Genomic DNA, 115,343 nt, shown 5'->3' on the forward strand with positions numbered 1-115,343 from the left:
CGCGGTCGGCGCCCATGCCGGAGGTGCCGGCCGGGCCGGGGGTCAGATCGTTGTGCCGGGAGGTCTGGTCGTAGACCTTGGTGATCCGGCAGGTGGTGTTCTGGCAGAACGCGTCCTGCTGCGCGGTGTTGGCGTACCCGCCCGCCGACAGCAGCCCGATGTCCGCGCGGGCCCCGTCCGAGGCACGGGTGACCTGGTACAGGGGACCGTTGTACGACGACAGCAGGGCGCGCGTCGTGCTGTGCGCGGCGACACAGGGGGTGCCGGCGGCGCCGTAGATGTCGCACGGCAGCGAGCCCGCCGCCTGCGCGGCGCCGGGCAGGGCGATCAGCGCCCCGACGACGAGCCCGACCGCCGCGAGGGCGGACAGCAGATGGCGCACGGGACGGAGGACCGCCCACCGCGCGGACCGGCGGGAACCGCCTGCCGCGGGGGATTTCTCTCTGCGCATGGTGTGCTCCCGGTGCTGGGGGAGAGGGGGGAAGCGAGCCCGGCCCGCCGGGGCGGCGGCGGAGCCCACTCGGCTCAGCGCCTTCGCGGCGCCGGGCTCTGCCAACGTTGTAAATGGGATCCGCCACATGACAGCACAGCCCCCGCACGGGCGTCCATCCCCGTGCGCGAATCCGGCGGCACCCCCGGCCACGGCCCGCGGAGAGACGTAATCCCGCTGTCGGAAAGGGAGTTGGCAGCCCTGATGGCGCGGTCAGCGCGGAAATCCGGTGCTCGGGAACCTGGGCCGGGTTTGACGTCCCCTCAATGCCTACAACGTTGAAATGGAGCGCCTGCACATCAAGGCGGCCAGCCCCGACCAGAAGATCGGCCGGGCCGGCGGCTACCTCCGGGGCACCGACATCACCGAGCGGACCCTGCTGGACACGCTCGCCGCCGCCCCCGTCGCCCCCGCCTCCGCCGCCGAAGCGCCGGAAGGCGAAGCGCCGGAAGGCGAAGCGCTGGACAGCGAAGTCCCCGCGTCGATCCCCGGCGACGACCCGGCGCGGGCCCAAGAACGCCCGTCTGCCCCGGCCATGCCGCACAAGGAGCCCCGATGCCCCTACGGCGTGGGCTGCCCCCGGGCCGCCGGACCGGGCCCGGCCGGCCCGGCTGCTCCAGGCGTACGGCGTCTACGCCGCGCTGCTCGTCCTGTTCGCCGTGGCCGCCGCCCTGGGCACCTCGTTCCTGTCGCGGGCAACGTCCGCATTCAGCTCTTCCAGGCCGCCCCCACCCCCATCGTCGCCCTCGGCATGGCCCTGGTCATCGGAACCGAGGGCGACGACCTCTCGGTCGGCGCCGTCATCGCCCTGGCCGCCTCGGTCGTCCCCCTCTACAGAGGACCGGCACGGCTGAACCGGCGGCCGCGGTACGGCTGCCGCCCTGCCGGCGCCGCCACGCCCGCCGGCTCCGTCCTCGCGGCAGACGCGGAACCAGTCCGTCATGTGGTCATCCTCACGGTCACGCCGTGTCTCCATGCCCCATTGACCGGGGAATGGCCCCCCTCGCCGTGCCGGGCCCGCTCTCCGCCCGGCCGCCGGAGGCTCCAGGGCCGTCCGGGGCCGGCTCCGGCTTTTGTGCGAGCCTGTTCGGCTGGGTTAATCTGCGGCGTATTTTCCCGTCACGTGAATCCGTGAACTGGGGAAACGCACAGGTGAACCGCCGGGTCAGGCCGCGTGCCCGGCGATGGTGCCGAGCCCTCCGTGCGAGGGCTCCTTGGGGAGCGGAATGAGGGGCGCATGGCCGGCAAGGCGACGGGGACGACCGACGCGGTACCGGGCGACGAGGAACTGAGGAGACTGCTCGCGGGGTTGACCGCCGTCCGCGACGGCGACTTCGGCACCCGGCTGCCCGATGACTCCTCGGGACTGATGGGGGACATCGCCACCGTCTTCAACGGCATGGTCGACCAGTTGTCCGTCTTCACCTCCGAGGTCACCCGCGTGGCCCGCGAGGTGGGCACCGAGGGCACCCTCGGCGGCCAGGCGCAGGTGCCGGGGGTCTCGGGCACCTGGGCCGACCTGACCGACTCGGTCAACGCGATGGCGGGCAACCTCACCACCCAGGTCCGCGACATCGCCCAGGTGGCCACCGCCGTGGCCAAGGGCGACCTGTCGCAGAAGATCGACGTCCCGGCGCGCGGTGAGATCCTTCAGCTGAAGGAGACCGTCAACACGATGGTCGACCAGCTCTCCGCGTTCGCCGACGAGGTGACCCGTGTCGCCCGCGAGGTGGGCACCGAGGGCCGGCTCGGCGGTCAGGCGCAGGTGCCGGGCGTCGCCGGGGTCTGGCGCGACCTCACGGATTCCGTCAATTTCATGGCCGGAAACCTCACCGCCCAGGTGCGCAACGTCGCCCAGGTCACGACCGCCGTGGCCCAGGGTGACCTGTCGCAGAAGATCACGGTGGACGCGCGGGGGGAGATCCTGGAGCTGAAGTCGACCATCAACACGATGGTGGACCAGCTCTCGGCGTTCGCGGACGAGGTGACCCGTGTCGCCCGCGAGGTGGGCACCGAGGGCCGGCTCGGCGGCCAGGCGGACGTCAAGGGCGTCAAGGGGACCTGGCGGGACCTCACGGACTCGGTCAACTTCATGGCCGGAAACCTCACCAACCAGGTGCGTAACGTCGCCCAGGTGGCCACCGCGGTGGCGCAGGGTGACCTGTCGCAGAAGATCACGGTGGACGCGCGGGGGGAGATCCTGGAGCTGAAGTCGACCATCAACACGATGGTGGACCAGCTCTCCGCGTTCGCCGACGAGGTGACCCGCGTGGCCCGCGAGGTGGGCACCGAGGGCCGGCTCGGCGGCCAGGCCCAGGTGCGGGGCGTCGCCGGCACCTGGAAGGACCTGACCGACAACGTCAACGTGATGGCCTCCAACCTCACCGGTCAGGTCCGCTCCATCACCCAGGTCGCCACCGCCGTCGCCAAGGGCGACCTCTCGCAGAAGATCATGGTGGAGGCCAAGGGCGAGGTCGCCGCGCTCGCCGACGTCATCAACACCATGGTCGACACCCTCTCGGCGTTCGCGGACGAGGTGACCCGTGTCGCCCGCGAGGTGGGCACCGAGGGCCGGCTCGGCGGCCAGGCCCATGTGCCCAACGTGGCCGGCACCTGGAAGGACCTCACCGACAACGTCAACTCCATGGCCAACAACCTCACCGGCCAGGTGCGCAACATCGCGCTGGTGACCACCGCCGTGGCCAGGGGCGACCTGTCGAAGAAGATCGACGTCGACGCGCGCGGCGAGATCCTCGAACTGAAGACGACCATCAACACGATGGTGGACCAGCTCTCCGCGTTCGCCGACGAGGTGACCCGTGTCGCCCGCGAGGTGGGCACCGAGGGCCGGCTCGGCGGCCAGGCCGAGGTCGAGGGCGTCTCCGGCACCTGGAAGCGGCTCACCGAGAACGTCAACGAACTCGCCGGGAACCTCACCCGGCAGGTCCGCGCCATCGCCGACGTCGCCAGCGCCGTCGCCGAGGGCGATCTGACCCGGTCCATCACCGTCGACGCCTCCGGCGAGGTCGCCGACCTCAAGGACAACATCAACTCCATGGTGGAGTCCCTGCGCGAGACCACGCGGGCCAACCAGGAACAGGACTGGCTCAAGACCAACCTGGCCCGCCTCTCCGGCCTCATGCAGGGCCACCGCGACCTGCACGTCGTGGCCGAGCTGATCATGGACGAGCTGGTGCCCCAGGTCTCCGCCCAGTACGGCGCCTTCTACCTCGCCGAGGACGGCCCCGCCGGCCCCGAGCTGCGGCTCGTCGGCTCCTACGGCCGCCCCGACGGGGACGAGCGGCCCGAGCGGATCCCCTTCGGCCGCTCCCTCGTCGGCCAGGCCGCCCGCAGCCGTCGTACCATCGCGGTCGACGAACTGCCGCCCCGGTACGTCACCATCTCCTCCGGGCTCGGCCAGATCGAGCCCACCGCGCTGCTCCTGCTGCCCATCCTCTTCGAGGAGCAGGTGCTCGGCGTCATCGAGCTGGCCTCCGTCACCCGGTTCACCGCCGTGCAGCGGGACTTCCTCCAGCAGCTCGTGGACACCATCGGCGTCAACGTCAACACGATCGTCGCCAACGCCCGCACCGACGAACTGCTCGAAGAGTCCCAGCGCCTCACCAGCGAACTCCAGTCCCGCTCCGCCGAGTTGCAGGCCCAGCAGGAGGAACTCCAGCGCTCCAACGCCGAGCTGGAGGAGAAGGCCTCGCTGCTCGCCGAGCAGAACCGCGACATCGAGGGCAAGAACCTCCAGATCGAGCAGGCCCGGCAGGAACTGGAGGCGCGCGCCCAGCAGTTGTCGCTCGCCTCCAAGTACAAGTCCGAGTTCCTCGCCAACATGAGCCACGAGCTGCGCACCCCGCTCAACAGCCTGCTCATCCTGGCCCAGCTGCTCGCCCAGAACCCCTCCCGCAACCTCACCCCGAAGCAGGTCGAGTACGCGGGCATCATCCACTCGGCGGGCTCCGACCTGCTCCAGCTGATCAACGACATCCTGGACCTGTCCAAGGTCGAGGCCGGCAAGATGGACGTCACGCCCGAGCGGGTCCCGCTGCGCCAGCTCATCGAGTACGTCGAGGCCACCTTCCGGCCGATGACCTCGCAGAAGAGCCTCGACTTCACCATCACCACCTCCGCCGGCGCGCCCGCCGACCTCCTCACCGACGACTCCCGGCTCCGGCAGATCCTGCGCAACCTGCTGTCCAACGCGGTGAAGTTCACCGAACAGGGCGGGGTCGAACTGCGCGTCGAACCCGCCACCGACGACGAGGTGCCGAGGGCCGTGGTCCGCGGCGGCGCCGTGGTCGCCTTCCGGGTGAAGGACACCGGTATCGGCATCCCGGAGCAGCAACTGGAGAGCATCTTCGGCGCGTTCCAGCAGGCGGACGGCACCACCAGCCGCAAGTACGGCGGCACCGGGCTCGGCCTGTCCATCACCCGCGAGATCGCCCATCTGCTCGGCGGCGCCGTCACCGTCGACAGCACACCCGGCAAGGGCAGCACCTTCACCCTGTTCCTGCCCGTCGCCCGGCCCGACTTCGACGAACACCTGCGCGGCGTCCACGACGCCGCCGAACCGGCCGCGCTGGAGCGCCCCGACGACACGGAAGCGCACGAGCTCAAGGCGGCACCGCCCCTGGTCTCCGCGAAGCGGCCGCGCGCCCGCAGGCTGCTCGTCGTGGAGGAGCGGCCCCGCGGCCTGCTGACCCTGGTCGCCGAGAGCGTCGTCGGCGACCTCGACCACGGCCACGCCGACGGCATCCCCGTCGACATCATCACCGCGGTCGGCGCCCAGGAGGCGGCCGGCGCCCTCGCCGCCGAACCCTGCCACTGTGTCGTGGTCGAACTGGGCGCCCCCGACGGGGAGTCGGCCCGGTTCCTGGCGGCGCTGCACGGCGACTCCGCCCTCGCCGGCGTCCCCGTCCTGGTGCACAGCGGCTCCCACCGCGCCGAGTACCCGCAGGCGGAGCCGGGCGGCTCGCTTGAGTACCTCTCCAGCCTGGACGAGCTGCGGGAGCGGATCGCCCTCCACCTGTCCGCGGAGGAGCCCGGCGAGGTGCTCACCTTCGTCCGCGGCGAGGAACTCCAGCACACCCCGGCGGAGCTGGTCGACGAGCACACCCGTGGCCGTACCGTGCTCGTCGTCGACGACGACGCGCGGAACCTGTTCGCGCTCAGCGGCATCCTCGAACTGCACGGATTCCGCGTCCTGCACGCGGAGAACGGCCGCAAGGGCATCGAGACGCTGCTGAACAACCCGGACGTCGAACTGGTCCTGATGGACGTGATGATGCCCGAGATGGACGGATACGCCGCCACCGCCGAGATCCGCAGCATGCCCCGGTACGCCGACCTGCCGGTGATCGCCGTCACCGCGAAGGCCATGCAGGGCGACCGGGAGAAGAGCCTCGCCTCCGGCGCCAGCGACTATGTGACGAAACCCGTGGACACGCGCGACCTCATCGCCTGCGTCCGGCGCTGGCTGCCCGCATGATGCGGGAGAACGACGCCGCGCAACCGTCCCTCCGCAGGCCGAGGAGTACCCGTCCGGTGACCACCCAGCCGTCCGCCGACCCCGGCACGCACTCCGCCCGGCAGACCGACCCGCAGACCGGATCGGGCACCGGCGCGCTGAGCGGCGTGCCCGCCCCGCTGCCGCCTGCCGAGGAGGCGGTGGCAGGCGTACCCGAGAACTCCCCGGTGGGCAGGCTCGCGGCCACCGTGGAGCGGCTGCGCCGCGAGGTGCGGACCGCGCAGGCGGAGGCCGAGGGCCGCGCGCTGATCGAACTGGCCAAGGGCATCCTGGTCGAACGGCTGGGCTGCGGCCCCGCCCAGGCCGCCCGGCAGCTCGCCGAACTGACCGAACAGGCCCAGGTGACACCGCTGGAACTCGCGGTGGACGTCATCAACCAGGCGGCCAAGGACCGGGTCGCCGAGGTGACCGAGGCGTTCCTGTCCACGACCGCCGGCCCCGGCGACCCGGAGGACGGCTCCGCCGCCGTACGGCTGCGCGCCGCCGAGAGCGGGGTGCTGGCCGCCCACGACACCGAGGCGATGGCCGCCTCCCTGCTCGAACACGCGCTGCGCCCGCTCGGCGCCGTCGCCGTGGCCATCTGGGCGGCCGGCCCGGACGGTTCGCTGACCCTGGCCGGCAGCGCCGGTTTCACCCCCGCCGAGGCGGCCCGCTGGTGCTACGTCCCGCCGGACGTGGCCACGGTGGCCCGCCGCGGCCTGACCGAGCCCGACGGACAGTGGCTGCCCTCGCTCGCCGAGTCCGGGCTGCCCACCATCGGGCGCCGCGAATACACCGACGGCGCCCGGATCGCCGTACCCGCGGGCGCGGGCGGCCGCATCCACGGCGTCCTGGAGATCGCCTGGCCCAAACCCGAGGAGCCGCTGCCCCGCCAGGTGCTGCGCCAGGTGGAGACGCTCGCCGAACTGTGCGCGCACTCCCTGGACGACTTCGTGCCCACCGCCGTGCCCCGGTGGGAGCCACGGGTGATGCCCGACGTCGCCGAGCTGATGGACCTGGCGGACGGACTGCACGACCCGGCCCTGGTGCTCGTGCCGCACCTCGACGACGACGGGCAGCTCGTCGACTTCCGCATCCAGCACGTCAACAACCGCTTCCTCGACCCGGCGGGCCGGCCGCGGGCCGTCATCGGCGGCGCCCTGCTGCTGGAGGCCTACCCGATGGCCGCCGGCACCAGCGAACTGTTCCAGCGCGTGGAACGGGTCTACGCCACCGGGGAGCCGTTCCGCGCCCAGCGAGTTCGGCTCACCGCACTGGTCGACCAGGTCCCGCTCTCCGCGGTCGCCGACATCAGCATCAGCCGGCACGGCTCCAGCCTGCTGCTCATCTGGCGCATCGAGGACGAGGCCGCGCGCCTGGCCAGCCTGCTCCAGCACGCCCAGCGGCTCGGCCGGATCGGCGGCTTCGAGGAGAACCTGCTGACCGGCGAGATCACCTGGAACGGCCAGCTGTACACCCTCTACGGCCGCCCGCCGACCAGTTCCCCGGTCGCCCTGGAGGAGCTGCCCGCCCACGCCCACCCGGACGACGCGGTGCAGATCGGGCGATTCCTGCGCACCCTGCTGCACCACCGCCGGCCGGCCTCCGCGGCCTTCCGGCTGCTGCGGCCGGACGGCGTGTCCCGGCACATGCGCCTGGTCGCCGAGCCCGTCCTCGACACCGACGGCCAGCTGTTCGGGGTGCGCGGCGCCTACCAGGACATCTCCGCCCAGCACTGGACGGAGGTCGCCCTCGCCGCGACCCGCGACCAGCTCGCCCACACCGAGCAGCAGGCCGCCGAGCGCAACCGGCTCACCCTCCAGCTCCAGCACGCGATCATGCCCCCCGCCCAGGCACCGCTGCGCGTGCCCAGCCTCCAGGTGGCGGTGCGCTACCGGCCCGCCGAGACCGAGCACATGGTCGGCGGCGACTGGTACGACGCGGTGGTGCTGCCCTCGGGACTCGTCCTGCTGTGCGTCGGAGACGTCGCCGGACACGGCATAGAGGCGGCCACCAGCATGGTCGTCCTGCGCAACGCGCTGCGCGGCCTCGCCGTCACCGGCGCGGGACCGGCGCAGCTGCTGTCCTGGCTGAACATCGTCGCCCACCATCTGACGGGCGCCGTCACCGCGACCGCCGTGTGCGGACTGTACGACGGCGAACGCCGCACCCTGCGCTGGGCGCGGGCCGGTCATCTGCCCCCGGTCCTGGTGCGCGACGGCGAGGCCACCGCGCTGCCCATGCTCAGCGGCCTCCTGCTGGGCGCCCTGCCGGAGGCGGTCTACGAGGAGACCGAGCTGGAGCTCGCCGCGGGCGACACACTCCTCATGTACACCGACGGCCTGATCGAACGCCGGGACCGCTCGGTGGAGGAGTCCCTCTCCCACCTCCTGGCCACTGCCCGCTCGGGTCCCCGCCCCCTGGACCAGCACCTGGACCGACTGCTCACGTACAGCAGGTCGGACACCGACGACGACACCTGCATCGTGGGGATCAAAGTGGACTGAGGGACCGCGGGCCCCGAGCGGACGGAGCGACGTCACTGCCCGCGTAACCTCTTCCTGTGCCAGCCTCCCGCCTGCGTCGTGTCGCCGTTCTCGTGCTCGAAGGCGCGAAACCCCTCGATGTCGGCATCCCCGCGCAGGTGTTCACCACCCGCGCGAGCATGCCGTACGAGGTGCGGGTGTGCGGGGCGGCCCCCGGCCGCGTGAGGGGCGGCGACGGCCTCGCGTACGACGTCGCCCACGGCCTGGACGCGCTCGCCTGGGCGGACATCGTCTTCGTCCCCGGCTACCGCTTCCCGGACCGCGACGACCCGCCGCGGGCGGTCCTCGACGCGCTGATCGCCGCCCACGAGCGGGGCGCGCGGCTCGCCGCCATCTCGACGGGCGCCTTCGCGCTCGCCGCCACCGGCCTGCTCGACGGCAGGCGCGCCACCACGCACTGGCATTACACGCGGGCACTCATGGCCCGGCATCCGCTCGTCCAGGTGGACGAGAACGTGCTGTTCGTGGACGAGGGCAGCGTGCTCACCTCGGCCGGCGCCGCCTCCGGCATCGACCTGTGCCTGCACATCCTGCGCGGCGACATCGGAGTGGCCGCCTCCAACCACGCGGCCCGGCGCCTGGTCGCCGCCCCCTACCGCAGCGGCGGCCAGGCCCAGTACGTGCCGCGCAGCGTCCCCGAGCCCGTCGGCGAGCGCTTCGGCGCCACCCGCGAATGGGCGCTGCACCGGCTCGGCGACCCCCTCACCCTCGACGTCCTGGCGCGCCGGGCGGGCGTCTCTCCGCGCACCTTCTCCCGGCGCTTCGTGGAGGAGACCGGCTACACGCCGATGCAGTGGGTGATGCGTGCCCGCCTCGACCTGGCCCGCGAACTGCTCGAACGCTCCCAGCGCAGCGTCGAGCAGATCGCCGCCGACGTCGGACTCGGCACCGGCGCCAACCTGCGCCTGCACTTCCAGCGCGTTCTCGGCACCACCCCGAGCGAATACCGGCGCACCTTCACACGGGGTGAGTGATCCACCCGCCGCTGGCGGGATCCTTTCGAACCATGGCGTTCCCGCCACTGTCCGCGGCGCGCCCTTGCGGACGAACCTGGTGGCGAACGGAAGGGAGATCACCCATGACCCGCATCGCCATCAACGGTTTCGGCCGTATCGGGCGGAACGTGCTGCGCGCCCTGCTCGAACGGGACAGCGCGCTCGAGATCGTCGCGGTCAACGACCTGACGGAGCCCGCCGCTCTCGCCCGGCTGCTCGCCTACGACAGCACGGCCGGCCGGCTCGGCCGCCCGGTGACGGTCGACGGGAACGCCCTCGTCGTGGACGGCCGCCGGATCACGGTGCTGGCCGAGCGCGAGCCGGCGAGCCTGCCCTGGGCCGAACTCGGCGTCGACATCGTCCTGGAGGCCACCGGCCGCTTCACCTCGGCGAAGGCCGCCCGCGCCCACCTCGACGCGGGCGCGAAGAAGGTACTCGTCAGCGCCCCGTCCGACGGCGCCGACGTCACGCTCGCGTACGGCGTCAACACCGACGCCTACGACCCGGCCGCGCACACGATCGTCTCGAACGCCTCCTGCACCACCAACGCGCTCGCGCCGCTGGCCGCGGTCCTCGACGAACTCGCCGGAATCGAGCACGGGTTCATGACCACGGTGCACGCCTACACCCAGGAGCAGAACCTCCAGGACGGCCCGCACCGCGACGCCCGCCGCGCCCGCGCCGCCGGCATCAACATCGTGCCGACCACGACCGGCGCCGCCAAGGCGATCGGCCTGGTGCTGCCGAACCTCGACGGCAAGCTGTCGGGCGACTCGATCCGCGTACCGGTGCCGGTGGGCTCGATCGTCGAACTCAACACGACCGTCGCCCGCGAGGTGACGCGCGAGGACGTGCTGGTCGCCTACCGCACCGCCGCACAGGGCCCGCTCGCCGGCATCCTCGAATACTCGGAGGACCCGCTCGTCTCCTCCGACATCACCGGCAACCCCGCCTCCTCGATCTTCGACTCGGCCCTCACCCGCGTCGACGGCCGCCACGTCAAGGTCGTCGCCTGGTACGACAACGAGTGGGGCTTCTCCAACCGCGTGATCGACACCCTCGAACTCCTCGCCGGACACTGAGCGGCGAGGTCGGGCGAACAGAGGGCAAGCCTGGTAGGCAGTACCCGTCGTCCTCTTGTCCTCGGGAGATCGTCCACCCCCTGCGGGACGACGAGTGGGGGGTACGGCGATTCTTCGTCCGCGACCCCAACGGCCGCGTGGTCAACGTCCTGAGCCACCGCTGACGCCGACGGCCCGGCCCGCCCAGCCAGCGGGCCGGGTCCGAGCGACCTCACGCGCGGGATTCGGCCAGGTCCGATGGCTTTGTGCCATTCATCGGCAACCCGCCTCCCGCGGCACTCGGACGCCGCTAGACAAGAAGGCGGGGGCGGTGTCCTGCCGTACTCACGGGGTGGCCGGCCGAGGGGGAGGTCTGGGCGGGTGCTGACCATGAACGATGCGCTGCCGCCGGCAGCTATCGGATCGCGGCGGTCGCGGCGCCGTGCGGAGGGCGGCCGATGAGCCGGCGCGTGCCCGCGGGGCGGGCGACGAGCAGGCGCCCTCCGGTGCGGCGGCGTACCCGCGGGCCGGGCAGGCGGCGGCAGCGCGCGGACGACCGGCTGATCGGCCTCCTGATCACCGCCGCCCTGGTGCTGGCCCTCGTGGTGACCGTCGTGAACTGGCTGCTGGCGCACTGGTGGGTCCTGGCTTTCGGCGTCGTGCTCGCGGCAGCCGCGGGCGCCGGCCGGCTCTGCCTGAAGCGGCAGCGGGCGCGGTGGGACGCGGTCCGCGCGCAGGGTTTGCGCTACGGGCTGGCCCAGCTGGACGCGCTGCACCATTCCCGGTTCGAGGACGCGGTACGGGACCTGATGCACCGTGACGGCTGCCGGGACGCGCTCCGCGTCGGCGGCGGCGGAGACCTGGGCGCCGATGTGAAGGCCACCGACCCCTACGGGCGCCGGTGGGTGATCCAGTGCAAACACCGGCGCAACGGCCTCGCCGGCTCCGCCGTGGGCACCCCGGACCTCCAGGTCCTCAACGGCACCGCTCGCCCGGTCCACGGAGCCGACGTCGCGGTCATCGTGACGAACGGCCGGGTCACCGCCCCGGCCCTGGCCTTCGCCGAACAGCAGCGCCTCCATGTGGTCGACCGGCACACCCTCGGGGCGTGGGCGTCCGGTTCGCGCCCGCTGTGGGAACTCCTGCGCGCCGTCCCGCCCCCGCGCAGACCGACCGCCCTGTCCTGAGCCGCGGGAAAAGGACTGGACGCGGACACGTCCTGGCTCGTAGTTTGCGGTCGACCGTGACACCGCCCGAGGAGGTGAGACCCATGAACGCTGTATCGACGTGGGTGCTCCCCCTTTCCCGTCACGGCCGGCGATCGACGTAGGTGTCGCCGGGAGCGCCTCCCACCAAGGCACTCCCGAAAGGCAACACCGTGCATTCTCTGCGGTTCACCACCGAGTCGTCCTCGAACGGCATGATCGAACGCGGCTTCACCGTCGGCGACGTCCCCGGAGTTCTCTGGTCGCCGCTCTCCGGCGCCGAGCACGCGCCCCTGGTCCTGATGGGCCACGGCGGCGGCAGGCACAAGAAGGAACCGGCCATGACGGGCCGCGCCCGTCTCCTCGTGAACGGCCTCGGCTTCCACGCCGCCGCCATCGACGCGCCCGGTCACGGCGACCGGCCGCGCACCGCGCAGGACGAGCAGGACATCGCCGAACTGCGCGCCGCGCAGGCGGCACGCGAGCCGGAAGGGCCGACCGTCGTCCGGTACAACGCCCGCCTGGCGCGGCTCGCCGTGCCCGAGTGGCGGGCGACCCTGGACGCCCTCCAGGAATTTCCCGAGATCGGCGCCGACGCACCGGTCGGTTACACCGGCCTCGGCCTGGGTACCGCGATCGGCGTGCCGCTGGTGGCGGCCGAGCCCAGGATCAGGGCCGCGGTCTTCGGCCTGCACTGGCCCGACGCCCTGGTCGAGACGGCGAAGCGGATCACCGTCCCGGTCGAGTTCGACCTCCAGTGGGACGACGAGCGCATCCCGCGCGAGGCCGGCCTGGCGCTGTTCGACGCCTTCGCGTCGAAGGAGAAGACCCTGCACGCCAACGCGGGCAAGCACTTCGACTGGCCCAGGTTCGAGGTCGACAGCGCGGTCCGCTTCCTCGCCCGCCACCTCGGCCGGGCGGCCACCGCACCGGCCTGAGCCGAGCGGTGGCGGCGCCCGGTCGCCCGACCGGCGCCGCCACCGCGGCCGCACCCTGCGCGGACCGGGGAAAATCCCGGGTCGTCATACCGGGGCGGTCGCCCTGCGGCGACCGCCCCGGTGGATCACGCTATGGCCGGTCAGCCCCGGACGATGTTCTGGGCCTGGGGCCCCTTCTGGCCCTGGCCGATGTCGAAGGTGACCTGCTCGCCCTCGGTGAGCTCGCGGAATCCACCGCCCTGGATCTCGGAATAGTGCGCGAAGACGTCAGCTCCTCCGCCGTCCTGGGCGATGAAGCCGTACCCCTTCTCGGAGTTGAACCATTTCACGGTGCCGCTGGCCATCAATCGATCCTTCGTTCATACCGGGAGCCACCCATGTCCGGGGCTGCTCCGGCTCCCTTGGCAGTGGGAGCCGACATCGTTTCTACCCCGAGCACCCCGGCGTATCCCGCTCATGACACAGCAGTCGGCGTGGTGTCGTCGCGCGGAACGCGCTCCGCGAGCGTCGTGAGCCTCCTTCTGGCCGTCGTTCACACGAGTCGCATACCGCCCGAGGGGCCCGCCGCCCGTACGCCATTCCGGTGACGATCGGCAGGGGGACGCCCGCGATGCCGGAGGTGCGAGGGGGAAGAGGGGAAGGACGGGAGGGAGGGGGAAAGGGGAGGAGGGAAGGCAGGAGACTGACGTGGCGCTTGAGCGGATCGGGCTGGCCGAGGTACTGACCGCGGCGGAGAACGCCGCACCGATGGCTTCGGTGGACGTGGTCGCGCGCAATCTGCGGGACCGGTTCGGGGCCCGGTACGTGTCGTTCCTCTTCGTCGACATCGTCCACCGCAAGCTGGTCCGGGTCGGCGAGGAAGGTGCCCCGCACGAAGGCCGCCGCGCCGATCAGGTCGACCTGCGCGACAGCGTCTACGAGGACGTCCTGCGCTCCCAGCGACTGGTGTGCACGCCGGCGGACGACGGGCGGGGGCGACGGGTGCTCGCCCCGGTCACCAACCGCGGCGACGCCATCGGCGTCCTGGAGCTGTCCTTGCCGGATGCCGGGCAGGACGTACTGGAGCAGGTGGAAGAGGCCGCCCACCCGCTGGCGTACCTCATCGTCACGGACCGCCGGTTCACCGACCTGTACCAGTGGGGCCAGCGCACCACCGGGATCAGCCTGGCCGCCGAGATCCAGCGCGAGCTCCTGCCCTCGGCCTCCTCCTTCGAGGCGGCCGAGTTCGCCCTCGCCTGCGCCCTGGTCCCCGCCGACAGCATCGCCGGCGACACCTACGACTACGCCCTCGACCACGACACCCTGCACCTGTCCCTCACCGATGCCATGGGCCACGACGTGGACGCGGCCCTGATGGCCACCCTCCTGGTCAACGCCTCCCGTGGCGCCCGCCGTGCCGGGGCCGGCCTCGTCGAGCAGGCATGCCGGACCCACCAGGCGATGCTCGACCACGGCCGCGGCACCTTCGCCACCGGCCAGCTGCTGCGCATCGCCCTCGACGGGAGCGGCGCCGAGATCGTCAACGCGGGTCATCCCTGGCCGCTGCGGCTGCGCGCGGGCGCGATCGAGGAAGTTCCGCCGGCCGTCGACCTGCCCTTCGGCGTCCCCACCGCCCACGGCTCCTACCAGGCGCAGAACCTCGACCTGCGGCCCGGCGACCGCCTCGTGCTCTACACCGACGGCATGCAGGAACGCCGGGCCCGCACGGCCGACCTGCCCGAACTGATCCGGGAAACCGCAGGCGAGCGGCCCCGCGAGGTCGTACGGGCGCTGACCGGGGCGGTCGAGCACGCCTGCGGCGGGCACCTCCAGGACGACGCCACCGTGGTGTGCCTGGACTGGCACGGCCCCCACCCCGAAGGCCGCAGCGCGAACGCCGGGGCCGACACCGACCCGGCCGCCCGGAACCGGTGACGCGGGCCCGGCCCCGGCTCAGGCGATGCCGAGGCGTTCGGTCAGTTCGACCAGGGCCGCACCGAGCGGCAGCGCCACGTGCGCGTGCGCGAGGTCGTCGCCGCGGGTCGGGCCGAGGTTGATGATGGAGACGGGCTTGCCGTCCTTCGCGGCCCGCCGGACGAACCGCAGCCCCGACAGAACGGCCAGGGACGAGCCGAGCACGAGCAGAGAGTCGGCCGCGTCGACCAGCTCGAAGCAGCGCTGGGTGCGGGACTTGGGCACGTTCTCCCCGAAGAACACGACGTACGGTTTGAGCACGCCGCCGCACCGCTCGCACGGCACGACCCGGAACGTGCGGACGATGTCGTCGGGCAGTTCGATGTCGCCGTCGGGATTGACCCGCAGTCCGGCGGCGTCCCGCGCCGCGAGGAAGTCCCCGTTCTCGGCGCGCAGCCGGGCGTCCAGCTCGTCGCGCGGCCCGATCGTCCCGCAGTCCAGGCAGACGACCCGGTCCAGACTGCCGTGCAGGGCGACGGCGTCCGTCGTCCCGGCCGCCTGGTGCAGCCCGTCCACGTTCTGCGTGATCACGGCGCTGACGTGCCCGGAGGCGCGCAGTGCCTGAACGGCGTGGTGCCCCGCGTTGGGCCGGGCCCCGGCCATGGCACGGCGCCCGACGTACCCGCGGGCCCAGTAGCGGCGCCGGTTCTCCTCGGCCGAGACGAAGTCCTGGTAGGTCATGGGGGAGTGCCGCCGGTGCCGCCCGCTCGCGCCCCGGTAGTCGGGGATGCCGGACTCGGTGGAGATCCCGGCGCCGGTCAGCACCGCCACCTTGCCGGCGGCCACTTGCCCGGCGATCTCGTCCATCCCGCCGGCGGGACGGACACCGGTGTCGGGTATCGGGCCGACGATCGGACGCATACGCATATGGGCAGCTTAGGTCAGCGGGTACGACGGCGGACGGTACGTCTGCGCCGGTCGGTCCCCCCTCGCCCGGCGTCGGCCGGCGGTTCAGGGGAGGGGGACCGCCGTGCCCGTCACCTCGATGCCGCTGGCCGGGTCCGCGGGCGGCGTGACCAGCCCGTTGGCGCGGAGGTAGCCGCCGAGGGCCGCGGCCGCCGCGCCGGTGGCCGGGTCCTCCACGACGCCGCCCGGCGGGAACGGGTTGCGGGCGTGGAGGACGGTGTCCGACTCGCGGTGCACGAGCGCGATGGTCGTCCAGCCCCGGCGCACCATCAGGGCGTCGAGCGGAGTTCGGCGAGGTCGGCGTCGGAGCGGTCCGCTGTCCGGGGCTGGCTCGGCGCTGACCAGGGTGGCCGTGACGGAGCCGTCCGGGGCGGTGGCGGTGGTCACCGGGACGGGTCCCGCCCTGGTGTGCAGCAGCAGGCGGCCGACGCCGTGCCGGGAGGCGTGCGCGACGGCCGTCGCGATGGTGGCGTGTCCGCAGGACGGGTCCTCGGCCTGTGGGCTGAAGTACCGGATGTCGAGCGACCCGCCGGGGCGCGCGACGGCGAACGCCGTTTCCGAGTACCCGACTTCGGCGGCGGGCGCGGCCATCGTCGCCTCGTCCCGGCCGGCGTCCAGCACCGCACCCGCCGGGTTCGCGCCGAGAGGGTCGCTTTCCGGCTGACCGTCGAGTCCGCTGGTCGCCTCGTGGCCCGTGGCCGTCCTCAGACGGTTCTCAGCCACTGGTGGACCGCGGTCGCGGTGGTGCGGGCATGTTCCTCCAGCATGGTGAAGTGGTCGCCGGGCACGCTGATCTCGGTGTGCGGGAGGCTCCAGGTCGGGGCGGGTTCGGTGCCGGGCAGCGGGTCGCGAGCCCGTACGTACAGCGTGGGACAGGCGAGCGGCGCGGGCTGCCAGCCGGCGAAGAGCTCGAAGTACCCGGCCATGGCGGTGAGCCGGTCGGGGCTGGTGGAGGCGAATTCCGCCGCCCGGCGCAGCATGTCCGACGTCATCGGGGAGAGCGCCCGGTCCCGCTCGCCGTGGCCCGGAGGATAGGTGTCCAGCAGGACCACCGCCGCCGGGCCGGCGCCCTCGGACTCCAGGCGCTCCGCCACGGCATGGGCCACCCAGCCGCCGGCCGACCGCCCCAGCAGGACGACAGGCCCCTCGGCCGCGCGGACGGCCAGGGCCTGGGCGGTGACCAGGGCCTCCAGCGTGCCGGGCAGTGCCTCTCCGGGCTCGAACCCCGGCTGCCGTACCGCGGACACCGGCCGCAGCCCGCGCAGTCCGGCACCGAAGCGCGCGTACTCCTGCGGTCCGGACACCGCGCTGAGCGCGGGGGCGCAGACCAGCCGGACCCCGGCGCCGCCCGCCGCGAGCGGGACGGGCTCGCGCGCCGCACCGGCCGCACCGGTCCGGTCGAAGACCGGGCGCAGACGCGCGGCCATGGTGAGGAGCGCCATGCCGTCCCAGGTCCGGCCCTGGGCACAGGCGGTACGAAAGAGCGCGCCCAGAGAGTCCGGAGTTTCCGCCGCGTCGGCGGACCTTGGTCCGGAGGGGACCGGGGGAGCGCCCGCCCGCGAACCACCCGCCGCGTTCTCCTCCGCGGGGGATGCCTCGGCGGCATACCGCCGTGTCAGCTCGGTGGCGAGCGCGCGTGGCGTCGGGAAGTCGAACAGCAGCGTGGACGGCAGCGCCAGCCCCGTCCGGCTTTCCAGCTCGTTGCGCAGGTCGACCGCGGCCAAGGAGTCCAGCCCCAGGTCCGCCAGCAGGGCGTCCTCCTCGATCTCGCCGGGTGACTCCGCGTGGCCCAGGACGCGCGCCGCCAGCGTCCGGACCTCGGTGAGCAGCCCCCCGGCCCGCTCGCCGGGCGAGGCGGTCGCCGGCGCCCGGTCGCGTCGGTCCCGGCCCCTGCCGCCCGCACCGGCGGGAGCGGGGAGCCGGTTCGCCGCCGGGCCGGCGGCGGGGGAGAGGCGGGCCGCCACCACCACGGGCTCGTCACCGGCCACGGCGGCATCGAACAGGGCCAGGCCCTCTTCCGGTCCGAGCGGGGCGAACCCGGCACGGGCCATCCGCTGCCGGTCCGCGTCGTCGAGGTGCGCCATCATGCCGTCCCCCTGCCGCCAGGGGCCCCAGACGATCGACGTACCGGCTAGCCCGCGCCGGCGGCGGTGCCGTGCCAGGGCGTCCAACACACAGTTGGCGGCGGCGTAGTTGGCCTGGCCCGCGGAGCCGAAGACGCCCGCCACCGAGGAGAACAGCGCGAACAGCGCCAGATCCTGACCATCCGTCAGTTCGTGCAGCGCGAGCGCGGCGTCCGCCTTGGGACGCAGTACCCGCCGCAGCCGGTCGGCGGTGAGCGCCGTGACGACACCGTCGTCCAGCACCCCCGCGGTGTGCACGACGCCGGTCAGCGGGTGGGCCGCCGGAACCGCGTCGAGCAGGGCGGCGAGCGCGGCCCGGTCCGCGACGTCACAGGAGCGCACGGTCACTCGGGCGCCCGCCGCGCCCAGCTCCGCGACGAGTCGCCGGGTCCCCGGAGCATCCGCCCCGCGTCGCCCGGCGAGCAGCAGATGACGGACGCCGTGGGCGGTGACCAGGTGCCGCGCCACCAGCCTGCCCAGGGAACCGGTGCCGCCGGTGACCAGGACCGTGCCCTCCGGATCGAGCCTCCGCGGCTCCGGTGCCGAGGTCAGGGGCACCAGCTTCGGCACGTACACCGTCCCTTGGCGTACGGCCGCTTCCGGCAGCGCGGCGGCCGACAGAGCGGGCAGGACACTCCAGGAGTCGGGGTGTTCGTCCGCGTCGATCAGGGCGAAGCGCCCCGGATGCTCGCGCATGGCCGAGCGGACCAGCCCCCACACCGGTGTGTGCGCCGGTACGGGCGCGGTCTCGCCGTCCCGGTCGGCGGGCGCGTCGTCGGCCGGAGTGACGACGCCGGACGTGACGAGGACGAGCCGGGAGCGGGCCAGGTGCGGTGCCGCGAGCCACTCCTGTACGAGCCTCAGCGCCCGCTCCGCCGCCTCCAGCAGCCCGACGGCCGGGTCCCGCGTGCCGTCGGCCGGGCCGGGCGGCGGGCACGGGGCCACGACGACGGCCGCCGACGCGTCGCAGTCCGCCGGGGCCTGGTACACCGGGATGCCGGAACCAGGGGACGCGAGGGCGTCCACCAGCGGTGTGCCCGCCGTACCCAGAACCGCCCCGTGGGGCGCCGGGCCGGTTGCCGGCGGCTCGGCCAGCGGCACCCAGTCCGTACGGTGGAGGGCGGCGGTGCCCGCGTCCGCCGTCGCCGCTCCGGTACGCGGCAGGGGCCGGAGCGTCAGCGCACGCACCGTCGCCACCGGTGAACCCGTCTCGTCGGCCAGCTCCATCCGGGTCCGCCCGCCGGGCCCCGGCACCGCCCGCACGCGCAGACGCCGTACGCCACCGGTGTGCACCCGCACCCCGCCGAAGGCGAACGGCAGGGACAGCCCGCCGGTCGCGCCGGAGCCGTCCGTGCGCAGGTCGGCCAGGGCGAGGACGTGGAGCGCCGCGTCGAGCAGCGCGGGGTGCAGGACGAACTCCGGTCCGTCACCCTCCGGACACGGCGCCCCGGCCGCTGCGGGCAGCTCGACGTCGGCGTACAGCTCCTCCCCGTGCCTCCAGGCGGCGAGCAGGCCCCGGAAGGCGGGACCGTAGCGCAGCCCTTCGGCGGCCAGTCGGTCGTACGATCCGCTCCCCGGACCGTCGGCGGCCAGTCGCACCGCTCCCCGCGGTGGCCAGGACCCGAGCGGCCGGGCGGCGCGCGGCCGGGGGACGCCCCCGGTCCCGGCGGTGGCCGCCTCCGGGCCCTCGGGCGGCAGCGCCGGTGAGAGAGTGCCGACGGCGTGCCGGCGCCACGGCTCGTCCTTTGCGGTGGGGTACGGGCGGGAGTGGAAGGACACGGCCCGCCGCCCCGCACCGTCCGGCCCCGCCACCTTCGCCTGCAAGGCCACGGCACCGTCCGGGGGCAAGGGCAGCGGCGCGGTCAGGACCAGCTCGTCCAGGACGGTGGCGCCCGCCGGCGCACCGGCGTGCAGGGCCATCTCGACGAAGGCGGTCGCCGGCAGCAGGACCTCCCCGGCCACCACATGGTCGGCGAGCCACGGCTGTTCGCGCACCGACAACACCGCGCTCAGCAGCCAGCCGTCGTCGTCGGCGGTGTGGACGCGCGACCGCAGGAACGGATGGGTGGGCTCGGCCGTCGGCGGCAGGAACGGACGGGCGGGCTCGGTCGTCGGGTGCGCGGGCGGATGGCCCGGGGTGGCGGCCTCCAGCCAGTAGCGGCGGCGCTGGAAGGCGTACGTGGGCAGTGCGACGCGCCGCCCGCCGCGTCCGGTGAACACGGCCCGCCAGTCGACGGGCACGCCGTCGGCGTGCAGCGCGGCCAGCGTGTCGAGCAGGGCGTCCGGTTCCGGCCGCGTCCGGCGCAGCGCCGGCAGGACCGGCGGCTCCGGGCGCCGCTCACCGCCACCCGTGTCCGCACCGACCGTGGTGTCCGTGGCCGCACCGACCGTGGTGCCCGTGCCCTCGCCGGTCTCTGTGGGCCCAGCCGCGCTGAGGCACTCCCGCACCGAAGCGGTGAGCACCCCGTCCGGCCCCAGCTCGACGTAGTGCGTCGCCCCTCGCTCACCCAGGTACCGGACCGCGTCGGCGAAGCGGACCGGGCGGCGGATCTGCTCCACCCAGAACCCGGGTGTGCGCAGCTCCTCGTCGGTGGCCGCGCGGCCCTCGACGGCGGTGAGCAGGGGCAACCGCGGGGCCGAGAAGGCCAGATGCCGGACCACGTCGGCGAAGTCGGCCAGCACGGGCTCCATGTGCGCGCAGTGGAAGGCATGGCCGACCCGCAGTGGCGACACCGAACGGCCCCGCGCCCTGAAGTGCGCGGCGACCTCCCGCACCGCGGCCTCGTCGCCGGAGACGACCACCGAGGCGGGCCCGTCGACCGCGGCGATCTCCGCCGCACACCCGGTGGCCGCGAGGTGGGCCGCCACCTCGTCCTCAGCGGCGGCCAGCGCCGCCATCGCGCCGCCCGCGGGCAGCGCGTCCATCAGCCGGCCGCGGGCCGCCACCAGGGTGCAGGCGTCCGCGAGGGACAGCACCCCGGCGGCATGGGCCGCCGTCACCTCGCCCACCGAGTGCCCGGCCACCAGCGCGGGACGTACCCCCCATGCCTCGAACTGCCGGAACAGGGCCGTCTCCAGGGCCAGGAGCGCCGGCTGCGCGAACCGGGTCGTGCGCAGGAGCGCGCCCGCGCTCGTGCCGGGCCCGGCGAACAGGACGTCCCGCAGGGGCGCCGGCAGCAGCGGGTCGAGCAGGGCGCAGCACTCGTCCAGCGCACGGGCGAAGACCGGATACGCCTCCCGCGACGCGTACAACTCGCTTCCCATGCCCACGCGTTGACTGCCCTGGCCGGTGAACAGCACGGCGATCCGTGCCGCTTGGCGAGAGGTTCCCCTGTGCACTCCGGGGTGCCTGTCGCCCTCGGCCAACGCCCGTAGCGAGCCGAGCAGTTCGGCGCGGTCGCGGGCGACCACCACGGCCCGGTGCTCGAAGGCCGTACGCGTGGTGGCGAGCGAGTGCCCGAGGTCCACCAGGGCCGTGTCGGGGGCGGCGGCCACATGGTCGTACAGCCGTCGTGCCTGCTCCCGCAGCGCCGGCGCGTTCCTGGCCGACACCGGAAAGGCCACCGCGGCCCCCGCCGGATGCCCGGCCACAGGCGATACGGCCGCCCCCGCCCCCTCGTCGCGCGGGGGCTCCTCCAGCACCACATGGGCGTTGGTGCCGCTGATGCCGAAGGACGACACCCCCGCCCGGCGCGGGCGGTCCGTCGCGGGCCACTCCACCGCGCGGGTCAGCAGCGCGACCCGCCCCGGCGACCAGTCGACACGGGGGGTCGGCTCGTCGGCGTGCAGGGTGCGCGGCAGCACACCGTGCCGCATCGCCTGCACCAACTTGATCACCCCGGCCACCCCGGCGGCGGCCTGGGTGTGTCCGATGTTCGACTTCACCGAGCCCAGCCGCAGGGGACTTGGCCGCGGCTCGCGCCCGTACGTCGCGAAGAACGCCTCCGCCTCGATGACGTCACCAAGGCGGGTGCCGGTGCCGTGCGCCTCCACCGCGTCGACGTCCCCGAACGCCAGCCCGGCGTCCGCGAGCGCCTGCCGGATCACCCGCTGCTGGGCCGGTCCGTGCGGCGCGGTCAGTCCGTTGCTCGCCCCGTCCTGGTTCACCGCCGAGCCGCGCACCACGGCCAGCACCGGAAGCCGGGCGCGGCGCGCCTCGGACAGGCGGCTCAGCAGCAGCATCCCGGCGCCCTCGGCCCACCCCGTGCCATCGGCCGACGCGCCGAACGCCTTGCAGCGGCCGTCCGGTGCCAGCGCCCGCTGCCGGCTGAACTCCACGAACGACGAGGGCCCCGACATCACCGTGGCACCGCCGGCCAACGCGAAGGCGCACTCGCCCCGGCGCAGCGCCTGGGCCGCGAGGTGCAGGGCCACGAGGGACGAGGAACACGCCGTGTCCACGGTGAGGGCCGGCCCTTCCAGGCCCAGGGTGTAGGCGATACGCCCCGAGGCGACGCTGCCGGCGTTGCCGAGGCCCAGGTACCCCTCGACCTGCTCCGGCGTCGTCGCCAGGCGCCGGGCGTAGTCGCTGTACATCAGCCCGACGTACACCCCGGTCGCCGAGCCGCGCAGGTCGGCGGGGACAAGACCGGCGTGCTCGAAGGACTCCCACGCCACTTCGAGCAGCAGCCGGTGCTGCGGGTCCATCGCCAGCGCCTCGCGGGGGGAGATGCCGAAGAATCCGGGGTCGAAGAGGTCCACGCCGGTGAGGAAGCCGCCCTCGCGCACATACGTCCGGCCGGGCCGGCCGGGGTCCGGGTCGTACAGCGCCCGGACGTCCCAGCCCCGGTCGGCGGGGAAGGGGCCGATGGCGTCCCTCCCGTCGGCGACCAGCCGCCACAGTTCCTCCGGGGAGGTCACACCGCCGGGGTAGCGGCACGCCATCCCCACGATCACCACGGGATCGTCGTCCGGCCGGTCCGCACCCGGGCGCACGGCACCGGCACCGGCCGGCGCGGCGGCGTTCCGTTGCCCGAGGTGGGCGGCGAGCGCGGCCGCCGTGGGGAAGTCGAAGGCGACGGCCTCGGAGAGCGGCAGCCCGGTCACCGCCGACAGCCGCTCCCGCAGCACCGTCGCCGTCAGCGAGTCCATGCCCAAGTCCCGCAGCGCGGTGCCCGGTTCCACCGACCGAGGCGTACACCCGAGTACGGCCGCCACCTCGCCCCGCACCAGGTCCAGCAGTTCCTTGGCCGGTACCCGGCCCTGCCCGGCAGGCGCGGAGATGTGCCGGCCGACCTCCCCGGCGGCCTCCGCGCCCAGCGCCCGCGCGGGCAGGGCGGCGAGGTCCCGGCGCAGGATCTTCCCGGAGACGGTACGGGGGATGCCGGTCACCTCGAACAGCTCGACCGGCACCTTCGCACCGGACAGCCCCGCGCGGCAGGCCGCGAGGACGCGCCCCCGGTCCAGCCCGCCACCCGGCCCGGCGACCAGATATGCGACCGGCACCTCGCCGAAGACCGGGTGCGGGCGCCCGGCCACGGCGGCGTCGGCCACCCCCGGAAGCCGCCGCAGCACCGCCTCCACCTCCGCCGGGTGGATGTTCACCCCACCCCGGACGATCAGCTCGCTCGCCCGGCCGGTGACCGCCAGTTCACCGGAGGCGTCGATCCTGACCAGGTCGCCGGTGCGGAACCAGCCGTCGCGCAGCACCTCCGCGGTGGCCTCCGGCCTGCCGTGGTAACCGGCCATGACGCCGGGCCCGTTGACCCACAACTCACCCTCGCCCGTGTCCCGTCCGTCGGGACCCCCGCCGACCCGGACACGGATACCGGGCAGCACCCGGCCGCACGCTCCGTCCGCCGTCGCCTCACCCGGCGCCGCCATGGTGACCGGGCCCGCCTCCGTGCTGCCGTAGTGCTCCAGATAGGGGACACGGCAGACCGCCTCGAACAACTCGCGGAACCCGCGCGGCGCCGCGGCACCACCGCTGATGCAGCCGCGCAGCGCGGGGGCGCCGAGACCGGCGGCGTCCTCCTCGCCCCGGACCGCGTCGAGCAGCGCCGAGTAGGTGGTCGGGACCCCGCCGAGAAGCGTGAACGGGGCGCCGCTGCCGCGCAGTTCGCGGAGCACGCCCGCCACCGAGAACCGGGGCAGCAGCACCGCGCTCGCGCCCACCGCGGTCACGCCCAGGAAGCACACCACCTGACTCATCGCGTGATGGAGGGGCAACGGCCACAGCACACGGTCCCGTTCGGACAGGCCCAGGACACCGACGAGCCCTGTCGCGACCGGCGAGAGGCGGTTGCGCTGCGTGGACAGGACGCCCTTGGGCGCTCCGGAGGAGCCCGACGTGTAGAGCAGCCAGGCCACTTCGTCCAGCCCGAGATCGTCCCGGCAGGGCGTCCGCGGCTCCGCATCCGCCAACTCCTCGTAGCGCAGCACCCCGTCCCGTACGGCGGACCGTCCCCCGTCCGCGCCGGAGCGCGAACTCCGTTCCTCGTCCGTCTTGTTGGCGCCCCCGGCGACCACCACGGTCATCCCGGACCGGGAGGACAGCGCTCGGTGCCGGGTCAGGCAGGCGTCGTCGGTGACGAGCAGCCGCGCCCCGCTGTCGTCCAGCAGGCGGATCAGCTCGTCCTGCGAACCATCGGGGTCCAGCGGCACGCCCACGCAGCTCGCGCGGGTGACCGCGAGCAGGCTCTCGACCGCCTCGACCCGGTTGCCGAGCAGCACGGCCACCCGGTCCCCGCGCTCCAGACCGAGCCCGGCCAGATGACCGGCCAGCCGCGCGGTCCTGCGCTCCAGCTCGCGGTAGGTCACACGCCGGACCGGGTCCTCGAAGCAGACCTTGTCCCCGAGGCGGCGGGCATGGCCCCGGAGCAGGTCCGCCAGCGGCCTGACCACATCGACGTGCATACCCACCGCATGACCCCCCTGAGACGACGACCCGCCGTTGACGACGACCCGCCGTTGAGGACGACTGCGCCGATCGAACCGGTTGCGCGCGGAGATCCACGATCGGGCGACCGCACGCGCCACCGCTCGGATCCGGGAAGAAGTCGCCCGATCGGCCTACCGGAGGTGCGCCATCCCAGCTCTCCGGCCGTGGAGTTGGCCCCGCGGGGCTCACCGCACCGTGAGCCGTTCGCTCACCGCACCGTGGGCCGTTCCCCGCCGGCCACCACCCGCGCGTGCTGGCCTCGCCCGCAGGGGACCAGCCGCTCGCCCAGGCCGAGGCCGCGCGCCTCGGCCAGGAAGTCCTCGACGGGGGAGCGGAAGACGGTGTAGTCGTCGTAGTGCACCGGCAGCACGTGCCGGTAGTCGAGGCGGCGGGCGAGTTCGGCGCCCTGGGCACCGTCCATGGTGACCACGAACCCGCCCGGCAGCGTCGTGCCGCCCAGGTGCAGCACCGCGAGGTCCGCGCCGGGGAAGCGCCCGGCGATCTCCTCCAGGCCGTCGAAGAGGAGCGTGTCCCCCGAGATGTACAGGCGCAGCCGCACCGCGCCGTCAGAGGGGCCGAACTCCAGCATGCTGCCCATCACCGGCGGCAGCAGATTTCGCAGCACCGGCCGCAGGGCGTGCCGGCCGGGCAGCGCCGTCACCCGCACCCGCGCCCCGCCCCGCAGGAAGGTGCAGCTCTCCCAGGTGCGCAGCCCCCCGGCCTGCCGGAAGCCCTGCCAGGCGCGCAGTCGGCGGGCCGCGTGCGGCGTGGTGGCGATCGGCACCGAGCGGTCGAGGTGCTGCCGGGCCCTGCGGTCCCAGTGGTCGCCGTGCAGGTGCGAGAGGACCACCGCGTCCAGCCGCGGCAGCTCCCGCGGGGCCAGCGCCGGCTCCGTGAGACGGCGGCTGATCAGCCCGTACCCGAGGTACGCGGGCTCGCCGCGGTGCAGGAAGTTCGGGTCGGTCAGCAGGGTGAGGTCGCCGTAGCGCAGCAGGACGGTCGCGTTGCCGATGAAGTGCAGGTCCAGGGCGCTGTCGTCGAAGTCGGCCATGGTGGTCCTTGCCCGACGGGAGGGGCCCGTCTGTGTCGTACGGCGGCGGGACTGCGCCGTCCTGACCCACCCGGAGTACCCGAGGTCAAGGTGCGTACGCACGCGCCCCGGCCCATGTGTACGCACCCGCCACGGCCCGGACACGACAGGCGCCCGGTGCGGCGGGGGTGCCCAGCGCCGCCGGACCGCCACGGCCGGTGCTGCGCGCTCCTGCGGCGGGGGAACTCAGGGCCGCCGGGGCGCCATGGCCGGTGCCGCGCGCCCCTGTGGCGGGCGTGCCCAGGGCCGCCGGGGTGCCACGGCCGGTGCCGCGCGCTCCTGCGGCGGGGGTGCCCAGGGCCGCCGGGGCGCCATGGCCGGTGCCGCGCGCCCCTGTGGCGGGAGAGCGCAGGGCTGCCGGGGTGCCACGGCCGGTGCCGCGCGCCCCCGAGGCGGAGGAGCCCAGGGCCGCCGGACCGCCACGGCCGGTGCCGCGCGCCCGTCCCCCCCGCTGCCGTCGCCGCCGTACGACCCCGCGCCTCGCCTCCCCCGCACCGGCCCCCGAATAGCCTCCGACCGGGCGATCAGCCCTCTCCCCGCTCCGCGGCGGCGTCGGACCGCCCGCCGGCGCCGAGCGGACCGGTGGCGCGCAACGGTTGTCCGGCGTCCAGACGGGGCAGCTCGCGCCGGGTCACCCGCAGCACGACGGGCGGCAGAGCGGCACGGACCGCCTGGACCCAGCGCAGCCACGACGGAACGTAGACCGCGGTACGGCGGCGCTCCACCGCACGCGCCAGCCGGGCGGCGACCGCGTCGGCCGGGTGGATGGCGCGGATGGGGGAAGGCATGCGCAGGCGCAACGCGCGCAGGGCGGCGAACCGTTCGGCGTCGCGGATCATGTCGGTGTCCGCCCAGCCCGGATAGGCGATGCCCACGGCGACCCCCTGGTGCGCGACCTCCGCCCTGAGCGCGTGGGCGAACGCCTCCACCCCCGCCTTCGAGGCGCAGTAGGCACTCATCATGGGGGTGGCACCGAGCGCGGCCAGCGAGGCGACCTGCAAGAAGTAGCCGCGGGTCGCGACGAGGTCGGGCAGGAAGACCCGCGCCGTGTGGGCGCTGCCCGTCAGATTGACGTCGATGACACGGCGCCACGAGGCGGGGTCGGACGTCGCGAACGGGCCGCCCTGCGCGATCCCGGCGTTCGCCACGACCACCGACGGCCGCCCGAGCCGGGCGCGCACCTCGGCCGCCGCCTCTTCCAGAGCGGTGGGGTCGGTGACGTCGACCTCGACCGCCAGAGCCCCGGTCGCCAGGGAGTCCGCCACGGCGGCCAGCCCGGCCCTCTCGTGCCCCAGGAGCGCCACGCGCGCCCCGCGCCGGGCCAGTTCGCGCGCCAGCGCGGCGCCCAGCCCGCGTGCGGCTCCGGTGACCACGGCGGTACGGTCCTGGAGGGGGCCGCTCGGCATGGGCTGCCCCTCACCCCTGCCGCGGCGCCGCGTGCGACGGGTGGAGCCGGCGGGTGCGGATGTGCACTCCGTCCACCAGCCGGCCGCCCGAGTCCCGGACGGCGGACAGGCAGAAGCGGACCCACATGTTGAGCTGGATCTCCTTCGCCACCCGCAGGTACGAGTAGAGCACGTGCACCAGGCGGGTCGCGGCGCGTGCCCACAACTCGATCTCGAACACGAGCAGGTCGCCGTCCTCGTACGCGCGGAACCGCACCTGACCGGCCTCCATGTGCCCGCGCAACGTCACCAGGTGCAGCAGACCGCGGTCGCGGTGGAGGACCCGCACCGGACCGTTCCAGGGGCCCGGCATCTCCACCACCAGCTCGTCCGCGACGTCCAGACCCCCGGCGCCGAGTTCACCCGAGCGGATCCCGACCACCTCCGAGGGGACGAAGCGCTCGAAATGCCGGCAGACATGCTCCACGAGCCGGGCGGCGTCGACCTCGGCCCCGGCGATACGGACCCGGAAGAGACGGTGGAACAGGGGACCGCAGCCGTCCTCGGCCCGCTGCACCGCGCCGTCGACCGCCGCCGGCGAAAGCCGCGGCGGCCGGTCCCGCTCATCGCCCTCGCACTCGCCCGCACGGTACAGGGGCGTCGTCTCCCACAGGTAACGCCAGGTGACCAGCATCGTGCCCAGGAGCCACCGCGCCAGCACGGTCAGGCCCCGCTGCCAGCGCTCTCCGGGCATCGCACTCCCTCATCTCACCGGATGGGCATAAATATGAATGAATAGGTGCATACCCTGGTATAGCGCTGGTGACACAGTGGCGTGACACGAGCGGACGAACCTGGAGGCGCGCATGGTGGTCCGGCTGCTGCGCCGAGCGGGCGCGCGCAGCGTTCAGCTGCACCTCGCCTCGCTCGGCGCGATCGGTCTGTGCGTGACGTTGTGGGTGCGCGCGAAGACCGTCGACCAGGAGCAGCGCGGAAACGCCGAACGGCGCGCGCTGTTCGTCGGCCTGTGGCCACCGATGCTGTGGCTGATCGGCGAATCACTGCGGGAAAGGGAGTGACGGCCTCCGGGCGACCGGCTTTCGGACGGTTCGACGCGGTACGAGCGTGGCAGCGGCTCGCCGACGCGTCCGTCAACTACTCGGCCGACGAGGTACGCCGCCCCGCGTGGAACATCGACGTGCACCGCACCCAGCTGCCCGCCGAGCCCCCCGGCCCGCCCGCGCCCGGCGGATCCTGGACACACGCCCGCCGCCTCGTCCGCGACTACGAGTTCTCCCCGCCGGAGATCGTCCGCGCGCTGTACGACCCGGCAGCGCCCCTCCTCGGCCGCGACATGCTGCTCGAAGCCCGTTTCCACGGCCTGCACTTCCACTGCGGCGTACGCGTCACCGAGGTGGTCGATGAGACGCGCGAGGAGACGGACCGTGTGTGGGGATGGGCGTACGAGACCCTCGACGGCCACCTGGAGCGCGGCAAGGTCACCTACGAGGTGGTGAAGAACAGCCGGACCGGCGCGGTGGAGTTCCTGGTCACCTGCTATTCGCAGGGCGCGCCCACGCTCGGTCCGGTCACCGCCCTCGGCTGGCGGCTGTTCGGCCGCCGCACCCAACTGCGGTTCTACCGGCGGTGCGGCGAACGCATGCGCCGCTTCGTCGGTACGGCACTGCGCGGCGAGCCCGCACCGCCACACCCGGCGACGAGGATCGGCCCCCTGGTGTGCGTCCCCTCGGACGCACACGTGCACCGCCTGGACACCCTGGCCCTCCACCGCGAGTCCCCGGCCCGCTCACCCCACCCCGGCTGACGCGTGCCGTTCCGCGGTGAGGGGCGTTCGGCTCTGTGCGGGAGGTCAGGAGAAGACGACGGACCGCAGGAGGAGGCGGTCGCCCGCGCCCGAGCCGGGACGCAGGGTGTAGTAGGTGTCGCCCTCGCAGTCGGCGTCGAGGAAGACGGTCGCGGTGGCGTCCGTGCGGTTCTTGGGAGCACGGCTGGCCGACCCCGGCTCGGCACCGGGCCCTTGCAGATTGATGCACTCGCCGCTGGCGGGGTTGTTGAGGAAGCCGACGGCTTCGTACCCCTCGGCGGTGGTGTAGGAGTAGCGGAACTGGCCGGTCGCCGCCGCGGCCGGACCCGGCGCGGCCAGCAGCAGAACGAGGGCACTACAGGCAGCGCCGAGGGCCGCCGTGAGGGAGCGAGCAGACACGGGCATCTCTCTCTGTCGGATGCTGATGCGGTCAATGCCAGCGATGCCCAGAAAGCGAGCGGATAGCCGCTTTGTCCCCCGAACGGGTCGTCCCGCGCGCAGCGCCACACCCTGCGCCGGGCCAAAAGCCCCGGTCGGCGGCACCGATCGCCACGGCGGCGCCGGAGCAGATGGGCATCGACCTGCCGCCGCGCCCCTTCAACTCCGGCCGAGGCGGCATGCTCGGCTACGGAGGGGCCTCGGCGCGCCGGTGACCTCTGTCGTCACGACCAGCCCACCTCGGAGTAGGAGCGGTTCGCGAGGACGCCCTCGATGGCGGTGCGCGCGTAGGGAACCAGCTGTCGCGGGAGGGACTCGGGCGGCCACCAGCGCCACTCCGCGCAGCGGTCGGGCTCCCGGACCTCGGGGGTGCCGGACCAGGACCGGGCGCGGAAGACGAGCTGGATCCGCGGGCGTGCCGTCGGCGGGTCGAGCAGGTGGACCACGTGCACGAGCTCGACACCCGCCGGATCGATGACGAGCCCGGCCTCTTCCCCGGCCTCCCGCACCAGGCAGCCGACCGCGGCCTCCCGCTCGCAGTGCCCGGCCAGGAAGTGCCAGGTGTCGCCGGCGTACGCCGCATCGGGATGCCGCAGCCCGAGGAGGACGCGGCCCCGCTCGTCCTGGAGGTAGAGGTGGACGCCGACGATGTGCAGCTCCGTTCCCGCCGGCGCGTCACCATGCGGTCGGCCGTCGCCCTGCTGCGGGCCGCCGGGGTCGGCGTGCCCGGCGGCGTGCCCGCGGATCAGGTCGCCCAGGCCGGGACTCAGCCGCAGCCGGTCGAACTGGTCGACGGTGAACCACTGGAGCAGGACGCCTTCACGCAGCTCCACGGAGTCGGGGTGACCCCTCCAGCGACCTTCGTAGATCTGGACGGGCACGCTGAGTCCGTCGGCTCCGGTCTCCGTCTCCACGGCGTACGGCCTCAGCCCGGCGGGCTCCAGACCGGGCGCCTCCTCGGCGAGTTCGCGGCGCAGGGTCGCCTCCAGGCAGGCATCGCCCGGCTCGCGGCCGCCGCCCAGCAGGGCGAGGGACCACGGCTCCCAGATGCCGTCCCGGTGATCGCGCAGGTGGAGCAGATACCGACCGCGGCCGTCGTGGATCAGGGCGGAGGCGTTGACCGGCTCGGGCCGCCCGTCGAGACCTCGGGCCTCGGCGTCCAGGAGCTTGGCGCGCAGGGTCGGTGAACCGACGTCAGCGAGGGGCCGCCACTCCACGCGGAACACCTCCTCGTCCCGCGGCGAGAGCGGTGGCGGCGCGTCCGCCGCGAGGTAGAAGGCGAAGCGGAAGTCGAAGTGCCGGTGCGCGGGTTCGCCCTTGGCCGGGGCGGCGTCGATGTCATGGACGTCGATGTCGACCGGCGTGTCGAGGAACTGCGGCGTCAGGCACAGATCCGCGGGGCGCAGCCCGGTCTCCTCGCACACCTCGCGCAGCGCGGCGGCCAACAGGGTCCGGTCGTCCTCCACATGACCGCCCGGCGCGAGGAGCCGGTTCGACGCCCGGTGACCGATGTGCAGCACGCGCCGGTCACGGTCGATGACCGCCGCGCTGCACGTGATGTGGGCCGGCAGCGTGGCGCGGCTCGTCGGCTCGTCGGGCCCGTCGAGGAGAGCCGGCAACCCGGCCAGGGTCTCGCGTTCGTGCGGATGCCGGGTCAGGTACGTCTCGGTGGTCGTACGGATGTGGGAGCGGGTGGGCGGCACGTCATCACCTCGGCGGAGAGCGGACAGGGCGTGGGCATGGATCAACGACGAAGACCCGCCTGTCGAACACACGTTTTTCGGACGTGTCGGAAACCCCGGTGTCAGGCGAATGCGCGTTCGTGCCGGACACGCCGACCCTTGCCGGAGCTGACCGGTCGTCGAACACGGCCGTGGCCGAAACGCCGACGCTGGTCATGCAGGCCGCGTACGAGCCGTACCGCGGCGTGCCGCGCCGACGGCAGGCGGGTGTCCGACGGGCCGCTCAGACCGGTCCGCTCGCGCGGCCACAGTGCGCGCTCCGGCCCAAGAAGGCCGAGATCAGGACACAGAGACAGATCGTCGCGGGACAGCCCTTAGACTCGGCGGCCGTACTAGTCATGATCACTACGGAAGGGACCACATGTTTCAGGACGCTCCGATCTACCACCAACTTGTCGCGGAGCGTGGCGATGTACCCGCGCGCGTGCGAGACGCGGCGACGAGCATACTGCGTGAACTCGACCACGTCATAGGCGCGATGGCGTTGCCCGGCCTCTCGACAAGCCCGTTGCCGAGGCGACAGCCGGACGCCGCGTCGCGACCGGCGCTTCCTCCGCTGCCCAGGTCGTAGACCACGGTCGGGGGCGGGGTGTCACCGCCGCTCGAACGCCCCCTGGCCGTCGCCCCCCTGTCCGCCCGGCTGCCGCTGCCGTCCGGTGAAGCGGCTCGTCGCGGCGAGGTGGCCACGGTGGTCACGGCGGTACCCACTCGTCAGCAGCCGCCGATCCGGCCGTCCGCCGCCAGGCGGATCGGCGCCGTCTTCCCGAGGCCGGTCGCGGCGCGGGCGGTTCCGCGGGGCTGTCGGCGGCCCAGCGTGCGAACGAGGCGGCTGGCGCGCTCCGCCCCGCGATACCGGACGCCGGGTCCGGTCCCAGCACCCTCTCTCCTGGGCGGGGTCCGCATGCGGGGCGGGTCGGCCCATGCTTCGCTGTGGAACATGGAGACGCGGCCGCCATGAGAGTCATCAAGCACGAGCGGGGCCGCCCGCAGTGGAACGGTGTGCGCGGTTACGCCTGGCTGCTGCCGTCACTGCTGCTCATCGGCATCGTGACGCTGGACTTCAACACCGGCGCCGAGTTCCGGATCGTCTCCTGGATCGTCCTGGTGCCCGGCCTGGCCGCCGCGGTCTGCGGGGTGGGGACCACGGCCGGTTTCGCCGTGGTGTCCCTCGTGACGTACGTCCTCGTGGACAACGCCTGGCCCCGGCAGTACGAGGCGGGTCTGCCCGACTTCGTGCTGGTCGCGCTGGGCGGTGTGCTGGCCACCCTGGTGGCGGCACTGCGGGTGCGGCAGCAGCGGCGCATGCTGCGCATGCAGGACATCCTGGAGACCTCGGTACGGGCCGTACTGCGCCCGCTGCCCGAACGCTGGGCCGGTCTGGAGCAGGCGGGCGTGTATCTCGCCGCGGATGTCGAGGCGCAGGTCGGGGGCGACTTCTACGACATCCAGCCCAGCCCCTACGGCACCCGTGTCCTCGTCGGCGATGTGCAGGGCAAGGGACTCGGCGCGGTGGAGGCGGCGGCTGCGCTGCTCGGTACCTTCCGCGAGGCCGCCTACCACGAGGACGACCTCCGGACGGTCGCCGAGCGGCTGGAGATCCGGATGCTGCGGCACCGGGTGCACACCGTCGCGATCGGCCGGGAGGACCGCGACCGGTTCGCCACGGCCGTGCTCGTCGCCTTCTCCAGGGACGCGCCCGGAACGGTCGATGTCGTCAACTTCGGGCACGAAGCACCGCTCGCGGTCGGGTCGCACGGGGTACGCGAGCTGCCCGCGGGAGACGGGGTGCCGCTCGGCCTCGGCGATCTCGTCGGCGGGCTGCCACCGACCCACCGGGTGCCGCTCGCACAGGGGGAGACGCTGCTGCTCGTCACCGACGGGGTGACCGAGGCCCGTGACCGCGAGGGCGAGTTCTACGACCTGTACGGCGATGTCGCCGCCGCGGTCACCGCCGATCCGGGCTGCGCCGCGCCCGGCCCCCTGGTCCGCCGGGTCCGCGACGGCGTGCTCCGGCACAGCGGGCGTCGGCTGGCCGACGACACCACGGTCTACGCGGTCCGACGCCTCCCTCAGACGGAGGCGTGCCCGGGAACGGGCCCGCTGCCGGGAGCGCGGGAGCGGGGCTTCTCGGCGAAGGAGGGGTACTTCTGAGCCGGGGGTACCACCCGGACTACAGGCGTACGACGACGAGGGCGACGTCGTCCCGGCCGCCGCCGGCCACGCCGAGACGGGCCAGCACGGTGTCGGCCAGCCGCTCGGGCCCGAGGCGACCGCACTCGGCGAGGACATCCCTCAGCCGGTTCAGACCGGTGTCGATGTCCTCCTCGCGGCGCTCGATGAGCCCGTCCGTGTAGAGCACCAGCGTGTCGCCCTGCTTGTACGGGAGGCTGGCCTGCGGGCGGGGCACATGCTGCGGGCGCGCGCCCAGCGGCGGGTCGGTGGCCTGGTCCAGCAGCTCGGTCGTGCCGTCGCCCTTCACCAGCACCGGGGGCGGGTGCCCGGCGCTGCTGTAGGTGATCAGCCGGCTCCGCCGGTCCACGATGGTCTTGACCGCGGTCGTGCCCAGCGCGTCGTCGATCGACCGGGCGTACAGCCCCAGCACCTCCAGCGCCTGCGCGGGGCGCGGCAGGGCACGCACGGCCGCCGACAGGGCGCTGCGCAGCATGCCCATGACCGCGGCGGCCTGGAGGCCGTGCCCGATGACGTCGCCCACCGCCAGCGCCAACTGGTCCGGGGGAATGTCCACGACGTCGTACCAGTCGCCGCACACGTTCAGGGACCCCACCGCCGGCTGATAGCGCACCACCACGTCCTCGGCGTGATGGGCCAGGTCGGGGGTGCGCAGCATGGCCTCCTGCAAGGTGACGGCGACCTCGCGTTCGCGGGTGTGGGCCTGGCGCAGCTCCTCGTTCAGCCGCTGGAGCTCCCGCGCCCGTGCGTACAGCTCCGCCTCCAGCGACTCGGCCGCCCCCGGATTCCAGTCCACTCGGGCGCCCGCGGGATCGGCGGCCCGGCGGGACTTGACGAACGCGGTCACGTCCTCGCCCCGGTGGATGATCCACGCCACCTGCCCGTCCGGGCCGCACACCGGGGTGTTCACCGGGGACCACCAGCGCTCCTCGAACATGCCGGGCCGGTGCGGGACGGGGATGTCGTACTTCTGGAGCGGCATCGTGTCGGGTCTCCGGGTGGCCAGCACCCGGTGCAGGGAGGCGTTCATGTTCCGCACGCCGTCGGATTCCGGATCGTCGGGGTTATCCGGGAACGCCTGGAAGATGTGCTGGCCCACCAGGTCGTCCCGCGTGCGTCCGGTGACCGCCAGATAGGCGCGGTTGACGTCCACGATCACCAGATCCGGGCCCAGCACCAGGCACGGAGTCGGTACGGCCGCGAACAGGGCCGCGTGGTCCACTGGTGCCGCCATCTCGTCGCTCCTCGTGCCCGCTGCCGCCGGTGACCTGCCCTCCAACCTAGGCCGCGCCCGCGGTGCCCGCCCGGTCTGCGTCACCCGCCCGGCCCCCGCCGGCGGGGCGCGGGCCCGCCGGGGCAAGGGATCAGGACGCGTACGGTGCCAGGGGTTGCCGTCGGTGCCCGTGACGACGATGGAGGACACCCAGCCGCCGTCGCTCACGCCCCAGATGGAGACGCCGCTCCCGGCGATGGCGCCCATGGACCTCCAACCGTGCCAACTGCCGTCGGCCCGGCTCCAGTTCGTCCGCACCGCCTGGACGGTGCCGATGACGGAGATCTGCCTCGTGCCGTTCGGGAGCGCCTCGGACGCCACGCCGCGTCAGCCGGCGCGCTCGCCGGTCCAGCCGTTGGCGAGCAGGTCGAAGATCCGGCCGAGGGCGGCGTCGGGGTCCCGGGACCCGCGGACGAGAACGGGCGCCTCCAGCGCGAAGTGGGCCAGCGCCCGGCAGCCCGGATCGTCGGCGGGCAGCCCGGCGTCCTCGGCGATCGCCGCGGCCAGGACGTGCTCGTGCCGCAGCCACATCCTGCGGGCGTACTCGCGCAGCGCAGGGGTGGTGTCGACCAGGCGCAGGAAGTCGTCGAACCGGGGGTCGGCATGGACCCGCCGGGAGGTTTCGCCCAGCAGCATTTGGTGCAGGGCCCCCGGTACGGACTGCCCGGCGGGGCGCTCGCGGACCGCCGCGACCAGGGCCGCCTCCCGGTCCCCGTCCTGGTCGAAGACCAGCGCCTCCTTGCCGTCGGGGAAGTGCTTGAACAGCGTCGTCACGGAGACGTCGGCCGCGTCGGCGATCTCCCGCACCCCGACCTCGTCATAGCCCCGCTCGGAGAACAGGCGCAGTGCCGCGTCGGCGAGGGCCTGGCGGGTGGCTGCCTTCTTGCGCTCTCGGCGCCCCATCTCGGTCACGCCGTCACTTTACCGCCTTCATGGACTCGCTTCGAAGGTTTAGCTGTTACGCTTTTTTAGCGGTTACACCCAGACGGGTGCTGTCGTGACGCGTTCGCGACCCGTGCCACCCGAGGAAGAGGTCCCGATGACGAACACCACGCCCCGGATCTGTGTGATCGGCGGCGGCCCCGCCGGTCTGACCTGCGCCCGCGTCCTGCAAGGGCACGGCATCGAGGTCACCGTGTACGACGCCGACGAGGCCGTTGACTCCCGCGACACCGGCGGCACGCTCGACCTGCACGCCGACTCCGGGCAGATCGCCCTCGAGGACGCCGGGCTGCTCGACGCCTTCATGGCGGGGGCCCGCCCGGAGGGGCAGGCCGGCACCCGCCGCGACCACCACGGCACGGTGCTGGCGGAGTTCACCCCTGAACCCGGCGACGCGGCCGCACCGGAGATCGACCGCGGCCGGCTGCGCCGGATGATCTACGACCACCTGCGGTCCGGCACCGTCCGCTGGGGCCACCGGCTCGTCGGCGTGACCCCGCTCGGCGACGGCCGCCACCGCCTGGAGTTCGCGGACGGCACCACCACGGAGGCCGGCCTGGTGATCGGTGCCGACGGGGCGTGGTCGAAGGTCCGCCCCCTGGTCAGCGACGCCACCCCCCGGCACCTCGGGGTCTGCTTCCTGGACGTCCGGTACGACGAGGTCGACTCCCGCCACCCCGACGTCGCCGGGATCGTCGGCGCCGGCCACCTGTTCGCCAACGACAACGACGGCCGCGCGGTGATCCTCCAGCGCAACGGCGACGGCGTGGTCCGCGGCTACATCGCGTTCCGCGCGGCACCGGACTGGCACGTCGGGGCGGGTGTGGACCTCACCGACCGGGGAAGCGTCCGCTCCCACCTCGTACGGAAATTCGGGCACTGGTCGCAGGCCATGCGCGCGCTGATCGTCCGCAACGACGGCGACTACGTGCCGCGGGCCTTCTGGGCCCTGCCCGCCCCGCTCACCTGGGAACACGTCCCCGGTGTCACCCTGATCGGCGACGCGGCCCACCTGATGGCGCCCTTCGGCGGCCACGGCGCCAACCTCGCGATGCTGGACGGCGCGGAACTCGCGCACGCCGTCAGCCGCGCGGTCGGCCCCGATCCGGCCGCCACCCTGGACGAGGCGGTCGCCCGCTACGAGTCGGACATGTTCGCCCGCTCCGGCGACCTGGCCGTGAACGCGAACGAGGCCCTGGTGCGGTTCTTCACCACCACCGACGAGCCGGACCTGCCGCCGGACCCCGAGCAGGAACACCGGGACTACCTCGCCCGCGCGGAGTCCTACCGGCGGGAGCGTGCCCAGCGGGCGGGCGAACACACCGGCGCCTGAACGCCCGTCCGGCAACCGCCCGCCGGCTTCCCCCGGGCTTGCTGCTTCGCTGGTCAGGCTCCTCGCGCCCGAGGGGGCTTGCCCTTGGCGAACAGCCACGCGTCGAAGATCCCGGTCAGGTCCTTGCCGGACTCGCTCTCGCACAGCGTGAGGAACTGCCCGGTGTCGGCGTTGCCATGCCGGTGCCGGCGCGTCCAGGTGTGGAGTATGCGGAAGAAGTCCTCGTCGCCGACGGCCTTGCGTACCTGGTCCAGGACCATGGCACCGCGTCCGTAGACGGGCGGGTCGGACACCCGTCCTCCGCTGGGCGGATCGGCGGGCGGGAAGGCCCAGATGCCCTCGGCCTCGTCGTCCGTTCCGTCGTAGAAGGCCTGGAAGATCTCGTCGGTGCTCCTGCCGCCCCGCTGCTCCTCCCAGAGCCACTCCGCGTAGGTGGCCATCCCCTCGCTGAGCCACATGTCCTTCCACCGTCGCGGGGTCACGGAGTTGCCGAACCACTGGTGTCCCAGCTCGTGCACCAGCAGCGACTCGTCCGGCGCTTCGGCGAAATAGGGCTTGGTCTGGGTCTCCAGGGCGTAGTCGAGCCCGGGCAGGTGGTCGACGACGGCGCCGGTCGAGGAGAAGGGGTAAGGGCCGAAGAGTTCAGCGGCCCAGTCGACGATCTCGGGCACCAGGCGCGGGACGGCGGCCGCGTCCTCGGACTCGTCGGGATCGACGGCGACGTAGACGGGCAGGTGATCGCGTGTCCAGCCGTTGTGGACGTCGAAGTAGCCGACGGAGACGTGGGCGAGGTAGCTGGACATGGGCTCCGCGGTGCGCCAATGCCGTGTCACCGTCCCGCCCTTGTCCCGCTCCGCGATCAGCTCGCCGTTGCTCACCACGTCGTAGAAGTCGCCGTCCGCGTCCCTGGGCACGGTGACCCGAATGTCGTACATCGCCTTGTCCGACGGGTGGTGATTGCCGGGGAACCAGGTCATGGAGCCGGTCGGCTCGCCCAGGGCGGCCGAGCCGTCGTCGGTCTCGATCCAGCCTTCGAGCCCTCCGTCGTCGCCCTCGACCGCTCGCGGCGTGCCGTCGTAGGCGATGACCGTTTCGAAGACCTCGCCTTCCTTGACCGACTTCGCCGGTGTCACCACCAACTCGTTTCCCGAGCGGGCGACGTGAGCCCGCGCCCCCTGCACCGTGGCGGTCCGTACCCGCAGGCCCGACAGGTCGAGGTCGAAGCGGCTCAGGTTCTGTGTGGCCCGAGCGGTGATGACCGCCGTGCCTTTCAAGTGGTTGCCTTCCGGCGTGTAGTCCAGCGTCAGCCCGTAATGCGTCACGTCGTAGCCGCCGTTGCCGAGGGTGGGGAACAGCCGGTCACCGACTCCGGCCGCACCGGGGAGCGCGGCGGCGATCCCGTCCCCCGGCGCGCAGCCGGCGCAGGTCGTCGTCAGGGCCAGGAGCAGTGCCGCCGCCGGAGCCCAGCCGGACCGGGAGCGCGAGGCGGCCGACCGGGGCCGGCGGTCCGTCGTGGTGCGAGGTCCCATCTCGTGTCTCCCGTCGGTCGATTGCAGCACGCGAGAGGTCAGAAAGCCTGAAGCAACCCATGGTTGCCTCAAGGTCGGTAAAAATATTTCCGCCCTGGCCGAATCACCAGGGCGTGTCCGAAGGCGGTGTCGGTCCCGCGCAAGGATGTGATCTTGGATACCTGAACGACCGCGTGGTTGTGCGGGGATGGGTGGTCGGCCCTACGGTGGGCGGGCCGTGGTGTTCGGGAAGACCGGTGACAACCCTTCGCGGGGTTCAGGCCGGAGCGGCCCTCGCCACTGTGATCGGGGAGTATCCGTCCCAGTTGTGCATGGTCACTGTCCGCCGCCCGGCGGACGGGAAGGCCGGGACGGACACGCGCACACCCGTAAGCCAGGAGACCGGCCACGGCACTTCACGAAGAGATCCACGAGGTGCTGGAGCGTGACCGTATGACCCTGCCCACAGAGTCGACCCGTTTTCGTTGGCGGCGCGAGGACACCGTCCGTACCGCCGGACTGCTCATGGTGATCGCCGTCCTGCACGTCGTCGCGTTCGGCATCCTGTTCCTGCTGGTCGTACCGGGCCACTACGAGGTCGGATCCAAGGCGTTCGGGATCGGCCTCGGGGTGACCGCGTACACGCTGGGCATGCGGCACGCCTTCGACGCCGATCACATCGCCGCGATCGACAACACCACCCGCAAGCTGATGGCCGACGGCAAGCGGCCGGTGTCCGTCGGCTTCTGGTTCGCGCTCGGCCACTCCAGCGTGGTGGTCGTCATGGCGGCCCTGGTCGCGGGAGGCACACAGCTCGCCGGCACCCTGCTCGACGACAACTCCCGTACCCACCAGACCCTCGGCGTCGTCGGCACCACCGTCTCCGGGACCTTCCTCTACCTCATCGCGGCGCTCAACCTCGTGGCGCTCGCGGGCATCCTGCGGGTCTTCCGGGCGATGCGAGCGGGCACGTACGACGAGGCCGCCCTCGAACAGCACCTGGATTCGCGGGGGTTCATGAACCGCTTCCTGGGCCGCGCCACCAAGTCGATCACCCGCCCCGGTCAGATGTTCCCGCTGGGCTTCCTGTTCGGCCTCGGCTTCGACACCGCGACCGAGGTCACCCTGATGGTGATGGCGGGCAGCGGTGCCGCGGCCGGGCTTCCCTGGTACGCGATCCTGTGCCTGCCGCTGCTGTTCGCGGCGGGGATGAGCCTGTTCGACACGCTCGACGGCACCTTCATGAACTTCGCTTACCAGTGGGCGTTCTCCAACCCGGTGCGCAAGGTGTTCTACAACCTCACCATCACCGGCCTGTCCATCGCGGTCGCCTTCCTGATCGGCACCATCGAACTGGTCGGGGTGCTGCACGAGAAGCTCGATCTGAGCGACGCGGTGACCGGCTGGATCGCCGGGCTCGACCTGGACAACGTCGGGTACGTCATCGTCGGCCTGTTCGTGGTCGTCTGGGGGGCGGCGCTGGCGTACTGGCGGCTGGCCAGGGTGGAGCAGAGGTGGGCCGGCCGGCTCGGCGACGGTGGCTGACGCCCGCCGGAGCGGGATCCTCAGCCACGGTGGGCCTCGACGTCGCCGTTGACGGTGCGCAGAGCCAGCCGGTACCGGTGGTCGGCGGAGCGCGCGGCCGGAACGCCCACGGCGGAGCGGCCGTTGACGGTGCGCGCGTCCGTCGCGTACGGCGGGGCGTCCGCCGGCAGGGTGACCCGCACGGAGCCGTTGCGGGTCACCCCGTCGAGCGTGCCGGGCGAGGTCGCGCACAGCAGGTCGACATCGCCGTTGACCGTCTCGGCGGCCACGCCACGGGCCGCCAGGCCGGTAGCGCGGACGGAGCCGTTACGGGTCACCAGACGCTGGCGGGCACCCTTCGTGCCCGAATCCCGCACGGTGACGTCACCGTTGACGGTGCTCAGGCTCAACTCGCCCCGCACACCGGTCACATCGATCCCGGCGTCGTGGGCCCGCACGGTGAGCGTGACGCCGGTCGGCACATGGACGAGCGGCATACCGCCGCAGTTGCCCTTGGCCCGGTCGTCACCCTCGTCGCAGGGCAGGTCGAGGGTGTGCGTGCCCCCGTGCCCGCCCCAGCGGGCGAGGGTCGCGTCGTCCACCGACACGCTGCCGTCGTCCGTCCCGACGACGCGTACGCCGCCCTGAGTGGTGATGACGAGACGACCGCCGTCCGCGAGGACGGCCCTCTCGAACTGCCCGCCGCGTGCGCCGCGCACGGCTCCGGGCAGCGGCAGCTCACCGCCGCCGTGATCACAGGCCGTCAGCGCGAGAAGCGGCAGCAGCGCACACCCGGCCCACGTCACGCGGCCGGTACGACGGGACGTGCGCCCGGAATCCGGACGGCTCGGTCGGCTCCATGAAGATGTCATGGAACTGCGGGTGCCCGCCGGGGCCGGTTGTCGTGCACATCGCCCGGTCCCGACGAGGCCGTCGGGTGAACATCGTCCCCTCCCACCGCACCCCTCTCCCGCTTCCGGCACCGGACACCGACCCGCCCGCCACCACCGGCGTTCTCGTCACCAGCGGGGGCAGGAGCAAGGCCGTGCCGGTTCTTCCATGCCCGGCGCGCACGATGCCCGGCTCGCACGGCCGGTCGGTGAGGACGGAGGGGCAGGTCTTGTTCGAGGACTTCGAGACCAGGCGGGTCGAGACGGAGGAAGCGTCGATCTTCGTGCGCCACGGCGGGGAAGGACCGCCCCTGGTGCTGCTGCACGGCCACCCCCGGACCTCCGCGACCTGGCATCGCGTCGCCCCGCTCCTCGTCCAAAGCGGTTTCACCGTGGTCTGCCCCGACCTGCGGGGATACGGCCGCTCCACCGGCCCGGCGCCCACCGCCGACCACGCCGGGTACGCCAAGCGAGCCGTCGCCGGTGACGTGGTGGAGGTGATGCGCGCCCTCGGCCACGACCGGTTCGCACTCGCCGGACACGACCGCGGAGGCGCCGTCGCGCTGCGGCTCGCCCTCGATCACCCGCACGCGGTCTCGCGCGTGGCGTTCCTCGACTGCCTGCCGATCACCGAGCACCTCTCCCGCATCACGGCGACGTTCGCCACGCAGTGGTGGCACTGGTTCTTCTTCGCCCAGCCGGACATCCCCGAACGCGTCATCAACGCCGACCCGGACAGCTGGTACCGCGGCGATCCCCGGAGGATGGGACAGGAGAACTACGACGAGTGGCGCGCGGCCACGCGCAACCCGGACGTGGTGCGGGCCATGCTGGAGGACTACCGGGCGGGCCTCACCATCGACCGGCGGCACGAGGAGGCCGACCGCGCCGCCGGCGCCCGTATCCACTGCCCGGCGCTGGCCCTCTGGTCCCGCCGGGACGACCTGGAGGACCTGTACGGAGACCCGGTGAAGATCTGGCGGCGATGGGCCCCGGACGTCCGCGGCCACGGCATCGACGCCGGACACCACGTGGCCGAAGAAGCCCCCGAAGCGCTCGCGTCCTCCCTCACGAGCTTTTTCACCGGCCGGCCCTCCCCGGCGGTCCCGCAGCCGGCAGAGGGGGCGTGACCGCGGGCGGCAGGAGACCGCGCGCGGCAGGAAAAGTCACCCGCCGCACGGTGATCACCGCTCATACGAAGATCACCCGGCCACACAGACGATCACCCGGCCACACAAAGGAGGCGGCCCCCGCGGGAGCCGCCTCCTTCGTGCGCGGTCAGCGCGAGCGTCCCGTCAGCACGCGGTAGAGCAGCAGCACGATCACGGAACCCACGATCGCGGCGATCCAGGTCGAGAGGCTGAAGAAGCCGTTGATCGAGTGGACGCCGAAGATCACCTTGCCCAGCCAGCCGCCGAGCAGCCCGCCCACGATGCCGATCAGCATCGTCACCAGGCAGCCGCCCGGGTCCTTGCCGGGGGTCAGTGCCTTCGCGATGGCGCCCGCGATGAGGCCGATCAGGATCCAGGCGATGATGCCCACGAGGTTCGTTCCTTCCGTTGCGCTGCGGCGCCCCAGGGGCGGGGCTCCCACGTACTTCCGCTTATCCCGCACGGCGCGGCCTATGCAGGACCGTTTCATTGCCGGGCGCGGGGAGACTCCTCACACTGCACCCACAAGCGCGGACGTCCCGGAGAGTGGTTCCCATGCGACCTGCACCCGGATGCCGGCGGAGATCCCCGTACGAGCACGTCACGAGCCGTACGCGGGCAGCGCACGGCGCCGAAGACCACGCGTGCCCGCCATGAGGTCCCTCGAACGCGCCGACGGCTTCCAAAGACGCCACCGCTGGGTGGGCCAGCCGCTCGCCGTCGTGTACAAGTTCTACGACGACCAGGCCATGTACCTCGCGGCCCTGCTCACCTACTACGGCTTCCTCTCGCTGTTTCCGCTGCTCCTGATCCTCGTCGCCGTCCTGGGCACCTTCCTCAGCGGCGACCCGGCCCTCCAGCAGCGGGTCATGGACTCGGCGCTGAGCGAGTTCCCGGTCATCGGCGACCAGCTCGGGCACAACATCCACTCCTTCCACGGCAGCGGAGCCGCTCTCGCCGCGGGCATCGCGGGCAGCCTCTACGGTTCGCTCGGCGTCGCCCAGGCCGCGCAGTACGCCCTCAACAAGATCTGGGCCGTCCCCCGGCACGCCCGCCCGGACCCGCTCCGCTCGCGGCTGAAGGGGCTGCTGTTCCTGCTGCTCCTCGCGGTCGGGCTGTGCGCGTCCACCCTGCTGTCGGTGGCGGCCTCGCAGACGTACCTGTTCGGCGCGCGACTGCGGGGCGGCGGCTGGCTCGCCGCGACCGCGGGGACCGTGTGCCTGAACGCCTTCCTGCTGCTCCTGAGCTACCAGTTGCTGACCCAGCGGCGACTGCCGCTGCGCCGGCTCACCGGCGTCGCCCTGTGCGGCGCCTTCGCGTGGCAGGCGCTCCAGTGGGTGGGCTCCTACTACGTCAGCCACGTGCTGCGCGGGGCCACCGCCACCTACGGCATGTTCGGCATCGTCCTCGGCCTGCTCGCCTGGCTCTACGTCGGTGCCCTGATCTTCATCGCGGCGGCCGAGGCGGCGTCCGTGCGGGTCATGCGCCTGTGGCCGCGCAGCCTGCTGACGCCGTTCACCGACCGGGTGCGGCTGAGCCCGGCGGACCGCCGCGCCTACCGGTCCTACGCCGCCACCGAAGCCTTCAAGGGGTTCCAGAAGGTCAGCGTGCGCTTCGGACCGCCGCCCGACCCCAAGCACGGAAAACCGCCGGACGGTACGCCCTGAACGGCCCCGGCCCCCGGCTCCCGCACGCGGCTACGGCCGCTCGATCACCCCGTCCGCCGAGATCCGGGCCGCGTCCGGGCCGAAGTCCTCCGCCGACACGCCGGAGACCAGGTCGATCGCCTCGCCGCCCGGCTCCGGTGTCCCCGGCTCCACGATCCGTGTGGGGCGCAGGCGCCCGGACACATAGGTGCCGTCGGGGCGCAGGGTCACCTGGAGCACACCGCTGGTCGAGAGCGTCCCGCCGAGGCCGAGCACCTCGTAGCCGGTGAAGTTGCCCAGGCTGTAGGCGATCAGCCTGCCCTTGTAGAACTCCATGCCCCGCATCACGTGCGGGCCGCTGCCCACCACGAGATCGGCGCCGGCGTCGATCACCGCATGGCTGAAGCGGTGGCTGTCGCCCCGGTCCTCGCCGAGGAAGTACTCGGTGCCGGGCGCCACATGGACGCGGTCCGAGCCCTCCGCGCCGGCGTGCATCACGACGATCACGACATCCGCCATCGCCGCGGCGCGGGCGGTGAGCCGCTTCGCGGCGGGGATGTCCGTAAGATCGCTCGCCCCTTGGTCGGGAGCGAACCCGAGCAGCGCGACCCTGATCCCGTGGACCCGCTGCACGGTGATCTGGCCCAGACGGCCGGTGTACGCCAGGTGCGCGGAGCGCAGCGCGGCGAACGTCTCGCGCCGTCCCTGCGCCCCGAAGTCGTCGATGTGGTTGTTCGCCGTGTTCAGCGCCGTGAACCCGGCCTTCCTGAGCCAGTGGCTGTAGGACGGCGGGACGTGGAACGCGAAGCAGTTCGGGCCGTCGATGGAGTCGCACTTGCTGGTGCCGCCGGTGGCGAGCGTGCCCTCCAGGTTCCCGAGCACCACGTCCCCGGTGAGCAGGCTCTCGACGGGATCGAAGAACGAGGCTCCGCCGTCCGGCGGCAGCTTGTCCGGCAGCGAGCCCATCACGATGTCCCCCACGGCGGCGATCCGCAGATTCCCGGCAGGGCGCGGAGCCGGTGCGCCGGGCACCGCGGACCCGGTTGTCCGCACGGGAGCGGCGCCGGGGGAGACCCGGTGATTCTCCTTGTCGGCACGGAACACGAACGCCGCGACGACCACCAGAGCCGCCCCGGCCAGGCAGAGGGCGAGCAGGTGGCGCCGTACCGGCCCGCGCCGCTCGTGCCGCCGCTGGGGACACCGTCCGCCGGACATGATCACCGGCTCATGCTACGAAGCATGCCCCGACCCTCCCCGCAGGGCCGCCCTCCGGCGTGTTCCCGGCACCCTCGCCGTGCTCGGGCGGCGCGAGCCTCCGTACCCGCCCGGCACGTCGCAGACCCATGCCCGCCGTCGCCTCCGGCAGCCGAACTCGCCTGTTAGGACTGCCTGTTACTGTGTCCCGATGGAAGTCCTCGGAGCCGTTGCCTGGCCGCCTGAGCCGATCAGTACCGAGAGGCTCGTGCTCCGTGAGCCCGAGAGCCGGGACCGTCCGGCGTTCATCGAGCTTCTCGCCTCGACAAAGGTGCACACCTACCTCGGCGGTCCCCGCCCGCGCGACCAGCTGGAGCGCGAGACGCCCGCGGTGCCCCAGCGGTGGCCCGGAAGTTTCGTGGTCGAACTCGACGGGTCGATGATCGGCCACATCCTGCTCCGGAGAGCGACGGGACACTGTCGCCCGGCCGCGGAGGGCAAGGCCGACCTCGGCTACCTGTTCCTGCCGCGGGCATGGGGACAGGGGTACGCCGCCGAGGCGTGCACGGCGGCACTCGGCTGGCTCGCCGACGAGCTTCCCGGCGAGCCGGTGGTGCTCACCACCCAGTGCGCCAACACCGGCTCGCTGCGCCTGGCCGCGAAGCTGGGGTTCACCGAGGTGGAGCGGTTCGCGGCCTGGGACGCCGAACAATGGCTCGGCATACGGCTTCCGGACACGCCGTCCAGCTGAGTCCGCGACGCCCCCGCCGGTGACCACCGGCCCGGCCGGCCGCGCGAGCGGTCCGCGACCCGCCGCGCCCCGCGCCGGTCACAGTGGCCGGGTCACTCGCTGGGGAACGAGACGCCGAGGTCCGCGCGGATCCGGTCCAGGGCACGCATGACCCTCAGCGTCTCCTCCAGGGGCATGAGGTCCGACTCCAGCCTGCCGGCGGCCACGCACCGCGCCGCTTCCGCGGCCTCGTAGCACAGGCCGCCCTCGCGCAGTACCGGCACGTGGCAGCCGAGCGGTTCGTTCGACCGGTTCACCAGGCGGACCGTCGCCGGGGCGTAGAAGTCACCCTCGATCTCCAGCCGTGCGCGCGTTCCCGAGACCGAGGCGGTGGTCGGGGTGCGCGCGTGCAGCGTGGTGTTGAGCAGGCCGTGCGCGCCCGCGTCGTTGGTGACGACGATCGACGCCTGGGCGTCTACACCGGTGTCGGTGGTGTCCCCGACGGCGGTGATCGAGGCGAACGGCCCCAGCACCATCCAGGCGAAGGAGACCGGGTAGACGCCGAGGTCCAGCAGGGCTCCGCCCGCCAGCTCGGGGGCGAAGAGGCGGTACGCCGTGCGCGGGTTCATGAACTGGCCGTGGTCGGCGGTGACCGTGAGCACGTCGCCCAGCAGACCGAGGTCGAGCACCTGGCGGACCACGTCCATGTGCGGCAGGAAGCGCGTCCACATCGCCTCCATGCAGAACACGCCCTGTCTGCGGGCCGCCGTGGTCAGTTGCTCCGCTTCGACGGCGTTGCGCGTGAACGCCTTCTCCACCAGCACGTGTTTGCCCGCCTGGATCGCCATGAGGGCATGCGCGTGGTGCTCGGAGTGCGGCGAGGCGATGTACACGATGTCGACCTGCGCGTCGTCGAGGACCTCGGCGTAGCTGCCGTAGGCCGCGGGTATCCCGAAGCGGCCGGCGAAGGCGCGGGCCCGGTCGGCGTCGCGCGATCCGACCGCCACCACCCGCTGTCCGGTGTGCGTGCGCAGCGCCTCGACGAACGAGGCGGCGATACCGCCCGGCGCGATCACCCCCCAGCGCAGGACCGGCGCGTCACGCGGGGACGGCGTCCGCGGCGCGGTCAGCGCGGTGCCGTCCATGAGTTCGTCGGTCCGTCGGGTCTGCGGCATGGAATTCCTCTTCGAGCGGTGCGGACGAAAACATACGGCGTCGTGATCGGCGCCCCCTTGGCGCCGACCGTCTCGTGCCCGGCCCCGACCGGACAAGGCGCTCGGGAAAACGTTCAGCCACTGTGAACGTTTTCCGGTCGGATCCGGCCGGAAAACGAGTCGGCTTTCCCGGCATGCTCCGCGGGTTCCGCCTCCATTCCGCATCGGGCAAGGGAAAGCCGAAATCCACGGCCGCTTGACAGCTTTCCGTGCGCCCGGCTGACTGACGCCCGGCAGCGTGACGAAGAGAGCGCGCTTTGCTCGGCGTTCTCCACGGGTCATCAGATGTTCCGACCAGAAGGCGGAAGTGGAGCAGAAGCAATGAAGGCAAGAGGTCTGGCCGAAACGGTCGGTGCCGTCGTATCGAGGCGCGCCTGCGCGGTCGCCACCGGTGGGGTGTTGGCCGTCGGCGCGCTGGTCGCCGCCCCGACGACCGAGGCGTCCGCCGCCGGGAGCCAGCAGAGCATCGCGGTACCGGCCTACTTCTCCCCCGACTCGGGCGCCGGGCTCTGGGACAAGCTGGCCAGCCCGGCCCCCGGCGCGGGCCTGGCGGTCGCCAACCCGCAAACCGGTCCCGGCAGCGGCAAGGACGACTCCTACGCCAAGGCGATCCAGAAGGCGCACAGCGCGGGCACGAAGGTCGTCGGATACGTCGACTCGGGTTACCTCGGCACCAAGGGCTGGACCGCGCCGGACGGCGGCACGTCCGTGCAGGACTGGGTCGACGGCGCGAAGGCCAACGTCGACAAGTGGTTCAGCTGGTACGGCAGTTCGGGGATCGACGGCATCTTCTTCGACGACGGGCTCACCAGCTGCGGCACCAGCTCCAATCCCGATGTCTACGTCCAGGCGTACAAGACTCTCCAGGCGTATGTGAAAAGCAAGGACCCCGGCGCCAAGGTCGTCGTGAACCCCGGCGCTTCGCCCGACGAGTGCTACACGCAGGCCGCCGACACGCTGGTGACCTTCGAAGGAACGTATGACGACTACGTCAAGGGTTACAGCGACGGCCGCCAGGCGTGGGAGGCGTCCGCGGACCCGTCCAAGATCTGGCACCTGATCCACACGACGGGCAGCGAGTCGCAGATGCGCAACGCCGTCTCGCTGTCAAAGCAGCGCAACGCCGGGTACGTCTACGTCACCGATGACGACAACACGCCGGTTGACGGGCAGCAGTGGGGCAACCCGTGGGACACCCTGCCCGCGTACTGGTCGGACGAGGTCAACGCGGTCGCGGGCGGTGGCAGCGGCTCGGTCGCCAGGAGCGGGCCGGTGAAGTCCGGCATCGCCGGCTACTGCCTGGACGTGCCCGGCGACACCGGCTCCGACGGGGCCAAGGTGACGATCGCCCCGTGCGACGGCTCGGCGGGTCAGCAGTGGACGGCCGGTGCGGACGGCAGCCTCCAGATCGACGGCAAGTGCCTCGACGTCACCTACGGCGCCACCGCCAACGGCAGCCCGGTCGCCCTGTACGACTGCAACGGCCGGCCCAACCAGCGGTGGAACGTGAGCGGCGCCACCCTGGTCGGCGCCGGCTCGGGCCGCTGCCTGGACGATCCCCAGTTCTTCACCGACAGCCATCAGCTCGACATCTGGGACTGCGACGGCGGCAACAACCAGAAGTGGACGCTGCCCTAGTTCCCGATCGCCTTCCGCCGGCCCCCGCCACCCCACCGGGCGGGGGCCGGCGGAAGCACGTCCCGGCGCCCGCGCCGGGACGGCACGTGCAGGACCCCTTTTCCCCACCGGAGCATCCTCATGAAGCTCGAACTCACCCGGAGCAGAGCCGCCGCGGCGGCGCTCGTCGCCGTGGCGGCACTGCTCTGGCCGCTGCTGGGCCCCGCGGACCGGTCCCCGGCCGCCGACACCGACTCCTATCCACTGCTCTACGACCCCGGCCCCTCGCACGACTGCTGGGGCCGGAACGTGGACGACGACAGCACCAAGAAGGACACGGCGCACGAGAACACCAGCGGCTGCGGCGCCTTCGCCCCGGACAAGGAGTTCCAGCGCGACATGGCGCAGCCGCAGTCCACCCCCACGTGGGACGAGGGCACACTGGGCTGGGGCGTGTCCGACCGGGGCGCGACGCCCGGATACTCGTTCTCGGCGCAGACCGGCGCCAAGACCGTCACCATGGTGAACAACGCGGCCGGCACGGACTGCGGCCTGCGCGAGACCAATATCGGCTACACCTACCAGAACAGCCAGCTGAGGTGGGGCCCCGACCGCAGGAAACTCACGCTGGGCGACGGGCAGGTGAACGTCTCGTACGACGCCACCGTTCACCAGACCGCCGATTTCACCTGCCCCACGAAGCGCGCCATCCTCACCACGGACTTCATCTTCGACAATACGGTGACCGGGCAGCCGGCCGTGTTGTCGGTCGTCCACTACGACGCCGAGAACCGGTTCTCGGGCTCGAAGTCCGGCAGCGTGCTGTGGGACACGCTGAATTCCGACCACACATGTGACGCGGGGTACGGCTGCCGGGTCATGGTGAAGAGTCCCACCGCAATGCTGGGCGACGGCCAGAAGGGCTCGGTCGCCGACGACGTCAGCGGTCTGTTCGACCAGTACGCCGACTACCTCAACCCGCAGAACCTGCCCAAGGACAAGTTCTCCCTGCGCGGCCTGCAGATCGTGAGCAGCAACGAGGGCGGCTCCACGACCGCTTCCGTCAGCGACATCGATGCCCGCCTCACACCGGGCGGCCCCGCCCAGTCCGCCATCAGGTACTCCGACAAGAACGGGCCCCTGTGCCTGGACGACACCGGGAACCAGAAGACGTATCCCGCGGACGTCGAGGTGTACTCGTGCAACGGATCGGACGCGCAGAACTGGGACATCGGCTGGGACAACACCCTGCGGGTGAACGGCCTGTGCCTGGACGCCGAGCACGGTGACACCTCCAACGGAACCAATGTGATCCTCTGGCAGTGCAACGGCGGGCTGAACCAGCAATGGGTGCTCGGCCGTTACGGCCAGATCTACAATCCCGTCTCCGGCCGCTGCCTGGAGGCCAAGTCGGGCGGGGCCGTACAGAGTGGCTACTCCGATCTCGACCTGTACGACTGCTGGGGCGGCACGAACCAGAAGTGGTGGACGCCGTACGGCGATTTCCACGACCAGTGACCGCGCGCGCCCCCGGTCCTCGGACCGGCCGGTGCCCCGTCCCGGGCCAGGGCCCGGACCTGGCGCGGGACACACACCGGTCCGGTTGGCATAGGCTGGCCTTCCGGGGTGGCTGACCCGTTTCCCCTGCCGCCGCATGGCGCCCCCGTGCGGCGGCGGGACCGGCGAGCGCGGCCCTCCCGCACATCAGTGACCGGCTACGGCGAGCACCCGGACCACGGGCCGAGCGCCGGCGCGGCGAGGGAAAGAGCAGCACGACCAGCGCGACATGACAGCACCAGAGAACCCGCCCCAGCACCCCGAGCACGCGGACCTGTTCGCGGGCCGGCCGAACGAGCTGCGGGCACTGCGCGCCGCGGCCGTGTCCGCCCGCGCGGGATCGGCGGCCGTCGTCCTGGTCCAGGGGGCGCCCGGCACCGGGAAGTCCGCCCTCGTCCACCACTGGCTCGGCGGACTGGCCGGCTTCACGGTCCTCGGCACCGCGGCGACACCGGCCCGGCTGCCCGACGACTTCGACTGCCTGTCCCGGTTGCTGGGCACCGTGAGGAACCCGGCCCGGCACCACTGCCCGGCCGGACGACAGCGGGGGACGACAGACACCGGGCCCGGCACGCCCGGCCTCCCGACCGCCCTGCGACGCCTCCTGAACACGTCGTCGGCGGCCCCGCTCGCCCTCTTCGTGGACGACGCCCAGTGGGCGGACGGCCCCTCCCTGCGGGCCCTGCTGGAAGCGGCCCGTACCGGCGGCCGGATATGCCTGGTGCTCGCGGCCCGCCACTTCCAGGACTGGGACGAGCAGACCCTGCGCGCCCTGCACAGGGTGCACCCGCTGACCCGGATCGGTCTGGGCGAGCTGAGCGAGAGCGAGGCGCGGACGGTCGTGGCGGCCGCCCTCGGCGACCGGGCGGACGAGTCGCTGACCCGGCGTCTGATCCTGCGGTCGGGGAGGCACCCGCTCTACCTCACCCGACTGCTCGGCGAGCACCTGGACGCCCCGGCCGGTGGCGGCACCGGGCCGGGCCTGCCGCCCGCGGCGGTGCGGCGCCAGCTGTGCGGCCTTCCCCCGTCGAGCGTCGCGGCGCTGGAAGCGCTGGCCGTGCTCGGCGGCTCCGCGTCGGTGCCGACGCTGAGCGCCGTGCTCGGCGCGCCCGACTGCACCTTGGCGCTGGAGCCCCCGGCCCGCGAGGAGTTCATCACGCGGACGGTGGCGCAGGTCCCCACCGTGACCTTCCGGCACCCGGTCTTCCGCGACGGTCTGTACGACGCCCTGCCGACCTGGCGTCGCCGCGCGCTGCACCTGGCCGCGGTGCCCGCCGTCGACGGACGGCTGCGCCTGACGCACAAGGTGGCGGCGGCCGAGACGGCGGACAGCCGTCTGGCGGCCGACCTGCTGGAGCGGGCGACCGACGAACTCGCCGAGGGCCAACTGCTCGCCGCGGCACGCTCGTTGCTGTCCTCGGCGGCTCTATCGCACGCCGAGGACCACCGCACCGGCCACCTCCTCTACGGGGCGGTGCGGCTGCTTTTCTGGGCCGGGGCGGACGCCGAGATCGGGCGGCACGCGGACGCCGTAGCCTCTCGCCGGCCCTGCCCGTGGCGGGACGAGGCCCTCGGCCTTGTGGAGTTCGCCGCGGGCCGGCTGACCTCGGCCGTACGGCTCCTGGAGCGGGCGCGGAGGTCACTCGCGGCGCACGACCCCGGACAGCGGGCCGTCGTACTCGCCGAACTGGCCTGGGCGCACGCGATCCTGGGACAGGGTCAGGCGGCCCAGCGATACGGTGAGCAGGCGCTGGACCCGGCCCGCGCCGGGGAAGCGGCACACGCCACGGCGGCCTCGGCGGGCGTGACCGCCGCGCCGGACGGCGACCTGACGGCGCCCTGCGGAGGCGGCGCCGAGGACCGTGACGGCGCTCCCGGCGTCGTCGTACCGCCCGGCGTGCGGCAGGCCGCACGAGCGCTGGCGGCCTACGGCGCGGCCCTGTGGCATGGCCCGCGGTCCGGCCTGGAGATGCTGGCCACGCTGCCCGAGGACGCCGACGAGATCGAGGAGGAGGGGCTGCCCGCCCTGACCATCCGGGGCGTTCTCCGGCTGGCGGACGGCCGGCTGCGGGCCGCGACGACCGATCTGACCATGGTGCTCGCCCGCGGCCGGCCCGGTGCCGCCCGCCTCCTCGGTACGGCAGGCTCCGTCCACCTCGTCATGTGCCACCTGCTGGACGGCGACTGGGACCGGGCGGCGCTGGAGGCGGACCGGGCGCTGGAGGACGAGCAGAGCCGTTGCTTCGACGCACCCGTCCTGTGGTCCCTGCGTTCCGTGCTCCACGCGTTCCGCGGCGAGCACGACGCGGCCGACACGGCCCTGCGTCAGGCCGTGCGGCTGGCGCAGTCGCTGGACTTCGCGGGCCCCCACTACCACACGGCCATGGCCAGGGCGATGCACGCGCGGGCCCGCGGCGACCACGAAGGCGTGGTGGTCGCCCTCCAGTTGCTGGCCGACCGCTTCGTCCACTCCGACCGCGTCCGCATCGTCGCCACGGGCTGGCTGCCCTTCTTCGCGGAGTCGCTGGTCGTGTGCGGCCTCGCCGACCTCGCGCAGGGCGTACTGAGTGAGCTTCGGGAGGCGGGCGACGACGCCGATCCGCATCTGCGCGTGGCCCAAGCCTGGGTGGCGGGCCGTACCGCGGAGGCGGCCGGTGAGCACCGTACGGCGCTGCGCACGTACACGGAGGCGACCGGGCTGCTCACGCCCGGACAGGACATTCCGCTGCTGCGCGCCCTGCTGCGGGCCGGGTGCGGGCGGGTCGCGAAGGCCACCGGCCGGGTGCACGCCGCCGCCGAGCACTTCCGCGTGGCCCGCGACATCCTCACCCGGCTCGGCGCGCGGCCCTTCCTCGCCGAGTGCCCGGCCCAGCGGGAGGCCGCCCTGGCGGACGGTACGGACGGCACGCCCGGACACCCCCGACTGACCGAGCGCGAGGGCGAGGTGGCGCAGCTGGTGGGACGCGGTTACACCAACAGGGAGATCGCCGAGGCGCTGACGCTCAGCGCCAAGACCGTCGAGTATCACCTGCGCAGCGTGTTCGTGAAGCTCGGCGTGCGCAACCGCCGGGAGCTGCGGCGGCGCGTGCAGGGCGAGGGCGACTGACCGGGCTCCGCCGGCCCGGCGGTTGACCGCGCCCCGCCGGGCCGCCGTACCGTCTCACGCGGGGTCGTCGCGTCCGGACGATCGTGCGGAGGACGGGACGACCACCAGGATCGTGTTCACGCCGGTTCTGCGCAGGGCCGCCACCAGTTCCGCGTCCGCGTGCGAGTCCGTGACGACGGTGTGCACGGAATCGATGTCGGCGATCTTGGCCTTGTGCACCTTGCCCAGTTTCGAGCTGTCGGCCACGACGATCCGGTGGGTGGCCTGCTCCAGCATGGCCCGGTCGATCTCCGCCCCGCTGGCGCTGTACTGGGTGAAACCCACCGTCGGGGTGATGCCGTCGGCACCCACGATCGCGTAGTCGAAGCGGTACGAACGCAGCGTGTGCTCGGCGGGCTTGCCCACCAGGTCGTTGGAGAGCGGACGGGCGATGCCACCGGTGACGATCACCTTCGCCGACTGCCGCGCCGACAGTATGGTGGCCGTGTCCAGGCCGTTGGTGACGACCGTCAGGTCCGAGCGGGCGGCCAGGCAACTCGCCACGGAACCCGCCGTGCTGCCGCCGCTCAGCGCCACGGTCAGCGGACCGCTGGGCAGCAGCGTCGAGGCGAGCGCCCCGATCCGGCGTTTGGCCTCCTTGTTCTGCGACTGCCGCAGACTCACCGGCGGTTCGGCGCTGCGCCGGGTGGCGGCGATCCGCCCGTAGGACCGCCGGATCAGGCCCCTCTCCTCCATGGTGGCCAGGTCGCGGCGGACCGTGGGCCCGGACACCCCCAGGGCCGTAGGCAGGCAACGCACTTGCAGTTCACCGCGCTGGGCCAGCAGGGACATGATGACCGAGATACGGGAGTCACGGCGTACGCCGCTCATGCGCGACTCCGCACGGCGGAGCGGGCGGCCACGGCACCGCGGGCGCGGCGGTGACGCTCCTTCCACGGTGCCTCGGCCCTACCCGTCGCTGATGACGATCGCACAGTCCGCGACTTCACTACTCGCCCGCTCCCGCGTCTCTGGTTCGTGTTCCGGCCCCGGTGCGCTGCTGTGGAACGCAGGCGGCACCGGGGTCTGCCGTCCAGCCAGCGTGGCCGACGCGCGCGCGGCGCGGATCAGGGAAAGTCCCCAGGGTTTCCGACCGCGATGCCTCAGGCGGAGCACTCGTCGGGGGTGAGGGCGGTCAGCGGGGACAGGGACACGACATCGTCGACGCGGCCGTCCGCCCCCTTGACGGGAGAGGTGGAGGTGAAGTCGGTGATGGCGTAGTAGTGGTGGCCGTACCCCTGGCCCGCCTTGTCGCCGGTCTTGCTGTAATTGATCCACAGCACGCCGTTCACCTGCTGCTCCTGGTAGCGGTGCTGGAGGTGCGCCTTGTAGCCCTTCGGCACGTAAGCGGAGAACTGCTGGGTGGTGCCCTCGGCCGTGCCCCACGTGTAGGAGTAGCTGGTCGAGATGGAGGCCTCGATCAGCTCGTCGATCCCCGCCTTGAAGCTCGCCGAGACCGTCACGCTGTTGCTCGTCGTGTAGGTGGTCGTAGAGGCCCAGTTGAGGTTGTTGGCGTCGTTACCGCCGTAGCAGTTGGCGTAGTCGGAGGTCAGCGGGGTCCAGCTGCCGTAGCCGACGTCTCGGGGGTCCCCGTAGGGGTAGAAACCGCAGCTGACGTCGGAGAGTTGGCCCAGCTGTGCCTTGGCGCAGTCGTCGACGAGCTGCGAGGCGCTGACGGCACCCGGCTGCGACTGCTGGGGGAAGGCGTCGGCCGGGGCGCCGAACCGGGTGCCGTTCTTGAGGCACACCTCGTGGTCGCAGTACTGGGGCGTCTCGGCGAACGCGAGGGCCGTGCCCAGGGTGGCGAACGCGAGGGTGGCGGCTGCCACGGACACGGCACGTGCGGTACGTCGGGGCATGCGGGCTCCTCGGAGGAATGCGAGCCGGGTGGCGCGGACGCGTGAGCCCTACGGCCTGCCGCGCGCGGACCACCGGACGGGTGGGGGGTTGGCCAGGACAGACGGGAGATCGCCGTTAACTCGGCCCCGGTCCCTTGGAGTTGACACGCTAGCCCCTCGACTTGCCGATCCTCCACGCGCGCGCCCGCACCGTGCAGACCACCTGATCGATCATGACCCTCGCGTTGACAGGAACGGACGACGGGCCTACGGCGACATCGACTGGACGCGAGGGGAGAGGCCCCCGGTCCGCCGCCCGCGTACCGGACGCGCCCCGCCGGCGCCCCGAGGTCCCGGGCACTGCCTGCGCCGCGGTGACGGCCGCCTCCCTTCTGCCGTCACCGGCCGCGAAGCGGCCACCTCCACCGGCCGCGCCGCGGTGGTTCGGCCCCCTGCGGCGGCTTCGTCGGCGGGGCGATACGATCCGGATCCAGCCCCAGCCTGTGCGGGTGGACGCACACAGGCGTCCGGTCGTCCAGGGTGTAGCGGAAGCCGTCGGCCGGGTCGAACGGGCACTCCCACGAAGGGCGGGAGTACACGACGAACCCCTCGCGCGGCAGCCGCTTGGACGGGCAGATGCCGCATGCCGGATGGTCCTCGCCCCGTGCGAACGGCTCGCTCATGCCGGCACGGTAGCGGAGCCGGGCGCAGGGCAGGGGGTGCCCCGGTCAGTGTCCGTGGACGGTCAGCCGGTAGCCCTCGGGTCCGGTGAAGGAGAAGGCCGGACCGAACGGGGTCGTGATCAGCGGGCTGACGTCCTCCGTGCCCGCCGCGACGAGCCGTTCGCGCAAGGCCGGGGCGTCGGAGGTGCGCAGCCACAGCGCGACGCCGAGACCGGGGCGCGCGGCGTCGTCCAGGTCGACGTCGGGCAGCGGCTCGCGGACGGCGAACGGGATCGGGCTGGTGGCGAAGACGACCGCGTGCGCCGGTCCGCCCTCCGCCCGCCGCAGCCCGAGCCGCTCCTCGAAGAACGCGGCGGCGGCCGGCACGTCCTTCACCTGGAGAGCGATGAAATCAGGTCCATCGACAGTGACGGTCATGGTGACTCCAAGGGTCGGCCCATCGAAACGGGTATGTCAGAACTTTGACATGACGACCGTAGGTCCCGGCCCACGGTATGTCAAAATGCTGACATGGAAGAACGAGTGCCCGTACCGTCGCCCCACCCGATGTCCGACGTCACCGAGCACGTCGGATACCGCCTCAAGAGGGCGTCGGCCGCGCTGCGCGGCGCCATGGACAGGGCGCTGCGCGGACACGGCCTGACCGTCCCGCAGTACTCCTGCCTGGAACTCCTCGACGAACGGCCCGGCCTGTCCAACGCCGACCTCGCCCGCGGCACCTTCGTCACCCGGCAGTCGGCCAACGTCGTCCTGCGCGGCCTGAAGGAGGCCGGCCTCATCACTCAGGCGACCAGCACCGACCATGGCCGGGCCCTGCCCGTCCACCTCACCGAGGCCGGACAGCAGCGCCTGCACGCCGCCCGCACGGCCGTGTACGCCATCGAGGAACGCATGATCGAGAGCATCCCCGGACGCCGGCTGACGGCGCTCCTGGCCGACCTCGACTCGATGGCCGAGGCCCTGGAGACGTGAGCGCCCGGCCGCGGACGAGGAGGCAGCGGGTAAGGCAGGATCAGGCCCCGCGGGCGCCGGCTGTGCCGTAGGCGGCGCGCCAGGCGGCGGGCGGGGTGGCGGCCTGGCGGCGGAAGAACGTGCTGAAGTTGCCCGCGTCGCCGAAGCCGAGGCGGCGGGCGCAGCCGGTGACCGGCAGGTCGGTGTGCGCGAGGAGCCTCTTGGCTTCCAGCAGGATGCGCCGGTCGAGGAAGGCCTTGGCGCTCGTGCCGGTGGCGGCACGGGTCGCTCGGGCGAGGGTGCGCGCGTCGTAGCCCAGTGCCCGAGCGTAGTCGGCCACGTGGTGCCACTCGGTGAAATGCTCCTCGACGGCGGCCCGGTAGGCGCGGAAGACGGCCGCGGACCGGTCGCCGGCCGGGACCGCGCCGGTGCGGACGGGCGCGTCGGTGCGGTCGGACGCGTCGGGAAGCACCCGCAGGAGCAGCGCCGCCAGCAGGTGGGCGAGCAGCGCGGGGGACCCCAGGTGCGGGTCGCGCACCGTCGCGTCGTGCTCGCGGCCGAGGTGTTCGGCCGCTAGCAGGGCGAGGGGCAGGCGCTGCCCCGCCAGCCGCCAGCAGACCGGTGCGCCGGCCTCCGCTGTGGTGAATCCGGCGAGGAAGCCGGGCCGGAAGAGGACGAGTGGCCCGTCGCACGCGTCGATGTCGCTCCAGCGGTGCACCATGCCGGGCCGGATCCACACCGCGCTGCCTTCCGCCAGCCGGTAGGTGTGGAAGTCGGCCTCGTGGCCGCCGGTGCCGGTGACGATCAGGGCGAGGACGTGGAAGTCGGGGCGCTGGGGGAGGACGCGGCGGCGGTGCGTGTCCATCTCGCGCAGTGCGGCGAAGTCGATGACCTCCACACCGTGGGACGAACCGACGGCGGGGGAGTAGCGCAGCTGCCGTACGGCATCGTGTCCGCTTTTCACAAGCACCGTGCCTCTTTCCACCGGGCAGCGGCTCTCACCGGCCGTACGGTCGAAGTGCGCCTGACAGGCAGGTCAGTCTACTTGTTCGAGGTCGTGCACGCGCGACGCCGGTCGTCGCGGGCGGCCAAGGGAGAGGCATGAGAATGACGGAAAAGACAACACCAGTGACGGTGCCGGGCGGCTCCCTGGAGGTACGGGTCGGGGGCCGTACCGGACCGACCCTGGTGTTCGTCCACTACTGGGGCGGCTCCGCGGACACGTGGGACGCGGTGCTCCGCAGTCTGTCGCCCGGCCAGTCGACGGTCCGCTTCGACCAACGCGGCTGGGGCGCCTCGCGGACGCTGCCCGGCCCCTACGACCTGGAGCGGCTCGCCGACGATCTGGCGTGCGTGGTGGCGGCGTGTGCGCCGGGGCCGTACGTCCTCGTCGGCCACTCGATGGGCGGCAAGGTGAGCCAGCTCCTCGCGGCCCGCGAGCCGTCCGGTCTGGCCGGCCTTGTCCTCGTCGCGCCCGCACCGCCCGAGCCGCCGACCACGGTGACCGCGGAGTACCGACAGGGGCTGTCCCACGCGTACGACACACCCGAGTCCGTGCGGTACGCCCTCGACCGTGTCCTGACCGCCACGCCGCTGCCGGAGGCGGTGCTGGCCACCGCGGTGCGCGACAGCCTCGCCACCGGGCCCGAGGCGCGGCGGGAGTGGCCGCTGCACGGCATCGCGCAGGACATCACCCGCGCCGCCCGCGCCATCGCGGTCCCGGTGACCGTGCTGGCCGGGGAGAACGACGTGGTGGAACCGCCGCATGTCCTGCGCGAGCACCTCCTGCCGCACATCCCGCACGCGACCCTCACCACCGTCCCCACCGCCGGCCACCTGCTCCCCGTGGAGGCCCCCGAAGCCGTCGCGACCGCCCTCGGGGACATCCTCGGGGTGTCGTGAGCCCCGGCCCTCAGCCCTGCTTGGGCGCCGTGATCGGCACCAGGCGCAGGGTGAAGGAGTGGCCCGCCGGGTCGGTGTAACCGCGTTCCTCGTACGGCCCCGCCGCGTCCCGTGTCGCGATCGGCCGGCCCCCGAGCCCCACCACGCGCCGCTCGGCCTCGTCCATGTCCTCCACCAGGAAGACCAGATGGGCCTGGAGGGAGTTCTCCGGACGCGGCCAGCTGGGCGAAGTGGCGTTCACATCACGGCGGAAGGCCAGCCGCATGCCGTCGGCGCCCCGGATCTCCACGAGGTTCGCCGACACATCCGTCCGCTCGCCCTCCAGGAACTCCTTGTAGAACACGGAGAGTTTCTCGGGCTCGGCGCAGTCGAGGACCACGACGCCCGCCTTCACCAATGCCATGCTTCCTCCCGGTGAACGACCTGCCTTAGCGGATATCCCCGCCCGCCCGATTCAGTCGGCGGCGGGCAACGGTTCGGTGTCCGCCGAAGCTCAGGGCCGTCGGGCATGGCGGAGCTCCTTGTGGCGGCAGGCGGAGACGGGCCGGCGGCTGTACTTCCACCGGGGCACCTCGACCGGCTGAGCGGGCGTCGCCGCCGTGTCGGGCGTCGCTGCTCACCCGTCGAAGCCGGTCACTGCCACAGATCCCGGCTCGAGCACACGCGCGCGCCCATGTTCCGCTCCATCATCCGCAGCGCGGCCCGCGCCAGGTCCTCGTGGATGTGCGCTAGGGCGTCCCTGGGAACGATCACGTCGAAGTGACGGATGTGGGCGTCGAGAGCCGAGTAGAGCACGCACTGCTCGGTCACCTGCCCGGTGAGCACCAGCCGGTCGATGTTCTGCTGCCGCAGCAGGTATTCCAGGGGGGTCTCGAAGAAGACGGAGTGTCGCGCCTTCACGACGAAGAGGGAGTCGCCGTCCGGCTTCAAGGGCTCCACCAGGTCGCTGTGCGGCCCGCGCAGAGCATGCTCCAGCAACTCACCGTGATGCGATCGCCACTCACCGAAGTTGTCGTTCACGTAGATCACCGGCGCCGAGAGGTCCCGCGCGCGCCGCAAGAGGTCCGCCACCACCGGTACGACGGTCCGAGCCGACGGAATCAGCAGGTCGGCGTCCTTGTGGTCGTACGTGTTGATCATGTCGATGACCAGCAGCGCGGTCCTTTTCTCAGCGTTCACGCCGACCGGGTTCCCCATCCGGCGGGTGCGGCAACCGGCTCAAAGGAACCGGACGGCGATGTCGAGAATCCGTGCCCGGCTCCGTCCCCGTACCGAACGCGACGACAATGGATCGCACCAGCACCCAGGAGAGACACGATGGCCAAGTACCTGCTGCTCAAGCACTACCGCGGCGCCCCGGCAGCGGTCAACGACGTGCCCATGGACCAGTGGACGCCGGAGGAGATCTCCGCGCACATCCAGTACATGAACGACTTCGCCGCCCGGCTGGAACAGACCGGCGAGTTCGTCGACGGCCAGGCACTCGCCCCCGAGGGGATGTGGGTCCGGTACGACGGCGAGGGGCGCCCGCCGGTCACCTCCGAGGGCGCGAGCACGGGGGGTACGCGCCATCGCGGCACTGCACGCCGACGCGTCCACCGCCGAGGAGACCGACTGGGTGCAGATCGTCGAGTGGTACGACGAGCTCGTGCGCCTGACCGGCAACCCGGTCGTCCGGCTCAACCGCGCGGTCGCCGTGGGCGAGGCCGACGGTCCGCGCGCGGGGCTGGCGGCGCTCGCGGCGCTGGACGACTCCTTGCCCCGCCACACCGCGGTGGCCGCGTACCTCCACGAGCGCGACGGTGACCTGGCGACGGCGGCACGGCTGTACGCCGAGGCGGCCCGTACGGCACCGAACCTCGCCGAGCGCGACCATCTGACCCGCCAGGCCGCACGGCTCAACACGCTGCTCCGCCGCTGACAGCTCACCCTGCGCATCCGCCCCGACGACCATCCGGGGCCGGTTCCGGCGAACGCGCGGCAGGCCCGTCAGGACGCCGGCAGTGCGCCTGCCGGAGCGGAGGCGGTGCCCAGCCCGGCGACCAGATCCCCGACGGCCACACGGTCCAGGTTCCCCGCGGCGTCGCCCGCTCCGGGGAACAGCCGGTAAGAGGTGCCCGAGACCCGGGCGGGCCCGACGCACCCGTGCACCGCCGCCGGGAACACCCGTGTTGCGGAGGCGAGTCCGGCCGCCGCCGTGTCGGGAACCGGGTGCGCAAACCGCTCCTCGGGCTCCCGCAGGAAAGACACCCGGCAGGCGGACGCGGCCACGTCCTCGTCCGGCTGCCGGAGCCGGGCTGCACTACGCGACGTCGGTTCGTGTCATCAGCGGCGACCGCGAGTGCGCCACCAGACTCGGGCTGGTCAGCGGCATGATGTTCCACGTCGCCACCGCCGCGCCCGCGCGGGCGTCGACCGACAGCCGCAGGCGGTGCGGTGTGGTGATGACGTAGATCTCGGCGACGAACATGCCCCCCTGCCAGCCGCCGGCCGCGGCGACCGGTCGCCCGAGCGGCGAACTTTCCCGCCAGTCCCCGTCGCCGACGTCGACGTCGAGAATCGAACCTGTCCGCAGCCGAAGGAGCCGGCCATCGCCCGCTGGATCGACGCTCACCGTGGTCCCGTCGGGCAGTGCCGAACCCTCGGCGGAGCCGTCGAGCCTCGGCTCGGCGGAGCGCGTCCGGGCGGCCGAACCCTTCGGCGTTGACTCCGCGACCTCAGCCGGAGGCGGCTTCGAGGAGGGTCTCGGCGGCGGCGGTGCGGGCGTAGAGGACGGAGCGGCCGGCGCGGTGGGCGCTGACCAGACCCGCGTCGCGCAGCGCGGTCAGACACTGGGACACCGCGGCTGCGGAGAGCCCGGTACGGCGTGCCAGCTCGGTGGTGGAGGCCGGAGTCTCCAGTTCGGTCAGCAACAGGGTCCGCGAGCGGCCGAGTACGCCGGCCAACGCATCGGTCCTGCCGACGGGCCGGGATTCCCACAGCGAGCCGACGCCCCGCGCCGGATAGGCGAGTTGCGGCGGGTCGGGCAGTGCCACGCGGGTGCGCAGGCGTCCGCTGAAGACCGATGGAATCAGTACCAGCCCCGCGCCTGCCGTCTTGCGGGACAGCGGTTGCTTGCGGCGAGCCAGCCGCAATGCGTTGTCGTCCCAGACCACCGCGGCGTGCAGGTCGTTGAAGAGGTGGCTGGCGCCGTGCTCGGCGACTTGGCGGGCGCGGTAGTAGACGTCGGCGTTGAGCACGGCGCGGATCCGGGCCCAGTAGGGGGCGACTGCCAGCTTCCAGTAGTTCTCGATCGCTTCGGCGACCTTGGCCAGCCGGGCCCCCGGGTCGGCGTACAGAGCTTGCAGCCGAGGGCCGAGACCCCCCTGGTGACGGGTCAGGTGATCGAGGTCGCGCCGTACCCGGTCGACGGGAGCGGCCCGGATCGCGGCCAGCTCCGTCGCCAGCGCCGGAGCCGGGCCGGCGGGTGCGGGGTTGAGGAAGTCGGGAACGTATCCCGAGGGTGGGATGAGCTCGGCGAGCCAGCCCAGGGCCGCTCCGGCGGTCGCCAGTCGCGGTCGTACCTGCTCCACCCAGATGTGGTGCACCGGATGCCTGGCGGCGGAGTTCAGCAGCCGGAAGCTGGGCGTGATCTCCCACATCGGCGAGACGGCGAACCGCATCTGCGCCAGATCACTCGTCGAGAACGCCAGCTCCGCCACGCCAACTGCTCCAAGGATTCACATATGCCTTAATCAATGGTGCACCAGCTTAATGTGCGGCGATCATCCCGGCATGACAGCAGAGACGATCACCGCAGCGGCAGCAGGCAGTTGGACACTCGGTGACCTGGTGGTCAACCGGATCGGGTTCGGCGCGATGCGCCTGACGCAGAACGGCGCGGCGTTCGCGGCGGGCGCCAGTCCGAGCGATCGCGGGCGGGCGATCAGTGTGTTGCGCCGTGCGGTCGAGCTCGGAGTGAACCACATCGACACCGCCGCGTTCTACTTCTCGCCCCTACGATCGGCCAACGAGCTGATCAACCAGGCACTGGCGCCCTACCCGGACGATCTCGTCATCGCCACCAAGGTCGGGCCGGGCCGGGACCCTTCGGGCAAATGGCTGCCCCATGCGACCCCGGAGCAGCTGCGCGGCCAGGTCGAGGAGAACCTGCGCCAACTCGGCCGCGACCACCTGGACGTGGTGAACCTGCGCATCGTGGGAACCGACTCGATCGCCGAGCGTTTCGGCGCCCTGGCCGAACTGCGCGAGGCCGGGCTCATCCGCCATCTGGGGCTGTCCAACATCCGTCCCCATCATCTCGCCGAGGCTCAGGCCATCGCCCCGGTGGTCTGCGTCCAGAACATGTACGGTCTCGGCGCCTCGCCCGAGCAGGAGGCGTTCCTGCGCGCCTGCGGTGAACAAGGCGTCGCCTTCGTGCCGTTCTACTCGATCGCCGGCACCGGACGCGAGGCCGGCGCGACCGCGACCACCGACACCAGTCAGGTGCAAGCCATTGCCCGTGCCCACGGGGTGAGCGCGGCCCAGATCCGGCTGGCGTGGACGCTGCACCGCGGCCCTCATGTGCTGGCCATCCCCGGCACCGGCAACCCCGACCACCTCACCCAGAACGTGGCAGCCGGCACCCTGCGCCTGTCCGAGGCCGAACTCACCGCCCTGGGCGGCCTCCAGCGCGAAACAGCGTGAACCCGCGAGGCCCTCGCCCGCCGGCTCGTCCCTCCGCCGTGGTAGTCCAACTCGGTCAAATGCGCACCGGCCTTGTCCTGGTCGGCGCCCGAGGCCGTACCCCCGACGCTCACCCTCCCCCCGAGCACGGGTTCCGGTACGGCACGCCGGGGGCGTACTTGGTCCACTGGGCGGCGGTGATCGGCGTGTGCAGCGTGGAGGAGCACAAGGTGTCGGCGACCTCGGCCGGGTCGGTGTCGTAGAGCGTGACGGAGCCGGTCGCGGCGACCGCGATGGTGCTGCCCGAGGGGGAGAACGCGGCGGTGAGCTGGTCCCCGGTCACATCCGTGGGTTCGAGGATGGCCAGCAGCGTGGGGGACGACGAGGGCGGCGTCCGCCACAGCTGCATCCCCGGCTGCTCATTGCTCCCGTCGGCCAGCAGCCCGCCGTTCGGTGCGAAGACGAAGCCGCTGGTGCCGCGCAACGTACTGATCGTGCCGAGGACACGCGGGTGCGCGGGGTCGTCGGCGTCCCAGACGGTGGCGGTGTTGTCGCCGGCGCCGGCGGCCACCAAACGCCGGCCGTCGTCGCTGAGACCCACCGTCGAGCTGACGGCTCCCGGAAGGGCGACGGTGCTGCGCGGGCGGCCGCCGGCGAGGACGAACAGGGACAGCGACGCTCCGGGGCCGGCGACTCCGGACGTGGCGGCGACCACCCCGGTCACCGCCGCGGTGAGGCCGCCCTTGTTGGCCCGCGGCAGAGCCGAAGTGGCGCCGCGGTCCGGGTGGTCGGGGTCGTTGACGTTCCACCAGCTGATGCCGGACCCCGTGAGGATGCAGGCGGTGTGTCTGCTCACCAGTCCGGCGATGTCCGAGGCGGGATCGGGCAGCGGGATCGAACCGGCGCGTTCGGCGTGCAGGGCGCCGGTGACGCGCCACAGCACCAGCCGGTCGTGGCTCTGTACCGCGACGAGGCCGCCCGCTTGGTCGGTGGTGACACCGGGCGTGAGGATGACAGAGCCCAAACCGGACGGCTCGGTGGGGAAGTCGGCGGAACCCAGCGACGCGGTCTCGGCCGGATGGCGCGTGTCGTGCAGGTCCCAGATCTGCACCGCGCCGTTGTGCGCGACGGTCAGCAGTGCCCTCGGCGCGAGGAACGTCACCATCTGCGGGATGTCCGGCAGTGGGAAGGTGGCGTCGAGGACGGGATCGCCGGCGGCGGAGGCGTTCCAGATGCCGAGCGGTGACGGGGACGTACTGAAACCGGTGTCGCGCGGTGCCGCGATCAGTTTCCCGTCGGGACTCATGCTCCACACATCGCGGCCGGTGATCGCCATGCCGGCCGCCTGCGTCAGGGGCCGGCGCCACGACCGGAGCTTGCCGTCCCGGCCGCCGGTGAGGATGTCGCCGCCCGCGGTGTAGGCCACGGTGAAGGTGTCGAACCCGGTCTGCGCGCAGTCGGTCAGCGCCATGCCCTGGAGGTTGGCGGGGGTCAGTCTCACCTGGCACAGGGCGCTCTTGGGATCGTCGGTGCCGACGCCGCCGTAGACGAGCCGGCCGCCGTCCGGACTGAAAGCCACACTTTCCAGGTCGGCCGGTGTGATCCCGGTACTGACCTCGACGGGCTTCGGGTGTGCGGGGTCGTCCATCTTCCACAGCTGGAGGACGGCGTCTCCGGCGGCCCCCATCATGCGGCCGTCGGGGCTGAACGCCACACTCTGGAAACCGGCGGAGAGGGAGGCGAGCTTCTTCGGCCTGGCGGGGTCGGCCACGCTCCACACCTGCGTCGCGCCCCGCTGATTGGTCTGTGCCAGCAGGTGGCCCCGCGGGGCGAACGCGACCCCCGCCAGCAGGGCCTCCGAAGCGGGATCGGGCAGGACGGCCCGTACCCGCGGGTGCGCCGGGTCGGCGATCGACCACAGCAGCGTGAAGCCCTGCTCGGCCGCGGCCGCGAGCAGCGAACCGTCAGGGCTGACGACCATGGCGGAGAGCTGCATCTTCCGGCCGGACAGCCGCGCCGGGACCGGCAACTCCGCTCCCGCCCGCGGATGACGGGGATCCGTCAGATCCCACAGGCACAGCGCCTTGCCGGTGGCGGCGCAGTGCCCGGCGAGCAGCCTCCCGCCGGGGGCGAGGGCGATGGCCGAGCCGCCGGCCGGGATGGTGGACTCAAGGACCGGTGCGGTGGGGTCGGCGAGATTCCAGAGCCGTACCGACGCGTTCGCATCGCTGTCCGCGGCCAGGGGACCGTCGGGCTGCGTGGTGATGCGCAGGACGGGGCTGCCACTGGCGAGCACACCGTCCACGGGCGTGTTGAGCGAGCTGTAGAGCTGGTCGGTGGCCTCCCGCGTGGGAGAGGAACGGTAGGCGGCGACGGCCAGTTGGGCGGCCAGCCCCGGATCGGTGGACCGGACCGCCTCGGCGTCGGCGGCGAGATCGGTGGAGCGCACCACGGCCGCCTTCCGCGCCGCCTGCTGTCCCTCCCACACGGATCTCCGTTCGGCGATCACGCCCAGGACGGAGGCCAGCAGGGCGAGTACGACGAGCACCGAGGTGACCGCCCACAGGCTCCGGCGCTTGCGGCGGGCCGCCCGCTGGTCCCGCAGCCCCTGGTCCAGGAACGCGCGGGCGGTCGGGCCGAGGGCCTTTCCGGTGCGCTCGTGGTCGCGCGCGGCACGTTCGGCGGTCTCCAGACGGTGACCGCGGTAGAGATCGCTGGCCCTGCGCCCGGCCTGATCCCAGGCGCGGGCGGCATCGGACAACTGCTGGAGGGCGAGCAGGCCGGCGCGGTCTTCGTCGATCCACGCACGCAGCCGCGCCCACGCGTACAGGAGCGCCTCGTGGGCGATCTCGACGCCCTCCTCGTCCACCGTGACCAGCCGGGCCGCGGCCAGCGCGTGCAACACCCTTACGGCGGCGTCCCGTTCGCCGGGGCCGGCCAGGTCGTCGGGGGAGAGCCTGCGCCGGGTGTCCTCCACGCCCTCGCCGATGTGCACCAGGCGCAGCAGCAGACCGCGCACCAGCGCCCGCTCCTCGGCGGGCAACGCCGTGTACGCCTGCTCCGCGGTGGTCGAGATGGCGTCGTCGACGCCGCCGGTGGCGCGGTATCCGGCCAGGGTGAGCAGCGTGCCGCTGCGTTGCTGCCAGGTGGCCAGCAGCGCGTGGGACAGCAGCGGCAGCACGGGGGAGCGCACACCCTGCCGCCGTACGCCGGCCTCGCGCAGCAGGGTGTCGGCCAGCCCCTCCTCCAGGCGCAGTCCCGCGACGCGGGCGGGCAGCTCGATCACCGCCAGCAGTTCCTCCGGCCCGAGCGGGCCGACCACGACCTGCCGCTTCTCCAGCGCCGTCACGAGTGCCGGATAGCGGGTGCACGCCTCGTAGAAGTCGGCCCGCAGGGCGATCACGATGGTGGTCCGGCCATCGGCCAGAGCGGTGAGTTCGCGTACGAAGCGCTCCCGCTCCTCCTCTGTCGCGCCCGCGGTGAACAGTTCTTCGAACTGGTCGACCAGCAGGACGGCCGACTCGCCTTCCGCCAGCGCGTCGGAGCACCGGGCGAGCGCGCGCAGCGGATCGGCACCGGGCTTCATGGCGGCGATGCGCCGGCCCCCGCCGAGTTCCTCGAGGGCGGGTACGACCCCGGCGCGCAGCAAGGACGTCTTGCCGCTGCCGGAGGCCCCGACCACGGCGATCAGACCGCCGCCACGGATACGGGTGACCAGGTCCTGGACCACCTGGTGCCGCCCGAAGAAGTAGCGGGCGTCCTCGGGGCCGAACGACTCCAGTCCCCGGAAGGGGCACGGGACGTCGTCCGGCTCGGTACCGGCAGCCGCGGGGGACAGCTCCTCCGGGGCGGGCGCGGGACGCGGACGGTAGGCGGGGTTGTGTGCGACGACCAGCTCGCCCGCCCGGTCGCTGCTGTGCCGCCGGGGACGCGGAGCGCCTTCCGCGGGCAGGATCCTGGCCAGGTAGCGGTAGGCGTGGTCGAGCGTCAGCTCCCGCGGTCCGGCCGGGTCGCCGTCCCGCAGCAACTGGATCAGCCCGCCGGTGAACGCGGTGTACGTCGCTCCCGGACGGGCCAGCCCGAGTTCCTCGCGGGCGGTCGAGGTGAGCAGGAACCCGCCCCGCACGAGGCTCTGTTCGAAGACGGCGTCCAGCGCCGGAGGTCCGAGCGGGGTCAGGGCCCGGCCGGAGAAGCAGCAGTCCAGCAATACGGCGACGGAGCGTGCCCTGCCGGCGCGGATGGTCTCGCGTAACGCCTCGTACCGCAGCGCCTTCCAGGACAGGCCGTCCACCAGATCGTCGGTGGCGCAGGTGGCCAGGTACAGCCCTTCGTCGCCGCCCACCAGCCCGTGGCCGATGAAATGGACCAGCAGGGTGTCGTCCGCCTCCTGCGCCGCCTGCCGGACGGCGTTGCCGAACTCCAGCGGGCTCGGCGGATCCAGCAGGACGCGCAGATTGGCCCGCGGCACCCCGACCCGCTGGTGCAGGACGTCCGCCAGGTCCGTCAACGACGGTTCGACGGCGGGGATGCCGGGCACCCGCCCACTCTCCGGATGCCGGCCCGTCCCGACGAGCAGGACACGTGAACCCGGCCGTGCCAGTGCGACGGGCCGTAACCCGCCGCCGGCGTCCTCAGCGCTCGGGAGCGTCATCGCGGGCTCCGTCGCCGTGCGCATCCCGCTCGGCCGCGTCGGGCCAGGCCGCCTCGGCCAACTGCGCTACCTGGGCCCGTAGTTGAGCGGCGTCCAAGGCGCGCACCCGGTCCGCGCGCAGTTCGATCCGGCTCCCGTCACGCCGTGACAGCCGGACCGTGACGCTTCCCGTACGCCGACGCAGCCAGGCGACGAGCACGCTGGCCATGGCCGTCGCGACCCCGCCGGAGCCGAGGGTCACCACCAGGTGCTCCAACTCCCCGCCCAGGGCCCCTTCGGGGACCGGTCCGACCTCCCTGCGCACGCAGCCGCGCAGGCCGTCCTCCTCGTCCAGCCAGCGGGCGAGATCGGCCGCCGCCGCTGCCGCCGGCACGCCCGCGTCCACGGACAAGGTGACGTTGCCCGCCAGTGGCCCACTGTCCCGTACGGCCCTGGCCGTCTCACCGGCCATGAAGTCCCCCCGCTTTTCACGCACTTGGCCCTCCGATCGCCCGCCCCGGAGACGCGGACGACCAGTGTGGGGGACGGGCCCCGAGCCTTCAAGGACCCCGACGAGCGGCACGGCATGCCTTGGCTCCGACGGCCGTCGGCTCACGCCCCTTCGGCGCCCCCAGCGGAACTCGCGCTGCGGGCGGCGCCGACGGTTTCGGCCTCGGCCCCCCGGTGCGCCTTGCCGACGCCGCCGACGAAGAAGCAGGCGATCGCGGCGGCCGCGGTGGCGCCGAGGATCATCGTACAGCCCCGGTCGAAGGCGTCCACGCGGTGGGCCGGCGCTGCGCCCATGGTGGCGACCAGCAGGGAGATGCCGAGGACGGTGCCGGCCTGGCGTGCCATGGTGACGACGCCGGAACCGGTGGAGAAGCTCTGCGGCGGCAGCGCGGAGACACCGGCGCTGATCAGCGTGGGCAGGGTCAGGCCGACGCCGATGCCGGTGAGCAGCATGCCCGGCAGCATCCCGCCCGCGTAGCCGGAGGCCGGCGTGAGCAGCGTCAGCCACCAGGCGATGCCCGCGCCGAAGACGACGCACCCGGTGAAGGCGACCACGCCGGAGCCGAAGCGGTGGATCACCGGCCCGATGCTCATGGCCAGCGCGGGCGGCAGCAGGGTGCCGGGGAAGAGGGCGAGACCGGTCCGCACCGCCGACCAGTGCCACACGTCCTGGCACCACAGCACGGTCGACAGCAGCATGGCGGCGAACGCTACGGCGAACAGGACGTTGGAGAACGAGGACGGACTGAAGCCGCGGAACCTGAACAGCGGCAGCGGCAGCACCGGCGACGGGTGGCGCGCCGAACGCGCCGTGAACCAGGCCAGCAGCAGCACCCCGAGTACGAGGGCGCCGATGAACTCCACCGACGTCCAGCCCCAGTCGTCGCCCTTGACCAGGCCGAGGGCGATCAGGGTGATGGCGCAGGTCAGCACGGCGGCACCGAGCACGTCCGCCCGCGGCAGGTCCCGCGAGGGAACGCGCGGCAGCACCCGCAGCCCACCCAGCAGCGCGGCCGCCCCGATCGGCACGTTCATCAGGAACACCCAGTGCCAGCTCAGATCGGTCAGCAGCCCGCCCAGCACCGGGCCCAGCGCACTGGCCACCCCGCTGATCGCCGTCCATCCGCGCACCGACGCCAGACGCTTGTCGGGGGGAGCGGTCGCCAGCAGCAGGCCGAGCGAGGAGGGGATCAGCATCGCCGCACCGACGGCCTGCGATACCCGTGCCCCGACCAGGAACCAGATCCCCGGCGCCAGGGCGCACAGCAACGAGGAGACCGTGAACAGCACGATGCCGGACAGGTAGGCGATCCGCGGATTGACCCGGTCGGCGAGGTTGCCCGCCGGCACCAGCAGCGCCGCGAACACCACCGCGTACGCGTTCAGCACCCACGACAGGGACGCCAGCGGTGCCCCCGAGAACTGGCGGCCGACGTCCGGCAGCGCCACGTTGACGATGAACACGTCCAGGTTGGCCATGGCCACCCCGGCGCCGATCACCGCGAAGACCACCCCGAGTCGCGGTCGGGCCTGCGGGGGGCTGGGGGCATCGGCGGTCCGGCCGTCGGCGAGGCTCATGTCCGTCTCTCCTCAGTTTGAAATTCCAACTCACCTGTGCGGTGAAGTTAGCAACGAAGGAACGGACACGGCAACGCCCGCCGGCACGCTGTGACGCGCACCTCGTCCGGCACCTCGGTCCGATGCGATGCGCGAGAACGGGTGGAAGCGCGCCCCGATAGCATCCAGCGTTTGAACTCACCGTGGTGTGCGAGGCGTCTGGCGCTCCCGGAGCTGGCACGGGCCACCTTCTCGTCACCCCTGGCGGCCGGGACCAGTCGGCTCACGTCAACTCGCCGCGGCCGGTGACCAGATCCCGTCGGGAAAAGGAACAGGGGGCTTCCGGCAGAGCCAAACGCGGCGCGGACACGGCCGTTTCCGCAGCGACGACCTTTCTGGGTACGTTGCTCGTGGAATTCTTCACGCCCGGTCTCCGTGTCGAACACCCCTGGCTTCGGCGCTGCTGGTAACACTGCCGGTCGCTCTCGCCAACCTGGTGATCAATCACATGGAGCGCCGTAAGAACGACGATGATGACGAGGGGGGGCAGGGGATGAGACTCTCCTGGTTCTGGTTGCTGATATTTCACGTCAACGATTTCGGATACAGTCACGGCCTCCTGCCAGGAGCGATCGGGACGGCCGCCTTTCTCGTCGCAGCCGTTGCGCTCGGAATCACCCTGCACCGTTCCCGCTACGCCGCGCTCGCCGCGGCCGCCCTCCTCCTCTGCGGTGGTGTCGGGTGGCTCGCCACCCACTGAGCCCCGCCAGCGGACCGCGGGTTCGTCAGCGGTGCATCAGGGGGCGGTCAGCGGCCCCTGGCACTGTTGTCCCTGTCAGCGGCAGGGAAGACCGAACGCCGGTGGCAGGGAGAGGTGCCCGGAGCGGTTGATCGGGGACCAGCGAGCTCGCCTCACGGTCGGGCCCCTCTGGGGGCCCACGCAGGTTCGAATCCTGCCCTCTCCGCTCCGCGGGCATGACACGAAGGCCCGGCCATCCAGCGGCTCAGGACTTCCCCGCGCGCACCAGCCCTTCCAGCGGCTCTACGGTGCGCCGGGCGGCGGGGTATCGCGCGATCGACTTCTTCACCGCGAGACTGATGTACCGGACCGGAGTGGGGGACACCAGGGCGACGGTCGTCAGGCCCTTTGGCAGCTCGCCGATATCGTGCGCTTTCACCACGAAACTCGGGGAGGACCCGGCCTGCGCACAGGCGTTGAGCAGCACCTGGCGGCATGCCCCTTCGTGGAGGTCGTTGTCCACCCAACGCCGTGCAGCGAGGTCCGACAACGGCACCTCCGGCACCTCCGGCGTCTCGGCGAGCGGATCGTCGACGCGGACGACGGCCAGATAGGGGTCCTCCGCGAGCCTGCGCACATCGACCGGCCGTTCCGGCCGAGCCGAAGCAGCCGATCGACAGGCCGCCCACCCGGCCCGCGCGCAGATCACCGACCACCCGCTCGTCCCGGCTGAACCGGCATACGGGCTCGTCGGCGGCGTACCCTGCCTGAACGGTGTCGCCGTCTCCCGCCGACGCTGAGTCGCCGGCACACCCCTGGTGCGTGCCCTGCAACCGCACCACGGATCCCGCCGCGCTGAACACCGGCCTCGGACAGCGCCGTTGGACCGTCCGCACGGAACCTTCACATCATGAGCCGCGCCGCACGGACAACCCCCGCCGCCGTACCCGCGTCTTGATCGACAACAGACCGACACGCCCTGGTCCTCGCGGACGGGGCGTATCCCCGACTCGCTATACACGCTGTGTATACGCATCGTGTATAGAAAGGCATGTATGTACGGCAAGGCTTTCGCGCCCGAGTACCAGGGCGCCCTGACCACCCTCTCCGTGAACTCCTCGCTGACGGACGTGCTCGCGGAAGGCATCGACAAGCTGCGCGAGGCCGAGCGGTCCGGGCACCCGGCCGAGGCCGCCCGCTGCGGGCTGGCCGTAGCCGAGGCATACCGGCGGCTCGGAAACGTACGCGAGGCCGACCAGGCATGGAAGGCGAGCTACCGTACCGCCCGCGAGGCCGGCGACACCGCGACGATGGCGTGGGCGCTGTGGAGCGGCGGCACCCTCGCCCGGCAGCGCGGGGCCTTCCCGCTGGCCTGGCGGCTGCTCAAACTCGCGGCCGACCTCGGCGAACGGGCCGGCGACGTCGTCTGCCGGGGCTACTCGCTGGCCGGACTCGCCGAGACCGGCCGCATCCAGGGCGACTACGCGGCGGTCGGCCGACTGCACGAACAGCTGCTGGCCGAGGCCCGCAGGCGCGGCGAGGCCCGGCACACGGTGTGGGCACTGGAGGGCATCGCCCAGATGCACCGCAACACCGGCGACTACGACCGGGCGTACGCGCTGTTCGAAGAGGCGGCGGAGATAGCCGAGCGCGCCGAGGACCGGCGCGGCCACGCGTGGGCGCTGCGCGGCCTCGCGGACATCCTCTCGGTACGCGACAAGGACACCGAGAAGGCACTGGAGCTGCTGTCGCGGGCGGAGGCCGGCTGCCGTGCGATGAACCTGTCCAGCGCGCTGGCATACAACCACAAGATGCGGGGCAACGTCCTCTTCCGGGCCGGACGCCACGAAGAGGCGCGGCGGATGTACGAGCTGGCGCTGCGGGAGTTCCGCGCGATGAGCGAGCCGCGCGGCGAGGCGCTCGCCCGGCTGGGCCTCGCCAAGTCGCTGGCCCGGCTCGGCCGGGACCGCGACGAGACGGCGGCGGAACTCGCCGACCTGGCACGCTCGTTGGAAGGCAGCGGACTCAAGCACGTGCACCGGCTGGCGATCCGCGCCCAGGAGGAGTTCGCAGCCCAGCCGGAGGCCGTACGGTGACCGCGCTTCAGGCTCCGCCCGCCGCGCCCGAAGTCCTCGCCCGCTGCGCCGAGTTGGTGCGGCCGGCGCTGCGCGAGGCGGTGGGCGCGCTGCACCCGTGGACGGCCGAGATGGCCGCGTACTCCCTGGGCTGGTGCGAGGTGGGCGGCGCGCCCGCCGCCACACCGGGCGGCAAGGGCGTACGGCAGGCCCTCGCGGTGCTCGGCGCGCGGGCGGCGGGTGCCGACGCACGCGCCGGGGTTCCGGCGGCGGTCGCGGTGGAGCTGGTGCACACCTTCTCGCTGCTGCACGACGACATCATGGACGGCGACGCGACCCGGCGCCGCCGCCCGGCCGTGTGGAAGGCGTACGGCACCGGCCCGGCGGTGCTGGCCGGCGACGCCCTGTTCGCGCTGGCGGTGGAGACCCTCGCCGCCGTGCCGCAGAGCGCCCGCGCCGTACGGCTGTTGTCGGCGGCCCTCGCCGACCTGGTGCGCGGGCAGGCCGACGACCTGCTGTTCACCGCCCGGCCGTGCACCGGCCCGGACAGGGTGACGGCCGAGGAGTACCGGGCGATGGCGGAGGCCAAGACCGGCGCCCTGCTGGGTTGCGCCTGCGCGCTGGGCGCCGTGCTCGGGGGAGCGGACGAGGACACGGCCGGCGCGCTGGACCGGGCCGGCCGGCATCTCGGCATCGCCTTCCAGCTGGTCGACGACGTGCTCGGCATCTGGGGCGACCCCGCCGTCACCGGCAAGCCCGCGGGCGGCGATCTGCGAGAGGGCAAGAAGACCTACCCGGTACTGGCCGCCCTCCACTCCCCGGCGGCCCGCCACCTGCCCGAGCTGCTGGCCGCGCCGGGGCGGGCACGGGAGGCCGCCGAACTGATCGAGACGGCCGGCGGCCGTACGGCGGCGCTCGCCGAGGCCCGCACACACACGGCCGCCGCCCGCACCCTCCTGACCCGCGCGGCGCTGGACCCGGCGGCCACGGAGGAACTGCTCGCGGTGCTGGACTTCCTGGTCGGCCGCGACCTGTAAACCCACCGGCGCGCCGCGCAGACCCCAGACAGCCCTCGCCGCACCCGCCCCGGCCGTCGGGCCCGTGAACAAGGACGGCGCGCCGGTGCGGCTGACGGACGGCACGGACAGCGCACCCCGACTCGCCGTACGCCAGGCGTCGGTGGCGGACGACCAGACGACCGGACGACCAGACGACCGGACGGCCGGACGAGTGGTCGGCGAGGACGATCGGACGACCAGAATGCCCGGCGAGCCGAGCGCCCGGCTGCGCCGCCGCCTCGACCCGCGCCAGGAACTCCCCGCCGCGAGCGGCGGCCCGACCGCGAAGCCGGCCACGGACGCGGGGGCCGCGGCGGGGGCGGCGCCTTTTCGCCGAACACCGGGCCCCAACGGGTATCCCGCCGTGGACCCTCATCGCGGCTGAGGCCGCCGACACCTCCCGGCGATGAAGTGGAGCATCTCGAGGAGGGCGGCGCGCCGGGAGGAGGGGAGGCCGTACAGCACGGTCTCGTCGACGCTTTCGACCAGGGGCATGAGCCGGCGGGTCTCGTCGTCTCCCGCGGGGGTCAGCCGGAGCCGGCGGCGCCGGCGGTTGTCCACGTCCCGTCCCACCGGTGGTGGTCGATCCGTCCACCGAACATCCTGCTGGACGAGGCCGCGACCCTCGACCACTTCCCCACACCGCTGCTGCACGACGGGGACGGCGGCCCCTACGTCAACACCTGGGGCACGATCATCGCCCGCACCCCCGACGGTTCCTTCACCAACTGGTCCATAGCCCGGTTCATGATGATCGACGGCAAGCACATGACCGGCATGGTGGCCGTCGGCCAGCACCTCGGGAATGTGTGGAAGCAGTGGGCCGACCGCGGTGAGCCCATGCCGTACGCGCTCGTGCAGGGCGCCGAGCCGGCCGTGCCGTTCATCTCCGGTATGCCGCTTCCCGACGGCGTCGAGGAGACCGGCTACCTCGGCGCGCTGCTGGGGGAGAGCCTTGAGCTCGTGCCCTGCGAGACCAGCGATCTGCTGGTGCCGGCCGGTGCGGAGATCGTGATCGAGGGCCACCTGTCGACGGACCGCAGCGCCATCGAAGGTCCGATGGGCGAATTCGCCGGGTTCCGGCCCAGCACGACGAGCCTTCAGCCCGTCTACACCATCGAGGCCATCACCCACCGTGACAACCCGATCTGGCCCGCGGTGGCCGAGGGCGAACCCGTCGACGAGTACCACACGGCGACCGGTCTGACCTTGGCGGCCGAGTCGCTTTCGGTGCTGCGGGCCGCCGGACTGCCGGTCGAGTCCGCCTGGCCGCCGTTCGAGATGGCCACGCACGTGCTGGTCGTCACCGTCCGCTCCGACTGGCGCGACCGGCTGCCCGGCGTGTCCACCCTGGAACTCGCCCAGCGCATCACCGACGTCATCGACGGGCAACGGCTACAGGTCATGCTCCCGCGGATCTTCGTCCTGGACGACGACGTCGACGCCTCGGACCCCCGCGAGCTGGCCTGGGCGCTGGCCACCCACGTCCACCCCACCGAGCGGCGGATCGTCAGGACCGGGGCCGTCCTGCCGCTGCTGACGGTCTACACACCGCAGGAGCGTCAGGCGGAAACAGGGCCGAAGGACACCTACGACGCCTTGCTGCCCGCCGTCGGTCACGGACGCGACACCCGCAGCTCCTTCGGGCACATCTACCCGCCGCACATCCGGCAGCGGGTCCTGGCGCACGAGGCGAACCGCACGCCGCCGACCCGGCCGGACCTGACGACCGCCTGACGACCGCCTGACGAACCGGCGGCCGGGTGAATGGCGGAGGTGTCCCGGTTCCACACGGCGGGGCGGCAGTGTGCCGCTCCACGGGGTCCGGACCGGCGGTGGCCGGTCCGGACCCCGTGGAGCGCTCCCGGCGGGCGCGGGTCCCGGTCGGTGGCGTGGCGCCCGCAGCCCCGGTCGGTGTGGAGCTTGCCGGGCTTGCGCGGCCGCAGTTGCCACCAGGGCGCCGTCAACGCCGGGCCAGCACCAGTTCCGTCATGCTGTACGGGGCGAGACGGACGGAGCGCGCCGAGCCGGGCGACCTGGTCGGTGTCGTGGCGCCGGCGCCGTAGGTGTAGGCCGTGCCGGTGCGGGCGGGGCGGTAGCCGGTGTAGTCGAGCCGGACCTCGTGGCTTGCCTGCGGGTCCTCGTTCTCGATGAGGACGACGAGTGTTCCGCTCCGCTGTACGGCGGCGTGCGTCACGATCATCGCGCCGGCGCCGGTGGTGCTGACCAGCCGTGCGCCCGGTGCGGCGAGCCGGGCGGCCATTCCGTAGCCGTAGTAGCTGGGGTAGGGGGTGTTGAGCGGGGGCTCGCAGACCTGCTGGCCCTGGGTGTTCGTCTGGCAGGACCGGGGGCCGTCCGAGAGCATGCCCCAGGTGCCGTAGCCCAGCCCGTCCGGGTCGTCGGGTGATCCCGCGTGGTCCTGTTGTGCTTTGTGGCGGGAGTCGAACCAGGAGACGTCGGCGGCTCCCTGTTCGAGCCAGGTGGTGACGTCGTCCGCGGCGTACAGCGCCGACGGGATGGTCGTGCTCTGTACGCCGGGGTCGGCCGAGGTGGTGTTGGTCTCGCCGATGACGGTCTGCACCTGGCGTGCGTGCGCCCCGAGGTTCGCGGTGATCTGCTGGTGGACGGCGGCCATGGTCGGGGCGATCCGGCCGGTGCTGGCGAACAGCGCGGCGTCGGTGTTCCCGGCGGCACCCTGGCCGTAGTTGTACCAGTGGACATCGGCGAAATCGACCGAGTCGCCGGCGGCGGCGAGCACCGGGTCGTTCCAGTCCTTGCCGCCGATGGAGGCGAACGGCGCCAGCTCGACGCCGATTTTGATCGACGGGTCGACCGCCTTCATGGCCTTGGCGAACCTCACCACGTTCCGGCCGTACTCGGCCGGTGTCTTCACCGCGTGGTGATCCGGCTCGGTCGCATGCGGGTACATGTAGCCGTTGCCCCACACCTCCTCGCCGATGGCCCAGTACTTGATGTGGTCGTGGTCGACGATGTTGGCCTGCCGCACCCACGCCGCGGCCTCCTGCGGACCGATGTCCGTGCCCGCGGGCCCGTCGTCGGCGGTGCTGCCGTAGTTGACGTGGACCATCATCTGCGCGCCGGTCTTCTGCACGTGCGCGGCCCAGGACTGCCAAGGCTCCGCCTTGGGCGAGGGATCGCCGGTGATGGGGTCGGGATCGAAGGAGTTGGTCCGCCACCGGTAGGTGTCGTCCCAAGGGCCGGTGCTCAGCTCCCGCAGCCGGACCCCGTCCGCGCGCAGCAGACGGCCGGCGGCGGACGCACCCGCCTCGGAGTCGGTCTGCCAGTCGTCGACACCCAGTGCATCCTCGCCGACGCTCGCCAGCGTCTGGTCGGCATGCACGGTGACCGAACCGGACGCCGCCGTACTGGTGGCGTCGGCCACCGGTGCCGTGCTCCATGCGGTGCCGACGGTGGCCATGGTCGCGGCGAGAAGCGCCGCAGCTCTCGTAAACCTGTTCACATAGGGAACCTAGGACCGCATCGCCGATCCCTGGGTCTTTTTACCTGATGATCAGCAGCCGTAGAGCGCCCCACAAGGCAGAGAACTGCTCGACCTCATCAAGGATCAGTCGGTGTCCGTGGCCGCCAGTACAGCGATGCGCCGAGCCCCTGGGCCGACGGACACCAGTCCTATGTCCCACGCCACGCGCTCGAACCACTTCGTGGCGGCTTCGAAGCCGTACCAGTCGCATTCCTGGATGTGCCGCTCCACTTCACCGACCGGCGCCGTCGTGGATGCCCCGGACAGAGCGGTGAGGGAACGCCAGGCCGCCAGTCGCCCGTAAGCGCCGTAGGCGCCGTTGTTGTACGCGCCACCGGTCGACGCCGCCGCGAACAGGATGCGCCAGGCGTGTTCCGGTCGACAGGCGGAGAGGGCGAAGGACTGACGCGGACCGACGCCGCTCAGGCACTCCAGCCCCAGTGCCGCCAACAGGCCGGGGAGGACCCCCGCCTCGACCGGCTCCGCCAGCTCGTACGTTCTGGCCTCGCTGCGGCCGTTGGACTCCTCCGCCCAGTTGGCCACCGCTGCGGTCGCGGCCTCGCCGAACTCCTCCGTCGTCGTCTCGACCGCTCGCGGCAGGCGGGGAACGCGGCCCAGTGCGACGCCGGGGCCGTCCTGTGGGCCGTACGGCATCGGGTAACTGGCCCCACCCACCGAGTAGGTGGGCAGAGGCGGCGCCGCCTCGATCACCGACAGCTCCAACGGCAGCCACGCGAGCGGATGGTGGTGCCAGTGCCGTGACGTCGCCCACGCCTGGATGGCCGGCGACTCCGTGATCGTGACGCCCCTGAGCACCAACTCGTGCACGAGACAGGCACGAAGCTCCTCCGAGGCCGTCGCGCGCGAGCTGCCGCCGGCGAAGGCGACGGCCAGGTCCTCCGGGGTCTGACCATGGGCCAGAAGGGAAGCCGCGTAACGGGCCAGCTTCCTCTTGCCGGGCGAGGCGGCCGACACGAGCCGCAGGGCCTGCTCGACACACTCCTGGCCCGCAGCCATGGTCAACAGCCGAAGGAGACGGTCGAAGACACTGCGGTACTGCCAGACCTGACCGGCAGACGAGCCGTACCGACCGGTGAGAGCGATGCCGAGATCGCCTACGAAGGCGATATCGCCCTGGTCGAGCCTGCGCTCGGCCATGTCCCACACCTCGGTCACGCTCTGCAGGCCGGGCAGTTCCGTCACGATCTTCTGTATCTCGTCGCTCACGACGTGAGCCTATGGGATGGCTGGTTCGAGGAGGCCGCTTCCGTCACCTCTCGGCTCAGCTCCCGGCCACGTTTACCAGGCGGGCTTCACTCATGCGGGCTAACCAGCGCCCCCATCTGCTCCTTGTCCGCATCCGATGCCTAACCTTGCCGTAACGGCGAGTGGTCAGCAGCGAGTGCGCGTGCGTGGCACGGTCTACGAGCCTGGGGGAAGCGGTGGAGGTCAGAGACGTACGTCATGCGTACGGTCGTCGCGAGGTTCTGCGGGGCTTGGACCTTGACCTGCGACCTGGTGCGCTGGCCGGGATCGTCGGGGAGAACGGCGCGGGCAAGTCGACACCCAGATCCGCGACGACCTGCTCCCGTACACCGCCGCGGACCAGGTCACCGGCAAGACAGCCATCAGCGACGTGGCCAACCTCCAGCCCACCCTTTCCGTCCTGCTCGCCTACGAAGCCGCCGGCGGAGCCGACCGCGACCGCCTGACCGCCGTCTTCCGCGGCGGCACCGACCCCGTCACCGCACACCGGGACATCCTCGCCGTACTGACCCGCACGGGCGCTCTCACCGAGGCGGCCCGGATGGCATCCTCCCGCGCCGAACAAGCGCGCGCCGAACTCACCGGCCTGCCGGACTCCACCAAGCTCGCCGAACTGGCCACCTCGGCAGCCGACCGCCGGCACTGACAGAGCCCCACCCGGTCGCAGGCTGGCGGACTCGCCGCGAGTAGCTTTCAGACAAGTTGGCGCGAAATAATCCCTTGCATAATGGTCAAGAACTGTTGACCATTGCTCGCATGCCTACCGACGACCTTCCCGAGACGTTCCACGTCACCACCGACGAACAGCTGCGCGCCGTCTCCAACCTCACGCGTCACCGCATCATGGCCGTGCTCCGCTTCGAGCCGGCCACGATCACGCAGATCGCCGAGCGGGTGGGCCTCGCGAAGGGGAGTTCCAGCTACCACGTACGGCTGCTGGAGCGAGCCGGGCTGGTGAAGGTGGTGCGGACGCGGAAGGTCCGGGGCGTCACCGAGCGGTACTACGCGATGGCCGCGCGGGCGATCGTGCTGCCGGATCCGGGCGAGGGAGGCCCGGACGTGCTGATGCGGCACGCGGTGGCGGACCTGGAGGCGTCGCCGGTGGATGCCGAGCGGCACGTGCGGATGGCGCATCTGCGGCTCACCGACGAGCAGTTCGCGGAGCTGGGCGCGCGTCTCCAGGCACTGGCGGACGAGTACCGGGAGCTGTCCGATCCAGCGCTGCCGGACGCCTCACTCGTCTTCGCGCTGTTCCACCCGGCAACCCGCGAGCAGGCCGAGGGAGACGCCAAGTGACCTCGGAGATACGGAAGTTGCCGTCCGGGTTCGGGCGGCTGTGGACCGCGCAGACGATCTCCTCGCTCGGTGACGGGGTGACACAGGCCGCACTGCCACTGCTCGCGCTGGCGTTGACGCGGGATCCGATGGCGCTCGCCGCCGTCACGGCCACCGGAACGCTGCCGTGGCTGATCTTCGGGGTGCTCGGCGGCGCACTGGTGGACCGCTGGGACCGCCGGCGCACGATGTGGGTCGCGGACACGGCCCGTGCGGCGCTGCTCGCGACAGCCGCGGCGGCGGCCGTGCTCGGCGTCCTGAGCATTCCGCTGCTCGCGGCCCTCGCCTTCCTGCTCGGCCTCGGCGGACTCTTCTTCGATACGGCCGCCACGGCCTATCTGCCGGATCTGCTCCGCCGCGACCCCGTACTCCTGGAGCGCGCCAACTCCCGTCTGCGCGGGGCCCAGACCGCCATGTCCGGCTTCGCGGGGCCGCCTGCGGGCAGCGCCCTGCTCGCGCTCGGGCGGGCGGTTCCGCTGCTCACCGACGCGGTGTCGTTCCTGCTGTCCGCACTCCTCGTACGCACGCTGCCCGCCATGCCCCGGCCCGAGCCGGAGATCCGCGAGTCGCTGCTTCGGCAGGCGCGGGCCGGGGCCACGTACGTCTTCCGGGACCGGGTGCTGCTCGGTCTCGCGCTCCGTCCGGCGGTCGGGAACGTCGCCTTCCTCGCGGTGGAGACCGTCCTCGCCCTCTTCGCGCACGACCGCCTCGGCATCGACGGCTACGGCTTCGGTCTGCTCCTCACGGCGGAGGCCACCGGCGGCCTGCTCGGCGCGGCCATCGCCTCCCACCTCGGCCGACGACTGGGCACCGGCACCGCACTGACCTGCACGGCCGCGGTCGAGGGGCTCGCCATCCTGGGCCTTGCCGCCGCCCCGAACCCGTACGCGGCCGGGCTGGCGCTCGCCGTCTGCGGGGCCGGCATGGGGGCCACGATGGTGCTCGGGCCCTCCCTCCGGCAGGCGATCGTACCGGCGCACCTCATGGGCCGGGTCGCCTCCACCTCCCGCATGCTGGCCATGTGCGCCGCCCCCGCCGGAGCCTTCCTCGGCGGCTGGCTGGCCACCGCCTACGACATCCGCACCCCGCTCTACGCCGCCGCGGTACTCCTCCTGACGATGACGGCCGTCACGGCATCCATGACCAGCAACCGCCGGGTCGAAGCGGCGCTGCGTGCCGCCGCCCCGGACCACCCGGCAGCCACGAGCCCCACGCGGGAAAGCGCACCCGACCCGGTGTGACGCCTGCCGCTAAGGCGTCACACCAAGCCGCCGGCGGTACGCGCAGTGACTACCCGTCAGCCTCTTGGACCGTGCGGTGGACCGCGACTTGCGGGTTCCCGCGTCGACCGCCGGCGGCGAAGCCTGGCCACCGCAGACGCCAGGGCAGCCGGACCAGGAACGGAGGCCCAGACCGACTGCGCGCGTGCGGCGAGCCATCAACGCAGGCCGCGTCGACTGAAGGAGGGTCCCATGCCGATCCGCGAAGCGACGTTCACCGTCGACCTCGTCGACCTCGGCGAACACGGCTACTTCACCGGCTTCGACGACGACTACGACTTCCCGACCGAGATGCCGTACGGGTGGCGCTGCGGCCCGGCCACGCAGACCAGCGCCGTCGTCGCGCCCACCACCGACACCGGCCCCGAGCCGGGCATCGGCGACCATGGGGAGAGACTCCTGGTCCAGCGCTGGCTGGCTCCCCAGACGCCTCCCGTGCACCCTCACATCAGTGAAACGTAGGCATGAGCCGACCCCGCTGTACACGGGGCTTCCAGGACGGCGGCCGCCGCGCCGGCAGCCTGGAAGAGGCCGGGTTCACGGACATCGCGCACCTGCGGTCGAAGCTCTGACGGCCGCTGCGATCTGCTGGGCGGTCTGGGCGGGGGTGAGGTGCGTGGTGTCCACGACCTGGGCCTCGGCGTGCAGCCATGTGCGGGCCGCCTCGGCATAGGGCTCAAGGTAGCGGAGTCGGAACGGGGAGTCGGGGCCGAGAACCGTGTCGCCTGCGATGCGTCCGCGAAGGGTGTCCTGGTCGGCATGGAGGACGAAGTGCCGGACCGGAACGGCGTGTTCGGCAAGGCCCGAGCTGATCTCGCGCCAGTACTCCTCGACCAGGACCGTCATGGGCATAACCAGGGTCCCGCCGGTGTAGTCAAGGACGCGTCGGGCAGTGTCCACCACGAGCGTCCGCCACGGCGGCCAGTGCTGGAAGTTGTCCGCCGGGGGCAGCCCCGGCTTGATGTCCATGAGCGTTTCGCCGACTTTCTCGGCGTCGAACACCCGTGACTTTGGAATCAGTTGCTGCACGAGCGCACTGGTCGTCGTCTTGCCCGCGCCATGGGTGCCGTTGAGCCATACGATCATGCACCTGAAGCTAGCGTCGCCCGCGCTCAGCGGGAGGCAGACCAGAAAATCCAGCTTCAGGGTGCGGGCCAGGCGCCGACGCCGTCCAGTGCGAGGAGCCAGGAGCGGGCGTCCGTGTTCCTGGAAAGGTCAAGCCGCTCGCGGTGAAGAAGCCGGCTCGCCCCATGGTCGCCGAGGGGGGAAGGGCAAGGGTTCGTTCAGGCTGTCGGATTCGCGGGGAGCCGCCGCATGCGTCGAGTCCTCCAGCCGCCTTCGCTGTCGGCAGGCTTGGTCTGACGGCCGGCCTGCGAAGCAGCCCAGGAGAAACGTCGCCGACTTCGCAGATGACGCACGGGGTTGGGTTCTACGCGGGGGAAGGGAAGTGGGCGCGCAGGCGGTCCACCGCGTCCAAGTGCGGCTCGCGGATGACGTAGCGGGTGATCCCCCAACGGCTTCGGTGCTCGTCCAGCGCGGCCGTGATCTCCCGCGCCGTGCCGATCCACGCGTAGGGCGAGGTGAGCACGTCGGCCGGGGAGCAGTTCAGCTGCCCGGCTATGCGGTGGGCCGCGGCCTCGGCGTCGTCGGTGACCTCCACCATCTGTACCAGTGCTTCGCGCGCCGGGGCGGTGGACCGGCCGGCGGCGCCCTGCTCGATCAGGTCGATCTGGCGGTCGATGTCCTCGGCGTTCCAGCGCGCCTCGTGCATGTGGCCGTCGGGGAGGGTGCGGCCCAGCCCGCTCAGGGCCACGATGTCCGCGTGTGCCCCCGCCCAGCGCAGCAGCGTGGTGTTACCGCCCCCGAAAGTGAATGGCACATCGCCCCGGACCGGGCGCGGACTGGTGAGCCGGGCCTGGCGGGCGCGTACCTCGGGGCCGTCGAGAGTGACGGTCTCGCCCGCGAGGAGTGCGCGGCAGGCTTCAGCCACGGCCTGGAAGCGCCGGACGCGCCCCGCCACGTCCGGCCGCTGCCCGCCCAGCATCTCCCACTCGACCGGGGTGTGGCCCGCGCCCAGGGCCAGGCGCGCGCGTCCACCGGAGACGAGGTCCAGGGTCGCGACGTCCGATGCCAGCAGCAGCGGCTCGCGCACCCCCGCGTGGGAGACGTAGGAGCCCAGGCCGAGGCGTTCGGTGACCGCCGCGGCGGCGGCCAGCGCGACGAAGGGGGAGGCGGCGGTGCCCGGGTGGTCGGCCGCGAGCAGCGCGTCGTACCCCCCTGCCTCCACGCGCCGGGCCAACGCGGTCCAAGAGGCGGCGTCTTGCGGTTGGGCCTGCACGGAAATGATCGGTGGCTGCATGCCAGGAGGCTAGGGCGACGCCCCGCCGAGCGGTGGTCTTTGCGCGTGTGGCGAAACCGTCCAACCCGGCTCGGGCTCGGCGTCAGCCCGCCGTCCCCGCCCGCCGGGCCCGGAGCCGCCTCTCCGGGCCCGGCGAGGCCCGCAGAGGCGGCTCCGGGCCATGCAGCAGTGGCCTCTTCCTCCCTGGAGGCATGCGGCCGTTGCCCCTCCGTAGGGCGGCGGAGCGGTACATGACACTTCCTCCCTCCTGCCAGGCTGTTCGCCGCCGTGCGGCCAGGCAGCAGGAACGGGTGGTCACCCAGCCAGCTCCGGTCTGCCCCGGACCGTCGGACCCGGGCTCGGTGATCAGGCGTCATACGTCGCACACGTCGTCGATCCGGCCCCGGTCGTCCGGCTCCTGGTAACGCCGCCACAACGGCTGCTGTTGCGGTGCCGGCCGTGTCACGTCGCTACACCACGGCAGTCCAGGCCACGGACGACCTGTCCTCGGCCGTGTGCAGGTGGCGCACGGCGGGCCACCGGTCGACACCCGCCTCATCGCCGGCGCCCGCCACCCCGGGCACCTCGCCCGGACGCTTCGACCGCCCTGCTCGCTTTCGCCACCGCGGTGGCACAACTCCGCCGCGGCCTCGGCACGACCGGCCGTTCTTGACCCCCCGCCGAAGAGGGTCACGATGTCGTCGCGCTCTGCTTGCAGTGGGCAGGGAACTGGGCGACGGCCCTCGGCGATCAGCGACCATATTTCGGGCGCCCTACGCGAACCTCGTCTCCTACGATCATCTGGCCACACGGCTGGAGGGGGCGGGAATGCTCGAGGACATTGAGGACGGGACGGCGGCAGCGACGCGGCTCGCGGAAGGTGCGCCGCTGCACAGCACGATCGACGCCGCCGACCCCGCTGACTGGCTCGCGCTGGACGCAGGAGTGCGCGAGGTGGCCTGGTACCGCTCCCAGTTCCTGCCGGAGTGGGAGCACTCCGCCCCGCTGCCCGCCGACCTGTGTCAGCTCGGCGAGTCTCGGCTCGCACTCGCCCTCTGCCACCGCGACGGACGGATCCGTCAGGAAGCGCTGCGCCAGTCGGTCCGATACCCCCGCCTGCTGCCGTTGGTCGTGATCCGCTGCACCGATTGGGCCGGCCCCGTGCGCGAGCACGCCCGGCAACTGCTGCCCGACGCCCTGACCGTGGACTCCGCCCTCGATCTTGCACCACTCATCCTGCGCGTCGGCCGCCGCGACAGAGGTGCCTTCGGTATCGACGTACTCCGCCAGATCCTGCGCCAGGCATCCCGCGGAGAGCTCGCTGTGCTCTTCGCCCACCCCGACCGCACCGTCCGGCGATTCGCGTACCGGCTGGCCGTCGAGGGCCGTCTGCTGCGTCCGGCCGAGCTGGCACGCGCGGCCGCCCACGACCAGGACACCGTGGTCCAGGACCTGTGTGCCACAGCGGCGCTCGCGGCTCTGGGTGATGAGGATGCCTATGAGGATGTGCTGTCTCCGCTCCTGTCCGCACGCAACCCGCGTACCCGCTCGGCCGGCGTCACCGCGCTGAGACGGGCGGGACGGTCAGAGCAGGCGGAGCCGTTCCTCAGCGACCGCTCCGCGCTCGTGCGCGCTTGTGCCCGGTATGTCGTGCGACAGCGGGGAGGCGACCCTGCGGCCTGGTACCGACAGCGCTGCACGGCGCCCGACGACCCCGAGTTGCCGCCCGGCGCGGTCATCGGGCTGGCCGAGTGCGGGGACCGCGCGGACGCCGGGCTGCTGCGGCCGCTGCTCGTGCACCCGGCGGCCAGGGTGCGGGCGCGAGCGGTGGCAGGGCTGCGGGTGCTCGACTGCGTGGATGCGGAGCAGTTGCGGCCGCTCCTCGACGACCCTGCCGCCGGGGTCGTCCGCGAGACCGCCACAGCCCTGCTGCCCTCCGCCGAGGAACTGCCCGCCGACTGGCTGTTGGAGCACACCAGCTCCGAGCGGCCGCGGCACGTCCGCGTCGGTGCGTTCCGGCTGCTCGACGCGTGTGGCGGCATCGTGGCGCTACGGGCGGCGGCCGGTCTGCTCGAGGACCCGGACATCAAGCTGCGCACCTGGGCCGCGCAATCAGTGCAGCGCTGGCATCCGTCGCCGGACGGGCGGCGCGGCGATGCGGAGGTGGGTGAACTGCTCGACCGGAGCAGACACCTCTTCAGCGACCACGTGTTGCGCCGGCGCACGTGGGAAGCCGGGGTGGACAGCTGAGACTGCACCGCGTCCAGAACTCTGCTCAGCACTCGCCGCCCGGCGGCCCTGGTTCCAGCACACCTGCCTTGGTGACAACCATCTTGCCCAGGCTCACGCGGCCGGGGACGAGGCGCTTGTGCGGGAGCTGGCCTCCAGCTCGGTCAGGCCGTGCGTCCTGCTGTTGTTGGCGCGGAAACGCATCCGGGCGAGGCCCTCGGCGGTGATCTACCGCGGCTGCTCGGTGGCTCCCGGTCGCGGATGCGGGCGTCATCGGTGATGTCGGGCACCGCAGTGAACCCGAACCGGGCGCGGGTGGAGCCGACCAGGCCGTCGATGGAGACGGCCTTCTCCTTTGCCCTGGCCCGCATGTGCGGTTGCCAGCGTTTTCGCGGCGTGTAGGGGAGGCGCGGCAAACAGCAGGACGCCAAGGGCGAGGACAGAGGCGAGACGTCTCATGACCCCGGATTCCCGGTGGCTCGGCTGAACCGAGGGCGGGAACCCGGCGCACTCGGTCATCGTCACAGCATGTACAGATCACCTGATGGGAAGTCAGACGATTCCAGGCCGCGCAACGGCCCTGGAACGTCGTCATGGTGGCCTTCAGGGTCCGGATTCGATGCAGGAAAGACAGGTAGCTCACCCGTGCATGAACGCAAGCCGCGTCGGCGGCCCTCACTGATCCTCGCGGCAGGTGTGCTGGCGGTCGCGGGAGTCGCGACCGCCTCTCCGGCCGCCCAGGCGGCGGAACATCGGGCGGCGGCCGACAGTCGTCAGCACGCCTTCGAGCGGGCCGCGGCGGAGTACGATGTTCCGCTTCCCGTCCTGCTCGCCGTGGCGTATCACGAGTCCGCCTGGGATGCCCACGCGGGGGAACGCAGCACCGGCGGGGGCTACGGGCCCATGCACCTGACCGAGGTGACGACCGGGATGCTGGCCGCGGGCGACGCGGGTGCGGTCGGCCGTGCCGACCTCGGCGAACTGGCCTCCGCTCCGTCCCTGCACACCCTCCAGACCGCCGCCAGGCTGACGGGGCTGCCCGAGAGGCGACTGCGCGGGGACGACGCCGCCAACATCCGTGGGGGCGCCGCCCTCCTCGCCTCCTACGCGAGAAGCACGGTCGGTGGTACGCCGAAGGACCCGACCAAGTGGTACGCCGCCGTGGCCCGTTACAGCGGTTCCTCCGGGCAGCGGGCGGCAGGAGCCTTCGCCGACCGGGTGTTCGCCACCATCGAGAGCGGCGCGGAGGAAACCACGCGGGACGGGCAGCACATCGAACTGCCCGCCTCCCCGAGCGTGCGGCCGAGCACCGGGCAACTGTCCGCGCTGCACCTGAAGGCGACGGCCGCGACGGGCGACACCGAGTGCCCCGCCACCGTCGATTGCGCCTTCCTGCCCGCCGCGACGGCCAATGGCCAGGTGTCCGACCGGCCCGCCAACGGGATCAGGATCGACACGATCGTCCTGCATGACACCGAGTCGTCCTACGACGCCGCTCTGAACACCTTCCAGAAACCGGGCGGCGGGTCGGCGCACTACGTCATACGCTCCTCCGACGGCGCCGTGACCCAGATGGTGCCCACCAAGGACATCTCCTTCCAGGCGGGCAACTACTCGACCAACCTGCACTCCATAGGCATCGAGCACGAGGGATACGCCGCCGCGGGCGGCACCTGGTACACACAGACCGAGTACGAGACCAGCGCGGAACTCGTCCGGTACCTGGCCGGGCGCTTCGGCATACCGCTCGACCGGCAGCACATCATCGGACATGACAACGTGCCCGGACCCAGCTCGGCCCTCGTCTCCGGCATGCACTGGGACCCGGGCCCGGCCTGGGACTGGGAGCGCTTCATGCGGCTGCTGCACGCCCCGGTGGGCGGCCGGCACGGTGTGGGCCCCGTAGGCTCCGCGGTCACCATCACCCCCGGATACGCCCGCAACCAGCAGACCGTGCAGGTCTGCCCGTCCGACGACCCCACCGGCGCCACACCCGAGTGCACCGAGCGGACCGGACCCTCCGATTTCGTCTACCTGCGCACCGCGCCCAGCGCCACCGCGCCGATCTTCGGCGACCAGGCCGTCCATCCGGACGGCGTCGGCACCGACCGCGTCAGCGACTGGGGCGGCACCGCGGCGGCCGGGCAGCAGTTCGTCGTCGCCGACCGACAGGGTGACTGGACGGCCATCTGGTACAGCGGCACGAAGGTCTGGTTCCTCAACCCGCACGGGTGCAATACCACCCCCGCCCATGACGTGACGGTGGTCGGCGCCGACGGCGCCTCACCGGTGGCGGTGTACGGATCGAGCTACCCGGACGCGAACGAATACCCCGCGGGGCTTTCCCCCTCCACGCAGGCCCCGCTGAGCTTCTACAGCATCCCGGCCGGCCAGGCCTACGTCACCACCGCCGCACCCGCTCCCACCGACGACTACTTCCCCTCCACCGGCCGGGTCGTCACCGGAGGGAAGAGCATGTACACCATCCAGTACAACCACCGCACCGCTCTGGTCTACGCTTCCGACGTCACCGCACGGTAGGCACCGGTAGCTCCACGCGAGGGCTACTCGGGGGCCGACGACAACGGAAACGCCGGCCGGCCGGCATCGCAGCTGCCGGGGTCAGGTTTCGCTACGCAGGGAAGGCCGTCGCTGATGCCTCGGTCGTGCCCGGTTCGCGTTCGCCGGGCACGACGACCGAGCGGCCGGGACACAGATCCGCGCCCTCCGGCCAGCCGTACACCGGCATGGTCGTCGTGCGGCGCATCCGCGGATCAGGCCCCTGCCAGTGCTTGCCGTACCGGGTCTGCGAGCTGGCATCGACCGCATCCGCCAGGTGCTCGAAGGACAGGTCGTGCTCCCGCATGTGCTCCGACGAGCCGGGCTTCTGTTCGGGCATCGGCGAGCGGAAGGTCGACAGCGGCCGCGTCAGGTCGTGCTGCTCGACGCGGACCGTGTGCGCCTGCGGGGCGTAGCCCGTACGTCGGTCCGTGCGCGGGCTTCTTCGGCGTCCGTCCTCGTGCGCGTTGCTGCTGCGGCCAGGCCACCGCAGGGCCTGCGGCGCGGCCGGATGCCAACGACACGGGCCCGCTGGAGCCACGCCGACCTCCGCCGTCCCTGCGCCGGCCGGACCTCTGTGGGCACCCCGAGGTGCGCCTCATCCCGCGTGGCCACCGGTTACATCCTCTCGATGCCCTCGGGCCACGTGCCTGGACGGGGCTGTGCCGCCGGGCTCACGCTCGGGGGTGCGCAGGGCGAGCAGGGCGACGTCGTCGAGGCCCGGCGGCTGGACCCGGCGCAGAAGCTGGTCGGTGAAGGACGGCAGCGGGCGATGGGCGAGGGCGGCAGCGTGTCGGCGCAGCTGGTTCAGTCCCTCGTCGAGGGTCTGGCCCGGCTTCTCGACGAGCCCGTCGGTGTACAGCACGAGGGTGGCGCCCGGCGGCAGGAGGACGGTGGCGTCGGGCCGCGAGGTGCGCACTCCGGTTCCCAGCAGGAGCCCATGGCCGTCGGTGAGGTACTCGGCCAGGCCTTCTCGCGTGATGAGCAGGGGAGGGGGGTGACCGGCGTTGGTCCAGGACAGATGCCAGTGGCCGTCGTCGGTCCGGGTCACCCGGGCGAGGACGAGGGTGGCCATGGTGACGTCGGTGATCGGCATGATCGCCTCGTCCAGACGGTCGACGATCCGGCTCGGCGGTCCCTGCTGGGCCCAGGCGTAGGCGCGCAGCATGTTGCGCAGCTGGGCCATGCCCGCTGCGGCCTCCAGGTCGTGGCCGACGACGTCGCCGACGGCGAGCGCGGTGGCGCCGTCGGGCAAAGTGAAGGCGTCGTACCAGTCGCCGCCGACCTGCGAGGCGTCGGGGGCGGGCAGGTAGCGCACGGCCATCTGGAGCCCGGGTACGTGCGGCATCTGGGGCAGCAGATGGTTCTGCATGGTCTCGGCGACCTTGCGCTGGCGCTGGTAGAGGCGGGCGTTGTCCAGGGCCAGCCCGGCCCGGCGCGCGATGTCCTCCAGCAGGGGCAGGTCGGAGACGGTGAAGCTGTCCGGCTGGCTGGCACGGCCGAGGGTGAGGGCTCCCAGCACGTCCCGGGTGCTGCGCAGGGGCACCATGGCGGCGGAGTGCATGCCGGCGCTGTCGAAGAGACGACGCTGCTCGGCCGTGATGCCCGAGTCCGGGGTGCCCTGGTAGGTGTCGGGGTCGGCGAGGGCGGAGGAGACGCCCCGCAGCGCCTTCGACAGGGGCATCAGCGACTCCTCCGGGACCGGCGGCATCGGCCCTTCGAAATCCTCGTGACGGATCACGGCGTCGCCGTCGGCCTGGGCCACGACGGTGCGCCACACCTCGTCGCGTTCGGTGATCAAGTCGATGACGGCCCAGTCCGCGAGGCGCGGCAGGACCAGTCCCACCAGGCGGCGCAGTGCCTCTTCGACGTCGAACGTGGACGTCAGCTGTGTCGTGGTCTCGGCCAGCAGGGCCAGCCGCTCGAAGTCGGTCAGCGTTCCGGCGGACTGCTCCCGGGGCGGTTCGGTGTCGGCGGCCGGCCGGCGGGGGTAGAAGACGACCAGTGTGCCGGAGCCCCCGTCGCCGACGTCGTACGGCATGATCGTCCAGGAGACCGGGAGCAGGGAGCCGTCGGCGTGCTCGAAGTATTCGTCGCCGCCCTGGGCCGGGCAACCGGCCAGGAACGCCTGCCGCATGCCGCACTGCGTCGCGGGCAGCTGCTGGCCCTGCGGCCCGCGGTGCAGCAGGTCGTGCGCGTCCCGCCCCACCAGTTCGTCGGCGGTACGGCCCAGCGACTCCGCGGCGCGGCTGTTGGCGGCGAGAATGCAGCCCTGCTCGTCCACGACGTAGCCTCCCGCCCGGATGGCGTCCAGCGCCGGGGCGAGGTGAGCAGAGGGCACCACCGCGGACTGCTTCCGCCCGGCCTGCGCGCTCTCCGGTCCCATCATGGTCCTGGTCTCCCTCTCCGATCCCCTTTGCCTGGCCGGGCCGCCGCCCGCCCGAGGGCCTTTTACGGACTGTTCCCGCACCCGCGGCCCGCCCTACCCCGCCGGGCGATAAGTCCGCGGAGAGATCCACTCCAAGGGCTGCGGCGCACCCACGTTGCATGCTGGCGCACTCACGTTGGATGCTGACGACGATGGCCATGGCCTGCCGGTCAGTTGCCACAGACGACCTCAGGCAGGCCACTGTGGCACTGCGCCACTGCGAGACGATCGCGCTCAGCGTGTAGCTGCGGGTCGGTGCGCAGTAGGCGGGTCGCGATGCCTCGCCACTGCTCCAGGCGGTTGAAGCACCGTTCCACGACGTCTCGGTGTTTGTACGCCTCGCGGTCGAAGCCCGGCGGGCGGCCTTCCTGGCTGCCGCGCCGGGCCCGGTCGCGGACTTGGTCGGCCCGCCCGGGGACCAGGACATGATGGGGCCGTATACGGGACCGCCCCGGTCCGACGCGGGGCACCCGGATCGCTTCCATCGCGGTGATGGACCGGGCGCAGTCGTTGGTGTTGCCGCCCGTGACCACGAACGCGATGTCCCCCGCGCCAGTGGCTTTGGTGCTCTCTCAGTGCTGGGACCTCAATGCAGGACACGGCAGTGAGCTCTGCAACCACAGCCGCTCGGTCCGGGCGAGAGTGTGGGCGGTGAGGGCAGCTCTTGTGATGGACGGGCCGCGCCCCGTACGACCCCGAGCCGGCGCACCGCGCACACCGGGCACGGGGCAACGCCTGCCGCTTCGACCATCGAGGCGGCACGCCCTGGCCACTGGCCCACCACCGCGGTTGACCGGGTTGGTGCCACGGTGCGTGAGGGGCGGGGCCGGGGGAAGGAGGCCTGGCGCGCAGGCCTGCGCATATGCCCCGGACCGCGGGGAAGTAACTCCCGTTTTGCAGGCTTGTCGGCCTCAGGTAAGGGCATTCGGTGGCCAGGAGGTTGATAACGATGGTTCCCCTGCTTCTGGTTCTTCTTCTGGCCCTGATTCTCTTCGGTGCGGGTTTCGCTCTGAAGGCGTTGTGGTGGATCGCGGTGATCGTGCTTGTCGTGTGGCTGCTGGGCTTTGTCGTCCGCACTGCGGACAGCGGCGGCCGCAAGGGCCGCTGGTACCGCTGGTAGCCGATGCACGCCAGGCGCGTTGAGCGCGCCACGCGAGGGTGAGTGGGGCCCGGCCGGATACGGCCGGGCCCCGCTCGCGTAAGAAGCGTCACGGTACGAGAGGTTGGGAGGGATCGGGCGTATCGGGCGCACCGCGGGGTACCTGAGTGATGCACCGGCCTCGCGGACCCAGCAGTGGAACCCTGCTCCTCCTGTCCGCGGGGCCGCTGCGCGCGAAGGCCTCCGACGCGGTCGGAGTGCAGACGCCGGCCTCCCGCACGATGCCTGCGAGGGCAGCCCGCACGAGAAGTTGACGTAATGACCGGTGGGGCGTGCGCGCTGCGCCCCCCGGTGCGCCTGCCCTCCGCAGCGCTGCAGGGTCAGCACGTGAGTCCGGGCCGTATGCGGCGGCTGATCCGGGGCATACGGACGCCAGGCCCCGCCACCGTCCCCCGTCGGTGGCGGGGCCCTGTCTCTGCACGGGCGCGGGCGGCTTCGCGCGCCCGTGCAGGCAGACGACCGGCGGTTGTCGGCGCACTGGGGCTGCCGTGCCGGGGATGAGGAGGTCCGGTCGGCGATTCACGACGCCCTCGCCCTGCCGTGACGTCCGGTCGACGGGCGGTGCCGAGCGCGGGCCGAGCGCGCCCGTACGCCGGGCAGTCCCGCTGGGGGGATCCGGTAAAGGGCGTGACACCCGGCCGGCCAGCGACCGGTGGGCGCCGCCTTTTCGACTGCCCGTGGGACAGGCCGAGCGGGGCGCAGGCAGGCGGGTTCACGTCTCTTGACGCCCTCGCCTGTGAGCGCTAACAATGATGCATCACGGATCGGAGCCTCATGTCGCAGACCGTTGGCAGCACCGGCCCCCGCAGGCCACCCACCATGGCGGACGTCGCGCAACTCGCGGGTGTGTCGCACCAGACGGTGTCGCGGGTGCTGAGCAACCATCCCAATGTGCGGGAGGCGACCCGGGCGGACGTGCTCAGGGCGATCGAGCAGCTGGGGTACCGGCGGAACTCCTCGGCCCGGGCGCTGGTCACCCGGCGCACGCTCACTCTGGGCGTGGTGGCCTGCAACCCGACGCTCTTCGGCCCGTCCAGCACGCTGTTCGGCCTGGAGGAGGCCGCGCGGGACGAGGGGTACATGGTCTCGGCGGTCACCTTGCGCCGCTACTCGGCCGCCGCCCTCAGGGAGGCGATCGACCACCTCAGCGACTGGGGGGTGGAGGGCATCGTAGTGATAGTCCCGCACCGCGAGGCGGTCACCGCGCTGGCCGAACTGCGTCTGCCCTTCCCGGTGGTGACGGTGGAGGGCGGGCACAGCCTGCCGATCCCGGTGGTCTCCGTGGACCAGTGGCTCGGGGCGCGGATGGCCACGAGCCATCTGCTGGCCGCCGGCCACCGCACGGTGTGGCACGTCGCGGGGCCGCCGAGCTGGCTGGAGGCGGAGGAACGGGCCAAGGGCTGGCGCTCGGTGCTGGAGGAGGCCGGTGCCGTCGTGCCGCCGCCGATCCAGGGCGACTGGACCCCGTTGTCGGGCTACCGGGCCGGGCAGGAGCTGGCCGGCCGGGTGACCGCGGGAACGGTGGGCCGCGGCTCCCCGGAGGTGACCGCCGTCTTCGTCGCCAACGACCAGATGGCGCTGGGGGTGTTGCGTGCCCTGCGCGAGGCCGGCCTGTCGGTCCCCGGCCAGGTCGCCATCGCGGGGTTCGACGACATCCCCGAGGCCGAGTTCTTCACCCCGCCGCTCACCACCGTCCGGCAGGACTTCGCCGCGCTCGGCAAGGCGAGCATCCGGTTGCTGGTAAGCCGGCTGGAGTCCGGCACCACCCAGGGCGACGACGAGCGCGTGGTGATCGAGCCACGGCTGATCGTCCGTCGCAGTAGCACCCCTGACTGAGCGGCCCTCACGGCCCTTTGGGGCCCTGCGACCCGCCCGGTGGACGCACCGCACCCACGGGGGCGGGCGTCCGGCGCGGTCGTCCGGCCGTGCCGACCACGATGGGAGGAAACCTTGACCACCGATCGGCCCGCGGTCACCCTCGGCATCGACTTCGGCACGCTCTCCGGGCGGGCCCTGGTCGTGGCCGTCGAGGACGGCACGGAACTGGGCAGCGCGGTGCACGAGTACGAACACGGAGTGGTCGACAGGGAGTTGCCCGGCGGGGCCCCGCTGCCGCCCGACTGGGCGCTCCAGATGCCCCAGGACTGGCGTGACGTGCTGCGTCTCGCCGTACCGCGGGCGCTCGCGGACGCCGGAGTGACACCCGACCAGGTCGTGGGCGTCGCCACCGACTTCACCGCCTGCACGGTGCTGCCCGCCACCTGGTACGGCACCCCGCTGTGTGAGCTGCCGCAGTACGCGGGCCGCCCGCACGCGTACCCCAAGTTGTGGCGCCACCACGCTGCCCAGCCGGAGGCCGACCTCATCGTCGAGCACGCGCAGCGGACCGAGCAGCCGTGGCTGGCCCGCTACGGCGGCAGGATCTCCAGCGAGTGGCAGTACGCCAAGGCCCTGCAGGTGCTGCGGGAGGACCCGGACGTCTACGCCGCCGCCGACCGCTGGATCGAGGCGGCCGACTGGATCGTGTGGCAGCTCACCGGAGCCGAGAGCCGCAACCCGTGCACCGCCGGCTACAAGGGAGTCCGCCAGGACGGCCGCTACCCGGACGAGGCGTTCCTGGCCGGGCTGCACCCCGGTTTCGCAGGTTTCACCGCCAAGCTGGAGCACCCGCTGACGCCGCTCGGCGCTCCCGCCGGCAGGCTCACCGCCCGGGCCGCCGAACTCACCGGACTGCGCGAGGGCACGGTCGTGGCCGCGGGGAACGTGGACGCACACGTCACCAGCGCCGCCGCCCAGGCCCTGGACCCGGGCCGCATGCTCGCCATCATGGGCACCTCGACCTGCCACATCCTCAACTCCGAAGTCCTCGCCGAGGTTCCGGGCATGTGCGGGGTGGTGCGGGACGGGGTGGTGCCGGGGCTGTGGGGCTACGAGGCCGGGCAGAGCGGTGTCGGCGACATCCTGGCGTGGGCCGTGCGCAGCACCGTGCCGGAGGAGTACGCGGCCGAGGCCCGTCGGCGGGGGATCGGCGTGCACGACCTGCTGACGGAGCGTGCCGCCGCGCAACCGGTGGGCGGGCACGGTCTGCTGGCGCTGGACTGGCACAGCGGGAACCGGTCGGTGCTGGTCGACCACCACTTGTCCGGGCTGATCGTGGGCCTGACCCTCGACACCCGGCCCGAGGACGTCTACCGGGCCCTGGTCGAGGCCACGGCCTTCGGCACCCGCACCATCGTCGACGCGTTCGGGGCGGCGGGCGTCCCGGTGACCGACTTCACGGCGGCGGGCGGGCTGCTGAAGAACCACTTCCTCATGCAGGTCTACAGCGACGTGCTCAACCGCCCGATCCACGTGCTCGCCTCCACGCAGGGACCTGCGCTGGGCGCCGCGATCCACGCCGCCGTAGCCGCGGGAGCCTATCCCGACATCCGTACCGCCTCCGCCGCGATGGGCCGCCGTCAGGAGAACGCCTACACCCCCGACCCGGCCCGGGCCGCCGCCTACGACCGCCTGCACGCCGAGTACCGGGCGCTGCACGATCACTTCGGGCGCGGCGGCAACGACGTGATGCACCGGCTGCGAGCGCTGCGCTCGGCCGCCCTGTACTCCTCCCCGGAATTGTGAGCGCTCACAAATCAGAGGGTGAGCGCTCACCCGCATCCTGCGCCCCTCCTTCCCCGAGAATGCCGAGGTCGCCATGGTCATGAACGCAGAGCCTTTGTCCCCGGACACCGCCACGGTGGTCGCCTCGCTGCGCGAGGAACTCAGCGAACTCCATCAGGAACTGGTCCGCTACAACCTCGTGGTGTGGACCGGGGGGAACGTGTCCGGTCGCGTCCCCGGGCAGGACCTGTTCGTCATCAAGCCCAGCGGCGTCCCGTACGAGCGGCTGTCCCCGCAGTCCATGGTGGTCTGCGACCTGGACGGGCGAGTGGTCGACGGCCAAGGACTCCAGCCGTCCTCCGACACCGCCGCGCACGCATACGTCTACCGGCACATGCCCGAGGTCAACGGTGTCGTCCACACCCACTCGACCTACGCCTGCGCGTGGGCGGCCCGCGGCGAACCGGTGCCGTGCGTACTGACCGCCATGGCCGACGAGTTCGGCGCGGAGATCCCCGTCGGCCCCTTCGCGATGATCGGCGACGACTCGATCGGCCGCGGCATCGTGGAGACCCTGACCGGACACCGCTCGCCCGCCGTACTGATGCGCAACCACGGGCCGTTCACCATCGGCGCGAGCCCGCGCGCCGCCGTGAAGGCAGCCGTGATGTGCGAGGACGTCGCCCGCAGCGTGCACATCGCCCATCAGCTGGGCCGGCCGCTGCCGATCGACCCCCGAGCCGTCGACCGGCTCCACGACCGATACCGCAACGTCTACGGCCAGCCCGGCCCATCCGCGCAGTGAGGAGCCATCAGACCATGACACCGCCCTCCGCCCCCGAGGTATGGTTCGTCACCGGCAGCCAGGGGCTCTACGGGGAGGACACCCTCCGCCAGGTCGCCGACCAGTCCCGCTCCGTCAGCGACCGGCTCGCCGCCGTACCGGGCGGCGCCCCCGTCCGCGTCGTCTGGAAGCCCGTGGTCACCGACTCCGCGGCCATCCTCTCCCTCGTCATGGAAGCCAACGCCGATCCGGCCTGCGTCGGCCTCATCGCCTGGATGCACACCTTCTCGCCGGCCAAGATGTGGATCTCCGGACTCGACATGCTCCGCAAGCCGCTGCTCCACCTGCACACCCAGGCCGACGCCGAACTCCCGTGGGCCACCATTGACATGGACTTCATGAACCTGAACCAGGCCGCCCACGGCGACCGGGAGTTCGGGTACGTCCAGTCGCGGCTGGGCGTGGCCCGCAAGACCGTCGCGGGCCACGTCTCCGACCCGGCGACCGCCCCCCGCGTCCACGCCTGGATGCGCGCCGCCCTCGGGTGCGACGCGCTGCGCCGGCTGCGGTTGGCCCGGTTCGGCGACAACATGCGCGACGTCGCCGTCACCGAGGGCGACAAGGTCGAGGCGCAGCTGAGGTTCGGCGTCTCGGTCAACACCTACGGCGTCGCCGATCTGGCAGACGCTGTCGACTCGGTGGCGGACGCGGCCGTCGACACCCTGGTGGGGGAGTACGCCGACAGCTACCGCATGGCCCCCGAACTCGCCGCCGGCGGCGGGCGGCACGACGCCCTGCGGTACGCCGCCCGCATCGAGCTGGGCCTGCGCGACTTCCTCACCGACGGTGGCTTCGGGGCGTTCACCACGAACTTCGAGGACCTGGGCCGTCTTCGGCAGCTGCCGGGCATCGCGGTGCAGCGACTGATGGCCGACGGGTACGGGTTCGGCGCCGAGGGCGACTGGAAGACCTCCGCGCTGCTGGCGGCCCTCAAGACGGTCGGCGCCAGCCGCCCAGGGGGCACCTCGTTCATGGAGGACTACACCTACGACCTGGTCCCCGGGAAGCAGCTCATCCTCGGCGCCCACATGCTGGAGGTGTGCCCAAGTATCGCCGCCGGACAGCCCAGTTGCGAGATCCACCCCCTCGGCATCGGCGGGCGCGAGGACCCCGTCCGGCTCGTCTTCGACGCCGAGCCCGGTCCGGCCGCGGTGGTCGGCCTCGTCGACGTCGGCGACCGGTTCCGGCTGGTGGCCAACCGGATCGACGTGGTGCCGCCGCCGGAGCCGCTGCCCTGTCTTCCGGTGGCGAGGGCCGTCTGGCGCCCGGCGCCCGACTTCGGGACCGCGACCGAGGCCTGGCTGACCGCGGGCGGCCCGCACCACACCATACTGACCTCGGCGGTGGGCACGGAGGAACTGGCTGACCTCGCGGACATGCTCCGCACGGAGCTGCTGCTCATAGACGAGACCACCCGCATACGGCAGTTCGCCAAGGAGATCCGCTGGAACCAGGCGTACTACCGGCTCGCCGGGGGCCTGTGAGCAGGTGCCGGCACCCTGCCCGAGGACCGGTCGCGCGCCGCGTCACCGGGCGACGGACGCGTCCTCGGCGAACTGTTCTGTCCACCACGGGCGGTGCCGGTCGGCGGGGATCGCGCGCGGCTCCCCGGAGCTGCCGCCGCACGGCCCACGGGTCGGTACCGTGGCCCGGGTCGTTCACTCCGGTGCCGGACGGACATGTGGTGTCCCCGTGCTACGGCCTGGCCATGGCGCCGGCTCGTACGCCGGCCGGCTCGCCTTCCTGAGCCGTGGCAGCCGCTGCCCCGGCGCATCCGGCTGGGCGCCGCCCGGGGACCCGGCCCCGGGACATGCGACCGGTCGTCGGCGCCGGACCGACAAGGGGATGAACGGCGCTCACCCGGGAGCCGACGGATAGGGCGGTCGGCTCCGAAAGCGTGCCTGTCGCGCTGTCAGGCGCCATCCCCGCGCGCTCGTACTGTCGTGACGTCAGTTCGGTGTTCCGACAGGCCAACAAGCCTGCGCGCGGGGCGAGTCGGCGGTGTTCGTGACGGCCTGCCGGGCGGGGTCGAGGTGATGGCGTTTTTCTTCGGTGCAACACCTTGACGCCGTACCGGTGAGCGCTAACAATCTCTGGCAAGCAACGGAGCACGAACAGGACCGCAACGCCGACGAAGGCGTGCGGCGGACGGTGTGGAGAGGTCTGCCTCCCGCTCCGAAGGTGGTCGCGCGGCCTATGGGGCAAGAACCGCCCTTTCCGCCCTGCGGTCGGAAAGGGCGTGCTCCGGTGGTGCCCGTACGTCGGCGGCAGGTTCTGGCGGCCGGCGCGGGGGTCGGCGCGGCATGTTCCAGGTCGGCCGAATGTTAACGCTAACAGGCCGCGAGGCCTCTTCTGAAGAGGATGTCGAACATGCGTGGTGTGCGGTCCGCCCGGCAGTCGGGCATGAGACGAGGCGCGGGCCTGGCGACGCGGCCGGTGCGCCGGGGAGTTGTCGGGGCCGCAGCCGTGGCGTTGCTGGCGGTCGGAGGATGCAGCAAGAACGGTGCCGGCGACGGCTCCTCCTCGGGACCGGGGGCGGGCTCCGGGTCAGGTGCGTCGTCTTCCTCGGCCGGGACGCAGATCAAGGGCGACATCACGTTCAACGACGCGAAACTCGCCCAGCTCGACGCCGCCCTCAAGGCCGCCCTCTCCGGCAAGGATCTGTCGAAGCAGAACCTGGCGATGGTGGTGAACGTCGCGACGGACTACTGGAACGCCGGCAAGGTGGGGTTCAACAAGGGGCTGTCCTCGCTCGGCGTCAAGGGCACGTACCAGGCGCCGGCCAACGGTCGGCTGGACCAGCAGCTGTCGATCATCCAGACGCTCCGGGGCCAGGGGATCACAGGACTGAGCGTCTCCGCGATCGACCCGACCGCCATCAAGGCGCCGATCAGCTCGGCGAACAAGGCCGGCATCCCGGTGCTGGCGATCGACTCGCCACTGCCCAAGGAGGACGGTGCCGCGCTCTACCTGGGCACACCCAACTACCAGGCCGGGCAGAAGGCCGGCGAGGCGATGAAGCAGGCACTCGGCGGAAAGGGGCAAGTGGTCGTGCTGGTCGGCTCGTTGACCACGTCCAACGCGGTGGAGCGGATCACCGGGTTCGAGGACGCCCTCAAGGGGTCCGGCGTGAAAGTGGTGCAGAAGCTGAGCGACGGGATGGACGCCTCCAAGGCCCTGTCCAACGCGCAGACCGCCATCCAGACCAACCCGAACGTCAACGGACTGTACGGCGTGTACTCCTACGACGGCCCGTCCGCCGGACAGGCGGTGAAGGCGGCCGGGAAGGCCGGCAAGGTGAAGATCATCTCCGACGACAGCGACCCGCAGACGCTCAAGTTCATCCAGTCCGGCGTCATCCAGGCGACCGTGCTGCAGCAGCCGTACCAGCAGGGGTACACCGGCGCGTACCTGCTGGCCGCCCTCAAGGCGCTGGGCGAGGACGCCACGATGAAGATCGTCCGGCCCTACCTGGAGTCGGACGGGACGACGCTCAGCTCCGGCGTGGGCCTGGTGACGCAGGCCAACCTCGCGGACTACCAGGCCAAGCTGAAGCAGCTGGGCATCGACTGATGGCCGCCGGCAGCGAGACCGCCGCCTCCCTGCGCGGGGTCACCAAGGTGTACGGGCCGGTGAAGGTGCTGGACATCCCCCGCCTGGACCTGGCGCGCGGGCAGATCGTCGCCGTCGTTGGCGAGAACGGGGCCGGCAAGTCCACGCTGATGGGCGTGCTGTCCGGCACCGTCACCCCCAGCACCGGGACCATCGAGGTGGCCGGTCGGCCGCTGGCCCCGGGCCGCCCCGACCACGCACGCGAACTCGGGGTGGCGCTGGTCGCCCAGGAGTTCCCGCTCGTGGGCCGGCTGAGCGTGGCGGAGAACCTGCTGCTGGGCCGCCGCCCGGCGCAAGCGGCCGGCGGACCGCTCGGCCGGATCGTCGTAGACCGCTCCGCGACCCGGGCGGAGGCCCGGGCACTGCTGGCCGAAGTCGGCATCGACCAGGTGGACGTGGACCGCCCGGTGGAACGGTATCCCGTGCCGGTGCGGCAGATGATCGAGATCGCCAAGGCGTGGGGGCACCACCCGGTGGTGCTCATCCTCGACGAACCCACCTCCTCGCTCGGTCCGGTCGAGGCCGAGCGCGTCCTGGACCTGGCCCGGCGCCACGCCGCCGCCGGGGGAGCGGTGCTGTTCATCGGCCACCGCCTGGACGAGGTACGGGCCGTCGCCGACCGCATCGTCGTGCTGCGTGGCGGCCGGCCGGTGGCCGACCTCTCCCCGGGCGAGGCGACCGAGGAGCGGATGATCCGGGAGATGGTCGGCAGCGAGCTGGCCCGGGCCCACCTCGCACCACCCTCCTCCGCCGAGCGGGCCCGGGTCCTCTCCGTGCGCGGCCTGACAGCGGACGGTCTGGGCCCGGTCGACCTCGACGTACGGGCCGGCGAGATCGTGGGCGTGGCCGGACTCATGGGATCCGGCCGCAGCCGGCTGCTGCACACCGTCATGGGCGCCCAGCCGCGGACCGCGGGCGAGGTCGTCCTCGACGGCGCGGACTTCAAACCCGGTCACCCGGCCGACGCCGTCGCGGCGGGCATCGGGCTGGTGCCCGAGGACCGCAAGGTGCAGTCGCTGCTGCCGGCCCACTCGGTGCGGTGGAACGTCACCCTCGCCACGCTGCGCCGGATCAGCCGGCGCGGGGTGCTGCGGCCGCGCACGGACAAGGAGCACGCGGCGCGCATCATCGAGGACCTGGGGGTGCGGCTGCACAGCCACGAGCAGCCGATCTCCGACCTGTCCGGCGGCAACCAGCAGAAGGCGGTCTTCGGACGCTGGCTGGCCGCCCGGCCGAAGCTGCTGCTGCTCGACGAGCCCACCCGCGGCGTGGACGTGGGCGCCAAGGCGGAGATCTACGCCCTGATCGACGGGGCCGCACAGGACGGCCTCGCCGTCCTCGTCGCCTCGTCGGAACTCGAGGAACTGCTGTGGATCTGCCACCGGATCGTGGTGATGGCCCACGGCAGGATCGTCGCCGACCTACCGCGCGACCGGTTCGGCAAGGAAGTGATCATGACGGCGGCGGCCGGGACGCCCGGCGCGGCCACCCAGGGGAAGGCAAGCGCATGAATACCAGTACGGCCGCGGTCCAGGCCTCGGAGGTGGCCGACGACAAGAGGCGCCGGCCGCTCGTCCGGCTGCTGGAGACACCCGAGGTCGGGGTGGTGGCCGCCTGCGTCGTCGTGTTCGTCGCGCTGGCGCTGGACAAGTCGTCCTTCGCGGGCGCGGTCAACCTCCAGGGCATGGGCTTCGACCTGGCGCAGTACGGGCTGATCGCGATCGGTGAGTCGCTGGTGATCCTCACTGGCGGGATCGACCTGTCCGTGGGCGCGCTGCTCGGCACCAGCGTCATCCTGATGTCCTGGTTCAACGTCCGGGCCGGGCTGCCACCAGTGGTGGCGATCCTGCTGACGCTGCTGATCGCCGGCGCCGTCGGCCTGATCCACGGCCTCGCCGTCACCCGGCTGAAGATGGCTCCGTTCGTGGTGACCCTGGTGACCTACACCGTCGCGCAGGGCGTCACCCTGGCCGTCACCTCCGGCACGTCGATCACCGGCATCGGCGGCACGTTCAGCGACCTGGGCCAGATGTACGTGGCGCAGGTGCCGCTGCCGCTCATCCTGTTCGTGGTCGTCGCGGTGATCGCCTGGTTCTTCCTGGAACGCACCTACGCCGGCCGCCAGGTCTACGCCGTCGGCGGGAACCCGGAGGCGGCCCGGTTGGCCGGCATCCGCGGCGACCGGCGCATCGTGTCCATGTACGTGACCAGCTCCCTGCTGTCGGCGTTCGCCGGGATCCTCGTGCTCGGCCGGATGGGGGTCGGCTCCGCCAGCGGGGTGGGCGTCGGCTGGGAACTGTCGGCGATCGCCGCCGCGGTGATCGGCGGCGTCAGCCTGGTCGGCGGGCAGGGACGGATCATCGGCATCGTCGCGGGCACCATCCTGCTCGAACTCATCAACAACGGGCTGACGACCCTCCAGGTCAACCCCAACTACACCAACATCGTGCTGGGTTGCGTGCTCGGTCTGGCCATCACCGCCGACCGCCTGCGCGCCCGCAGCATCGCCCGCCGCGGCTGAGCCGCCGCCCCGGATCCCGCCCCGGTGCGGCACCGCCGCCGACACCCCTTCTGCCGCACCGCGCCAGACCCCCGGCCGGAGCACATCCTGCGGCTCCCCAGGGGGCATCCGGCAGACCCGCGACCGCTCCTCCCTCACCTCCAGAACGTGCCGTCCGGCGGCCCCTGACGGTCGCCGGGACGGCACCCCACGCCCGGGCACCGGCCCGGGCCCCCACATCCCCCTCTGAAGGAGGACACCCGTGTCCGCACCCGCATCGCGCCTGCTGCGCAGGATCAGAAGATGGGCGCTGTCCGCTGCCGCCGCCGGAGCGCTCGTCGGCGGCATCCTCGTCGGCGGCGCCCAGACCTCCCAAGCCGCCGGATCGTTGCCCTGCGACATCTACGCCTCCGGCGGGACCCCCTGCGTGGCCGCTCACAGCACCACCCGAGCGCTGTACTCGTCGTACAACGGCGCGCTCTACCAGGTCCGGCGCGCATCCGACAACGCCACCAAGGACATCGGAGTGCTGAGCGCAGGCGGCTACGCAAACGCCGCCGCGCAGGACTCCTTCTGCTCCGGCACCAGCTGCGTCATCACCGTCATCTACGACCAGTCCGGCCGGGGCAACAACCTCACCCAGGCCCCCGGCGGCGGCGCGGCCGGCGGTCCGGACAACCTCGCCGACGCCACCGCGGCCCCGACCACGGTCGCCGGCCACGAGGCGTACGGCGTCTTCGTGGCCCCCGGCACCGGCTACCGCAACGACCGCACCACCGGGATCGCCACCGGTGACCAGGCCGAGGGGATGTACGCCGTCCTGGACGGCACCCACTACAACGGCGGCTGCTGCTTCGACTACGGCAACGCCGAGACCAGCAACAACGACACCGGCAACGGTCACATGGAGGCCATCTACTTCGGCAACATCAAGGTCTGGGGCTACGGTTCGGGCAACGGGCCGTGGGTGATGGCCGACCTGGAGAACGGCCTGTTCTCCGGCGTCAACGCCGGTTACAACGCCAACGATCCCAGCGTCGGCAACCGGTACCAGACCGCCATCGTCAAGGGCGGCCCCAACCAGTGGGCCATCCGGGGCGGCGACGCGGCTTCCGGAGGCCTGTCGACCTACTATAGCGGCGCACGCCCCAACGTCTCGGGCTACAACCCCATGCACAAGGAAGGGGCGATCATCCTGGGCATCGGCGGCGACAACAGCAAGGGCGCGGCGGGAACCTTCTACGAGGGCGTGATGACCTCGGGCTACCCCTCCGACGCCACGGAGAACGCCGTACAGGCCAACATCACCTCGGTCGGCTACGGCAACGGCTCGTCCACCGGGCCGGGTTCACTGACCCCCGGCTCGAAGATCTCGCTGCGGGCCACCACCTCGTGCTGCACCAGCGACTACGTCCAGCACGACGCGGCGGACAGCAACGTGGTGATCGCCCCGGTCACCTCGTCCAGCTCCGCCGCCGACAGGGGCGACGCCACCTGGGTGGTGCGGGCCGGCCTGGCCAACTCCTCCTGCGTCTCCTTCGAGTCCGCCAACGCCTCTGGCCGGTACCTGCGCCACTCCGACTTCAAACTCCGGCTCGACGCCAACGACGGCACCTCGCAGTTCGCGCAGGACACCACCTTCTGCCCGCGGACCGGGCACAACGGACACGGATACTCGTTCCAGTCCGTCAACTACACCGACAAGTACCTGCGCCACTACAACTACACCGTCTACCTCGCGAGCAACGGCGGCCCCAACGCCTGGGACAGTGCCACGTCCTGGAACGACGACACCAGCTGGGTGGTGGGCTCGCCGTGGGCGTGACCGGCACCGCCTGACATCCGATGTCCGCAGCACGGGTGCCGTCCGGTCAGGGGCGGCACCCGTGCCGTCTACCGGACGGCTCCGCGCTGGCAACGGATCGGCTCTGCCGCGCCAAGTCCCCCCGCCCTCGCCACCGTCGGCTCCCCACGCCCGTCGCCCGCCACGGGGCGTGTGCCGGAACGTGTGAGCCGGGCGGCCCGGCCAGGCGCTGCTTCGCTGTCCCGGGTAGGCCCTTCCCTCGCCCCGACGCCGCCACCACCAAGCGGCCACTTCCACCCGGCCGGGTCGCTGGCGAAGTCAGTGGCGCAGGTGGGGATGGCCGCTGCCGGTCCTTTGGCCGGGCACGGGGCGCCTCCGCACGAGGTGTCGGTCCCCGCGAGCGGGCGGCACTTCGCCTGCCGGCTCGCCACGGCGCGCGCCACCGTGCTCTCCCCAGTACAGGACGCTGCCGGCGGCAAGAGCGAAGCCGAGCCCCGCGCCTACCAGAGCGCCGAAGACGCCTCCTGACGCGTACCCAAGCACAGCTCCCGATAGCAGCCCCACCAGCGAGGTGAGCGTGAAATACTTGCGGATCCTCTCGTCCATGTCATCACCGCCCTTCCGTTTCCCCTCTGCCCATTCGCGCGGTGACAAACCGATGATTCGTCACATCAGGTGAGCGCGGCAGCGTCGACGGCACCTGGATACTTGGAATTCCGGGGGCGCGCCGACCGAGCTGACTCGCGGTAGACAGGCGTTCCTGAGCGAGCAGAACGCTGAAGACGGTTCCCCGTGTGCCGTAGGGCCGCTTCCCGCGGCCGGTTACGGTCGCGCGCCTACGTCTTCAACGGCACGCTGACCGCCGCGGCGATCGTCATCCTGCTCCCCGACACCGTCAAGTTGCCATCGGTACCCTAGCCGAGCCCTAGGTTCTGTCGTCAAATGTCAGCCCACATCAGCAGGGCTGCGAGGGTGACGGCTGCTTGGTAGGACTCGGTGGTCTTGTCGTACCGGGTGGCGATGCCGCGCCATTGCTTCAGTTTGTTGAAGCACCGTTCCACTACGTTGCGCCGCTTGTAGGTGTCGCGGTCGAAGGCCGGGGGTCGTCCGCCGCGGCTGCCGCGGTTCAGCCGGTTGCGGACCTGGTCGGCTCGCTCGGGGATGGTGTGGCTGATCCCGCGCCGCCGCAGCCAGGTGCGGATCGCTCTGGAGCTGTAGCCCTTGTCACCCAGGACATGCGAGGGCCGCACCCGGGGTCGTCCCGGGCCGGTGCGGGGCACCCGGATCGCCTCCATCACGGCGGTGAACTGGGTGCAGTCGTTGGTGTTGCCGCCCGTGACGATGAAACCCAGCGGGCGGCCCACACCGTCGCAGGCCAGGTGAATCTTGCTGGTCAGGCCGCCTCGGGAGCGTCCGAGGGCCGGGCTGCGGAGCCCCTTTTTCGGGCCCCGGCGGCATGCTGGTGAGCGCGGACGATCGTGGAGTCGACCGACACCAGCCAGTCGATGTCGCCGGCGGCGTCCGCCTTCGCCTGGGCGGCGCGGAGCATCCGCTCGAACGTGCCGTCCGCCGCCCACCGGCGAAAACGGGTGTGCAGCGTGGCCCACGGCCCGTACCGCTCGGGCACATCCCGCCAGGCCGTGCCAGTACGGAACTTCCACACGATCCCGTTGAGGACTCTGCGGTCATCCAGCCGCTTGCGCCCACGCAATGTCACGGGCAGCAACGGCCGGACGAACTCCCATTCTGCATCGGACAGTTCATGGCGACGTATCACCTGACCATGATCCACCACTCAAGATCATTTGAAGACACCGCCTAGCAGCAGCACCCCAGGCATCGCCATGAGCGCAGGGATGCTCACGATCACCAGACCCAGCAGAAGGGCGGGCAACGCGACCAGCAAGGTGAGCACGGCGTCGGCCCGCGAGCGTGCGCGCTCCTTGACGCCGGGGACGATGGTGACCGTTCTGGTTCGCGGGGGCCGTGCGTTGCGTGACGAGGAGCCAGTGGTGTATTCGTGCACCTCCCCATTCAGATCCGTGTACTCGTACACCCACATGTGCCACATCCGGCCGCTGGTCCCGGGGCGCTTCTCCGACGTGACGTAGTGGGCCTCCACCTGGACTCCCCGGGCGATGAATGCCCAGGAGGGGCGCGCGAGGGAGACGATGTGGGCCGCCAGGTCGGCGCACCCCCACCAGGCGAAGAACCCGAAGCAGCTCAAAAAGGCGGCCAGGTACCGTCCAGTCGCCACGATGGCCAAGAAGTTCAGCACCACAGCAGCCAGCAGTACACGAAGGCCCAACTCCCCGCGGGTGTATCGCCTCAGCGGGGCCGACGTGCGCCGCTCGGTGGTGACAAATGCGATCGCCCCGGTCGTCGGCACGACGTCGCGGTGCGCGAGCAGGGCGCGTACAAATGTCTGCGCGACGCGGGCACCGCACTCAAGCTCGTACCCGCCCGGTCGGCCATGGGCACGGTAGGAGACCTCGACACGCAGCCGGCACCGCCGTGCACCGACCACTTCGGCGGTGGCGCCAATGACAGCCCGGTAGGGGATGCGGGTGACGGTGGCAGGCTCATCCCACACGACGCCCTCCGCCGTCAGCCGGGCCACGGCGTACGGCGACCGCACGATCAGCGTCGGCGGCCCACTCTGCTTCGCGGTCGTCAACCCCCGGCTCCTCCCCCTCATCGCACCGGTGTGGTGCGCTGGGCTGATGATGCCCCGCCGGTGCGGGCGCGTCGATGCCAGGAACGTGCAAAGCCGGACGATGTTCTCTGCTGGGGGCAGGAAGGGACACTGCCCCTGCGGCAGGCGCCGTGAACCATGGCGCTCTCACCAGGGCCCAGGCCCGCGCCGGGCACAGCCTCGCCCCGGACTCGTAGTTGGGGGAGTCAGCTGGGTTCGCGGCGGCCCGGCTTCCACTTTGACGTCGATGTCATGCAGCAGGCGGAGAAGAGATGACTGGTGGGTTGATGCGGGCGAAGCCTTCCTGGCGGTGGTAAGGGAAATAGGGGTAGGGCGCCGTCTTGTCGCTTGCCGCGTCGAGTTTCGCGGTCTGGTCGGGTGTGAGCGTCCAGCCGACGGCCCCGAGGTTCTGGCGGAGTTGCTCTTCGTTGCGGGCGCCGATGATGACGGAGGAAACGGTCGGTCGTTGCAGCAGCCAGTTGATGGCGATCTGCGGGATGCTTTTGCCGGTCTCCTGCGCGACCTGATCGAGGGCGTCGATCACGCGGTAGAGGTGTTCGTTCTCGACCGGCGGGCCGTAGTCCGCGGTGCGGTGCAGTCGGCTGTTGGCCGGCAGCGGCTGGCCGCGGCGGATGTTGCCGGTGAGCCGCCCCCAGCCGAGCGGGCTCCAGACGAGGGCTCCCAGGCCCTGGTCGAGTCCGAGGGGCATCAACTCCCATTCATAGTCGCGGCCGATGAGGGAGTAGTAGACCTGATGTGCGACATAGCGCGGGTGACCGTGTCTCTCCGCGCTCGCGAGGGACTTCATCGCCTGCCAGCCGGAGAAGTTGGAGATGCCGACGTAGCGGACCTTACCTGCTCGCACGAGATCGTCGAGAGTGGACAGGACTTCCTCGATCGGCGTGCCGGCGTCAAAGGCGTGCAGTTGGAACAGGTCGATGTAGTCGGTGCCGAGCCGGCGCAGGGCGTCCTCACACGCGGCGATCAGACGGGAGCGAGATGAGCCGGCATCGCCTGGGCCGTCACCCATGGGCAGGCCGGTCTTGGTGGAAATGATCACCTGATCCCTGCGGCCTTTGATTGCTTCACCCAGCACCTCCTCGGAGGCACCACCGGAGTAGACGTCGGCGGTGTCGAACATCGTGATCCCGGCGTCGAGACAGATGTCCACGAGACGGCGGGCTTCTTGCGTGTCCGTGTTGCCCCAGGCACCGAACAACGGCCCTCGGCCACCGAAGGTGCCGGCGCCGAAGCTCACTGCGGGGACCTTGAGGCCGGATGCCCCCAGCCGCCTGTATTCCATGGCTGTTCCTCTCTCGTCGCCTGACCTGGCTAATGGTTCTTCAGTTCCGTTAAGCTGCCCCTAACGTAGCAGATGCAGATCACTAATGAAACCGGAGTCCCATTATGGAGCTTGAGGATGCAGGTCCGGGGACCGTCCGTCCCGGTGGGCGCACGGCGCGAGTGCGGACGTCGGTGCTGCAGGCGGCGGGGGACGCTTTGGCGGAGCACGGCTTCGCCCACCTGGACCTCGCCGACATCGCGCGCCGTGCCGGGGTGGGCAAGACCACCGTGTACCGCCGCTGGGGAACGGTGACCAGCGTGGTTTCCGACTTGCTGCTGGACATGGCCGAGCAGTCACTACCGCGTACCGAGACCGGCTCCCTGCTCGGTGATCTGACGGCCAACGCCCGGCTCGTGCAACGCACCCTGACCGACCCGCGGCAAGGAGCGCTGTTCAGGGCAATGATCGCCGCGGCCACCTGCGACGCGAAGACGGCCGAGGCCCTGCACCGCTTCTACGACGTCCGCATCGCAGAATGGGCGCCCTGTGTCCAACAGGCCGTCGACCGGGGCGAGGTGCCCCGGGGGACCGATGCCCACGAGGTGATCCGTGCTGTCTCCGCTCCCCTCTATTACCGCCTGCTGATCAGCGGCGATCGACTCGACGAAGCCGCCGCGGACCGGGCCGCCGGGGCCGCGGTGGCGGCAGCGCGTGCGGGGGCATATCTGCGGGGCGGCGAAGGTCATGTGTGACCGGCTGCCCGTCTTTGTACTGAGCGGCGGTGAGCGTGCAGATCCGCGGGGCATGGCCCGCAAAGGGTCCTTCCGGGCGGGGGTCGTTCCCGCGCGCCGCCCGCCACCGGCTACGCCGGCGGGGCGCCCTATCTGGACGGTCGCGCCTCAGCCTTGACGGGCGTACCGTCAACCATCTGCTTGGTCGATCCGTCCGCAGCCTGGCGAAATCCTCTGCGCGCCGTCTGTTCTTCCGCGCCGGCCAGCCAGAAGAAGACCGGGGGCAGGGCGAGTTCGATGACGGTCAGAGCGACTTGGAACCACTGCGGCCAGCCGTGTACGGCGAGTGAAAGCAGCCGGCCCAGGCCGCCCAGCAGGAATACGCCTGCCAGCCACCGTATCGCCCGAGCCGGGATGGGCCGCTGCCGTGCGGCCCAGAGCCAACCTAGCCCGTAGCCGACGAAGCTGGCTCCCATGAACCGACCCCAGCTGTCGACCGTCGTGCCGGCAGAACCGGCCCCGGGGATCGCCGCGTTGCCGAGGGCTACGTGATACAGGCCGATCATCACGCTGGACCAGCCCATCAATTGGGTGAGTATGCGCAGAGTCCTTGCCATGATCCCCTCCAGCACCGCTCTCGCACCAAATAAGTTGACGTGTGTCTACTAGGCTGGGGCACTAGTAGACACACGTCAAGTAGTCTTCGCTCGTGCCTTCCCGACAACGGCTCAGCCCCGCCGAGCGCCGTACCCAACTCCTCGCCGTCGGAGCGCGACTCTTCGCCGCCCGCCCTTACGACGATGTCCTCATGGAGGAGGTCGCCGAAGCAGCCGGTGTCTCGCGCGCCCTGCTCTACCGTCATTTCCCCAGTAAAAACGCCCTCTTCGCGGCCGTGTACCAGCAGGCTGCGGACCGGCTGCTCGCCGAAACCCGGCTCGACCCCGCCGACTCCCTGATGGATCAGCTCGTCCAAGGCATGGAAGTCCATCTCGACTACTTCGTGGCGAACCGCCACGCCGTCCTCGCCGCGAATCGGGTCCTCGCGGGTGATCCCGTGATCCAGACGATCATGGCGAACGAGCTGGACGCACTCCGCACGCGCCTGCTGGCCCTACTCCCACTCGCGGACGAGAGTGCTCATGAGGCCGTCTCGGGTGTCCTGAAAAGCTGGCTGGTCTTCGTCCAGGTCCTCTGCGTCGACTGGCTCACCCACGGGACCTGTACCCGCACCCAGTTGCGCGACGTCTGTATCGGCGCGGTCCTCGGTGCTCTCCGGCCGCTGCTCGCCGAGGACCCCGCCCCCGACTGGCCACCGCAGCAGTCGCCCTCCAGTACCGTGCGGAGCCGCGCCCAACGGGGGGCCAGTGCCACTTCCCAGTGAGTCCCGGTCTCCTGCGCGGCCCGTGTCAGGCGGGCGCCCGGATCGGCATAGAGGGACCGCAGCCCAGGTCTCCTGTCGGCACGGTGGTATCCGAGGTGGTGGAGGTTTCTCGGATGCGGTCGGCGGGGGGCGCTGCGATCGCGGTGAGCACTCCGCCAGCGTGGGGGCCGGCGCGGCAGGTGCCGAGTTGAGGAAGTCCGGGACGTAGCCCGAGGGCGGCATCAGTTCGGCGAGCCATGCCTTGTCCAATCCAATGGCCGTGATCCGTGGCCGTGCCTGCACCAGCCAAGACCGGTGCACGCGATCCGCGATCCCGGAGACCAGCAGTTGGAAGCTGCTGCCCAGGTGCCACATCGGTGAGACGGCGAACCACACCTGCGCCACGTCTCCAGCCGAGAACGCACGCTCCGCAAGAAGTGCCCCCGAAGATTCACTTATACCTGAATCAATGGCCGCCACCACAGCGTGTGGAGATCATTCCAACATGACCTCAGAGACGATCACCGCCGCCGCGTCGGGAACCTGGAAGCTGGGCGACCTGACGGTCAACCGGATCGGCTTCGGGGCGATGCGCCTGCCACAGACCGGCAAGGCGCTCGTGCCTGACGCCGTCCCACGCGACCGTGACCAGGCGATCAGTGTGCTTCGCCGCGCCGTCGAGCTCGGCGTGAACCACATCGACACTGCCGCCTTCTACTTCTCAGCGCTGCGCTCGGCCAACGAACTGATCAACCGAGCCCTGGCCCCCTACCCGGACGGCCTCGTCATCACTACCAAGGTCGGCCAGCCACGCGACCCTTCGGGAGCGTGGCTGCCCCACGCCAGGCCGGATCAATTGCGCGGACTGGTGGAGGAGAACCTGCGGCAGCTCGGCCGTGACCACTTGGACGTGGTGAACCTCCGTATCGTCGGTTCCGATTCGATTGCCGAGCGCTTCGGTGTGCTGGCTGATCTGCGCGAAGCCGGGCTCATCCGCCACCTCGGTATCTCCAACGTCCTCCCCCATCACCTCACTGAGGCGCAGGCCATCGCGCCCGTGGTGTGCGTGCAGAACATGTACGGCCTCGGTGTCCGGCCCGACCAGGACGCGTTCGTCCGCGCCTGCGGCGAGCAAGATATCGCCTTCGTGCCGTTTTACGCGATTGCTGCCACTGGACGTCAAGCCGGGGCAAGCGACAGCGACCATCCGGAGATCCTGGCCGTCGCCCAGGCGCATGAGGCCAGTCCTGCCCAGGTCCGGATCGCCTGGACCCTGCACCGTGGCCCGAACGTGCTGGCCATCCCAGGCACCGGTGACCCGGCCCACCTGGCATCGAACGTAGCCGCAGGCGCCCTCCGGCTCTCCGAGGACGAAATTGCCATCCTCGACTCCCTGCACCGCCAGACTCTCTGACCGAGAGTTGTGGTGAGCTCGGCGTGAGGTTGTGGGTTGGTTGCAGGCCGCGTATGCCTGCAGCGTGGCAAACCCCCACCCGAGTCCGCGCACCGAACGCTCGTCACCTCGACACCAATCCTGCTGCGTCATGCGGGAGTTCTAGGATTCGGATATGAACAGCAGAGTGTGGGGAGCCCTCTATGGGGTGTGTTTCGCTGTCGCGCTCGGTTGGGGGCTGACTGGGGTTGTCGAGGGCGGGTGTGGCTGGGTGCACTTCAGCCAAGGTACGAGGTGTGAGTCCTCGGACGGTTACGTCTGGAGCTGGTATCCGGTCGTCTCCCTCATCGCGATCCTTTCCCTCCCACCGCTGGGGTGGACGGTGATCCGTACCGACGACTGGCGGCCGTCGTTGGGTCTCTCTGTCGGCGCGGCCATTGCTTTGGGGATCACCCTGTCCGCAGATGGAACCCGAGGACTCCTGATGCTGGCGGTGGCCGAGGGGGCCTCGGCCATGGGAGTGCCGCTCATCCTCTGGAGGATCGGCCGCTCGAAGGCGCGAGCGACGAAGATGAGCAAGACACGCAAGCCAACGTGAACGCCTGGCCGTTGTCTGGAGGACCCCGCCCGTATCTCCCACAGCAGGGCGTGACGACGGCCTGCGAATGCACACGATACTCCGGCCGGAAATTCCTGCATGTTCTTGGCTCAGGAAACGGGGAGGCGGCCTACGTCCGAATGACCCGGACCGCGCAGTCCGAACTGGCTGTTGTCCGGTGCAAAGAGACGTGCCCACGGGCACTCAAAGCGCTGATAGCCCCCCTTAGCGACGCGGAGCGCGGCAAGGCGGCCGACGCCTGCGCGTCCCGAGTCTTCGCGAGGAACAGCAGCCTCGGAGACATAGGCCTGCACGGCTACCCTCTTCTGATCAGCAAACTTCTGCTATCGAAAGTCGATGGAAAGTGGCTGGTAGCCGAATGGCGTTGATGGTCCAGCTCTTGGTCGGACCTTCTTCCACGAGGCTTCACGGCTCAAGCGCCCGCAACACGCGCCCATACCGTGCTAGTAGGACTCCGTTAGGTCTGTCTCGATCTTGATGTCGTGTGTGGCCTGCTTGGCAAGGGCTGGTGGCAGGTGGTGCAGATGCCGGTCCAGCACCTCAGGATGCCCTGGAGGGCGTCGAGGGTCTGGTAGAGAGTGAGTCCGGTGTGGATGCTTTTGGGGCCAGCCGCTGTTCGGTGAGAAATGCGTGGGCGGCGGTCACGAGGGTGGCGTGGTGGTGCCAGCCGGGCCAGGAGCGGCCTTCGAAGTGGTCCAGGCCCAGGCCGTGCTTGAGTTCGCGGTAGTCGTGCTCGATGCGCCAGCGGACTTTGGCCAGGTGGACCAGGTCGGTGAGCGGGGTGCCGACCGGCAGGCTGGACAGCCAGTAGTCGGTGGGCGCCTCAGCGTCCTCGGGCCACTCGATCAGCAGCCAGCAGTCGGGCAGGATGCCGTCCCACCAGCCCTGTTCGGCCGAGGCGGCGGACCGGATCGGACGCTCCACGGCCTTGCCGGCCGGGCGGACACGCACGGCGGCGAAGCGGGACCGTAACTCTCCTCGCGAGCCCTGCCGCCAGGTGAGGGAGGTGAAGGCCTCCTGCCCGAGCCCGGCCGCCAGGGCCGCAACGAGGGTGCGGGCTGGCGGTGACGGGGCTGGGGCCAGCAGCCGACCGGGCCCTTGCGCTCCGGGGCCACCGGCTTCACGTCGAGCGGATGGGCGCTCACGTCCGCGCGGACGGCCAGCACATAGTCGATCCCCCGCTCTGCAAGGCCGGCCCGCAGGTGGGCATTGGCGCCGTAGGCGGCATCGGCCACCACGACCGGCGGGCTCATGCCCCAGCCGGCCAGGGTGTCGAGCATGTCCAGGGCCAGCCGCCATTTCTCGCGGTGCCCGACCTCGGGCGGGATACGGGTGGCGGTGCGGCGTTCGGTGTCCGCGGCCCACTCCTTGGGCAGGAACAGTCGCCACTGCAGCGGGCAGGAGGCGGTGTCACTGGCGGCGTGGACGCTGACCACGACCTGACAGTTGGCGCGTTTGCCCAGGGCTCCGCAGTACTGCGGAGCCACGGCGACCGACATTCTTCCGTCCTTGGGCATCGACACGTCGTCGATCACCCAGGCCGTCGGATTGATCAGCGGCAGCATGCGCTCACAGATCCGCCGCTGCACCGGCACCGGGTCCCAGGTGGACTGATTCACAAACTGCTGCAGGTTCTGCTCGTTGCCGTCCGGCAGCCTCGATGCCATCGCCTGGATCGACTTGCGGCGGCCGTCCAGCATCAGTCCCCGCAGGTAGCAGTCGCCCTTGGCCCGCTGGTCCTTGCGCGGCACGGAGGCAAACACATCAGCCACGTACAACGCCAACTTCGCCCGGACACGGTTCACTTCATGTGCGTCCATCCACCCAACATGCCCGAGAGCAGGCCGAACCCGAAGACCTAACGGAGTCCTACTAGGCAGTGTCTTCAAATGATCTTGAGTGGTGGATCATGGACGGGTGATACGTCGCCATGAACTGTCCGCTGCCGACTGGGAGTTCGTCAGGCCGCTGCTGCCCGTGTCATCGCGTGGGCGCAAGCGGCTGGATGAACGGGCCGTGGGCCACGCTGCACACCCGTTTCCGCCGGTGGGCGGCGGACGGCACGTTCGAACGGATGCTCCGCGCCGCCCAGTCCCGGGCCGACGCCGTCGGTGACATCGACTGGCTGCTGTCGGTCGGCTCCACCATCGTCCGCGCCCACCAGCATGCCGCCGGTGCTCGAAAGGGGGCTCCGCGGTCCAGCTCTCGGACGCTCTCGAGGCGGCCTGACCAGCAAGATTCACCTGGCCTGCGATGGTGCCGGCCGCCCGCTCGCCTTCATCGTCACGGGCGGCAACACCAACGACTGCACCAGTTCACCGCCGTGATGGAAGCGATCCGGGTGCCCCGCCCAGGCCCGGGACGCCCCCCGGGTGCGGCCCTCGCACGTCCTGGACGACAAGGGCTACAGCTCCAGGGCGATACGCACCTGGCTGCGTCGGCGCGGCATCAGCCACACCATCCCCGAGCGAGCCGAGCAGGTCCGCAAGCGGCTGAACCGCGGCAGCCGTGGCGGACGGCCCCCGGCCTCCGACCGCGACACCTACAAGCGGCGCAACGTGGTGGAACGATGCTTCAACAAGTTGAAGCAGGTCAGCTCACCACGACCCACCACAAGATCAATTATCAGACAGATCGGATGCGGCGTGGGAAGACCGAGGGAGCGAGGGCGGCGGCCTGGCCGCCCACGACGGCCTCCCCGGCACAGGGGAGCTGGTCCTCCCGAGTCCCTTGCTGGGGGCCGTCGTTCGGGAGCCCGTCTGACCGCGTAGGCCACGAATCACAACCCACAGCGGCTGCTGAGTCCGGGGGCTGGTGCGGGGGCGGGACTGTTGGTCTGGTCACTTGCCGGTGCCGGTGCCGGTGCCGGTGCCGGTGCCGGTGCCGGTGTGGTAGCCGACGGGGTCGACGTAGACGTCGGGGGCGTTGCCGACGGTGGCGGGGATGTGATGAAGGAGGAAGCGGGTCTCCTCGCCGGGGTGATGGTGACGGTGGGCGCGGTGGTGTCGGTGCGGGCCGCGTCGGGGCCTTTGTCGCCCAGGCCGTCGGCGCCGAGGAGCTGGACGTCGGGGAAACCGTGCATGGTGCAGGTGGCGGAGCCGGTGTTCTTCAGATCGACGACGATCTCGTCCTCGACTCCGGCGGGAGCGGCGCTGAAGCCGAGGTGTGCGGTCGTGCACGGGGCGCC

At 72.1% G+C, this 115,343-nt stretch carries 87 protein-coding genes, 10 pseudogenes and 1 riboswitch (2 of these 98 running past the window's edge); of the genes and pseudogenes, 54 read left to right on the forward strand and 43 right to left on the reverse strand.

Annotated elements, in window-relative coordinates; genetic code table 11:
- On the reverse strand, positions 1–451 hold the 5' portion of the coding sequence (locus ACE4Q9_RS32475; RefSeq protein ID WP_397988086.1) for an arabinofuranosidase catalytic domain-containing protein. 1,442 nt of this gene lie to the left of the window's left edge; only the first 451 of its 1,893 coding nucleotides appear in the window; its start codon is at positions 449–451; its stop codon lies off the left edge, out of view.
- Positions 452–773: 322 nt separating this feature from the next.
- Between ACE4Q9_RS32475 and ACE4Q9_RS32480 the strand changes: the two genes are divergently transcribed.
- From ACE4Q9_RS32480 to ACE4Q9_RS32515, 8 genes and pseudogenes are all read left to right on the forward strand, one after another.
- Positions 774–1,625, forward strand: a complete 852-nt coding sequence (locus tag ACE4Q9_RS32480; RefSeq protein WP_397988087.1) for a hypothetical protein — start codon at positions 774–776, stop codon at positions 1,623–1,625.
- A 102-nt stretch (positions 1,626–1,727) separates the two neighbouring features.
- Positions 1,728–5,987 (forward strand): HAMP domain-containing protein, encoded by a 4,260-nt coding sequence (locus ACE4Q9_RS32485; RefSeq protein WP_397988088.1) that lies wholly within the window; start codon positions 1,728–1,730, stop codon positions 5,985–5,987.
- A complete protein-coding gene (locus ACE4Q9_RS32490) occupies positions 5,987–8,512 on the forward strand; it encodes a SpoIIE family protein phosphatase (protein WP_397988294.1) in 2,526 nt (841 codons plus the stop codon). Before ACE4Q9_RS32485 ends, ACE4Q9_RS32490 begins: the two co-directional genes overlap by 1 nt.
- Positions 8,513–8,568: 56 nt before the next feature.
- On the forward strand, positions 8,569–9,525 hold the full coding sequence (locus ACE4Q9_RS32495; RefSeq protein ID WP_397988089.1) for a GlxA family transcriptional regulator: 957 nt from the start codon (positions 8,569–8,571) through the stop codon (positions 9,523–9,525).
- 104 nt (positions 9,526–9,629) lie between these two features.
- Entirely contained in the window at positions 9,630–10,628 is a 999-nt protein-coding gene (gene gap / locus ACE4Q9_RS32500; RefSeq protein WP_397988090.1) for a type I glyceraldehyde-3-phosphate dehydrogenase, read from the forward strand.
- A gap of 65 nt (positions 10,629–10,693) precedes the next feature.
- Positions 10,694–10,792 (forward strand): annotated as a pseudogene (locus tag ACE4Q9_RS32505) (glyoxalase); the annotation flags it as partial.
- Positions 10,793–11,065: 273 nt separating this feature from the next.
- Positions 11,066–11,794: a restriction endonuclease gene (locus ACE4Q9_RS32510; protein WP_397988091.1), complete on the forward strand. Its 729-nt coding sequence runs from the start codon at positions 11,066–11,068 to the stop codon at positions 11,792–11,794.
- A 191-nt stretch (positions 11,795–11,985) separates the two neighbouring features.
- Complete coding sequence (locus ACE4Q9_RS32515; protein ID WP_397988092.1) at positions 11,986–12,750, forward strand: dienelactone hydrolase family protein; 765 nt, start codon at positions 11,986–11,988, stop codon at positions 12,748–12,750.
- 140 nt (positions 12,751–12,890) lie between these two features.
- Here ACE4Q9_RS32515 and ACE4Q9_RS32520 read toward each other — a convergent pair whose 3' ends face one another.
- Entirely contained in the window at positions 12,891–13,094 is a 204-nt protein-coding gene (locus tag ACE4Q9_RS32520) for a cold-shock protein (protein WP_037661210.1), read from the reverse strand.
- A 343-nt stretch (positions 13,095–13,437) separates the two neighbouring features.
- On the opposite strand from ACE4Q9_RS32520, the gene ACE4Q9_RS32525 reads away from it, so the two are divergent.
- Positions 13,438–14,664 carry a PP2C family protein-serine/threonine phosphatase gene (locus ACE4Q9_RS32525; RefSeq protein WP_397988093.1) on the forward strand — a complete coding sequence of 409 codons (1,227 nt, stop codon included), beginning with the start codon at positions 13,438–13,440 and terminating at the stop codon, positions 14,662–14,664.
- An 18-nt stretch (positions 14,665–14,682) separates the two neighbouring features.
- On the opposite strand, the gene ACE4Q9_RS32530 is transcribed toward ACE4Q9_RS32525, so the two are convergent.
- The 6 genes from ACE4Q9_RS32530 to ACE4Q9_RS32555 all read right to left on the reverse strand — a co-directional run bounded on the left by ACE4Q9_RS32530 (position 14,683) and on the right by ACE4Q9_RS32555 (position 27,841).
- Positions 14,683–15,570, reverse strand: a complete 888-nt coding sequence (locus ACE4Q9_RS32530) for an NAD-dependent protein deacetylase (RefSeq protein WP_397988094.1) — start codon at positions 15,568–15,570, stop codon at positions 14,683–14,685.
- A gap of 84 nt (positions 15,571–15,654) precedes the next feature.
- Positions 15,655–16,317 carry a PhzF family phenazine biosynthesis protein gene (locus tag ACE4Q9_RS32535; RefSeq protein ID WP_397988295.1) on the reverse strand — a complete coding sequence of 221 codons (663 nt, stop codon included), beginning with the start codon at positions 16,315–16,317 and terminating at the stop codon, positions 15,655–15,657.
- On the reverse strand, positions 16,314–24,587 hold the full coding sequence (locus tag ACE4Q9_RS32540) for a type I polyketide synthase (protein WP_397988296.1): 8,274 nt from the start codon (positions 24,585–24,587) through the stop codon (positions 16,314–16,316). The genes ACE4Q9_RS32535 and ACE4Q9_RS32540 overlap by 4 nt, the downstream gene beginning before the upstream one ends.
- Positions 24,588–24,820: 233 nt before the next feature.
- Complete coding sequence (locus ACE4Q9_RS32545; protein WP_397988095.1) at positions 24,821–25,663, reverse strand: MBL fold metallo-hydrolase; 843 nt, start codon at positions 25,661–25,663, stop codon at positions 24,821–24,823.
- A 563-nt stretch (positions 25,664–26,226) separates the two neighbouring features.
- Positions 26,227–27,108 (reverse strand): SDR family oxidoreductase, encoded by an 882-nt coding sequence (locus ACE4Q9_RS32550; RefSeq protein WP_397988096.1) that lies wholly within the window; start codon positions 27,106–27,108, stop codon positions 26,227–26,229.
- A 10-nt stretch (positions 27,109–27,118) separates the two neighbouring features.
- Positions 27,119–27,841, reverse strand: coding sequence for a DUF1990 domain-containing protein (locus ACE4Q9_RS32555; protein WP_397988097.1), 723 nt, complete (start codon positions 27,839–27,841; stop codon positions 27,119–27,121).
- A 112-nt stretch (positions 27,842–27,953) separates the two neighbouring features.
- Here ACE4Q9_RS32555 and ACE4Q9_RS32560 point away from each other — a divergent pair, with 112 nt between their 5' ends.
- Both ACE4Q9_RS32560 and ACE4Q9_RS32565 read left to right on the forward strand, forming a co-directional pair.
- Complete coding sequence (locus tag ACE4Q9_RS32560) at positions 27,954–28,166, forward strand: hypothetical protein (protein WP_397988098.1); 213 nt, start codon at positions 27,954–27,956, stop codon at positions 28,164–28,166.
- Positions 28,163–28,912: a DUF1990 family protein gene (locus ACE4Q9_RS32565; protein WP_397988099.1), complete on the forward strand. Its 750-nt coding sequence runs from the start codon at positions 28,163–28,165 to the stop codon at positions 28,910–28,912. The genes ACE4Q9_RS32560 and ACE4Q9_RS32565 overlap by 4 nt, the downstream gene beginning before the upstream one ends.
- 45 nt (positions 28,913–28,957) lie before the next feature.
- Here the strand turns inward: ACE4Q9_RS32565 and ACE4Q9_RS32570 are convergent, their stop codons facing one another.
- Both ACE4Q9_RS32570 and ACE4Q9_RS32575 read right to left on the reverse strand, forming a co-directional pair.
- On the reverse strand, positions 28,958–29,311 hold the full coding sequence (locus ACE4Q9_RS32570; RefSeq protein WP_397988100.1) for a hypothetical protein: 354 nt from the start codon (positions 29,309–29,311) through the stop codon (positions 28,958–28,960).
- A 263-nt stretch (positions 29,312–29,574) separates the two neighbouring features.
- Positions 29,575–31,053 (reverse strand): NUDIX domain-containing protein, encoded by a 1,479-nt coding sequence (locus ACE4Q9_RS32575; RefSeq protein ID WP_397988101.1) that lies wholly within the window; start codon positions 31,051–31,053, stop codon positions 29,575–29,577.
- A gap of 993 nt (positions 31,054–32,046) precedes the next feature.
- Between ACE4Q9_RS32575 and ACE4Q9_RS32580 the strand changes: the two genes are divergently transcribed.
- The gene (locus ACE4Q9_RS32580; protein WP_397988102.1) at positions 32,047–33,243 is read left to right on the forward strand and encodes a PP2C family protein-serine/threonine phosphatase; all 1,197 of its coding nucleotides are present in this window, start codon (positions 32,047–32,049) and stop codon (positions 33,241–33,243) included.
- Positions 33,244–33,262: 19 nt separating this feature from the next.
- Here the strand turns inward: ACE4Q9_RS32580 and ACE4Q9_RS32585 are convergent, their stop codons facing one another.
- On the reverse strand, positions 33,263–34,516 hold the full coding sequence (locus ACE4Q9_RS32585) for a PP2C family protein-serine/threonine phosphatase (protein ID WP_397988298.1): 1,254 nt from the start codon (positions 34,514–34,516) through the stop codon (positions 33,263–33,265).
- Positions 34,517–34,882: 366 nt separating this feature from the next.
- Positions 34,883–35,458: a TetR/AcrR family transcriptional regulator gene (locus ACE4Q9_RS32590; RefSeq protein ID WP_397988299.1), complete on the reverse strand. Its 576-nt coding sequence runs from the start codon at positions 35,456–35,458 to the stop codon at positions 34,883–34,885.
- A gap of 136 nt (positions 35,459–35,594) precedes the next feature.
- On the opposite strand from ACE4Q9_RS32590, the gene ACE4Q9_RS32595 reads away from it, so the two are divergent.
- Positions 35,595–36,830 (forward strand): FAD-dependent oxidoreductase, encoded by a 1,236-nt coding sequence (locus ACE4Q9_RS32595; RefSeq protein ID WP_397988103.1) that lies wholly within the window; start codon positions 35,595–35,597, stop codon positions 36,828–36,830.
- Positions 36,831–36,883: 53 nt separating this feature from the next.
- On the opposite strand, the gene ACE4Q9_RS32600 is transcribed toward ACE4Q9_RS32595, so the two are convergent.
- A complete protein-coding gene (locus ACE4Q9_RS32600) occupies positions 36,884–38,359 on the reverse strand; it encodes a M1 family metallopeptidase (RefSeq protein WP_397988104.1) in 1,476 nt (491 codons plus the stop codon).
- A gap of 201 nt (positions 38,360–38,560) precedes the next feature.
- Positions 38,561–38,764: riboswitch (cobalamin riboswitch) on the forward strand.
- Positions 38,765–38,791: 27 nt separating this feature from the next.
- On the opposite strand from ACE4Q9_RS32600, the gene ACE4Q9_RS32605 reads away from it, so the two are divergent.
- Positions 38,792–39,883, forward strand: a complete 1,092-nt coding sequence (locus ACE4Q9_RS32605; RefSeq protein WP_397988105.1) for a HoxN/HupN/NixA family nickel/cobalt transporter — start codon at positions 38,792–38,794, stop codon at positions 39,881–39,883.
- A gap of 20 nt (positions 39,884–39,903) precedes the next feature.
- Here the strand turns inward: ACE4Q9_RS32605 and ACE4Q9_RS32610 are convergent, their stop codons facing one another.
- Positions 39,904–40,668: a DUF4097 family beta strand repeat-containing protein gene (locus tag ACE4Q9_RS32610; protein WP_397988106.1), complete on the reverse strand. Its 765-nt coding sequence runs from the start codon at positions 40,666–40,668 to the stop codon at positions 39,904–39,906.
- A gap of 314 nt (positions 40,669–40,982) precedes the next feature.
- On the opposite strand from ACE4Q9_RS32610, the gene ACE4Q9_RS32615 reads away from it, so the two are divergent.
- Positions 40,983–41,882 carry an alpha/beta fold hydrolase gene (locus tag ACE4Q9_RS32615; protein WP_397988107.1) on the forward strand — a complete coding sequence of 300 codons (900 nt, stop codon included), beginning with the start codon at positions 40,983–40,985 and terminating at the stop codon, positions 41,880–41,882.
- Positions 41,883–42,030: 148 nt separating this feature from the next.
- On the opposite strand, the gene ACE4Q9_RS32620 is transcribed toward ACE4Q9_RS32615, so the two are convergent.
- Positions 42,031–42,294, reverse strand: coding sequence for a GlsB/YeaQ/YmgE family stress response membrane protein (locus ACE4Q9_RS32620; RefSeq protein ID WP_397988108.1), 264 nt, complete (start codon positions 42,292–42,294; stop codon positions 42,031–42,033).
- A 262-nt stretch (positions 42,295–42,556) separates the two neighbouring features.
- Between ACE4Q9_RS32620 and ACE4Q9_RS32625 the strand changes: the two genes are divergently transcribed.
- The gene (locus tag ACE4Q9_RS32625) at positions 42,557–43,570 is read left to right on the forward strand and encodes a YihY/virulence factor BrkB family protein (RefSeq protein WP_397988300.1); all 1,014 of its coding nucleotides are present in this window, start codon (positions 42,557–42,559) and stop codon (positions 43,568–43,570) included.
- Positions 43,571–43,600: 30 nt separating this feature from the next.
- Here ACE4Q9_RS32625 and ACE4Q9_RS32630 read toward each other — a convergent pair whose 3' ends face one another.
- On the reverse strand, positions 43,601–44,764 hold the full coding sequence (locus tag ACE4Q9_RS32630; RefSeq protein WP_397988301.1) for a CapA family protein: 1,164 nt from the start codon (positions 44,762–44,764) through the stop codon (positions 43,601–43,603).
- Between the two features lie 190 nt (positions 44,765–44,954).
- On the opposite strand from ACE4Q9_RS32630, the gene ACE4Q9_RS32635 reads away from it, so the two are divergent.
- Positions 44,955–45,494: a GNAT family N-acetyltransferase gene (locus tag ACE4Q9_RS32635; RefSeq protein WP_397988109.1), complete on the forward strand. Its 540-nt coding sequence runs from the start codon at positions 44,955–44,957 to the stop codon at positions 45,492–45,494.
- A 92-nt stretch (positions 45,495–45,586) separates the two neighbouring features.
- Here ACE4Q9_RS32635 and ACE4Q9_RS32640 read toward each other — a convergent pair whose 3' ends face one another.
- Complete coding sequence (locus tag ACE4Q9_RS32640) at positions 45,587–46,648, reverse strand: Gfo/Idh/MocA family protein (protein WP_397988110.1); 1,062 nt, start codon at positions 46,646–46,648, stop codon at positions 45,587–45,589.
- A gap of 360 nt (positions 46,649–47,008) precedes the next feature.
- On the opposite strand from ACE4Q9_RS32640, the gene ACE4Q9_RS32645 reads away from it, so the two are divergent.
- The 3 genes from ACE4Q9_RS32645 (at position 47,009) to ACE4Q9_RS32655 (ending at position 52,967) form a co-directional block, all read left to right on the forward strand.
- Positions 47,009–48,325, forward strand: coding sequence for a spherulation-specific family 4 protein (locus ACE4Q9_RS32645; protein WP_397988111.1), 1,317 nt, complete (start codon positions 47,009–47,011; stop codon positions 48,323–48,325).
- Positions 48,326–48,445: 120 nt separating this feature from the next.
- A complete protein-coding gene (locus ACE4Q9_RS32650; protein ID WP_397988112.1) occupies positions 48,446–49,822 on the forward strand; it encodes a ricin-type beta-trefoil lectin domain protein in 1,377 nt (458 codons plus the stop codon).
- Positions 49,823–50,090: 268 nt separating this feature from the next.
- Positions 50,091–52,967, forward strand: a complete 2,877-nt coding sequence (locus tag ACE4Q9_RS32655; protein ID WP_397988113.1) for a LuxR C-terminal-related transcriptional regulator — start codon at positions 50,091–50,093, stop codon at positions 52,965–52,967.
- A gap of 54 nt (positions 52,968–53,021) precedes the next feature.
- Here ACE4Q9_RS32655 and ACE4Q9_RS32660 read toward each other — a convergent pair whose 3' ends face one another.
- The 4 genes from ACE4Q9_RS32660 to ACE4Q9_RS32675 form a co-directional block, all read right to left on the reverse strand.
- The gene (locus ACE4Q9_RS32660) at positions 53,022–53,837 is read right to left on the reverse strand and encodes a DeoR/GlpR family DNA-binding transcription regulator (RefSeq protein ID WP_397988114.1); all 816 of its coding nucleotides are present in this window, start codon (positions 53,835–53,837) and stop codon (positions 53,022–53,024) included.
- 272 nt (positions 53,838–54,109) lie between these two features.
- Positions 54,110–54,865, reverse strand: coding sequence for a hypothetical protein (locus ACE4Q9_RS32665; protein ID WP_397988115.1), 756 nt, complete (start codon positions 54,863–54,865; stop codon positions 54,110–54,112).
- Positions 54,866–55,242: 377 nt separating this feature from the next.
- A complete protein-coding gene (locus ACE4Q9_RS32670) occupies positions 55,243–55,527 on the reverse strand; it encodes a hypothetical protein (protein WP_397988116.1) in 285 nt (94 codons plus the stop codon).
- Between the two features lie 45 nt (positions 55,528–55,572).
- Positions 55,573–55,944, reverse strand: coding sequence for a VOC family protein (locus ACE4Q9_RS32675; RefSeq protein ID WP_397988117.1), 372 nt, complete (start codon positions 55,942–55,944; stop codon positions 55,573–55,575).
- A gap of 93 nt (positions 55,945–56,037) precedes the next feature.
- Here ACE4Q9_RS32675 and ACE4Q9_RS32680 point away from each other — a divergent pair, with 93 nt between their 5' ends.
- Positions 56,038–56,499 (forward strand): MarR family winged helix-turn-helix transcriptional regulator, encoded by a 462-nt coding sequence (locus ACE4Q9_RS32680; RefSeq protein ID WP_397988118.1) that lies wholly within the window; start codon positions 56,038–56,040, stop codon positions 56,497–56,499.
- 40 nt (positions 56,500–56,539) lie between these two features.
- Here ACE4Q9_RS32680 and ACE4Q9_RS32685 read toward each other — a convergent pair whose 3' ends face one another.
- On the reverse strand, positions 56,540–57,442 hold the full coding sequence (locus tag ACE4Q9_RS32685; protein WP_397988119.1) for a helix-turn-helix domain-containing protein: 903 nt from the start codon (positions 57,440–57,442) through the stop codon (positions 56,540–56,542).
- A 143-nt stretch (positions 57,443–57,585) separates the two neighbouring features.
- Between ACE4Q9_RS32685 and ACE4Q9_RS32690 the strand changes: the two genes are divergently transcribed.
- The gene (locus tag ACE4Q9_RS32690) at positions 57,586–58,380 is read left to right on the forward strand and encodes an alpha/beta fold hydrolase (protein ID WP_397988120.1); all 795 of its coding nucleotides are present in this window, start codon (positions 57,586–57,588) and stop codon (positions 58,378–58,380) included.
- A gap of 10 nt (positions 58,381–58,390) precedes the next feature.
- Here ACE4Q9_RS32690 and ACE4Q9_RS32695 read toward each other — a convergent pair whose 3' ends face one another.
- Both ACE4Q9_RS32695 and ACE4Q9_RS32700 read right to left on the reverse strand, forming a co-directional pair.
- Positions 58,391–58,783, reverse strand: a complete 393-nt coding sequence (locus tag ACE4Q9_RS32695; RefSeq protein WP_397988121.1) for a VOC family protein — start codon at positions 58,781–58,783, stop codon at positions 58,391–58,393.
- Between the two features lie 230 nt (positions 58,784–59,013).
- Entirely contained in the window at positions 59,014–59,520 is a 507-nt protein-coding gene (locus tag ACE4Q9_RS32700) for a cysteine hydrolase family protein (protein WP_397988302.1), read from the reverse strand.
- A gap of 177 nt (positions 59,521–59,697) precedes the next feature.
- Here ACE4Q9_RS32700 and ACE4Q9_RS32705 point away from each other — a divergent pair.
- Together ACE4Q9_RS32705 and ACE4Q9_RS32710 are read left to right on the forward strand one after the other, a co-directional pair.
- Positions 59,698–59,919: pseudogene (locus ACE4Q9_RS32705) on the forward strand (hypothetical protein); the annotation flags it as partial.
- 28 nt (positions 59,920–59,947) lie between these two features.
- Positions 59,948–60,301: pseudogene (locus ACE4Q9_RS32710) on the forward strand (RNA polymerase subunit sigma-24); the annotation flags it as partial.
- 381 nt (positions 60,302–60,682) lie between these two features.
- Here ACE4Q9_RS32710 and ACE4Q9_RS32715 read toward each other — a convergent pair.
- Together ACE4Q9_RS32715 and ACE4Q9_RS32720 are read right to left on the reverse strand one after the other, a co-directional pair.
- Positions 60,683–60,994, reverse strand: coding sequence for a hypothetical protein (locus tag ACE4Q9_RS32715; protein WP_397988122.1), 312 nt, complete (start codon positions 60,992–60,994; stop codon positions 60,683–60,685).
- Between the two features lie 103 nt (positions 60,995–61,097).
- Positions 61,098–62,072: an ArsR/SmtB family transcription factor gene (locus ACE4Q9_RS32720; RefSeq protein WP_397988303.1), complete on the reverse strand. Its 975-nt coding sequence runs from the start codon at positions 62,070–62,072 to the stop codon at positions 61,098–61,100.
- An 82-nt stretch (positions 62,073–62,154) separates the two neighbouring features.
- On the opposite strand from ACE4Q9_RS32720, the gene ACE4Q9_RS32725 reads away from it, so the two are divergent.
- A complete protein-coding gene (locus tag ACE4Q9_RS32725) occupies positions 62,155–63,066 on the forward strand; it encodes an aldo/keto reductase (protein ID WP_397988123.1) in 912 nt (303 codons plus the stop codon).
- A 109-nt stretch (positions 63,067–63,175) separates the two neighbouring features.
- Here the strand turns inward: ACE4Q9_RS32725 and ACE4Q9_RS32730 are convergent, their stop codons facing one another.
- From ACE4Q9_RS32730 to ACE4Q9_RS32740, 3 genes are all read right to left on the reverse strand, one after another.
- Positions 63,176–67,582 carry a hypothetical protein gene (locus ACE4Q9_RS32730; protein WP_397988124.1) on the reverse strand — a complete coding sequence of 1,469 codons (4,407 nt, stop codon included), beginning with the start codon at positions 67,580–67,582 and terminating at the stop codon, positions 63,176–63,178.
- Positions 67,583–67,676: 94 nt separating this feature from the next.
- Positions 67,677–68,171 carry a hypothetical protein gene (locus ACE4Q9_RS32735; RefSeq protein WP_397988125.1) on the reverse strand — a complete coding sequence of 165 codons (495 nt, stop codon included), beginning with the start codon at positions 68,169–68,171 and terminating at the stop codon, positions 67,677–67,679.
- A 116-nt stretch (positions 68,172–68,287) separates the two neighbouring features.
- Complete coding sequence (locus ACE4Q9_RS32740) at positions 68,288–69,763, reverse strand: MFS transporter (RefSeq protein WP_397988126.1); 1,476 nt, start codon at positions 69,761–69,763, stop codon at positions 68,288–68,290.
- 487 nt (positions 69,764–70,250) lie between these two features.
- On the opposite strand from ACE4Q9_RS32740, the gene ACE4Q9_RS32745 reads away from it, so the two are divergent.
- Both ACE4Q9_RS32745 and ACE4Q9_RS32750 read left to right on the forward strand, forming a co-directional pair.
- Complete coding sequence (locus tag ACE4Q9_RS32745; RefSeq protein WP_397988127.1) at positions 70,251–70,502, forward strand: hypothetical protein; 252 nt, start codon at positions 70,251–70,253, stop codon at positions 70,500–70,502.
- 108 nt (positions 70,503–70,610) lie between these two features.
- Positions 70,611–70,707, forward strand: a pseudogene (locus ACE4Q9_RS32750).
- Positions 70,708–70,746: 39 nt separating this feature from the next.
- Here the strand turns inward: ACE4Q9_RS32750 and ACE4Q9_RS32755 are convergent.
- Entirely contained in the window at positions 70,747–71,118 is a 372-nt protein-coding gene (locus ACE4Q9_RS32755) for a hypothetical protein (protein ID WP_397988128.1), read from the reverse strand.
- Between the two features lie 418 nt (positions 71,119–71,536).
- On the opposite strand from ACE4Q9_RS32755, the gene ACE4Q9_RS32760 reads away from it, so the two are divergent.
- From ACE4Q9_RS32760 to ACE4Q9_RS32775, 4 genes are all read left to right on the forward strand, one after another.
- Positions 71,537–72,577: a tetratricopeptide repeat protein gene (locus tag ACE4Q9_RS32760; protein ID WP_397988129.1), complete on the forward strand. Its 1,041-nt coding sequence runs from the start codon at positions 71,537–71,539 to the stop codon at positions 72,575–72,577.
- Positions 72,574–73,593 (forward strand): polyprenyl synthetase family protein, encoded by a 1,020-nt coding sequence (locus ACE4Q9_RS32765; RefSeq protein WP_397988130.1) that lies wholly within the window; start codon positions 72,574–72,576, stop codon positions 73,591–73,593. Before ACE4Q9_RS32760 ends, ACE4Q9_RS32765 begins: the two co-directional genes overlap by 4 nt.
- A 64-nt stretch (positions 73,594–73,657) precedes the next feature.
- The gene (locus tag ACE4Q9_RS32770) at positions 73,658–73,999 is read left to right on the forward strand and encodes a hypothetical protein (protein WP_397988131.1); all 342 of its coding nucleotides are present in this window, start codon (positions 73,658–73,660) and stop codon (positions 73,997–73,999) included.
- A 26-nt stretch (positions 74,000–74,025) separates the two neighbouring features.
- Entirely contained in the window at positions 74,026–75,351 is a 1,326-nt protein-coding gene (locus ACE4Q9_RS32775; RefSeq protein ID WP_397988132.1) for a UbiD family decarboxylase domain-containing protein, read from the forward strand.
- Positions 75,352–75,577: 226 nt separating this feature from the next.
- Here ACE4Q9_RS32775 and ACE4Q9_RS32780 read toward each other — a convergent pair whose 3' ends face one another.
- Positions 75,578–77,095, reverse strand: a complete 1,518-nt coding sequence (locus ACE4Q9_RS32780) for a hypothetical protein (RefSeq protein WP_397988133.1) — start codon at positions 77,093–77,095, stop codon at positions 75,578–75,580.
- A 105-nt stretch (positions 77,096–77,200) separates the two neighbouring features.
- Positions 77,201–78,343: a DUF6183 family protein gene (locus tag ACE4Q9_RS32785; RefSeq protein ID WP_397988134.1), complete on the reverse strand. Its 1,143-nt coding sequence runs from the start codon at positions 78,341–78,343 to the stop codon at positions 77,201–77,203.
- Between the two features lie 215 nt (positions 78,344–78,558).
- Between ACE4Q9_RS32785 and ACE4Q9_RS32790 the strand changes: the two are divergent.
- The 6 genes and pseudogenes from ACE4Q9_RS32790 to ACE4Q9_RS32815 all read left to right on the forward strand — a co-directional run.
- Positions 78,559–78,681 (forward strand): annotated as a pseudogene (locus ACE4Q9_RS32790) (ATP-binding cassette domain-containing protein); the annotation flags it as partial.
- 71 nt (positions 78,682–78,752) lie between these two features.
- Positions 78,753–79,028, forward strand: coding sequence for a hypothetical protein (locus ACE4Q9_RS32795; RefSeq protein ID WP_397988135.1), 276 nt, complete (start codon positions 78,753–78,755; stop codon positions 79,026–79,028).
- A gap of 110 nt (positions 79,029–79,138) precedes the next feature.
- Positions 79,139–79,678: an ArsR/SmtB family transcription factor gene (locus tag ACE4Q9_RS32800; protein WP_397988136.1), complete on the forward strand. Its 540-nt coding sequence runs from the start codon at positions 79,139–79,141 to the stop codon at positions 79,676–79,678.
- Positions 79,675–80,958 (forward strand): MFS transporter, encoded by a 1,284-nt coding sequence (locus ACE4Q9_RS32805; protein ID WP_397988137.1) that lies wholly within the window; start codon positions 79,675–79,677, stop codon positions 80,956–80,958. Before ACE4Q9_RS32800 ends, ACE4Q9_RS32805 begins: the two co-directional genes overlap by 4 nt.
- Before the next feature lie 231 nt (positions 80,959–81,189).
- Positions 81,190–81,459, forward strand: a complete 270-nt coding sequence (locus tag ACE4Q9_RS32810; RefSeq protein WP_397988138.1) for a hypothetical protein — start codon at positions 81,190–81,192, stop codon at positions 81,457–81,459.
- Positions 81,460–81,488: 29 nt separating this feature from the next.
- Positions 81,489–81,569, forward strand: a pseudogene (locus tag ACE4Q9_RS32815) (XRE family transcriptional regulator); the annotation flags it as partial.
- Here ACE4Q9_RS32815 and ACE4Q9_RS32820 read toward each other — a convergent pair.
- Complete coding sequence (locus tag ACE4Q9_RS32820; protein WP_397988139.1) at positions 81,535–82,083, reverse strand: AAA family ATPase; 549 nt, start codon at positions 82,081–82,083, stop codon at positions 81,535–81,537. The pseudogene ACE4Q9_RS32815 and the gene ACE4Q9_RS32820 overlap by 35 nt on opposite strands.
- Before the next feature lie 343 nt (positions 82,084–82,426).
- Positions 82,427–83,356: an LLM class flavin-dependent oxidoreductase gene (locus tag ACE4Q9_RS32825; protein ID WP_397988140.1), complete on the reverse strand. Its 930-nt coding sequence runs from the start codon at positions 83,354–83,356 to the stop codon at positions 82,427–82,429.
- Between the two features lie 807 nt (positions 83,357–84,163).
- Here ACE4Q9_RS32825 and ACE4Q9_RS32830 point away from each other — a divergent pair.
- Positions 84,164–85,585 carry a hypothetical protein gene (locus ACE4Q9_RS32830; protein WP_397988141.1) on the forward strand — a complete coding sequence of 474 codons (1,422 nt, stop codon included), beginning with the start codon at positions 84,164–84,166 and terminating at the stop codon, positions 85,583–85,585.
- 624 nt (positions 85,586–86,209) lie between these two features.
- Positions 86,210–88,105, forward strand: a complete 1,896-nt coding sequence (locus ACE4Q9_RS32835; protein WP_397988142.1) for an N-acetylmuramoyl-L-alanine amidase — start codon at positions 86,210–86,212, stop codon at positions 88,103–88,105.
- A 91-nt stretch (positions 88,106–88,196) separates the two neighbouring features.
- Here the strand turns inward: ACE4Q9_RS32835 and ACE4Q9_RS32840 are convergent, their stop codons facing one another.
- The 3 genes and pseudogenes from ACE4Q9_RS32840 to ACE4Q9_RS32850 form a co-directional block, all read right to left on the reverse strand.
- Entirely contained in the window at positions 88,197–88,463 is a 267-nt protein-coding gene (locus ACE4Q9_RS32840) for a hypothetical protein (protein WP_397988143.1), read from the reverse strand.
- A gap of 258 nt (positions 88,464–88,721) precedes the next feature.
- Positions 88,722–90,512, reverse strand: a complete 1,791-nt coding sequence (locus ACE4Q9_RS32845; protein WP_397988144.1) for a SpoIIE family protein phosphatase — start codon at positions 90,510–90,512, stop codon at positions 88,722–88,724.
- A 305-nt stretch (positions 90,513–90,817) separates the two neighbouring features.
- Positions 90,818–91,093: pseudogene (locus ACE4Q9_RS32850) on the reverse strand (IS5/IS1182 family transposase); the annotation flags it as partial.
- A 407-nt stretch (positions 91,094–91,500) separates the two neighbouring features.
- On the opposite strand from ACE4Q9_RS32850, the gene ACE4Q9_RS32855 reads away from it, so the two are divergent.
- The 10 genes from ACE4Q9_RS32855 (at position 91,501) to ACE4Q9_RS32900 (ending at position 104,601) form a co-directional block, all read left to right on the forward strand.
- Complete coding sequence (locus tag ACE4Q9_RS32855; protein WP_011113206.1) at positions 91,501–91,671, forward strand: DUF5670 family protein; 171 nt, start codon at positions 91,501–91,503, stop codon at positions 91,669–91,671.
- Positions 91,672–92,484: 813 nt separating this feature from the next.
- The gene (locus tag ACE4Q9_RS32860; RefSeq protein ID WP_397988145.1) at positions 92,485–93,546 is read left to right on the forward strand and encodes a LacI family DNA-binding transcriptional regulator; all 1,062 of its coding nucleotides are present in this window, start codon (positions 92,485–92,487) and stop codon (positions 93,544–93,546) included.
- 114 nt (positions 93,547–93,660) lie between these two features.
- Positions 93,661–95,334, forward strand: coding sequence for a ribulokinase (araB, locus tag ACE4Q9_RS32865; protein ID WP_397988146.1), 1,674 nt, complete (start codon positions 93,661–93,663; stop codon positions 95,332–95,334).
- Between the two features lie 79 nt (positions 95,335–95,413).
- Positions 95,414–96,118 (forward strand): L-ribulose-5-phosphate 4-epimerase, encoded by a 705-nt coding sequence (locus tag ACE4Q9_RS32870; RefSeq protein WP_397988147.1) that lies wholly within the window; start codon positions 95,414–95,416, stop codon positions 96,116–96,118.
- Positions 96,119–96,132: 14 nt separating this feature from the next.
- Positions 96,133–97,641 carry an L-arabinose isomerase gene (gene araA / locus ACE4Q9_RS32875; RefSeq protein WP_397988148.1) on the forward strand — a complete coding sequence of 503 codons (1,509 nt, stop codon included), beginning with the start codon at positions 96,133–96,135 and terminating at the stop codon, positions 97,639–97,641.
- Between the two features lie 886 nt (positions 97,642–98,527).
- Positions 98,528–99,730: a substrate-binding domain-containing protein gene (locus ACE4Q9_RS32880; protein WP_397988149.1), complete on the forward strand. Its 1,203-nt coding sequence runs from the start codon at positions 98,528–98,530 to the stop codon at positions 99,728–99,730.
- Positions 99,730–101,280, forward strand: a complete 1,551-nt coding sequence (locus ACE4Q9_RS32885; RefSeq protein WP_397988150.1) for a sugar ABC transporter ATP-binding protein — start codon at positions 99,730–99,732, stop codon at positions 101,278–101,280. The genes ACE4Q9_RS32880 and ACE4Q9_RS32885 overlap by 1 nt, the downstream gene beginning before the upstream one ends.
- The gene (locus ACE4Q9_RS32890; RefSeq protein ID WP_397988151.1) at positions 101,277–102,290 is read left to right on the forward strand and encodes an ABC transporter permease; all 1,014 of its coding nucleotides are present in this window, start codon (positions 101,277–101,279) and stop codon (positions 102,288–102,290) included. The genes ACE4Q9_RS32885 and ACE4Q9_RS32890 overlap by 4 nt, the downstream gene beginning before the upstream one ends.
- A gap of 241 nt (positions 102,291–102,531) precedes the next feature.
- Positions 102,532–104,094, forward strand: coding sequence for an alpha-L-arabinofuranosidase B (locus tag ACE4Q9_RS32895; RefSeq protein ID WP_397988152.1), 1,563 nt, complete (start codon positions 102,532–102,534; stop codon positions 104,092–104,094).
- A gap of 315 nt (positions 104,095–104,409) precedes the next feature.
- The gene (locus tag ACE4Q9_RS32900; protein ID WP_397988153.1) at positions 104,410–104,601 is read left to right on the forward strand and encodes a hypothetical protein; all 192 of its coding nucleotides are present in this window, start codon (positions 104,410–104,412) and stop codon (positions 104,599–104,601) included.
- Positions 104,602–105,011: 410 nt separating this feature from the next.
- On the opposite strand, the pseudogene ACE4Q9_RS32905 reads toward ACE4Q9_RS32900, so the two are convergent.
- The 3 genes and pseudogenes from ACE4Q9_RS32905 to ACE4Q9_RS32915 all read right to left on the reverse strand — a co-directional run bounded on the left by ACE4Q9_RS32905 (position 105,012) and on the right by ACE4Q9_RS32915 (position 108,071).
- A pseudogene (locus ACE4Q9_RS32905) lies at positions 105,012–105,847 on the reverse strand (IS5 family transposase).
- 27 nt (positions 105,848–105,874) lie between these two features.
- Positions 105,875–106,750 (reverse strand): hypothetical protein, encoded by an 876-nt coding sequence (locus tag ACE4Q9_RS32910; protein WP_397988154.1) that lies wholly within the window; start codon positions 106,748–106,750, stop codon positions 105,875–105,877.
- A gap of 268 nt (positions 106,751–107,018) precedes the next feature.
- On the reverse strand, positions 107,019–108,071 hold the full coding sequence (locus ACE4Q9_RS32915; RefSeq protein ID WP_397988155.1) for an aldo/keto reductase: 1,053 nt from the start codon (positions 108,069–108,071) through the stop codon (positions 107,019–107,021).
- Between the two features lie 104 nt (positions 108,072–108,175).
- Between ACE4Q9_RS32915 and ACE4Q9_RS32920 the strand changes: the two genes are divergently transcribed.
- Positions 108,176–108,805, forward strand: coding sequence for a TetR/AcrR family transcriptional regulator (locus ACE4Q9_RS32920; RefSeq protein ID WP_397988156.1), 630 nt, complete (start codon positions 108,176–108,178; stop codon positions 108,803–108,805).
- A 128-nt stretch (positions 108,806–108,933) separates the two neighbouring features.
- Here the strand turns inward: ACE4Q9_RS32920 and ACE4Q9_RS32925 are convergent, their stop codons facing one another.
- Positions 108,934–109,401, reverse strand: a complete 468-nt coding sequence (locus tag ACE4Q9_RS32925) for a DUF4345 domain-containing protein (RefSeq protein WP_397988157.1) — start codon at positions 109,399–109,401, stop codon at positions 108,934–108,936.
- Between the two features lie 92 nt (positions 109,402–109,493).
- Between ACE4Q9_RS32925 and ACE4Q9_RS32930 the strand changes: the two genes are divergently transcribed.
- From ACE4Q9_RS32930 to ACE4Q9_RS32940, 3 genes are all read left to right on the forward strand, one after another.
- Positions 109,494–110,165 carry a TetR/AcrR family transcriptional regulator gene (locus ACE4Q9_RS32930; protein ID WP_397988158.1) on the forward strand — a complete coding sequence of 224 codons (672 nt, stop codon included), beginning with the start codon at positions 109,494–109,496 and terminating at the stop codon, positions 110,163–110,165.
- Positions 110,166–110,649: 484 nt separating this feature from the next.
- Positions 110,650–111,558 (forward strand): oxidoreductase, encoded by a 909-nt coding sequence (locus ACE4Q9_RS32935; protein ID WP_397988159.1) that lies wholly within the window; start codon positions 110,650–110,652, stop codon positions 111,556–111,558.
- 154 nt (positions 111,559–111,712) lie between these two features.
- Entirely contained in the window at positions 111,713–112,135 is a 423-nt protein-coding gene (locus ACE4Q9_RS32940) for a hypothetical protein (protein ID WP_397988160.1), read from the forward strand.
- A 561-nt stretch (positions 112,136–112,696) separates the two neighbouring features.
- On the opposite strand, the pseudogene ACE4Q9_RS32945 reads toward ACE4Q9_RS32940, so the two are convergent.
- A pseudogene (locus ACE4Q9_RS32945) lies at positions 112,697–113,976 on the reverse strand (IS701 family transposase).
- Between the two features lie 97 nt (positions 113,977–114,073).
- On the opposite strand from ACE4Q9_RS32945, the pseudogene ACE4Q9_RS32950 reads away from it, so the two are divergent.
- Positions 114,074–114,747: pseudogene (locus ACE4Q9_RS32950) on the forward strand (IS5 family transposase); the annotation flags it as partial.
- A 188-nt stretch (positions 114,748–114,935) separates the two neighbouring features.
- On the opposite strand, the gene ACE4Q9_RS32955 reads toward ACE4Q9_RS32950, so the two are convergent.
- A protein-coding gene (locus tag ACE4Q9_RS32955) for a DUF4232 domain-containing protein (protein ID WP_397988161.1) crosses the window boundary here: on the reverse strand, positions 114,936–115,343 show its 3' portion. The gene runs 51 nt beyond the window's last position; the window shows 408 of its 459 coding nt (coding positions 52–459); its start codon lies off the right edge, out of view — the gene reads right to left on this strand; the stop codon is at positions 114,936–114,938.

Origin of the sequence: Streptomyces sp. AM6-12 (assembly GCF_044327085.1) — a bacterium.
GTDB lineage: Bacteria > Actinomycetota > Actinomycetes > Streptomycetales > Streptomycetaceae > Streptomyces.

Coding starts and splice junctions, on each gene's coding strand:
- ACE4Q9_RS32880 (WP_397988149.1), top strand. CDS start 98,528: ATGCGTGGTGTGCGGTCCGCCCGGCAGTCGGGCATGAGACGAGGCGCG.
- ACE4Q9_RS32595 (WP_397988103.1), top strand. CDS start 35,595: ATGACGAACACCACGCCCCGGATCTGTGTGATCGGCGGCGGCCCCGCC.
- gap (WP_397988090.1), top strand. CDS start 9,630: ATGACCCGCATCGCCATCAACGGTTTCGGCCGTATCGGGCGGAACGTG.
- ACE4Q9_RS32890 (WP_397988151.1), top strand. CDS start 101,277: ATGAATACCAGTACGGCCGCGGTCCAGGCCTCGGAGGTGGCCGACGAC.
- ACE4Q9_RS32630 (WP_397988301.1), bottom strand. CDS start 44,764: ATGTCCGGCGGACGGTGTCCCCAGCGGCGGCACGAGCGGCGCGGGCCG.
- ACE4Q9_RS32550 (WP_397988096.1), bottom strand. CDS start 27,108: ATGCCGAGCGGCCCCCTCCAGGACCGTACCGCCGTGGTCACCGGAGCC.
- ACE4Q9_RS32510 (WP_397988091.1), top strand. CDS start 11,066: ATGAGCCGGCGCGTGCCCGCGGGGCGGGCGACGAGCAGGCGCCCTCCG.
- ACE4Q9_RS32820 (WP_397988139.1), bottom strand. CDS start 82,083: ATGATCGTATGGCTCAACGGCACCCATGGCGCGGGCAAGACGACGACC.
- ACE4Q9_RS32690 (WP_397988120.1), top strand. CDS start 57,586: ATGACGGAAAAGACAACACCAGTGACGGTGCCGGGCGGCTCCCTGGAG.
- araA (WP_397988148.1), top strand. CDS start 96,133: ATGACACCGCCCTCCGCCCCCGAGGTATGGTTCGTCACCGGCAGCCAG.
- ACE4Q9_RS32540 (WP_397988296.1), bottom strand. CDS start 24,587: ATGCACGTCGATGTGGTCAGGCCGCTGGCGGACCTGCTCCGGGGCCAT.
- ACE4Q9_RS32695 (WP_397988121.1), bottom strand. CDS start 58,783: ATGGCATTGGTGAAGGCGGGCGTCGTGGTCCTCGACTGCGCCGAGCCC.
- ACE4Q9_RS32590 (WP_397988299.1), bottom strand. CDS start 35,458: ATGGGGCGCCGAGAGCGCAAGAAGGCAGCCACCCGCCAGGCCCTCGCC.
- ACE4Q9_RS32935 (WP_397988159.1), top strand. CDS start 110,650: ATGACCTCAGAGACGATCACCGCCGCCGCGTCGGGAACCTGGAAGCTG.
- ACE4Q9_RS32825 (WP_397988140.1), bottom strand. CDS start 83,356: ATGCAGCCACCGATCATTTCCGTGCAGGCCCAACCGCAAGACGCCGCC.
- ACE4Q9_RS32675 (WP_397988117.1), bottom strand. CDS start 55,944: ATGACCGTCACTGTCGATGGACCTGATTTCATCGCTCTCCAGGTGAAG.
- ACE4Q9_RS32660 (WP_397988114.1), bottom strand. CDS start 53,837: ATGAGCGGCGTACGCCGTGACTCCCGTATCTCGGTCATCATGTCCCTG.
- ACE4Q9_RS32760 (WP_397988129.1), top strand. CDS start 71,537: ATGTACGGCAAGGCTTTCGCGCCCGAGTACCAGGGCGCCCTGACCACC.
- ACE4Q9_RS32940 (WP_397988160.1), top strand. CDS start 111,713: ATGAACAGCAGAGTGTGGGGAGCCCTCTATGGGGTGTGTTTCGCTGTC.
- ACE4Q9_RS32870 (WP_397988147.1), top strand. CDS start 95,414: ATGAACGCAGAGCCTTTGTCCCCGGACACCGCCACGGTGGTCGCCTCG.
- ACE4Q9_RS32810 (WP_397988138.1), top strand. CDS start 81,190: ATGCCGATCCGCGAAGCGACGTTCACCGTCGACCTCGTCGACCTCGGC.
- ACE4Q9_RS32920 (WP_397988156.1), top strand. CDS start 108,176: ATGGAGCTTGAGGATGCAGGTCCGGGGACCGTCCGTCCCGGTGGGCGC.
- ACE4Q9_RS32605 (WP_397988105.1), top strand. CDS start 38,792: ATGACCCTGCCCACAGAGTCGACCCGTTTTCGTTGGCGGCGCGAGGAC.
- ACE4Q9_RS32860 (WP_397988145.1), top strand. CDS start 92,485: ATGTCGCAGACCGTTGGCAGCACCGGCCCCCGCAGGCCACCCACCATG.
- ACE4Q9_RS32655 (WP_397988113.1), top strand. CDS start 50,091: ATGACAGCACCAGAGAACCCGCCCCAGCACCCCGAGCACGCGGACCTG.
- ACE4Q9_RS32845 (WP_397988144.1), bottom strand. CDS start 90,512: ATGATGGGACCGGAGAGCGCGCAGGCCGGGCGGAAGCAGTCCGCGGTG.
- ACE4Q9_RS32680 (WP_397988118.1), top strand. CDS start 56,038: ATGGAAGAACGAGTGCCCGTACCGTCGCCCCACCCGATGTCCGACGTC.
- ACE4Q9_RS32645 (WP_397988111.1), top strand. CDS start 47,009: ATGAAGGCAAGAGGTCTGGCCGAAACGGTCGGTGCCGTCGTATCGAGG.
- ACE4Q9_RS32625 (WP_397988300.1), top strand. CDS start 42,557: ATGAGGTCCCTCGAACGCGCCGACGGCTTCCAAAGACGCCACCGCTGG.
- ACE4Q9_RS32650 (WP_397988112.1), top strand. CDS start 48,446: ATGAAGCTCGAACTCACCCGGAGCAGAGCCGCCGCGGCGGCGCTCGTC.
- ACE4Q9_RS32560 (WP_397988098.1), top strand. CDS start 27,954: ATGGTGGTCCGGCTGCTGCGCCGAGCGGGCGCGCGCAGCGTTCAGCTG.
- ACE4Q9_RS32635 (WP_397988109.1), top strand. CDS start 44,955: ATGGAAGTCCTCGGAGCCGTTGCCTGGCCGCCTGAGCCGATCAGTACC.
- ACE4Q9_RS32700 (WP_397988302.1), bottom strand. CDS start 59,520: ATGATCAACACGTACGACCACAAGGACGCCGACCTGCTGATTCCGTCG.
- ACE4Q9_RS32580 (WP_397988102.1), top strand. CDS start 32,047: ATGAGAGTCATCAAGCACGAGCGGGGCCGCCCGCAGTGGAACGGTGTG.
- ACE4Q9_RS32840 (WP_397988143.1), bottom strand. CDS start 88,463: ATGCCCGAACAGAAGCCCGGCTCGTCGGAGCACATGCGGGAGCACGAC.
- ACE4Q9_RS32745 (WP_397988127.1), top strand. CDS start 70,251: ATGGAGCGCCGTAAGAACGACGATGATGACGAGGGGGGGCAGGGGATG.
- ACE4Q9_RS32585 (WP_397988298.1), bottom strand. CDS start 34,516: ATGGCGGCACCAGTGGACCACGCGGCCCTGTTCGCGGCCGTACCGACT.
- ACE4Q9_RS32480 (WP_397988087.1), top strand. CDS start 774: ATGGAGCGCCTGCACATCAAGGCGGCCAGCCCCGACCAGAAGATCGGC.
- ACE4Q9_RS32640 (WP_397988110.1), bottom strand. CDS start 46,648: ATGCCGCAGACCCGACGGACCGACGAACTCATGGACGGCACCGCGCTG.
- ACE4Q9_RS32600 (WP_397988104.1), bottom strand. CDS start 38,359: ATGGGACCTCGCACCACGACGGACCGCCGGCCCCGGTCGGCCGCCTCG.
- ACE4Q9_RS32545 (WP_397988095.1), bottom strand. CDS start 25,663: ATGGCCGACTTCGACGACAGCGCCCTGGACCTGCACTTCATCGGCAAC.
- ACE4Q9_RS32900 (WP_397988153.1), top strand. CDS start 104,410: ATGGCCGCTGCCGGTCCTTTGGCCGGGCACGGGGCGCCTCCGCACGAG.
- ACE4Q9_RS32665 (WP_397988115.1), bottom strand. CDS start 54,865: ATGCCCCGACGTACCGCACGTGCCGTGTCCGTGGCAGCCGCCACCCTC.
- ACE4Q9_RS32530 (WP_397988094.1), bottom strand. CDS start 15,570: ATGCGTATGCGTCCGATCGTCGGCCCGATACCCGACACCGGTGTCCGT.
- ACE4Q9_RS32740 (WP_397988126.1), bottom strand. CDS start 69,763: ATGAGCCTCGCCGACGGCCGGACCGCCGATGCCCCCAGCCCCCCGCAG.
- ACE4Q9_RS32885 (WP_397988150.1), top strand. CDS start 99,730: ATGGCCGCCGGCAGCGAGACCGCCGCCTCCCTGCGCGGGGTCACCAAG.
- ACE4Q9_RS32670 (WP_397988116.1), bottom strand. CDS start 55,527: ATGAGCGAGCCGTTCGCACGGGGCGAGGACCATCCGGCATGCGGCATC.
- ACE4Q9_RS32520 (WP_037661210.1), bottom strand. CDS start 13,094: ATGGCCAGCGGCACCGTGAAATGGTTCAACTCCGAGAAGGGGTACGGC.
- ACE4Q9_RS32725 (WP_397988123.1), top strand. CDS start 62,155: ATGACAGCAGAGACGATCACCGCAGCGGCAGCAGGCAGTTGGACACTC.
- ACE4Q9_RS32485 (WP_397988088.1), top strand. CDS start 1,728: ATGGCCGGCAAGGCGACGGGGACGACCGACGCGGTACCGGGCGACGAG.
- ACE4Q9_RS32555 (WP_397988097.1), bottom strand. CDS start 27,841: ATGCCCGGAGAGCGCTGGCAGCGGGGCCTGACCGTGCTGGCGCGGTGG.
- ACE4Q9_RS32925 (WP_397988157.1), bottom strand. CDS start 109,401: ATGGCAAGGACTCTGCGCATACTCACCCAATTGATGGGCTGGTCCAGC.
- ACE4Q9_RS32855 (WP_011113206.1), top strand. CDS start 91,501: ATGGTTCCCCTGCTTCTGGTTCTTCTTCTGGCCCTGATTCTCTTCGGT.
- ACE4Q9_RS32830 (WP_397988141.1), top strand. CDS start 84,164: ATGCTCGAGGACATTGAGGACGGGACGGCGGCAGCGACGCGGCTCGCG.
- ACE4Q9_RS32915 (WP_397988155.1), bottom strand. CDS start 108,071: ATGGAATACAGGCGGCTGGGGGCATCCGGCCTCAAGGTCCCCGCAGTG.
- ACE4Q9_RS32490 (WP_397988294.1), top strand. CDS start 5,987: ATGCGGGAGAACGACGCCGCGCAACCGTCCCTCCGCAGGCCGAGGAGT.
- ACE4Q9_RS32800 (WP_397988136.1), top strand. CDS start 79,139: ATGCCTACCGACGACCTTCCCGAGACGTTCCACGTCACCACCGACGAA.